This is a genomic window from Paraburkholderia unamae (assembly GCF_003268775.1).
Classification (GTDB): domain Bacteria; phylum Pseudomonadota; class Gammaproteobacteria; order Burkholderiales; family Burkholderiaceae; genus Paraburkholderia; species Paraburkholderia unamae.
On the sequence record NZ_QLSU01000009.1, the window covers coordinates 57,001 to 172,343 of the forward strand.

Genomic DNA, 115,343 nt, shown 5'->3' on the forward strand with positions numbered 1-115,343 from the left:
GGCGCGGCCCGGTTCGAAATTCATCGAGAAGGTGTCGGGCGGCTGGCCGCGCATCGTCTCGAATCTCAAAACGCTGCTGGAAACCGGTGAGGTGCTGATGCCACTCGTGGTGACGGCGGATTGAGCGCTGGAAGGACGGGGCGGAAATGAAAAGGGGCGGCCGAAGCCGCCCCGCAATGCGCAGTCGCCGCGGACTGGGTCGCGAACCGGGTCGCAAACCGAGTCGCGAATTCAGTCGCGGAAGTTGTTGAAGTCGAGCGGCGTGTCGGTCACGTCCTTGCGCAGCATGGCGATCACGCTTTGCAAGTCGTCGCGCTTGGCGCCAGTCACGCGCACGGCGTCGCCCTGGATGCTCGCCTGCACCTTGATCTTGCTGTCCTTCACGAGCCTGACGATTTTCTTCGCGAGGTCGCCCGAGACACCCTTTTTCACAGTGATGACCTGCTTGACCTTGTCGCCGCCGATCTTCTCGATCTTGCCGTAGTCGAGAAAGCGCACGTCCACATTGCGCTTGGCCATTTTCGAGACCAGCACGTCCTTCACCTGGCCGAGCTTGAAATCGTCGTCGGCGAACGCGGTCAGCTCGCGCTCCTTTTGCTCGACGCGCGAATCCGAGCCCTTGAAGTCGAAGCGCGTGGAGATTTCCTTGTTGGATTGCTCGACGGCGTTCTTTACTTCGATCATGTTGGCTTCGCTGACGACGTCAAACGATGGCATTGTTTTCTCCCAAAAGTGCGAATTGCGTAAACAGCGGCGCAAACGGTGCGCCCGAGGGCCGCAGCCGCATTTTCAGGCAGCGGTTCGCGCACTCGCTATAATCACGGACCGACGCCATTCTACCGGCGCCGTTGCGTTTGCCCAAGGCTGGGCAGCAGTCCGGCCCAACGCCTTCTGGCGGCTTTTTCGGCCTTTTTCCATCTGTTGTCCGTGTTCCGTTCCGCTTCGATGTCCCAGTTCCAGACGTCCGTCGATCTGTCGCCCACGTGGTTCGCCGCCGGTTATCCGCTGCGCGCGCACAACACGTTTGGTTTCGATGTGCGCGCGCGCTACGCGTGCCGAGTCGAAAACGAGGCCGACCTCGTCGCCGCCGTGCGCGACCCGCGCGCCCGCGGCCTGCGCACGCTCGTGCTGGGCGGCGGCAGCAATGTCGTGCTCACGCGCGACTTCGACGGTCTGGTGCTGCTCGTGGCGCTGTGCGGCAAGCGGCTCGCGCGCGAGGACAGGCACGCGTGGTACGTGGAGGCGGCCGCGGGCGAGAACTGGCACGAATTCGTGGCCTGGACGCTCGAAGCGGGCATGCCGGGTCTCGAAAATCTCGCGCTGATTCCGGGCACGGTGGGCGCCGCGCCCATTCAGAACATCGGCGCTTACGGGCTCGAAATGGCCGAGCGCTGCGATTCGGTGCGCGCAATCGATCTGGACACGGGCACGCCAGTCGAATTCGACGCCGCCGCCTGCCGTTTCGGGTATCGCGACAGTTTCTTCAAGCGCGAAGGGCGCGATCGCTTCGTCATCACCTCGGTTACGTTCCGTCTGCCGAAGCGGTGGCAGGCCAACGCGGGCTATGCCGATCTCGCGCGCGAACTCGCCCGGCACGACGCTGTCGAGGCGCCGCAGGCCCGCGCCGTGTTCGACGCCGTGGTGGCGGTGCGGCGCGCGAAGCTGCCCGACCCGCTCCAGCTCGGCAATGCCGGCAGTTTCTTCAAGAATCCCGTGATCGGCGCGCCGCAGTTCGATGCGCTCGCCGCGCGCGAACCGCAGATCGTCTCGTATCCGCAAGCCGACGGGCGCGTGAAGCTCGCGGCCGGCTGGATGATCGACCGCTGCGGCTGGAAGGGCCGCGCGCTGCGCGCGGCGGCCGTGCACGAGCGTCAGGCGCTCGTGCTCGTCAATCGCGGCGGGGCGACCGGCGCGGACATCCTCGAACTGGCGCAGGCCATCCAGCGCGACGTGCTCGCGCGCTTTGGCGTGGCGCTGGAGCAGGAACCCGTCTGCCTCTAAGGCTCAAATTCAGGGTCTAAGGCCTCCTCCAGGCCCGCTGGCGGCTCACTGCCGCTCCCTCACACCACCTTGTCCTGGGCCGCGAACACCGGCCCTTGCACGAAGCGCACGTCGTACTGCTGCAACTGCTCGAACTGCGCCGCATCGGTCACGCGGTTGAAAATGAGCGGAATGCGCAGCCGCGCCGCATAGCTCACGAGCGGCTTCACCATCGAATCGCGCAACGCGGACGCCGCGTCCATCTTCACGAAATCGGGCCGCGCCATGTCCGACACCGAAAGAATCTGCCCCGCATTGGGCAGATTGCCCGCCACCTTGAACCCGTAACGCTGATAGCTCTTCGTGAGATAGCCGAGGAACGTGCGGTGCGCGACCGCCGCGGCCGGCAGCTCGATCACGATGCGCCCCGGATTGAGCCCGAACGACACCAGCACGTTCGAAAAATGCCGCCCGTGGTCGTATTTCACGCTTTTCAGGAGCCGCTCGTGCACGCGCAGGAACAGCAAGCCGTGCTGCTGGCCGCCCAGAAAATTGATGGTGTGGAGCGCGCGCACCATGCGGTCGAGCGCGACCAGTTCAGGGTCGTCGAGCGCGTCGCCGAAGGCGTCGCAGGGCGCGAGCACGCCGTCCTGCTCGCGCAGCGTCACCGCCTGAAAGCCGAGTTCGTCGCCAAAGCGCGACGCCGCCGCGAGATCGGCCGTGAGCGACTGCGCGCCGCTGTGCACGCTGATGTCGTAAATCGGCTCGTAGGCGCTCAATAACTCCACGCCGCGCCGCCGCGCCACGGCTTCTTTGGCGTGCACGCCGCTGCCCATCGCCAGGTGCTCGCCAAGAAACGGATGGTCGGCGGAACGAGCGACGAGCTCGGGAATGGTCGGAGCGATCATGGTGACGTTGTGGGGCGCGGTGCGCGGTGAATGGCGCGGGCCCGACTCGGGGCCGCATGACTCGATGGTAGCAGTCCACGGCCGCGCCGGATGGACTGATTGGTCATAACGTTATCGACCGTGCGAGCGGGTTCTGGAGGCCATCGGGCGTCTGTCAGGGTTTACACGTAATTTCACTATTCGTAATTCGTTTTACCATCCGTAAATCGAGAACGTGGAGAGACAGCAATGAATGCACCCCTGCGGCACCCAACCGAAGTCCAGCACAGCTACATGAGCGGCTTCGCCAATGAATTCGCGACCGAGGCGCTGCCGGGCGCGTTGCCCGAGGGCCAGAACTCGCCGCAGCGCTGCGCGTACGGCCTGTACGCCGAGCAGCTTTCGGGCACCGCGTTCACCGCGCCGCGCTCGCACAACCGCCGCACGTGGTTCTACCGGATCCGTCCGGGCGCGGTGCATCAGCCGTTCACGCCGGTCGCCTCGCGCCTGAACGTCAATGGCGCGCCGCGCCTCGTCGCCGATTTCGGCGACGTGCCGCCCACGCCGCCCAACCAGTTGCGCTGGGACGCGCTGCCCATGCCCACGGAGCCGACGGATTTCATCGACGGCTGGGTGACGATGTCGGGTAACGGCTCGGCGGCCTCGATGAGCGGCTGCGCGATCCACCTGTACGCGGCGAACCGCTCGATGGTGGACCGCTTCTTCTACAACACCGACGGCGAGCTGCTGATCGTCCCGCAGCAGGGGCGTCTTGCCATCCGCACGGAAATGGGCCGCCTCGACGTCGAGCCGTTCGAGATCGTCGTGATTCCGCGCGGCGTGCGCTTCACGGTGGACCTGCCCGATGGCGAAGCGCGCGGCTACATTTGCGAGAACTTCGGCGCGCTGCTGCGTCTGCCGGACCTCGGCGTGATCGGCTCGAACGGTCTCGCGAACCCGCGCGACTTCCTCACGCCCGTCGCCGCGTATGAAGACCGCGAAGGCGACTTCGAACTCGTCACGAAGCTCAACGGCCAGCTCTGGCGCGCCGACATCGGCCACTCGCCGCTCGACGTGGTGGCGTGGCACGGCAACTTCGCGCCCTACAAGTACGATTTGCGCCGCTTCAACACGATCGGCTCGATCAGCTACGACCACCCGGACCCCTCGATCTTCCTCGTGCTGCACTCGCCCACGGACACGCCGGGCGTCGACGCGATCGACTTCGTGATCTTCCCGCCGCGCTGGCTCGCGGCCGAGAACACGTTCCGCCCGCCCTGGTATCACCGCAACGTGGCGAGCGAGTTCATGGGCCTCGTGCACGGCGTGTACGACGCCAAGGCCGAAGGCTTCGTGCCGGGCGGCGCGAGCCTGCACAACTGCATGTCGGGCCACGGCCCCGACGCGGAGACCTTCGAGAAGGCCTCGCATTCCGACACGACGAAACCGCATAAGGTCGGCGACACGATGGCCTTCATGTTCGAGACCAAATCGCTGATTCGCCCCACGCGCTACGCGCTCGAAACGAGCCAGTTGCAGGCGCATTACTACGAGTGCTGGCAAGGCCTCACGAAACATTTCAATCCGGAGAAGCAATGAGCAGCACCATGACGGACGAACTCAAGGCGACGCTTGATCCCGCACGCAAGAGCTGGGTCGAGAGCGCGAACGACGCGCAGAGCGATTTCCCGATCCAGAACCTGCCGTTCGGCGTGTTCAGCGACGCAAACAATGCGAAGCCGCGCGTGGGCGTGGCGATCGGCGACCTCGTGGCCGATCTCGCGGCGCTGCACGAAGCCGGGCTGCTGCGCTTGCCCGCGAGCGCGCAACAAAACGTATTTGCGCGCCCCGCGCTGAACGACTTCGTCGCGCTTGGCCGCGACACGTGGCGCAGCGTGCGCGTGCAGCTTTCGTCGCTGCTCGCACGCGAAACCGCGACGCTGCGCGACGACGCGGCGCTGCGTGCGCGCGCCTTCGTGAAGCTTGCCGATGCGACGCTGCATCTGCCCGTGGAGATTCCCGGCTACACCGACTTCTACTCGTCGAAGGAACACGCCACGAACGTGGGCTCAATGTTTCGCGATCCGAAGAATGCGCTGCTGCCGAACTGGTCCGAGATGCCGATCGGCTATAACGGGCGCGCTTCGTCGGTGGTGGTGAGCGGCACGCCGGTGCGCCGCCCGAACGGCCAGTTGAAGCTGCCCGATCAGGAGCGCCCGGTGTTCGGCGCATGCCGCAAGCTCGATATCGAACTGGAAACGGGCTTTATTGTCGGGCGCGGCAATGCGCTCGGCGAGCCGATTGCGTGCGAAAGCGCCGAGGAGCACATCTTCGGCATGGTGCTGCTCAACGACTGGAGCGCCCGCGACATCCAGCAATGGGAATACGTGCCGCTCGGGCCGTTCAACGCCAAGACCTTCGCGTCCACGATCTCGCCGTGGGTCGTCACGCTCGATGCGCTGGAGCCGTTCCGCGTCGCGCAGCCCGCGCAGGAGCCGCAGCCGCTCGACTACCTGCGTCACAAGGGCGACCACGCCTTCGACATTTCGCTCGAAGTGCTGCTGCGTCCCGAAGGCGTTCAAGAGGCGACGACCATCGCGCGCACGAATTTCCGCCACATGTACTGGACGATGGCGCAGCAGCTCGCGCATCACACCGTGGCGGGCTGCAACACGCGCGTGGGCGACCTGATGGGCTCGGGCACGATCTCGGGCCCGACGCCCGACTCGTTCGGCAGCCTGCTCGAACTCACGTGGAACGCGAAGAATCCGCTCGAACTCAAAAGTGGCGGCACGCGCGGCTTCATCGAGGACGGCGACGAACTCACGCTCGCGGGCTGGTGCCAGGGCGAGGGGTATCGCGTGGGCTTCGGCGCGTGCGTGGGCAAGATCCTGCCTGCGCTGAAGTAAAGCCGCTGTAGTCTGAAAAGCAAAACAGCCGATGCGCTTCGATAGCGCATCGGCTGTTTTTTTCATTGGCTCTCGCGTTATGCGCGCGCTTGCGCGATCCCCCGCGAGCGCTCCCAGCGCAGCGCGCCGAGAAACACCAGCGCGCCCGCGAACAGCACCCACAGCATCGCATCGCGCCCCGCGTGCTCCATCAGCGCGCCCGTGACGATCGGGCCGCCGAAGCTCGCCGCGCTCCACGCGGCGCTCACGAGCGCGCTCGCGGAAACGAGTGCGACGCCCGTGAAGCGCTCGCCGCACGCGACGATCGCCAGCGTATAGATCGAACCCGCCGCCGCGCCCAGCACGAAGAGGAGCGGCCAGCGCAGCCAGGGCGTATCGACCACGAAGGGTAGCAGCGGCAGCAGCACCGCGACGATCACGCCCATGAGCGCATGCACGCGCTCGCGTCCCAGCCGGTCGGCGAGCCAGCCGATGGGGAACTGCATGATCGTGTCGCCGAGCAGCACGACCGAGGCGAACAGCACGGCCACTTCGCTGTCGATGCCGTGACCCATCGCGAAGAGCGGCAGGAGCGACAGCGCGAGCGTGTCGAACAGCGCGAAAAATCCGGTGGCGATGATGAGCGCGGGCATTTTCGGCATGACGTGACGCCAACTGCCGTGCGGCTCGTGCATGTCGGTTTGCTGCGCATTCGTGCGGATCGCGGCGAGCATCGGCAGCGCGATGAGGAAGATCGCGCCGCACACCGCGAAGCGCCACGCCGTGTAGCCCGCGATCTGGCTCACGAGCACGGGCCCCGACATCTGGAACAGCGTGAAGGTGGTCGCGTAGATGCCGACCACGCGGCCGCGGTTCGAGTCGTCGGCGAGTTCGTTGACCCAGGCCTCGCCAATCGTGAAGAGCAGCATGAGCGCCGCGCCGCAGAGCATGCGCAGGATCGCCCACAGCCACAGGTTGGCGCTCGTCTGCATCAGCGCGGTGGCGATGGCCACGGTCAGCACCGAGCCGACGATCACCTGGCGCGAGCCGAAGCGCGTGGAAATCCACGCCGTGAGCGGCACGACGGCCAAGCCGCCCAACGCCTGCGCGGCGGTGAGCAGGCCGACGATGGCGGTGCCGTAGCCGGCGTCGGTGAGGGCGAGGGCGGTGAGCGGGAGGGTCGCGCCGGAGCCGAGGCCGACCACGGCCACGCTCAGGATCAGCGCGAGAAAGTCGCGGGTGAGGACGGTTTTCATCGGGCGCAATGCTACTACGCCCGCGTGAATAACGCGGCGTGGCCGGGCCTCGGGTTGCGCAGACGCGATGCGGCTCAGCGCGCTTTAGTGCACTTCAATGCGCCTCAGCGTGACGCCTGCCCGCCCACGCGCGCCTCGCGAAGTCTCACGCGCAGGAAGTCGGTCCCGAGACCGCCACGCGGCGGCGCGCGCGCCGGTCGATCTGCGCCGAAACCAGCGTGAGCGCGAGCGCCGCGAACGCAGTGATCACGCCCACCCACGGCAGCGCCGTGAGCGGCGCGCCCGCGCTGATCGCCACGCCCCCGATCCACGCGCCGCCCGCGTTGCCGAGATTGAACGCGCCCTGGTTGAGCGTGGAGGCGAGATTGGGCGCGTCGCTCGCGCGGTTGACGATCAGCATTTGCAGCGGCGGCACGATCGCGAACGCGAGAATGCCCCACACGAAGATCGTCGCCATCGCCGCGATCGGGTCGTGCATGGTCAGCGAGAACACGGCGAGCACCACGGCGATCATGGCGAGGAACGTGAGCAGCGAGCGCATGAGCTTCCAGTCGGCGAGCTTGCCGCCCAGCGTGCTGCCCACCGTCAGGCCGAGGCCGAACAGCAGCAGCACGAAGGTGACTTCGTGCGGCGAGAAGCCGGTCACGTCTTCGAGAATCGGCGTGATGTAGGTGAACACCGCGAAGAGGCTGGCCGAGGCGAGCACGCTCATGCCGAGCACCATCAGCACCTGCGGATTCTTCAGCACGCCGAACTCATGCACGAGGCTCGCCTTCTGCATTTCGATCTTCGCGGGCAGGCACACCTGCAACGCCGCCGCAGCAAGAATGCCGATGAAGGTCACGGCCCAGAAGGTCGTGCGCCAGCCCGCGAGCTGGCCGAGCGCGGTGCCGAGCGGCACGCCCAGCACGTTGGCGAGCGTGAGGCCCGTGAACATGAGCGCGATGGCCTGGGCGCGCCGGTTCGGCGCGACGAGCCCCGCCGCGACCACCGAGCCGATGCCGAAGAACGCGCCGTGGCAGAACGCGGTGACGATGCGCGCGGCCATCAGGATCGAGTAGTTCGGCGCGAGCGCGCACAACAGGTTGCCGACGATGAAGATGCCGATCAGCCGCATGAGCGCCTGCTTGCGCGGCACGTTCGCAACGGCGATGGCGACGATGGGCGCGCCGATCGTCACGCCGAGCGCGTAGGCCGAAACGAGCATGCCCGCAGCCGGGATCGAGACGCTCAGGTCGCGCGCGACGTCGGGCAGCAGGCCCATGATGACGAATTCGGTGGTACCGATACCAAAAGCGGCGACGGCAAGGGCGAGAAGGGGCAGGGGCATGGCGTGGAGTCGGCGCGGGTTGGCGGCCGGTGCGAGCCCGAAGCCGTCGTAATTTAAGTCAACGCGGAATTGTACTGAAACCTGACACAACGCATACGGCACGCTTTTCATCGCTGCCGGAAAGCAACAGTTTTGCTTGCGCGGGGCGCGTTTCCACGGTCATTGCGTGTTCACATTTCTTGACGATTTCTACAGATTGCGTGCATGGCGCAACGTGCGGGCGGGCAGCACGATAGCGACACGATCCAGCCGGCGCCACCCCGCACCGTCCGGCCCGCCCGCCGGCACGGCGTCCTCGCCGTCACCCACTGGCATCGTCCGTCCCGCGCATGGCGGACCCCGAGCATGCGCAACTTTCCTGGAGCGATGACATGAACACGATGAACACAGTCCGCATCGCGGTGGCCGCAGCAGCCGCCTTCTTCGCAGGTAGCGCGCTAGCCCAGGCGCAAAGTGACGACCAGGCCCAGGCCAGCACGCCGCCGGCCGCGCAGGACGTGGGTGGCACACCGATGTCGACGGGCGCCTCGGGCGCGCCGACGGCGCTCTCGCACGCGCAGGTCTATCAGGATCTGGTGCGCGCCGAGCAGTCGGGCCAGATGAAGGCGTTGAACCAGGGGCTTTACCACGGCAACTGAGATACCCGGGCAAACCAAAGTATCAGGACGGCGACGCGACGCGCGCTTGCGATCTGCGCCAATCGCTCAGCGCGTCGCGTCGCCGCCAATGTGTTTTTCGATCAGACGCATGCGTCCCGTCGGACGCCAGGGCGCGAACCACGGGTTCGTGCGCAACTCGCACAGCCGTGAGCTGCGCTCGGCGAGCGCCGTTTCGAGCCAGCGGAACATCTCGTCGGGCTGCGCGAGGCGCGCATAGGCCTCGGCGATGAGCAACGGCGACGTGTAGCGGCTGTGCCGCCGCGCGAGCAGGTCTTCGAGATACCAGCGCAGCACCGCGTCATATCCCCCCGCCTCCCATTGCACCCGTATGGTCGTCGCGCGCGCGTGCTGGTTGCAGCGCTCGAGCGCCTCCACGGTGGCTTCCACGGCTTGCGCATAGAGCTTCTTCACTTCGAACGCGGTGGCGAGCAGCTGATAGACGAGCGGCGGATGGTCCATATGGCCGGGCGCCAGGTACTCGTTCACGACGTCCGCGTGTCTGCCCGACATCACCAGGCCGAACGCGCGCGATCCCTGGAACGCCAGCGGGTCGATGCGTTCCGCGCGCTCCATCGCGGCGTCGCCCTCCGCGCGGCGGCCCGCGGCGACCAGCAGGCGCGCGTAGAGGCGGTGCGCCTCCGGGTAGCTCGGATTGCGCCGCAGCGCCTCCTGGAAGCCGGCTTCGGCGTGGCCCCAGTCCCAGTCGTAGAAGTAGCGCACGGCCGCGAGCGCGTGGTGCGCCTCGGGCAGGTCCGGGTCGAGTTCGAGCGCGCTTTCGGCGAGCGCGCGCGCGACCGGCCAGCCGTCGTCGGGCGCGATGAAGCCATGCACGACCGTCGATCCGTAGTAGTTCGAAAGGCCTGTGTAGCCGAGCGCGTAGCTCGGGTCGCGTTCGAGCGCCGCCTCGAAGTAGGTGCGGCTGCGCACGAAGTCCTCGCCGTCGATACCGTGATGCGCGGAAAAGCCAGCCTCGAAATGCACGCGGCGATACCAGAAAAAACGTCCGCGCACGTACGCGTCGTGCGCCGCCGGATCGACGGGAAGACGCCGCGCGAGGCGCGTGCGCTGCTGCTCGGAGAGCGTGGAGGCGAGATCTTCGGCGAGCGCCGCGACGGCTTCCTTGAGCATGTCGAGCGCGCCTTGCGTGGCGCTTTCGTGGGCGCGGCTCCAGATCTGCACTTCGTCGGCGCAGCGGATGAGGCGCGTGAGGATGCGCGTTTGCGCGCCGGCGCGCGCGAGCGACCCTTCGAGCACATAGTCGAGCTTCAGTTCGCGCGCGATCTCGCCGATGCTCTTTTGCGTCGCGCGGTAACGCCCCGCCGTGGTGCGCGCAATCGTCAGGAGCCGCTCGGGGTTGAGCGCGCCGAGCGTCACCGAGATTTCATCGGCGAGCGCGCTGCACAGGCTCTCCTGGCTTGCGTCGCCGGTGAGGTTCGCGAACGGCAGCACCAGCATGCGCACGGCGCGCTGCGCTTGCCCGGCCTCGCTTGCGGCGGGCGCGTCGTGCGCGGCGAAAGTGGCGGCGTCGTGCGCCGCCAGCGGCGCGGGCAGGATGCCGTCGAAGCGGTAGCCCTTGCCCTTCACCGTGATGAGGTGGCGCGGCGCGGCCGGGTCGTCCGCGAGTGCGATGCGGATCTTGCGGATCGCGGTGTTCAGCCCGTTGTCGGTGTCGCGAAAGGGGCTGCCGGCCCACAGTCTGTCGACGATATCGGCGCGCGTGAGCAACTCGCCGCGGCGCGAGGCAAGCAGGATCAGCAGATCCATCGGCAACCGCTCCAGCCGCACGTCTACGCCACTGCGACGCAGCTGGTATCGCTCGACGTCGAGTTCGAAATCCGCGAAGCGGATGATTCGATCCGTCGGCATGAGGTCTCTCCCGTGATGCGGCATCAGGGAAGGGGCGCCGGAGCGGTTCGTCTGAGGATTGCCGCGAGACGCGAGTGGGCTCGACGTCATGGCGAATGGCGGCAGGAGCGGCGGGGGCAGCGGCGCGAATCAATTTCAATGTAGTGGGTCGAGCGCGCGCCTTCAAGCGTCAAGCGTGGTGCATCTCTCGTTCAACCGTCGAGCGGCCCGCCGTGACGGCCCGCGCCCGCTGCGAAGCGCGCGGCTAGCGCCAGTCCTTCGTCGAGCACCGCGCGATAGCCGAGCGCACCCTCGCGGCGCAGCGCTTCTTGCAGGTCGGGCAATGCACTGTTTTCGAGCGCCGAGCGGCGGTCCGCGAGCAGCGCCGCTTGAGGCAACGCGGCCAGTTGCGCGGCGAGCCGCTCGGCCGTGGCGCGCGCCTCGCCCTTGCCGACCACGCGATTGGCGAGGCCGAACGCGAGCGCTTCCTGCGCGTCGACCGCGCGCCCCGTGAGGATCAGGTCGAGCGCGCGCGAAAGACCGATGAGGCGCGGCAGGCGCACGCTGCCGCCGTCGATGAGCGGCACGCCCACGCGGCGGCAGAACACGCCGAGCACGGCGTCTTCCTCGATCACGCGCAGGTCGCACATCAACGCCAGTTCCAGCCCGCCCGCCACGGCATGACCCGCCACCGCCGCGATCACGGGCTTGTCGAGCGCCATGCGCGTGGGACCGAGCGGGCCTGGGCCGCTGCCGTCGGCATGGATCTCGTTGCGGCGCGCGTCGTCGCCGAGCGCCGTGAGGTCCGCGCCCGCGCAAAACGTGCCGCCCGCGCCGTACAGGACGCCTGCCAGCCATTGCGCGTTGGACTCGAAGCGCGCGAAGGCGGCGGCGAGCGCGTTCGCCACGGGCCGGTCGATGGCGTTGCGGCGCGCGGGCCGATCGAGCACGAGAGTTGCTACAGGATTCTGAGGGTCTTGCACTTCGATGCGAACGTGCTCGCCGAACGTTTCGATGTTCATGTGCGCCTCCGCGATGCGGGCCGCCGCCGGGGTTCGTCAAGGTTCTTTGCGGCGGTTCACATTCGTCATAAAAATTTCATGGTCCGTCCGTAGCTTAGGTCGGTTTTAATTTCGTGAGCCACGTTTTCACTTCGCATGCAATCGACGTCCATGTCCAGCTTCACATCCGTTTCGGATTCCTCGCCGTCCCCAGCCTGTGGACCCTTGTGGACCGTTCCGTTGCCCGACCACCCCTCGTACGATCACGTGCGCCTCAAGCGCGTTTTCACCACCGACGGCACGCGTCATGAAGTCGTGATTGTCGATCTGCACAAGCTGCTCCTGTGCGCCGACCGCGACGACACCGACTATGTGCTCAAGCCCGTCGACGACTGGCATAGCGGCAAGGTGCGCGGCATTCGCGAGTTTCTCGATCCGCACGGCGAACGCGTGCCGCAAATGCCCTACGTGACGATCTCCCGGCGTCGATCCTCGGGACTCGCGGGCTGGCTCGGCCTCGCGCACGAGGGCGTGGTGGCGTTTCGCAATGGCCAGCATCGCGCGCGCTATCTCGCGTGGGCGGGCGCGCTGTGGCTGCCCGTCGAAGTGCACGAGCGCGAAGTGGCGATACTGCGCGAGCTGTGCGGCGCGTGCGATGCGGAGTTCCCCGGCTTTGGCGACGCCAGCGCGCCTTGAAGCGCACGTGCGCCGGCGCGCCGGCTTCGAGGCGTGAATGAGCCGTGAACCGAGCCGTGAACCGGGCGGTAAAGCGGTGCGCGCGCAGCGAATGTTCGCTAACGCGCGAGACAATCGGGCCCAAACGCCACGCTTCATAGCCGCTTCATAGCCGCTTGGTAGCGACTTGGTAGCGACTTGGTAGCGACTCGATAGCCGCCTGACCGTCGCTCAGCCGCGGCTCATCGCATGCAACGCCGCGCTGCCCGCCGCCACATTGAGCGCCCGCGCGGGCGCGACCGCAGCACCCGCTGCCGCCACACCTGCCCCACCCGCCGCCGCACTCGTTGCGCCCACCGCCGCCGCGCCGCCGCCGTCGCACGCATGCTCGAAGTGCTCGACCGTGTAGTCGACGAAGCTGCGCGTTTTCGCGGGCAGATACTGGCGGCTCGGATAGACGATCGACATGCGGGCGTCCGGGTCGTCGATCTCGTAGTCGGGCAGCAAGCGCCGCAGCGTGCCGGCGGCGATGTCCTCGGCGACCAGCGTTGCGGGCACGATCGCCACGCCCATTCCCGCCAGGGCCGCGAGGCGCACCATCAGCATGTTGTTGACCGCGTAGCCGGGCTGCAACGTGACTTGCTGCGCGCGCTCGCCCGCTCGCGCGAACTGCCAGGTCGCGCTGCGCTCCTCGGGCGGCAGCGCGACCGCCGCGACCTGCGCGAGTTGCCCCGGCGTGTGCGGCTCGCCATGCTCGGCGAGCCACGCGGGGGAGGCGCAGGGCACGAAGGTGGTGGTGCCGAGCGCGCGCTCCACGAACTCGCCGTTGCGCGCGGGTGAGGCGCCGACGATGCCCACGTCGAAGCCGTCCTCCACGAGATCGACGGGACGTTCCGCGAGCGTGAGGCGCACGTTCACGCGCGGGTAGAGGCGCCGGTAGCCGTCGATGAGCGGCGTGAGCGTGGCGAGCGAGAGCGCGCCCGCGGCAACGACGCGCAGCGTGCCGCTAGGCTCGCTTTCGGTATGCGCCACGGTGCTCTCCAGATGATCGAGTTCTTCGAGCACGCAGCGGCAGCCCTCCAGATAACGCAGGCCAGCTTCGGTCAGCGAGAGATTGCGCGTGGTGCGATTGATGAGGCGTGTGTTCAGATGCGCTTCGAGCATCGCGACTGACCGGGTGACGAGCGCATTCGACACGTCGAGTTGCTGGGCCGCGCGACGGAAGCTTTGCGATTCGGCAACCCTGACAAAGACGCGCATGGCGTGTATCTGGTTCATGGTTTAGCCTCATATGCTCAATGCATGGACCGGCCGGAAGAAACTCCAGGGAAACTGCGCAAAAACGGTGACTGCCTTTCTTTATTCACGAGCGGCGGCATTGCGTGGCGCGACGCCTGTTCCAATACCCCTCGTATGAACGATAGCGGTGGTTGAACAAAAATCATATTGACAGTCCGTGGGAATTACAATATCTATCTCAACAAGCAGCAGCGTTTCGCGGTTGTAAAAGATTCAGTACTCATCTGGCATGGGAATTGAATGACGAATGCGTTACGTGCTGTCGCACCTTTCAAATGTGCGTGTGTTACGGATAGCGGTTTTCCCGATTCAATGCAAGCTCGCGAGGGATCGATGTCTGACACGCCTGCCAAGATTTGTAACCGTTTTGTCCATGTTTTCAGTGAGTTGCAAGCGGTCCGTGACCGGAAATTCACTGCAATGGCGAATGCCGGAAATTAGCACGCGTCCTGATTTTATTGCTATGCGAAAGAACTGTTGCGCATAGAAGCAATAAACACGTGCCGGGCGTGCGCATGTTCTTTTATGCGCATTCAGCGCCAATTTCGAAGCTGCTTTCGGGCTAACTAAAACGTAAATTCGCAGACCAGACATGATCGTCGAATTGCTGAAGTCCCAACCCGAGATTGCCCTGTTCATCAGCCTTGCGCTTGGTTATTTGATTGGCTCGATCCGCTTTGGGCCAATATCGCTCGGGGGCGTGTGCGGCACGCTGATCGTCGCGCTCGTGCTCGGGCAAACCGGCGCGCGCATCGCGCCGGACCTGAAGAATATCGCCTTCGCGCTCTTCATCTTCGCGCTCGGCTTCACGGGCGGCCCGCAGTTCTTCGCGAACGTCGGGCGCGGCTGGCGCTATGGAATCCTGTCTATTATCGAAATCGTCTCGGTCATGACGCTCATCATGATCGCCGTCGTCACGATGAAGCTCGACGCGGGCACCGCGGCGGGTCTGCTCGCGGGCGCGGCCACGGAGTCGGCCGTGATCGGCACGGCTTCCGAGGCGATCGCCAAGCTCGGCCTGAGCGAGGCCCAGGTGAGCACGTTGCAGGCGCACGTCGTGACCGCCTATAGCGTGAGTTACCTCTTTGGCCTCATCACCATCGTGCTGTTCACAAGCCAGGTCGCGCCGCTCATCCTGCGCGTGAATCTGCGCGAGGAGGCCGCGCGCCTGTATCGCAAGCTCGGCGGCGACGGCGCGCTCGACGAAGGGCAGCGGCTCGCGCTGCCCCCGCTCGTGGGGCGCGCGTTCCTGGCGGGGCCTGCGGCGGGCACGGCCGTCGCCGCGTTCGAAGCGCGCTTCGGCAACAACATCACGATCGAGCGGGTGCTGCGCGCGGGCCGCCAGATCGAGGCCGACGCGCAGTTCGTGCTGCAACCGGGCGACACCGTGTTCATCGCCGGGCGCCGCGAGCCGATGGTCGAGGCCGCGGGCGCGCTGGGCGAAGAGGTGTCGGGCGAGGGCTTCACCAATCTGCTCGCGCAGCGCGTGGACGTGATGGTCACGCGGCGCGACGTCAACGGCCTCACGCTCGCGCAGATGCGCGAGCGCGCGGCGCCCGAAGCCGGGCGCGGCATTTACGTGGGCGCGATCACGCGGCTCGACACCACGGTGCCCGCGCTGCCCGGCACGGTCGTGCATCGCGGCGACGTGCTCACGCTGCTCGGCGCGCCCTCGGATGTGGCGCGCGGGGCGAAGCGCCTCGGCTACGTGATCCAGCAGACCCAGAAAACCGACTTCGTCTATCTCGGCCTCGGCGTGCTGCTCGGCATGCTGATCGGCCGCTTCAGCCTGAACGTGGGCGGCGTCTCGCTGGTGCTCGGCACGGGCGGCGGGTGCCTCCTCACCGGGCTCCTGTTCGGCTGGGCGCGCTCGCATTTTCCGGTGGTCGGCTCGCTGCCTTCGGCGGCCGCGCAGGTGCTCAAGGACTTCGGACTCGCGACCTTCATCGCGGCCGTGGGGCTTTCGGCCGGTCCCGACGCCATCAAGCTCGTGCGCGAGTACGGCCTCGCGCTGCCCGCAGCCGGCATTCTGATGGTGCTGATTCCCGGGCTCCTTTCACTCTGGATCGGGCACATGTTTCTCAAGCTCGAAGCGCCGATGCTGCTCGGCGCGATTGCAGGCCAGCAGTGCAGCACGCCGGCGATCAGTGCGCTCGTCGGCGTTACGGGCAACTCGACTCCGGTGATCGGCTACACGATCACCTATGCGTTGTCGAACATCCTCTTGCCGCTCATGGGGCCCGTCGTGGTCGGGCTCGCGGCGAAGTTTGGCTGAGATCGGCCGGCGGTTCGGGCCTCGCGCCGCAAGGCGTCGCGCGAGCCGGTCATCCTCATCTGCAACGGGCGGTTCTTTCCCAAAGCGAGGGCATGATGGAATGGCTACATGACATCTTTCACAAATCTCCGGAAATCGCGCTATTTTTATCACTGGCGATCGGCTACTGGATCGGCCAGATCAACTTCGGCAAGTTCCAGTTAGGCGGGGTGGGCGGCTCGCTGCTCGCCGCCGTCGTCGTGAGCCAGGTGGGCGTCACGGTCGACAACGGCGTGAAGGCGGTGATGTTCGCCGTGTTCATCTACGCGGTGGGCTACGACTCCGGCCCGGGCTTTTTCAACTCGCTCAACCGCAAGACGCTGCGCGAGATCGCCATGGCCGTGTTCATGGCGCTCGCGGGCCTCGCGACCGTGCTCGTCTGCGCGAAGCTCTTTCACCTCAACAAGGGCCTCGCCGCCGGTCTCGCCGCGGGCGGCATGACGCAGTCGGCCATCATCGGCACGGCCGGCGACGCGATTGCGCGCCTGGGCCTGCCGCCCGACCAGGTGAAGGCCATGCAGGCCGACGTCGCGATCGGCTACGCCGTGACCTACGTGTTCGGCTCGCTCGGCGCCATCATCGTCTGCGTGAACATCCTGCCGAAGTTCATGGGCCGCAGCCTCAAGGACGCCTCCGCCGACGCCGAGCGCGAAATGTCGGGTGGCAGCGCCGCCTCGGGGCCGGGGCAGATCACCGCGCTGCCCGAGCTGTTCGGCCGCGTGTTCCGCGTCGAAGCGGCGGCAGGCAAAACCGTCAAGCAGATCGAACTGGCCGAGCAGGACTTCGTTGCGGTCGAGAAGATCCGCCGCGCGGGCAAGCTGCTCGACGCCACGCCCGACTTCGTGCTGAGCCGCGACGACCTCGTGCTCGTCGTGGGCCGCCGCGAGCAGATGGTCGAAGTGGGCGCGCTGATCGGGCCGGAAGTGCCGGACTCGGGCGGCATGAGCCTCGTCATGCAAACGCGCCAGCTCGTCTTCACGAAGAAGGGCATGAACCACACCACGATTGCCGAAGTGCGCAAGAACGTGGACCGCGATCTACGCCACGGCGTGTACATCGAGAAGATCGAGCGTGTGGGCCAGCCTGTGCCGCTGCTGGCGGAAACGAAGCTCGAACACGGCGACGTCGTGACGATCTACGGCACCGCCACCGACACCAAGCGCGCGGTACAGGCGGCCGGCTACGAGCTGGCCTATAGCAACAAGACCGACTTCATCTACATGGGCGTCGGCCTCGTGCTCGGGCTCTTGATCGGTCTCCTGGTCGTGAACGTGGCGGGCATTCCGCTCACGCTCGGCTCGGGCGGCGGCTGCCTGCTTGCGGGTCTCGTGTTCGGCTGGATGCGCGGCAAGCACCCGATGTACGGCGTGATGCCCCCGGCGGCTTCGCAGTTGCTCAAGGACTTCGGGCTCGCCGCGTTCGTCGCGGTGGTGGGCTTGAACTCGGGCCTCCAGGCGGTCGTGACGATCAAGCAGAGCGGGGTCACGATCTTCCTGCTGGGCGTGGTCGTGACGATCGTGCCGCTCATCCTCACGATGCTGTTCGGCCGTTACGTGCTCAAGTACAACAACGCGGCCATTCTGGCGGGCGCGCTGTCCGGCTCGCGCAGTGCGAACCCCGCCTTCGGCGGCATTCTCGACAAGGCGGAAAGCGCGGTGCCCACCGTGCCGTTCGCCATTACCTACGCGATCGCCAACGTGCTGCTCACGCTGCTCGGGCCGCTCGTGGTCGGTCTTGCATGACATGAAGTCGATGCGGGCCGCGCGTGTGCGGGCGGTCCGCTTTCCTGATCTGTCGAAACCGCGGGCCGGTGCGCGCGAGCGCAAACGCGCAGGAAGGGTGCACGGCACGCGTCACGTCTACCAATGGAGAACACCATGGCAACGAAAGCTAAAGACAGCGGCGCAAAGCAGAAGTCCGGCCTCGACGCACTGAGCCCGTTCGAACTCAAGGACGAGCTGATCAAGGCGGCCGGCGGCGGCGCGGCCGCGCGCCCCGCCAATCTCGCGATGCTCAACGCGGGCCGCGGCAACCCCAACTTCCTTGCCACCATTCCGCGCCACGGCTTCTGGCAACTGGGCCTGTTCGCCATGCGCGAATCGGAGCGCTCGTTCGCCTACATGCCCGAAGGCGTGGGCGGCTTTCCGCAGCGCGAAGGTATCGTCGAGCGCTTCGACCTGTTCGTGCGCGAGAACAAGGGCCAGCCCGGCATCAAGTTCCTCGCGGGCGCGGTGTCGTACGTGCGCGACCAGCTCGGCCTTTCGGCGGGCGACTTCCTCTATGAGATGTGCGAAGGCATCCTCGCCTGCAACTACCCGGTGCCGGACCGCATGCTCAAGCTTTCGGAGATCATCGTCGGCCAGTACCTGCGCCGCGAGATGATCGGCAAGCATCCGTTCGTGGGCGAGTTCGACGTGTTCGCGGTGGAAGGCGGCACGGCGGCCATGACGTACATCTTCAACACGATGCGCGAGAACTTCCTCATCAAGCCGGGCGACACCATCGCGCTCGGCATGCCGATCTTCACGCCCTACATCGAGATTCCCGAGCTCAATGACTATCAGCTCAACGTGGTGCATCTCGACGCCACCGTGGAGAACAACTGGCAGTATTCGAAGAAGGAGCTCGACAAGCTGCGCGACCCGAAGGTCAAGGCGTTCTTCCTCGTGAACCCGAGCAACCCGCCTTCGGTGAAGATCGACGACGCGAGCCTCGAATACATCGCCGATATCGTGAAGGAGCGTCCGGACCTCATCATCCTGACCGACGACGTGTACGGCACCTTCGCCGACAACTTCGTCTCGCTCTTCGCGCTCGCGCCGAAGAACACGATTCTCGTGTACTCCTACTCAAAGTACTTCGGCGCGACGGGTTGGCGTCTGGGCGCGATCGCAACGCACCGCGACAACGTGCTCGACCATACGCTCGCCAAGCTCCCGAAAGACGAGAAGAAGGAACTGCACAAGCGCTACGAGTCGATCACCACCGAGCCGGACAAGCTCAAGTTCATCGACCGTCTCGTGGCCGACAGCCGCACCGTGGCGCTCAATCACACGGCGGGCCTCTCCACGCCGCAGCAGGTGCAGATGGTGCTGTTCTCGCTGTTCTCGCTCATGGACACGCCGGACGCGTACAAGAACGCGCTGAAGCGCCTGATCCGCAACCGCAAGCGCGCGCTCTTCGAGGAAATGGGCGTGCCGTATGCCGAGGGCGATCCGAATCAGGTGGACTACTACACGATTCTCGACATGGAATACATGGGCGAGAAGCGCTTCGGGCGCGACTTCGTCGACTGGCTGCTCAAGCAGGTGAAGCCCAACGAACTGCTGTTCCGCCTTGCGGCCGAGGCGCGCGTGGTGCTGCTGCCGGGCAAGGGCTTCGGCACGCCGCATCCGTCGGGGCGTGTGTCGCTCGCCAACCTCAACGAGTCCGACTACCGCAAGATCGGCCGCGCGGTGCGCAAGCTCACCGAGGAATATGTGGAGCGCTACAACGAGGCAACCGGCAAGAAGCTCGATCCGACTGCCGTGAAGAAGTAGGGAAGGGAAGCGGCGGCGGCTCGTGGGGCCGCCGCCGTGGGTGAGGCTTCGGACCGCATCGGGCGCTGTGCGCCGGATGCGGTTTTTTTATTCGGCCTTCGTTTCCTGGGCGCTGCGCACGCTCTTGCGATGGAGCGAAACCGAAAGTGCCACGGCGGCCGCCGCCGCGATCGCAGCGAACAGAAACACCGAGCCATAGCCGAACAGGTTCGCGACATAGCCCGCGAGCGGGCCGGTGATGCCGAGCGAGAGATCGAGGAACACCGAGTACGCCGAGAGCGCCGCGCCGCGGCTCGCGGGCGGCACGAGCCCGACCGCCTCGACGCCGAGCGCCGGGAACACGAGCGCGAAGCCGAAGCCCGTGAGCGCCGCGCCCGCGAGCGCGATCTGCGGCGTGGGCGCGAGCCACAGCAGCAAGAGGCCCGCGCATTCGAACGAGAACGAGGCGATGGCGACGCGAAAGCCGCCGAAGCGCTTGATGGTGTTGGCGAACAACAGGCGCGCGCCGATGAACATCAGGCCGAACACGGTGAGCGTGAAGGCCGCGTTGGGCCAGTGGCGCGCCGCGTAGAACAGCGTGATGAAGGTGGCGATCGAGCCGAAGCCCGCCGAGCCGAGCGCGAGGCCGATGCCGTGCGGGAGCACGCGCGTAAACACGCTGCGGTACGACATGCGCTCGCCGTGCACGATGGGCACCGGTGCGATCGGGCGTGCGAGCCAGAAACCGAGCGCGGCCATGGCGATGACCGAAATGCCGAGCATCCAGAAGCCGAGGTAATGCGCCATCTCCACGCCGAGCGGCGCGCCGATCGCGAGCGCGCCATAGGTGGCGATGCCGTTCCACGAGATCACCTTGGCGTTGTGGGCCGTGCCCACGCGGCCTATGCCCCAGAGAATCGCGCCCGTGCCGCACAGGCTTTCGCCGCAGCCGAGCAGCAGGCGGCTCACCACGATCAGCGTGAGCGAGAGGCCAGGCCAGTGATCGACGAGTGTGCCGAGCAGCAGGAGCACGCCGCTCGCGCCGCAGATCGTCAGGCCGATCGTCACCGTTTTTTTGGGGCCGAGCGTGTCCGCCGAGCGGCCCGCGAGTGCGCGCGAGCAGAGCGTGGCGATGTACTGCACGCTGATCGCCGCACCTGCCACCACGGTGCTGAAACCGAGGTCGTTATGCACGTAGCCCGGCAGCACGGCGAGCGGAATGCCGATCGTCAGATAACAGAGGAAGGTGAAAAAGACGACCGGAATGATCTGCAAGGTCGTCGATGCGGCGTTGCGCCTGGGCGCCAAATCTGCGGACATGGGGAAAACGCGGATGGATAACGGCGGGAAAGGCGTGATTGTCACATGGAACCGGTTTTTATGCAGAAATTGAAAAGCTGTTCCGGCCGGCGGAACACGCGTTTTTCGCGGATTTGGCGGGCTTTGCGACCCATTCGAGGCGTCCTGGAGATGCGGCGCTATTGCGCGATGTTGGCGCTTTTTCGCGCGAATGGCGCCTTTCGATCCGACCGTTCGTGCGGCGCCTGGCCATTTCCGGCAGGTAAATCGTCAGATGGTAATGTCCGTTTTACGATAATCGAGAAGAAATTAACGCAATCCAGTCGCTTCAACATAAGCGTGCGGCCGCCGCAACACGTCGATTTATCGATTCAACGATATATCCCCCATGCTCCTGTAGCTATGGGTTGCCAATATTGGCAGTGATAATTTTCGAACCGTCCACTCGAGCGGCATACGCCTTTTGCGAGCCGCAGCCAACGACGAGCCTGAAATCATGAGCCAGCCGATCCGCTTTTATCACCGCAACGCGATCCGCGAAGTTAGCGACGCGGGCGTCACCCGCACCGTCCTTCAATACCTGCGCGAAGACGCGCGCTGCACCGGCACCAAGGAAGGCTGCGCCGAAGGCGACTGCGGCGCCTGCACCGTCGTGGTGGGCGAGCGCAACGAGGCGGGCGGCGTGAGCTTCAAGGCTGTGAATGCCTGCATCCAGTTCCTGCCGACCCTCGACGGCCGTGCGCTGTTCACCGTTGAAGACCTGCGCCAGCCCGACGGCTCGCTGCACCCCGTGCAGCAGGCCATGGTCGACTGCCACGGCTCGCAGTGCGGCTTTTGCACGCCGGGTTTCGTGATGTCGATGTGGGCGCTCTACGAGAAGCATGGCCATGAGCAGGGTGGCCACGCTTGCGGCGCAAAGGGCGCTTGCAGCGTGCCTTCGCGCGACGAGATCGCCAATGCGCTCACGGGCAATCTGTGCCGCTGCACGGGCTACCGGCCGATTCTCGACGCCGCCGAGCAGATGTTCCAGGCCGACGCGCCGAAGCAGCCCATCGACGTGAAGGCGCTCGCGCAAACGCTCGCCACGCTCGAACGCCAGGACACCTTCCACTACGCGCACCGCGGCCAGCGCTACGACGCGCCGCGCACCGTCGAGGCGCTGGCCGCCATCAAGGCCGAGCGCCCGAATACGCGCATCCTCGCGGGCAGCACCGACATCGGCCTGTGGGTCACGAAGCAGATGCGCGAGCTTGGCGACATCGTCTACGTGGGCCAGGTCGACGCGATGCGCAACATCGACGTGAGCGACGCGTGGATCGAGATCGGCGCGGGTGTCAGCGTCGAGCGCGGCTATGCGGAACTCGCGAAGCACTACCCGGAACTCGAAGAGATGTGGCAGCGCTTCGCTTCGCTGCCGATTCGCAACGCGGGCACCATCGGCGGCAACGTCGCGAACGGCTCGCCCATCGGCGACTCGATGCCGGGGTTGATCGCCCTGGGTGCACGCGTGGTGCTGCGCGGCGGCGAGATAGAGCGCGAAATGCCGCTCGAAGACCTTTATCTTGCGTACCAGAAGAAGGACATGGCCGAGCACGAGTTCGTGCTCGCGCTCAAGGTGCCCACGCGCACCGGCGCGCGCGCGAACCTGCGCTTTCGCACGTACAAGGTGTCGAAGCGCTTCGACTCGGACATTTCGGCCGTGTGCGCCGCGTTCGCCTATATCGCCGACGGCGATGTGATCCGCGAGCCGCGCATCGCCTTTGGCGGCATGGCGGCCACGCCGAAGCGCGCGGCTCACGCGGAAGGCGTGCTCGCCGACGCGCAATGGCACGAGGCCACGGCGCAGGCCGCGATGATCGCGCTCGGCAACGACTACGCGCCGCTTTCCGACATGCGCGCGACGAGCGACTACCGCCTCGAAGCCGCGAAAAACACGCTGTACCGCTTCTGGCTCGAAACGCGTGCGCATAACCCGCTCGCGCCGCAGTCGGTCAACGTGCGCAACGTCGCCGCGGAAACGGCTTGAGAGATTCAGGAACCGGAAGAGACATACGGAGAACGAAACAATGAACCAGCAAGCCGAACCGTTCCTGGACGAACTCAAGGCGCGGGAGCCCTTCGCGCAAGTGCACGTCTCGCGTCCGCACGAATCCGCGCATCTGCACGTGAGCGGGCGCGCCACTTACACCGACGACATTCCGGTCGTGGCCGGCACGCTGCACGCCGCGCTCGGCCTTTCGCAGAAGCCGCACGCGCGCATCGTTTCGATGGATCTCGCGAAGGTGCGCGCCACGCCCGGCGTCGTGGCCGTGCTCACGGCCGAGGACATCCCCGGCGTGAACGACTGCGGTCCGATCATCCACGACGATCCGGTGCTTGCCGACGGCGTTGTGCAGTACGTGGGCCAGCCCATGTTCATCGTGGTGGCGACGTCGCACGACACGGCGCGCCAGGCCGCGCGCCGCGCCGAGGTGCAGTACGAAGAACTGCCCGCCGTGCTCACGGCGCAGCAGGCGCGTGCCGCCAACCAGTCCGTGCTGCCGCCGATGAAGCTCGCGCGCGGCGAGGCGTCCACGCGCGCCGCACGCGCCGCGCACCGCCACGAAGGCGAGATGCTGCTGGGCGGGCAGGAGCAGTTTTACCTCGAAGGCCAGATCGCCTACGCGGTGCCGAAAGACGACGACGGCATGCACGTGTGGTGCTCCACGCAGCACCCGAGCGAAATGCAGCACCTCGTCGCGCATGTGCTGGGCGTCGCCTCGCACAACGTGCTCGTGGAATGCCGCCGCATGGGCGGGGGCTTCGGCGGCAAGGAATCGCAATCGGGCCTCTTTGCGTGCTGCGCGGCGCTCGCCGCATGGAAGCTCTTGTGCCCCGTGAAGCTGCGCCCCGACCGCGACGACGACATGATGGTCACGGGCAAGCGCCACGATTTCCACTACACGTATGAAGTGGGCTACGACGATCAAGGCACGATCGAAGGCGTTTCGGTCGACATGACTTCGCGCTGCGGCTTTTCCGCCGACCTTTCGGGCCCGGTGATGACGCGCGCGGTTTGCCACTTCGACAACGCGTACTGGCTGCCCGATGTATCGATCGCCGGTTTCTGCGGCAAGACCAATACGCAGTCGAACACGGCGTTTCGCGGCTTCGGCGGCCCGCAGGGCGCGTTCGCGATCGAGTACATCATGGACGACGTGGCGCGCTCGCTCGGCCTCGATTCGCTCGACGTGCGCCGCCGCAACCTTTATGGCAAGACGCAGAACAACGAGACGCCCTACGGCCAGGTGATCGAGGACAACGTCATTCACGAGCTGATCGACGAGCTGGCCGAGACGAGCGGCTATCGCGCGCGGCGCGCGGCGATCCGCGAATTCAACGCGAACAACGAAGTGCTCAAGAAGGGCATCGCGCTCACGCCGGTGAAGTTCGGCATCGCGTTCAACGTCACGCACTTCAACCAGGCGGGCGCGCTCGTTCACATCTACACCGACGGCTCGGTGCTCGTGAACCACGGCGGCACCGAAATGGGCCAGGGGCTGAACACGAAGGTCGCGCAGGTCGTGGCGCATGAGTTGGGCATCGAATTCGGCCGCGTGCGCGTGACCGCGACGGACACGAGCAAGGTGGCGAACACCTCCGCCACGGCGGCGTCGACCGGCACCGACCTGAACGGCAAGGCCGCTCAGGACGCGGCGCGCCAGTTGCGCGAGCGCCTCGCCGCGCTCGCCGCGACGACCTACGGCAAGGGCGAAGTCAACGCCGCCGACGTGATCTTTGCCAACGAGTCCGTGATCGTGGGCGAGACGATCGTGCCGTTCGAGACACTGGTTTCGAAGGCCTATCTCGCGCGCGTGCAGCTCTGGTCCGATGGCTTTTACACCACGCCCAAGCTGTACTGGGACCAGGCCACGTTGCGCGGGCGGCCGTTCTACTACTATTCGTATGGCGCGGCGGTTTCGGAAGTCGTGATCGACACGCTCACGGGCGAAATGCGCGTGCTGCGCGCCGATGCGCTGCACGACGTGGGCGCGTCGCTGAACCCCGCACTCGACGTGGGCCAGGTGGAAGGCGGCTTCATCCAGGGCATGGGCTGGCTCACCACGGAAGAACTGTGGTGGAAGCCGGACGGCAAGCTCATGACGCACGCGCCGTCCACGTACAAGATCCCGACCGTGAACGACACGCCCGCCGAATTCAACGTGAAGCTCTTCAAGAACCGCAACGCGGAAGACAGTATCCATCGCTCGAAGGCCGTGGGCGAGCCGCCGTTGCTGTTGCCGTTCTCGGTGTTCTTCGCGATTCGCGACGCCGTGGCGAGCGTGGCCGACTACCGCTTCAATCCGCCGATGAATGCGCCCGCCACCGCCGAGGAAATCCTGAAGGGCGTGCGCGCGGTTCGGACGATGGCGCGCGAGGGGGCTGCAAAATGAATCGGCATCCTGACCATTGCGTGCGCGTGGACGAAACCGGGCGCGTGATCATCGGCCGCCGCAGCACGCCGGTGCCGCACTACGGGCCCATGCATATCGTGCTGTTCGGCGCGGGCCACGTGGGTCATGCGCTGGTGACGCTGCTCGGCATGCTGCCGTGCGTGGTGCAATGGGTGGACGAGCGCGACGAACTGTTCCCCGACGAGGTGCCCGCCAACGTGCAGATCGAAGCCACCGACACGCCGGCCGCGATCGTCGACGAAGCGCCTGCCGGCGCGTACTTCCTCGTGATGACGCACAATCACGCGCTCGATTTCGAGCTGACCGAGCGCATCATGCGGCGGCGCGATTTCGCGTGGTTCGGGCTGATCGGCTCGAAAACGAAGCGCGTGAAGTTCGAGCGGCGACTCATGGAGCGCGGCGTGGCCGAGGAGCGCCTGGACGAGATGACTTGCCCGATCGGCGTGACGGGGATCGTCGACAAGGCCCCTTCGTCGATTGCGGTGGCCGTGGCCGCGCAACTCATGCAGATGCGGGTGGCGCAGCGCCCGGCTGCGGTGAGAACGGTCGAGCTGGCGCGCGCCTGATCGCAGCGAGCGCACGAGCAACGCAAAAGCAACGCACAAGCAAAACGGGCGCCGCGAGGCGCCCGTTTGCATGAGTGAACGTCGAGCACAACCGCGCCGCCCGCGTTTACGCCGCTTCGAGAGGCGGCGTGGGCGCTTCGTCGTCAGCCGCGTGCGCCGGCTTCTTCGCGCGCGAGCGCTTCGCTGTGCGCTCGGCCGTCAACGTGCCGGAGACGTCCTCGATCAATCCTCGCAGCCACCCCACATCGCTGGGTCTATCCGGCTGCGGATGCCACATCTGATAGCAGTGAATGCGCGGAAAGGCGATCGGCGTGTCGATCACGGCAAGCGGCAGCAGCTTCGCGTAGTGCAGGGCGAAGCGGCGCGTCGTCGTGAAGATCAAGTCCGATTGCAGCAGCACCTGCGGCACGAGCCCGAAGTAGGGGAGCGTCGCGACGATGCGGCGCTCGGCCTTCGCTCTCGCGAATCCCAGGTCGATCGCGCTCGCGTGCGCGCCCGTGTAGGGCGTGGGCGCGAGATGGGGCGCGGCCAGATAAGCCTCGCGCGTGAGTTCGCGGCGCGTGAGTGGATGGTCCGCGCGCATCATGCAGACCACCTTGTCGGAGAACAGGTCGCTGCGCGCGAAACGCGCATCGGGCTTCGGCCAGTTGCCGATCACGAGGTCGAGCTCGCCCGCGTCCAGCGCGCCATGGTGGTCCAGCGTGGGCGAGAGCGAGAGGATCTCGAGGCGGGCCGCCGGCGCCGTTTCGCGAAAGCGCGCGATGAGCGTCGGCATGAAGAAGTCGTTCAGGTAGTCGGGCGCGGCCAGACGAAAGGTGCGCTTCGAGCGCACCGGGTCGAAGTCGCCGTGCGGCGTGGCCACGAAATCGACGTCGCGCAGCACCCGCTGCGCGTATTGCAGCAGCGATTCGCCGTACTCGGTCGGCACCATGCCGGCCTTGCCGCGCACGAGGATCGGATCGCCCAGGATCTCGCGCAGCCGCCGCAGCGCCGTGCTGATGGCGGGCTGGGTCTGGTTCAGGCGCAGCGCGGCCTGCGTGACGCTGCGCTCGACCAGCAGCGTGCGCAGCACGCGCACCAGCCAGATGTCGAGGGAGAGGGCGGTATCGTCGTCCATGGGGGGCGTGGCGGGGAAAGGCGCGCGCGCAAGGCGCGCACGGACTCAGCCATAACCATAAGCCGCCTCGCGCGCCGCCGCCATAGGGGGCGTGGTATGACGGGGATCAGACGGCGGCGGTCGGGGCCGCCACCGCCGCCCCCCGTTATTCCGTCGCCGTCGTGGCCCTGGCGATGCCCGAAGGCAGCGAGGTGATGCGCTTGACCTCGCGCGAGTCGAGCCAGTTCGGCGAGCGTGCGCAGTACAGCACCATCGGCAGCGCGTCCTCGCCCCAGAACAACTGCTTGTTCATCCAGAACGTCGGCACGCCGAACACGCCCATCGCGAGCGCGTCGTTGGTGTTGCGGCGCAACTGCGCACGCACCGATTCCTCTTCGATCAGCGACTCGCCGTGCGGAATGCCCACGCGCTCGCAAAGCTGCTCGAAGCCTTCCTCGCTCGACGGGTCGCGGCCCTCGCGCCAGATGAAGCGGAAGATCTCGCGCACGCACGCGAAGTCGCCGCCGGCCGCGATGGCGAGCAGCATCGGCTTGATCGAATCGAACGGGTGCGCGGGCGGCATCTTGAACGGAATGCCGAGTTGCTCCGCGCGAAAAAGCGCGTGCCGGTAGGTGAAGATGCGCTTGGCCGGGATCGCGGCGCCGAGCGGCTGGCCCCAGTGGCGGTACAGCTCCGTGAGCAGCACGGGCGTCGGCACGAAGTCGAAGCCGGGCCACTTCTCGTGCTGTTCCAGCAACAGATACGAGAACGGCGACACGAAGTCGTAGAACCAGGCTGGCTGGTTGGCGTCGATGCCGTCGATCATGTTGTTTCTCCGCTTGTGCGCTGCTTGTGCGCTTTATGCGGGCCGTTCTTCGAGTGGCCCGTTTTCAGGTTCAATGTACTTATCGCAGCACTAGTGCGTGCGCTCGCCTGCTGTGTCGTTGCCGCTTCCATCGCCGCCGCCGCTTTCGTTTGCGTGGCGCGGTTCCCCGTCCGGCTTGTCCGCGCCCTCGGCTGCGTCGTCCTGCGCGGCGGCATCGGCCTCGGCATCCTCGCGCGCGCGCGCCTCACGCGTCGCCGCAAGCCGCTCGCGCACGAAGCCGATATGTTCGCGCAAGACGTAGAACTGTTCCGCGTAGGCGAGCGGCATTTTCATGCCGTTGACCGACTCTTCGATCGAATCGAGCTGGCGGATCAGCGCCCGCCGCTCGGTGGGCGAATTGTCGGCCATCGCCGCGCGCTCCAGGGCGATCAGCGAGCCGTACCAGCGATAGATGCGCGATTTTACCCGCCAGGCGTAGAGCGAAGGCACGATCCGCAAGCCCGGAATCAGCACGACGATGATCGGCACGAGCAGCACGACGAGCCGGTCGGCGAGGCTTGCCACCCAGAAGGGCAGCGCGCGGTAGAGGAAGCTCTTGCCCGACTTGTAGTAACGCGCGGCGTCGGCGCTGATCGGGAAGTCCTGGGCGCGCGGCGCGGGGAATTCGCCCGCGCGTTGCAGGAGCGTCGAGCGGCCGTGCACTTCCTTGGCCGCTTCGATCAGCAGATCGGAGAGCGCCGGATGCAGCGAGTCGCGCGCGACCAGCTCGGCCGTGGGCGCGATGAAGTGCAGCGGCGCGGCGGGCAGGTTGCGGCCGAAGTCGAACGCCCCCATCGGGATCGTGATGGCCGTGAGGTACGGGAAGCGCCGCGCATAGGCATCGGCCTGCACGAAGTCGAAAAAGCGCACGCCCGGCATGCGCATGAGGCGGCCCATCACGGGCGGCTGCGCGGAGTCGCCCGCGAGGATGGCCACGTCGATCTTGCCCGCCACGAGCGCGCGCGCGGCGTCATCGCCGGAGAGCGGCAAGAGCTTCGTCGGGCCGCCCGGCTCGATGCCGTTGGCCTTGAGCAGCGTGAGCGCGAGTTCGCGCGTGCCGCTGCCCTCGGCGCCGATGGCGAGGCGCTGGCCTTCGAACTGCGAGAGCTTCGTGGCGACGGGGCCGTGATAGAACACGACGAGCGGCACATAGGCCACACTGCCGAGCGAGACGACGCCGTCGGGCACCTTGGTCGCGATGCCGTCCTGCACGAACGCGACGTCCACGTTCGACTTCGGGTCGGACACGCGCTGGAGGTTCTGCGCCGAGCCCTCCGATTCGAGCACGTTGAGCGTGATCTTGTTGCGCGCGAGGATCGCCTTGTACTTCTGGGCGTCGTTCCAGTAGGTGCTGCCCTTGGGCCCGGCGCTCATGGTGAGCGTGTTGGGCGGGGCGGGCTGGATGAGGCGTACCGCGAGCCAGATGGCGGCCACGCTGATGAGCAGGATGGGACCGAACGAGACGGCCAGATCGCGCCACGATATCGCCACGAAGCGCGCGACGAGACGGGGGGGAGGTTTGCGGCCGGTGCGGGACTTCATCGGGGTGGGGCGGGCCTCTGGAGGTTCCTGGGGGGTCACGGGTTGGCGCTGACGCATGACCGCCGGGCTGTTGCCAGGAAATCGGCGCGTCGCGCGGGCTCTGAGCGCCGATGGTACATGAGATTCGGCGTCCCAGCGGCACGCGCTGTGCCTCGCCAGCCTTGCTTGTGCGCATGCAACAGGCCACTGCGCTAAACTCTTTGCGCTTGCGGCGCAGCCAGGCTAAATTGTGGTTCGCCAGCCGTGCCTGGCAAGCGGCGTCGACGCTCGCAGCGCGTTCCCAGCGCAAGGCGCGCGGGCATCGGGCCATCGAGTATCAAGCCATAACAATCAGCACAATCAGCAAGCGGGCGCAGACCCGCGCGGGCGGGCCTTGCACGTCCTCCATCCTTGCCTCTCGCTTGGCGTCCAGACCCTGGTGGCGCCCGGCTACGCGCGCATTGCGCGTGGCGCGCCACCAACGGTAGTGGTAACGAAGCCGTCAGACCGTGGCTGACGGGCGGCCTGCGAGCCGTCCGTCGGCAGGACCGACGGTCCTATTCCAGGCAATAACGCAGGCAACAACGTGAAGACACAAGGAGAAAACATGAAATCGGTCGCTATTCTGAAGACGCTGGGCGCGGCACTGTGCCTGACGGTGGCTTGCAGCGTGTCCTATGCACAGGACACGGCGAGCGCTCCCGCCGCCACCACCTCGGCCGCTCCGGCCACCACGGCCAAGAAGGCCGACCGCAAGCTGGGCTACACGGTGCGCAAGGCGCTCTCGAAGACCCAGGGCGTGGACGTTTCGAACATCAGCGTGCGTTCGCACGGCGGTGCGATCACGCTGACCGGCTCGGTGCCGGATCAGGGCCAGATCGACAAGGCCGGCGAAGTCGCGCAAGGCGTGGCGGGCGTGAAGTCGGTGTCGAACAAGCTGACGGTCATGCAGCAATAAGTGCCGTCACGAGTGCGCCAACAAGCGCACTAACAGGCGCTGGCGGCGAGCCGCCAGCGGCAACAGCAGGCAACGAGCCCCGGCATGATCCGGGGCTTTTTCATGCGCGCCTGGCCGGCGATGTCCGGGTATGTCCGGGGTCGGGGCGCGCCGCCCGCCGTTTTGGCGCGCAAGCCGCGCCCGTCATGCGATTTTGTGATGTTGCAGTGCGTTGTACAGGTGCGGAGTGACACACAGTTTTCCCACCATTCGGGGTATACCGTGGTTATCGCGCGTCTTTCCGGGGTCGAGCGCGGCCTCATCGCTGGAAAGCAGGAAATCGCCATGACCATCCATACCTATACCGACTTGCCGCTCGTCGACCGGGCGGCCTTCGAGCTGGCCTGTGCGCGGCACGGCTTCGCGCCGATTCACTTCGACATTCGCGGCGAGACCGATCCGAACGATCCCGAGCACGGTGAGCTGGTGATCGTGCGGCGCGGCGCGTGGGCGCAGGCCTATCGCGTCGATGCGCGCGGCCAGTGGCTGCGCCAGTTCGAGGTCGATCTCAACGGCAACTTCTTCCGCCAGGCGCCGCACGCCTGAGCACTCGCGGCGCTCAGGCGAAGACGAGCCGCGCGCCCACCAGCGTGAGCGTGGCGGCGAGCAGCACGCGCAGCAGCTTTTCGGGCGCTTTCGAAGAGAGCAGGCTGCCGATCGCGATGCCGGGCAGCGACCCGCACAGCAGCGAGAGCAGCATGTGCCAGTCGATCGAGCCGAGCAGCCAGTGGCCCGCGCCTGCGAGCAGCGTGAGCGGCACCGCGTGCGCGACGTCGGAGCCGACGATGCGCACCGTGGGCAGCGCCGGGTAGAGCAGCAGCAGCACGGTCACGCCGATCGCGCCCGCTCCCACCGACGTGAGCGAGACGAGCGCGCCGAGCACCGCGCCGGTGAGGATCGTGAAGAGGAGCGTGCGCGCCTCGCCCGGCCCATGACGGTGGCGCGAGGCGAACGCGGCGAGCTGCGGGCGGAAGATCAGCGCCACGGCCGTGATGAGGAGCGCCGCGCCCAGCACGCCCTGGATCAGATGCCCCGCGCGCGGCGTGTCCATGCCATAGCGGTGCAGCAGGATCAGCGTGATCGTCGCCGCGGGCACGCTGCCGGCCGCAAGGCGCAGCGTCACGCGCCAGTCCACCGAACCCTTCAGACCGTGCACCAGCGTGCCCGCCGACTTCGTCGCGGCCGCGTAGAGCAGGTCCGTGCCCACGGCCGTGGCCGGGTGCACGCCGAACACCAGCACGAGGATCGGCGTCATCAGCGAGCCGCCGCCCACGCCGGTCAGGCCGACCAGAAAGCCGACGAAGAGGCCGGACAGCGAATACAGCAGATCGATATGGGGTAAGGACATCGCGCGCGAGGAGGCCGGTCAGGGGGTTAGGTGTGGCTGGGGCTGGCTTCGGGGGCTTCGCCGCCGCTCAGGGTGTTCGACAGCGCGCGCCGTAAGCGGCGCGTCAGGCTGGACAACGGCCAAGGCTGGCGGTGAAAATCCGCTATTGTCGCAAAACCGGCGGCTTGGCGCAGGGTTGCGCGAAATCCCGTGCGCGCCGCCCGCCTTGCCATTGCCTTCGGCGGCCGTGCGCGGCGCTGTACAGGCTCGGCACCAAGCGCCGCAAAAAACCACACATTCCGTATGAATCCCGGCATCCTCTACGCCTTCGCGGCGTTCGTCCTCTGGGGGCTTTTCCCCGTCTACTTCAAGACGCTGCATCAGATTCCCGCGCCCGAGATGCTCGCGCACCGCATGGCGTGGTCGCTCGTTTTCGTGGTGGCCGTGCTCGTCGTGCGCCGCCACTGGCGCTGGCTCGGCCCCACGCTGCGCGAGCGTCGCCTGCTCATGCGTTTCGTGGCGAGCGCCGTGCTGCTCTCGGCCAACTGGGGCATCTATATCTGGGCCGTCAATGCCGGACATATCGTCGAGGCGAGCCTCGGCTACTTCATCAATCCGCTCATCAACGTGCTGTTCGGCTACGCGTTCCTGCGCGAGCGGCTGCGCCCGCTGCAATGGGCGGCGGTGGCGGTGGCGACCGGGGGTGTCGTGTGGCTCACCTGGCAAAACGGCGCGCCGCCCTGGATCAGCCTCGCGCTCGCCGTGACCTTCGGCGGCTATGGTCTGCTACGCAAGACCGCCCAACTCGGCGCGCTCGAAGGCCTGACGCTCGAAACCGTGCTGCTGTTCCCGGTGGCGATCGTCTACCTGACGATCGTGGGCCTCGCGGGCGACAGCCACTTCGCGCACGCATCGCGCGCGCTGCAACTGCTGCTCGCGGCGTCCGGCCCGATCACGGCGATTCCGCTGCTGCTGTTCGGCGCGGCGGCGCGGCGCATTCCGCTTTCCATGCTCGGGCTCATTCAGTACGTTACGCCCACGCTGCAACTGCTCACCGGCGTGCTGATCTACGGCGAGCCGTTCGGTGCGGTGCGCGCGGTGGGCTACGCCGCGATCTGGATGGCGCTCGTGCTGTACTCGCTCGAAGGCGTGCGCAGCCTCGTGGCCGCGCGCGAGCGCAGCCGGGCCTGACGGGGCGGGGCGTGACGCGACCGGTTTGACACGACCCGGTCTGGCGCGACCCGGTCTGGAAAGCGTGGCGGCGATGCGCAGGAAGGGCTGCCACGCATTGGCTCAAGCGCGGGCGGCGCGGTAGGATGCCAGGACGCTTCGCGATGTTTGATTCTGGTCAAACTGCGGACCGCAGCACCGTTCCGTTACCCGCAGCCAATCCTCCGTGGAGTGCCCCGCGCATGAGCATCGAAGCCGTTCAACGGTTCGAGGAAGAATTCGCACCGCGTATCGCGGCAAAGCTGGCGAGCCAGTTCGGCCCGACCGTGCAGGTGGATGTCGTGCCGTACGCCGGCCACGGCCACCCCACGCGCGTGCGCCTGCGCGGCCTCGCGAACGAGCACCGGCATCCTTATTCCTGGCCGCTGAACGTTTCGCTCACCTGGGACACCGATGAAATCGAGCGCCTGATGGAGCCCGGCGGCGCGGCGCGCTTCGAGCACTACCTCGAAGCTACTGTGCGCAAGATGGCCTCGTGGGAGTCGGCGCGTCCCGTCGATTTCACCACGCGCAGCCAGGGCGAGCCGGAGGTGCTGATCGGCGGGCTCGATTTCGAGGGCTGAGCCATCGGGTTCCACTCTCTACGGCGAACGGCGGCGGCGCTCCAGCGCGGCATAGATCGCCATGCCCGTGAGCATCGCGGCGACGAATAGCCATGCGCGCGGCTCGCCGGCGCCCGCGGCGACAATCGCGGGGCCGGGGCAAAAGCCCGCAAGGCCCCAGCCCGCGCCGAACAGCAGCGCGCCGCCCACGAGCCGCGCATCGATGCGCCGGTTGGCGGGCAACTGCATGGGCGCGCCGGCAAGGCTCGACTGACGCGAGCGCGCGAGCCAGAAGGCGGGCGCGGCGACCGCGATGGCGCCCGCCATCACGAAGGCGAGCGATGGATCCCAGTGTCCGGCCAGATCGAGAAACCCCAGCACCTTGACCGGATTGGCCATGCCCGAGACGAGCAGGCCGACGCCGAACAGCAGACCGCATGCGAACGCACTGAGCTTGCGCATCTCAACCCCCGAGGATGTGACGAACCGCGAACACGGTCGCGAAGCCCGCGGCCATGAACGCGCCCGTGGCGACGAAGGAGCGCCGCGAGCCGCGCGCGATGCCGCATACGCCGTGACCGCTCGTGCAGCCCGACCCATAGCGGGTGCCAAGCCCCACCAGCAGGCCCGCGCCGAGCAGGGTGAGCGTCGGCGCGTCGATCTGCATGGCGGGCAGCGTGGCGCGCAGCCGCCACAGCAGCGGCGCGGCAACGAGCCCCGCGATGAAGGCCGCATTCACGCCGCGCTCGCCGCCGGCGCCTGGCAGCAGCCCCCCGAGCAAGCCGCTGATGCCCGCGATGCGGCCGTTCACGAGTACGAACAGCGCGGCGGCCGCGCCGATCATGAGGCCGCCCGCGAACGAGGCGAGCGGCGTGAAGTGGACGAGATCGAGGCTCATGCGCCTGGCTCCTTCTTTTGCCCCTTCAGGTGACCGCAATAGAGGTTCGAAAGCGTTTGCATGATCTGGATGACCTCGCTGCTCGCGAGACGGTAATAGATGTACTTGCCCTCGCGGCGCGTTTCAACGAGCCCTTCGTCGCGCAGCTTGCCGAGATGCTGCGAGAGGCTGGGCTGATGCACGCCGGCCAGTGCTTCGAGTTCGCCCACGTTGCGCTCGCCTTCGGTGAGGTGGCACAGCAGCAGGAGGCGGTCTTCGTGCGCGAGCGCCTTGAGCAGCGCGCAGCATTTTTCGGCCGATTCGCGCAGTGCTGCGAGCGCGTCGGGCGTGAGCGGGGAGTTCATGTGTCGCGGCGTTTGTTGAGAGTCAACGGCTGAACGGTATCTCTCACTTTATCGAAAGACATTATATAAATCAATATATTGTGTTTCACTGGAAACGGCCCCAAGGTGAGCGCCCGCATGCGAGCCCGCCTGGCTTGTGCGCCATCGTGGCAGCGTGCGTGCGGCCTTCGGCCTTCGCCCGAGACACGCGGGTATGTTCGTTCGCGTACTTAATGAACCAGGGCATTGCCCTAGTATTTCGCGTGCAACCGGGGCCGATCAGCGAGCTTCGGTCGCCGGTCGACGCATGCCCGCTTTTGCGGATCGGCCCTTGCCGGAGCGGGTGATCAGTGCCACGGCTCGTCGAGAATGAAACGATGTCTTGACCGCGGCGCCAGCGCGTCATGCCGGTATGCCAGGGAATCGAGAGGGATTCGATGAACACAGCTTTATTGCCGCGCCAACTTCCCTTGATCGGCTTCGCTCGCCGCGTCTTGACGCTGCGGGTCCTGTTCGTCGCGACGGTACTCTATGGCGGCTTGCTGTTCTGGATCGCGCCCAGGCCGCCGCTGGTCGATCTTCCGCAGCATGCCGCGCAGGTTGCGATGTTGCACGACCTGGTGCTCGGGCGGTCGCCCTGGCATCAAATGATGCGGATCAACCTGTTTACGCCTTATCTGTTTGGCTATCTTTTCGCGTTGCCATTCACGCTCGTGATGTCGGTTGGCGCAGCGCTCAAGCTGACTCTGACGCTCAGCTATTACACATTCGTATTCGCCTGCGTGCTGCTGCGCCGGCGTTTCGATGGCGATGCGCGGCTCGACTGGCTGTTCGTGCCGGGGTTCTTCGGCCTTGCCTGGCAATGGGGCTTCTATACCTTCGTGGTGGCGACGCCGCTTGGCCTGCTTTATCTGCTGTTGGCGCTGCGCCATGCCGACCGGCCCACGCGGTCAACGTCGTTCTGGCTGTGTCTGGCCGGAACGGCGCTGTTCTTTGCGCACGGACTGGTTTTTCTGGTTGCCAATGCAATCGGCGGCCTGTTCGTCCTCGTGCGCGCCCGCGGCCGCAAGCTGCCAACAACCCTGCTGGCGCTCGTGCCGTACGCAGCGCTCATTCTGCTGTGCGCAGCCTATGTCGTTGCCAATCACAATGCGCAATCGGCCTACGCAGCGGACGTGCCCACTTTCTTGCAACTGCAAATCGTGCACCGGGTCGCCTCGATTCTCATGTTCACCTGGGGCGCGGGGTTCGACTACCGATGGCCGATGATCGTCGCGACGCTGCTTGTGCTCGCGGCTGCGCACCGGCTCGGCCTGCGCCTGAACCGGCGGGAACCGGCCGCGTTCGTGCCGCTGGGCGTGCTGCTCGCCATGTGGGCATTCGTGCCGAGCAGCGGCATGAGCACGCATCTTCTCTACGAGCGCTTTGCGCTGTATGTGCTGCCGTTCTATGCATTGGTGTTCGTTCGCCGCGAGCAAGCCGATGATGTGCCCGGCGCACGGCAGCGCCGCGATTTCGCCTGCCAGGGCGTGCTCGCCCTGGTCTGCATCGTGTTTTTTGGCATCCAGACTCGAAGCCTGCTGAATTTCGCCAAGGAAAGCGCCTCGTTCGAAACGGTGCTCGCCGCGGCGGAGCCCGCGCAACGCGCGCTCATCCTGACCATGGACCCGGTAAGCCCCGCCGCCGGGAATCCGCTTGCCTACATGCACTATGCCGCGTGGTATCAGGCCGACAAGCAAGGTCTGGTTGACTACAATTTCGCGGATTCGCTGGCGCAGGCCGTGCGGTATCGCGAACGGCGCACGCTGTCGATGTCGGCGGACCGGCTCGCCTGGTTGCCGGACACATTCGACTGGAAAAACGACCACGGCGACCAGTACCGGTACTTCTTCGTGCGCACGTCGGGTGCGTTGCCGCACGCGTTGTTGACCAACCCCGTTTGCCCGCTGACCGTGGCGCAAAAAAGCGGCGACTGGATACTCTATGAGAACCGGCAGTGCCACTGAGCCGGTGGACTGCGCCTGATCGCAAGGCGCGCCACACGAACAGGCAGAAGGCCCGCCCCACGTGGCGGGCTTTTTTTGCCCCGGCGTGTTGCCCCGCTTGTCCGAAATTCGAAAGTATCTGTCCACTCACCCGGATGACGGCAAACTAGACTTCGTTTCAATGCGACGCCGCCGATCTCTCTCCGGGCGGCGGGACGCGCACGAACCCATGGAGTCCCGTCATGAAAGCCATCCAGTTCAAGGCCTTCGGCAAGCCCGAAGTGCTCGAATACCTCGACCTGCCCACGCCCGTTCCTGCGGCGGACAGCGCGCTCGTGCAGGTGAAAAGCGCCTCGGTCAATCCGAGCGACGTGAAGAACGTCTCCGGCCATTTCGATCACACCGTGCCGCCGCGCGTGCCGGGGCGCGACTTCAGCGGCGTGGTCGTGGCGGGCCCCGAGGCCTGGCTGGGCGTCGAAGTCTGGGGCACGGGCGGCGACATCGGCTTCACGCGCGACGGCACGCACGCCGAGTTCATCGAAGTGCCCGTGACCGCGCTGGCACGCAAGCCCGCCGCGCTCTCGCACGCGCAGGCGGCGTCGATCGGCGTGAACTTCGTGGTGGCGTGGCTGGGCACTGTCGATTACGCGCGCCTTGCCGAGGGCGAGACGATCGCCGTGATCGGCGTGTCGGGCGGGGTGGGCGGGGCGGTCACGCAGATCGCCAAGGCACGCGGCGCGCGCGTGATCGGCGTGGGCCGCGAGGCGCCGCTTGCCGGTTCGCCGGCCGCACGCCTCATCGACGCGTTCGTGCCGATGGACGAGCACACCGCCGAACGCGTGCGCGAGCTGACCGGCGGTGCGGGTGTGGACGTTGTCTACGACGCCGTGGGCGGCGTGGCGTTCGAACTGGCGCTGTCGCTGGCGAAGCGGCGCGGCCGGGTGGTCGAGATCAGCGCGACGGGCAAGCGGCGCGTGGAGTTCGACCTGATCGACTTCTATCACAACGAGACGCAACTCCTTGGCGCCGACAGTGCGAAGCTCGGCGTGGTCGAATCGGCGCCGCTCATGCAGGCGATTGCCGAAGCGTTCGACGCGGGCCGCTTCGAGCCGCCCGTGGTGGCCGAGCGTTACCCGCTCGAACGCGCGCGCGAAGCCTACGAGGCGGTCGCGGCCGGCACGCGCGGGCGCGTCGTGATCGACATGGCGTAAGCGCGCCACGAACGCACGGGAGACGAGGATGAAGGGCTATCTGGTGTCGTTCGCGGTCGGCGCGCTCGCGGGGCTGCTCTACAACGTGTTGCAGGTGAAGTCGCCCGCGCCGCCCACTATCGCGCTCGTGGGACTGCTCGGCATGCTGGCGGGCGAGAACGCGATCGGCATCGTGCGCGCGTGCGTCGCCCATCTCGCGGGATGAGTGCGCGATGGGTGTGAAACAGGCGTGGAGCAGGCGTGAAGCAGGCGCGGCGAGCGTGGTGAGCGTGGTGAGCGCCGCGCTTCGCCCGCCTCAGGCCTCGGCTCGCACGAGCCGCTCGGGCAGGCGGGCGCGCAGCGCCTTCGCATCGAGCAGCGCGAGATCCTTGTCCAGCTCCAGCGTGACGAGGCTGCGCGTTTGCGCGTCGATGGCCTTGCGCAGCGCGCCGAGAAACGCAGGCGGCGCGGCCAGCACGAGCGTGCCGTAGCGCGCGTCGTTGCGCGCCTTCGTGAGCGTCGCGGCGATCTCGGTGGCGAACACCGTGGCTTCGTGATCGTGCTGGCTTGTGTCGGGATCGGTCGCGCTGCGCCCGGGCCCCATGCGCTCCGTGGTGCGTCCCGGCTTGTCGGTCACGAGGTTCTGCTCCGAAACGCGTCCTTGCGGATGGAGCAGCGTCTCGATCTCCTCGATCGCGCCCAGCGGGCTTTCGGTGGCGAAGATGCGCGCGGTCACACGGTTGGCGACGATAATCCAGATCGTTTTCGACATGTTCGACTCCCTGCCATGGCGCCCGGCGCATGCGGCCGCCAGGCGATTGAGTGGACTCGCGCCACGCGGCGTGAATCACAAGGGTAGCGCGCTTCGAGGCGCGCGGCGCGCGAAGATGCCGCGTCAGTCAAGTCAACGCGTGCGTGCGCGGCGCGAAAGTGGCGGGATAGCGATCGGCGTGCCTGGCCCGGTTTTTATGTTCCCGAAATTCGGGAGGATGGTTCTCGTTGGTGGTGGATTATCTTTTCCACCGGTAAGACCTAATCTAAGGACTCCGAGCATGAACAGCGCAACGCGCTGCAAAGGAGTCCGACATGAACCCCGGCGCTGAACGTAACGACCGTACCCACGGCGAGCACCGCTACCCGAGCGACGTGGCGTTTTCGCCCACGGTCAAGGCGATGCAGGAGCGTTTGGGCTCGCGCGAACTCTACGCGCGTGTGGAGCGCGAGCGCGGCTGGGGCGTGGCGCTCACGCCCGACATCGTGGCGTTCGTCGAGGCGCAAACCAGCGTGTTCCTCGCCACTGCGAACGCCGATGGCCAGCCGTACATCCAGCACCGCGGCGGCCCTGCGGGATTCCTGCACGTGCTGGACGACCGCACCATCGCGTTCGCGGATTTCATCGGCAACCAGCAATACATCACGCTCGGCAATCTCACCGACAACCCGAAGGCACATCTGTTCCTGATGGACTATGCGCGGCGGCGGCGCGTGAAGCTCTGGGGCCGCGCGCGCGTGGTCGACGACCCGGAGCAAATCGCGAAGCTCATGCCCGCGGGCTACAAGGCGCGCGCCGATCGGGCGATCGTGTTCACGGTGCATGCGTGGGATCTGAATTGTCCGCAGCATATTCCGCAGCGCTTCGAGGCCGCAGACGTCAAGTCGGCGCTGGGTGCGCGGGACGAGCGCATACGCGAACTGGAGGCGGAAGTGGCGCAACGCGAGGCGCGCGTGCGGGAACTGGAGGCGGAAGTGGCGCGGCTACGCGAGCGCAGCGTCGCGTGAGCGTGTGACGGGGTAAGTCGCGGGAGAGGGAGAGAGGGGGAGCGCCGCGTGTGTTGGCGCTCGCCCCGTGTATTGCTGCGAGACCGGCCGTGTTACTTGACCTTGTCCGCCGTGTTGGTGATGGCTTGACCGCCCTTCGAAATGTCCTGGCCCGCGCCGGCGATGGTATTGCAGGCGGCGAGCGTCACGGCGAAGAGGGCAAGCGCGAGTGCGAGATAACGGCTCATCTGGGTTCTCCCTGAAGCAAACGAAGCGAATGAACGGGCGCCGGGCACGAGGTGTGCGCGACGCGATCCTTCCGATTTTACGCGCAAAGCGGGGCCACATGCGCGTAAGCACACGGCGGCCGCCCGGTGGTCGCGCAGTCGCCGTTCAGTTGCGCCGCTGCGTCTTGCGCACGACGAGCCACTTGGGCGAGCGAAAGCGCACGATGCTCACGTAGAGCCAGACATACGTGAGCGCGAACACCACGACGAAGCAGAACAGGTGCACGGTGTGCCGCCAGAACAGCGTGGCCGGAATCACGGCAACGAGGCACAGCAGCCACAGGTAGGGTGAGGTGAGCGAGTTGCGCCGCGTGAGCTCGCGCGCGGTGCGCGCGCCCACGGCCCAGCGCATGAGCCGCTTGTAGACGAGCATGTGCAGGTGCACGCCGTCGGGAATGCCGGGCGACATGCCGCGCACGAACTTCTTCCGGTAGATCGAGAAACAGGTCTCGAAGATCGGGTACATGAACAGCAGAACGGGGTACCAGGCCGACACGTCGCGATTGCGCATGACGAGCAGGATCGACAGCTCGGCGAGCATGAAGCCGATGAAATACGCGCCGCCGTCGCCGAGAAAGATCAGGCCGGCCGGGAAATTCCACATGAAGAAGCCGAGTATCGCGCCCATCATGATGAACGAGGCCGAGAGCACGACGGGGTCGTGCACCTGGAAGGCCACGTAGGCGAGCGAGGCGAACATCATGAACGCGACCATCGAGGCGAGGCCGTTGAAGCCATCGATGATGTTGATCGCGTTGGCGAGCGCCGCGACCGCGAGCACGGTGATGAAGAACGAAATCGCCGCGTAAGACAGCAGGAAATCGAGCGGCGGCACGCTGATGCGCGTGACCGCGATGCCGAGGAACCAGAACGCGAGCGCGGCGGCGGCCATTGTGCAGATCAGGCGCACGAGCGGCGAGACGCGCTTGGTGAGGTCTTCGATGAGCCCCGAGGCGAACGCGGGCAGCCCGCACGCGACGATGCCGAGAATGCCGCCCGACACCGCCGGATACGCGCCGTGCAACTGCACGGCCGCCACGACGAGGCCCGCGAGGATGCCCGTTCCGCCGATGCGTGGCACGGGGCGCGCATGGAATTTCTGCACGCCCGCGAGATCCGAGTCGACGGAGAACCTTTCATGCAGATGCGCGTAGCGCACGATCAACAGCGTGACCAGCAATGAGACGAGAAAGCCGAGTGCAAAACTGAGCATGAAAGCGGGGCGAGAGGAGACGATGCGCGATTATACAAAGTCGGCGAGGCCCTCTCGCGCGTGCGGCGGCCCGCGCCCTGTGTATGCCCGCGCACAGATGGGCGGGCGCGGCCCTGCTTAAATCTGGACAGCCGGGCCCGCGCCCGGCGAAAACGCCGGCCGGTCCGTGGTTCGTCTGCGGACGTTGCATGGCAGGTGCGTGGAAGTGCCGTGGAAGTGGCGTGGAAAATGCGCGCCATGCGCCGGCCAGGCGGTTCGCCAAACTCACTCAAAGAGCGAAAGGATGAATAGCGGGGAGAGCGACGGCGCTCGCAATGTCGAGGCCATGCGCGGCATCGCCGCGATGGTCGTCGCGTATTTCCACTGTCGTGTCATCGCGTGGGTCGGCATCCGGCACTACCTGGCAGGTGAGCATGCGCCGTTCTCGCTCGATACGGTGCTCGCCTACCTGACGATTCCGCTGGTCTGGGGCGCGATCGGCGTACCGATTTTCTTCGTGATCAGCGGCTATTGCATTCATCGCAGCCACGCGGCGCGTCTCGCGCGCAATCCGCTGTATCGTCCGGACGCCGGCGATTTTCTGTTGCGCCGCTTCATCCGTATCTATCCCGTACTGTTCTTCGCACTGCTGCTCACTTTCGCGCTGGATAGCTTCAGCGCCAATTTCTGGCCGCACAACGAGCGCCTGGGCGATCTCGGTCTGCGCACCTTCGCCGGCAATCTGCTCGCGCTGCAAGGCATTACGGTGCCGACCTATGGCTCGAACGGTGCGTTATGGACACTTTCGCTGGAAATCCAGTTCTATGCGCTCTATCCGCTTCTGTTCGCCGTGCGTCGGCGAATCGGGGCGAACGGGACGCTCTGCGCGCTGATGCTGCTCGCTGCCGCCTCGTATGCGCTGTTCGAGCAGCGCGGCATCATCGTGTTCACGTCATACTGGGCGGCCTGGTATCTCGGCGCGTGGGTAGCCGAGCGCGATGTCCGCGGTGCGCGGCCGGCCGGCCGCCGCGTTGGGGCGGCCGCCTTCGTGCTGCTGGCGCTCGGCTGCGCGGCGCCGGTGCAATACTTCCAGTTCCAGATCTGGGCGCTCGCGTTTGCGCCGCTTCTCTCGATCATGGTGCGCGCGCGCGCGCGCCGCACGCTGGTCATGCGTGCGCTGGAGAAAGTCGGCGAATTCAGCTACTCGCTGTATATCGTGCACATTCCGATTTATGTCGCGCTGGTGTCGTGGCAATTCCGCTCGATCAAGCCGGACACTATTCTCTGGTCGCTGGAATATTTCTTCATTGCGCTCGCGTGCGCCTACGTGTTCCACCTTCTGGTCGAACGCCCGGCCATCAGCGTGCTGCGCAGGCTGTCCAGAAGGCGGACCGCGCCACGTTCGCCGCTTTCCGCTCCGAGCCCCTTGCCACTGGACGAACGTGGCTAGTCCGGGATTGCCGTGTGTTTCCCCAGCGTGACGAGATCCTTGATCGATATGTGCGGTAGCCCCCTCCCATTCTCGCCGTTTGGTGTCTAAATGCATTGGCGAAGAAAGTAGCGGCACCGTCTACCTGTTTTTGCGCGTCATCCCGCGGCTGGATTGCTTGTTTCGACGAAAATGAGGCGAACGTTATGGACATTTCCATCAAGGAACGGATAGAAGTCGATTTCTGGACGAACTCGGAAGACGAAGGCCCGCAATCGAACGCGATTGAAAACATCCTCGAAAAGATGGCCGAAGCGCGCATCTTCCTGGAAAAGCTCAAGGCATATCGTTCATTCTTCGAAAAAGCGGAATCCGTGCTCGAACTCGGCGGCGGCCAATGCTGGGCGAGCTGTCTGGTGAAACACATGTACCCGCACATTCACGTGACGGCGACCGATATTGCGCCCGATGCCATCGCGTCAATCGGCAAATGGGAGCGCATCTACGAATGCAAGGTGGACAAGACGGAAGCTTGCCGTAGCTACGACACGCCGTTTGCGGATCAATCGTTCGATCTGATTTTCGCCTATTCGGCGGCGCATCACTTCGTCCGCCATCGCAGCACCTTGCTCGAACTCCACCGCATCCTGCGAGCGGGCGGCCGCGCGCTCTACCTTCACGAGCCGAGCTGCAACGCCATGATGCATTCGCTCGCGCGCGCGCGTGTGAACCGCAATCGCCCGGAAGTGCCCGAAGACGTGCTCGTGTCCAGCAAGATCGAGCAGCTCGCGCGCATGGCGAAGCTGGAGCCGGCGACATTCAACAGCCCGACGCTCACGAACCGTCTGGCGGGCCCGATGATTTACTACTACGCATTGCGGCGCGCCCCGGTTTTGCAGCGCATCCTGCCGGTCACGGCCGATTTTGTGTTCTCCAGAGCAACCTGAGAGGGATGTGCCGGTAGTGCGGCCCTGGTAGTGCAGCCCTGGTAGTGCGGCCCTTGAAGTGCAGCCCTGCAACCGGCGCATTTCACACAGGGCCGCGTCCCTTCACCTCAGGCGATACCCCATCGCTTTTCGCATAGACGAACCGGCTCGCACGGCGGCTTATTCGCGCCGTTCTCCCGCATCGTTGCTGGTGTATTTCTGGCCTGGAGCGCTTCGATTACCGGCGGCGGCATGACGCGCGCCGCACGTGGGCGCGCGCCGCTCAGGCAGGGGGGTGACGTCAGATCGCCATCACCACGGTGACGCCGCACAGGGCGATGACGGCGAGACTGGTGGGGTCCTTGAAGGCGAACACGATCGGGTCATCGTGCATGGTGCCGCGAAACGCGCACATCCAGATCCTGCTCACCCAGAAGAGCGTCAAGGCGAAGGTGCCCCACAACGCCTGCGGATGCAGATACAGCCGCGCCATCTCGGGCGTGTTCATGTAAAGCGCGAGCACGAGCACGGCGAGGTAGGCCGACGCGGTGCCGAACGAGCGCAGGATCGACATGTCCTGCGTGATGTAGCCGCGGCCCGCCGCTTCTGTCTTGCCTGCGCGCAGGATCGCGTCGAGTTCGACATAGCGCTTGACCATGGCGAGCGAAAGGAAGATCGGCACGCAGAAGAGGATCAGCCAGTACGACAACTGCACGCCGGTCGCGGTGCCCCCGGCGATCACGCGCACGGTGTAGAGGCACGCGAGCGCGAACACGTCCACGAGCGTCATGCGCTTGAGTACGAAGGAGTACGCCACAGTAGTCGCGAAATAGGCGGCCAGCACGACGCCGAACTTCCAGGGCAGCAGCGCCGCAAGTCCGCCGCCGGCGATCAGCAGCGCGATGGTGAGCACGATGCCGAACTTCAGCGTGAGCCGCCCCGAAGCGAACGGCCGGGTGCGCTTGCGCGCATGGCGGCGGTCGGCGTCGAGGTCGAGCATGTCGTTGAGCAGATACACCGAGGAAGCCAGCAGGCTGAACGACGCGAAGGCGATGCACGCGGCCGTGATCGTGGGCAGATCGAAGCGGTGCGCGGTGAGCAGCGGCACGAAGATCAGCACGTTCTTCACCCACTGGTGCACACGCATTTCCTTGAGCACGAGTGGAATCAACTGGCGCTTCTGCTCGAAGCAAATGGTCGCGGCGTTCGCCTTGCGGGCCATAGCGGCCGTGTGCTTGTCGCCCACCACGATCGCATTGCGCGCCTGGCGCCAGACCGGCACGTCGGCTTTCGCGTCGCCCGCGTAGTCGAAGCCGCGGTCGCCGAACTGCTCGACGAGCGCGCGCGCCTTGTTCTTGCCGAGCAGGTTGTTGCTGGCGGTGCTCGCGAACACGCCGGTGAAGAGGCCGATATGCGCGGCGATCTGCGAAGCGAGTCGCTGGTTGGTGGCCGTGCACAGATACAGGTCGCGCCCGCTCTTGCGTTCGTCGCGCAGCCAGGCGAGCAGTTCGGTGTTGTAGGGCAGCACGCCCACGTCGATATTCACGCGCTGCGCGATCTGCTCTTTCAGATAGGCGCGTCCGCGCAGCGCCCAGGCGATGCACAGGAAGATCGACATCGGACTCTGCTTGAGGAGTACGAAGAATGCTTCAAACAGCAGGTCCGTGCGCGTGAGCGTTCCATCCAGGTCCACGCACAGCGGGACGGGGTTGGCTGCGGGAGTGGCCATAATCGTTCTCCGTGCCGGGACGAAAACGGGTGAGTCGCCGGCTGCTGCTGCGTTGTCCGGAGCGCGGCGCGCACAACGCGCGCGCACCCCCCGGTGCGAGAACTCATCGTAGCGGCGGCGCCTCGCCGTCTCTGTGCGGCACCGCACCGGCGCTCACGCTCAGTCGCAAACTCACGCGGGCACTCACGCAAACACGAAACGCTTGTCGAGGTGGTATTTGGTGACATAGCCGATCACCAGACCTAGCGCGCCGCCGGCGAGCCGCGCGGTTTCGCCGTGAAAGAGCGCATCCGCGCCGAACTCCACGATCCAGAACACGACCGTCGTGCCAAGCCCCATGGCGACATAGAGCGTGAACGTGCGCACGCCGTGCGCGACGCTGCGGTGCTCGTAGCGAAAGATCCAGGCCTTGTCGAGCAGATACTTGACGACGAGACCCACGCCCGTGCCCACGCATACCGAAAGCGGCACCGCATACGCGCCCTGGTACAGGTGAAACGTGAGGCTCTGGCTGCCCAGGTTCGCGCCGATCGAAATGGCGGCGAACACCGCATACCAGAACACGAGGCGAGAGCGGCTCAGCGTCATGCCGGTGGCCGGACTGCTCATAGCGAAATCCTTTTGAACACGAAGCCGGGCAGCGAGCGGATCACGAGCATGATTTCGGCCCAGAACCACGGCGTGTAGATCAAATCCTTGCCGCGCTCCACGGCGCGCACGATGTCGTTCGCCACGCGCTCGGGGCTGGCGACGAGCGGGCCAGGCAGCGCGAGTCCGGCTGTCATCGGCGTGTTCACGAAGCCGGGCTTGATCGTCAGCACCTTCACGTTCGATTTGAACAGTCGCGCGCGCAGCCCTTCACAGAAGGTCGTCACCGCCGCCTTGGCGGTGCCGTACACGTAGTTCGAGGGCCGCCCGCGATCGCCCGCGACCGACGAGATCACGGCGATCGAGCCGCTCTTTTGCGCTTCGAACACGCCTGCGAGCAGCGTGAGCAGGGCGATCGTGGACAGCGCGTTCACGGTGATTTCGCGCACCGCGGCCTGCGGGTCGCGTTCGCACTCCGATTGATCGGAAAGCGTGCCGTGCGCGAGCAGCACGATGTCGATGCGGCCCAGCTCGGCGAGCGTCGCGTCGAGCATGGCGCGGTGCTGGTCGAAGTCGTTGACGTCGAGCACGAAGGTGCCGACCCGGCCCGCGCCGCGCACGCGCAGGTCCTGCGCGACGGCTTCGAGCCGCGCCGGGTGCCGGCCGGCCAGCATGAGGTTCGCGCCGCGCTTGACCCACTCGCGCGCGCAGGCCACCGCAATGGCCGATGAGCCGCCGACGATCAGAATGTTCTTGTCCATTACCGGGTTGTCCGTTGCCAGAAGCGCGACATCAAGGCCGGATCGCGCAGTTGTTCGAGCGCCTGCCACGCAGGGTAGGCGGCGCGAAAATCCGCACCGCTCATGTGGGCGTCCTTGGCCGGGTACTGGCGGCCGCCCGCTTCGCGCACGATCGCGTCGAGCCGCGCGAAGAGCGTGGCGTTGCGGCTGTCGTGCTGGGGAAAGTCGAGTGCGAGCGAGATTCCCTGCATCGGGAACGAGAGCAGCCCCGGCGAGACGAGCGGGCCGCAGCGCTTGAGCACGGCGAGAAATGAGCCTGCGTTCGACGAGGCGATCGCGTTGAGGAACGCATGCAGGGCGTCGCGCGCGCAGGCGTCCGGCACGACGAGCTGATACTGCTGAAAGCCGCGCCGCCCATACAGGCGATTCCAGTTCTGGATGCTGTCGAGCGGGTAGAAGTAGCTCGCGTAGTCGACCACGGCGGGGCCCGCCTTGGCGGCCTCGCGACGGTAGTACCACGCATTGAACAGCTTGAGCGTGTAGCGGTTCACGGGCGACCACGGCGGCGCGAACGGCACGCCGCGCATGCGGCTGCGGGGCATGTCGAAGCAGCGGTCGGCGGCGTGGTCGGCGCAGACATAGATGCCGCGCCCGAGCGACGCGCCGCGTCCGAGGCAGTCGATCCACGCCACGCCGTATTCGTGCTGCGCATCGCATTCGTGCGAGAGCGCGAGGAATTCGTCGAGGTTGCCGAACGGAATGGTTTGGGTGGCGAGACGGCTCGACGCCACGGGCATGAGTTGCAGCTCGACCCATTCGACAATGCCCGTGAGCCCGAGCCCGCCGATCGTCGCGCGATAGAACTCCGTGTGCTCGCCAGGCGCGCATTCGAGCGGCTCGCGCTCGGAGCGCAGCAGCGAAAAGCGCCGCACGTGCCGCCCGAACGTGCCGCGCACGTGGTGGTTCTTGCCGTGCACGTCGTTGGCCACGGCGCCGCCCAGCGTGACGAACTGCGTGCCGGGCGTGACGGGCAGCATCCAGCCGCGCGGCACCGAAAGCGCGAGCACTTCCCCGAGCGTCACGCCGGCTTCGGCGCGCACGACGCCGGTTTTCCAGTCGGCGGCGATGAAGCGGTCGAGGCCGCGCAGCGCCACCACGTGATCGGTGGCGGCGAGGCAACTGTCACCGTAACTGCGCCCGTTGCCGAACGGCAGTGTGGTGCCCGAGCCGCCGCCCGCCTCGCGCAGCGCGGCCTGCACGCTTTCGCGCCAGCCGGGCGTGCGTCCGGTTTGCGGTGCGTACGGGTAGTGGCCCCATGAACTGAGCTTCGATACGCTCATGATTTGCAGTCGGTACGGAGTGACGTAAACATGTTCCCATCTTAGGTACGCCACTATCCGCCAACCGTTAGCCGAGGCACACAACGGCATGTGTTTGCACGTTCACCCGGCAGTTCACCCGGAAGTGCCTGCAATCACCCGTTTCATCTGATCGAGGTAAGCGCCGACTGAAAAGCGCTGCGCGACATCGTCCAGGGCCTGCGCCGCGAGGCGATTCGCCATCTCGGGCGCGGCGCGCAGGACTTCAATCGCGTCGGCGAGCGCCGTCACGTCGCGTGGCGGAACCAGCCAGCCATTTGTCCGATGCCGGAGGATTTCGGTCACGCCTCCGGCCGCCGCCGCGATCACGGGCCGCCCCGCCGCCATGCCCTCGATGATCACGCGGCCAAACGGCTCGGGCTCGGTCGAAGTGTGCAGGATCACGTCGACCGCCTTCATCCACGCAGGCATGTCGTCGCGAAACCCGGCGAAGATCAGGCGGTCCTGCACGCCGAGCCGCGCGGCCTGGGCATGCAGCGATTTCACATACTCCTGTTCACCGAAGAGGGCCGAGCCGACCAGCACGAGATGCAGGTCCGGCACGCGCGCCAGCGCTTCGAGCGCAATGTGCTGACCCTTCCACGGTGCGAGCCGTCCGAACAGCCCCGCGAGATAGACGTTCTCCGGCAGTCCGAACTGACGGCGCAGCCCGGCCATGTCCGGCGCACTTTCGCAGCGGAACTCGTCGAGATCGACACCGTTGTGGACGACCGGCACGTTTTCCGGCGCGCAACGCGCGAGCGCCACGAGCGAATCGGCCGATGCGCGCGAGTTCGCGATCACGTGATCGACGGCATGGCGCGTGAGCCAGCGCACCACAATCCGTTGCAGCGGCCCGAAATGCTCGCTCGACATGATGTCGTGCAAATGCCAGACGATGGGCTTGCGGTGCAGCGGCTTGCCGAGCGCGCCGAGCACGAGCGCCTTCTGCGTGTTGAGAAAGAGGATGTCGAAGTGTTCGGCGTGGCGAGCGATCGCGCGCACCTGGCGCACGATGCCCGGCAACGCGCCGAGCCAGTGCAGGCGCAGCGTGTCCTTGCGAATGCCCGAAACGCTCGCCTCGCACGCGAGGCTCACCGGCACGCCCAGCGATTCGAGCCGTTCGCGAAACGGCCCATCGGAGAGCAACAGCACTTCGCGGCGTGCGTCCCATGTGGCCGCGAGCGGCATCAGCGAGAATTCCGCACCGCCCAGTTGTCCGCTCTGGTCAACGAACAAGACGCTCGCGGTCTCCTGCCGCGTCCGCGTTTCGACACAGGTCTCCGCTGTCGCGAGGATGCCTGGCGCCAGGATTGGCGGATTTGCCGATGTGGTTTCCTTGAACATGACCTTTTTGCCCGCGAGAAGTAAGTTTTTCTGCTGGCTATTATTCGTGGTCAATCATTGAGCATGCGTGGCCCTCCGCACTTACCCCAACTGACGATGGCATTACATTTGCCTGCGATTTTTTTCGTTACGGTTAGCTAACTGTATGGTATTCGACTTCGTGCGATAGGAAGCGATAGGAAGCGGCACGGGAACGCACAACGCACACGCGTGCCTCGATTCCATTCGAGGCACGCCGTGCCTGGGCCAGGGGATTGAGGTTTGCCTGAATGCAGGGGAAACCAGCGCGTGCCGCACGCAGGGTGGGCACGCGTCAAGGGATACACGTCGCAAGACGTGCGTCGAAGCGTGTGCTACCGCACAATTAGGCGCATTTCTTCTTCGGTGTGCGAAATATCGCGAATCATGCTTTGAGCCGCAATGGTCCGCATCACTTCGACCATGAACGCGCGACGGAACACGGCGGGCGAGAATCGCTCGGCGTTCTTGCGGCAGGACTGCGGGGTGAAGCTGTGGATGCTGCGCTCGAATGCCATGACTGCGGCGCTCAGCGACTGCACCGTCTGTTCGGGAAAGTAAATGCCGGTCGGTTCGGGCTCGCCCAGCGGTATGACCGTTTCCAGCACGCCGCCCTTGCCGTAGCAGACCACCGGCGTGCCGCACGCCTGGGCTTCGAGAATGGCAATGCCGAAGTCTTCCTCGGCGGCAAACACGAAGGCTTTCGCGCGTTGCATGTGATCCCTGAGCACCTCGAAGGGCTGATAGCCGAGAATGCTCACATTGGGCGCGGCTTTCTCGCGCACCGCAGCCATCTGCGGCCCGTCGCCGATCACCACGAGGCGACGCTCGGGCATGGCGGCGAAGGCTTCCACGATCAGATCGATGCGCTTGTACGGCACCATGCGCGAGGCGCACAGATAGAAGTCTTCCTTTTCGGGGTGCAGCTCGAACCCTTGCACATCGACGGGCGGCGCCACGACGCACGCGTCGCGGCGATACGTTTTCATGATGCGCCGCGCGACGAAATGCGAATTGCACAGCAACTGGTCGACGCTGTTGGCCGAGCGCGAGTCCCAGTTGCGCAGATAGTGCAGCAGCGCGCGCGCGGCCCACGAGCGCATGCCGCGCGTCAGGTGCGATTCGCGCAGGTACTGGTGCTGGAGGTCCCAGGCGTAGCGGATCGGCGAATGCACGTAACTCACGTGGGTCTGGTCGGGGCCGACCAGCACGCCTTTGGCGACCGCGTACGAACTGGTGATGACGAGGTCATAGCTCGCCAGGTCGAACTGTTCGACGGCGAGCGGCATCAGCGGCAGGTAGCCGCGATAGCGGCGACGCGCGAACGGCAAATGCTGAATGAACGAAGTCTGCACGGACTTGCCGCGTACGATCGAGCGGTCTTCGAGAAAGTCCACGAGGCTGAACAGGTCAGCGTCGGGGAAGCATTCAATGATCTGCTGAAGCACTTTCTCGGCACCGCCGGAGACGACGAGCCAGTCGTGCACGATGGCCACTTTCATGACAGCGTCTCTCCTCCTGGTGGCGCACGAGCCCATAAACAGGCTCACATGCACAGAGTAGGGCCGAGACTAGCGCTCGTAAGTGCGGGCGGCCACACTGCTTCACGCGTGGGGAGCAAATAATCTCGTCTAACCAGATGTCTCGCTTCGAGACTCCGATCAACCGGAGTGGACCTGCCGCCATGCCTACGCTCGCATCGTCGCCCGTTGCCGTTTCGTCCGACCAGACGTCGTCTGCTGTGCGGACGAACTCGCCTAGCGTGTTGTTCGTCGATCAAAGCGGGCAGTTAGGTGGCGCCGAGTTCTCGTTGATGCCGCTCGCGGCGACATGGGGCGCGCCCCATGAAGTGCTGCTCCTCTCCGACGGGCCGTTTCGCGCCCGGCTCGAATCGCTCGGCGTGCCGGTCAGCCTCGTGTGCGAGGCGAGCGTTTCACAGATCCGCAAAGATACGGTACGTCTGAACTGGCTTCGCGCGCTGCCCGGCATCCTGCGCCAGGTCCGGGCGATCGCGCGGCGTGCGCGCGCTTTCGACATCCTGTTCCTCAACACGCAAAAGGCGCTCGTGCTGGGCGCGCTCGGCAAGCCCCTGCATCGCAAGAAGATCGTCTGGTATTTGCATGACGTGATGTCGAGAGAGCATTTCGGCCTGCTCCAGCGGTTCGTGGTGCGCTGGCTCGTGCGGTACGCCGTCGATCACGTGGTCGCGAATTCGCGCGCCTCCGCGCAGTCGCTCGTGGCGCTCGCGCATTGCGCGCCCGACGCGGTGCCGGTCGTCCACAATGGAATCGATCTCGGCGCGTTCAGTGGCCGGCAAGTGTCCGACGTCGGTGCGTTGCGCCGTCGGCTCGGGCTGCCGGAGGGCGTCTACCTCGCGGGCCTGTTCGGGCGGCTCGCGCCGTGGAAGGGCCAGCACATCGCGCTCGAAGCGCTTGCGCGGCTGCCGCATCTGCATCTCGTGCTGGTGGGTTCGGCGCTTTTCGGCGAAGAGGCGTATGTGGAGGCGCTGCACGAGCAGGCCGCGCGGCTCGGCGTGCAGGACCGCGTGATCTTCGCCGGGTTTCACGACGACATGCCCGCGTGGATGATGGCCATGGACGTGATCCTGCACACGTCGACCGAGCCGGAACCGTTCGGGCGCGTGATCGTCGAGGGCATGGCGGCCGGCCGGCCGGTGATTGCTTCGGCGGCCGGGGGCGTAGTCGAAATCGTCGAGCACGCGCGCAATGGCTGGCTCGTGCCGCCGGGCGATCCCGCAGCGCTCGCCGAGGCCATCGAAACCTTGCGCGGTGCGCCCGCCCTGGCGAGCGCGCTCGTGCTCGAGGCCCGCGCCGAGGTGGCGAAGCGCTTTTCCGTCGAGGTCTATCTCGACCGGATGCGGACCTTGCTGGCGCGTGCGGATGACAGGAGCCAGACCGCGAAATCCCGATGAGCCGACGCGCGCCGCGCGCGCGTGCGCGAGAGGGTGTGCGCGCGTACAGACTCCCCCTGCGCGTACTTCTACGATCGGAGCGAGCGGTGCGCGGACATGACGCCCGGTTTGCCCGCTTGCCGCGCATGCACTGGCCTCGGCCATGCTGGAGCGCACCGCGAATTCACGATCCCCCGCGCGCGAGGAGCGCAGAGAATGACGACACATACCAACATATCCGCAGTGCCGCCACTTGAGATGCCGGTTTCGCAAGGCGAGAGCGCTGCGTCGCAGCCGGCGTTCGCCGTCTGCATCACGACGATGAACCGCGTCGAACGCCTCGAAGCCTGCCTCGCGAATCTCGAACGCTGCACGCTGCGGCCCGCGATGGTGTTCGTGAGCGACGATTCGCCGGACCCGGCGGTGCGTGCGGCGAATCAGGCGGCAGTCGCGGCCCATCCGGGCGTGGTGTATCTCACCGGTCCGAGGCGCGGCGTTTGCGCGAACCGTAACAACGCGGTGCGGCATTGCCTGGAGCAGGCGCCATACTGTAGCCACGTTTCGTTCGTTGACGACGACATCCTCGTCGATCCGGATTTTTTTGAGCAGGCGTCGGCGCATCTGCTCGATCTTCCCGAAGCGCGGCGGGCCACGACGATCCTGACCGGCGGCGCATCGAGCGGTCCGTATCTCCATCAGTGCTGGCCGCTGCGGCTATCGTTCGCGTGCTATTTCACGCGAGGCGACGTGCCGCAATGCGTGAACATGCATTGCTCGATGTTTCCGCTCGCGCTCTTTACGCGCGACCTCTGGGACGAGAACATCTTCTTCGGCACCGAAGACGCCGAGCTGTGCCTGCGCGCATTGCGGCACGGTTACGCCATCGAGCTGGAACCCCGTATGCGCTCGCTCGACACGATGCCGGGCGGTGGCGTTCTCAACGGCACGAAGATGGCGACGGGCCTGACCCGCTACCAGGTGTGCTGCGAAGCCGCGCGGCTTTATATCGGCGTGAAGCGGTACGGCGTGATCGAGCGCGCTCCGCTGCGTTTTGCCGCATTTCTCGTCGTTTATTTCGGTCACCTGACGTTATACCTGGCGAAGCGCGGTGCGCTCTCACAGATTCTGCCGATTATCCGCACGTCAAAGGCGTGGCGCGCCTGCTTGCCGGGCGCCGGCACCGCCGCTCATTGAGCGACCGGGCGCGCGCCCGCGCGCCCCGGAACGCCGCATATCGGTCGTGGGTAGTGGGTCGTGATTCGCTTGCGCCTGTGGCCAGCGCGAAGTTCGCGCGGGTTGCACCCGGCGCGCCCCGGTGACGTTCAATCCACACCGTCGCTCATGGCGGCGCGCGCAGGTGCACCGAGCGTGTGCGGGCGCCGGCCCGGCGCGGGCACCTCGGGTACTTCGGGTACTTCGGGCACGATACGCCGCAGCGCGGCGGCCATGCCTGCGAGCAGCATGGCGATGATGAACCAGCCGGCGGCGGTCCCGAGCGGCGCGCGCTCGATCAGCCGCGCGGTCCAGAAGTCGGGAAAGCGGCGGCCGTCGTCATGCAGTGCGAACGCCGGGTCCGAGAGCGCAAAGACGGCGGGCTGGCCGTTCAGGCCGTACTCGAGCATGGTCCAACTGCCTTCGAGCGCGTACGGATGCAGGCTTTCCTGCAACGATGCGCCGGGATATTCGGCGAGGGGCACATGCCAGTTCGTTGTCGCGGGCGCGAGGTTCCAGGCAAGCGCCGCGATGACAATCACACTGGCTGCCGGGCGCGAGCGTCGCGCGATATGGACGAGGCACGGGCCGGCGACGAGGAAGAACACAGGCAGGAAGGGCAGCAGATAGCGCGGGCCCCAGCCGAACGCGCCCCAGTGGGCCATTCGCGAGATCATGAGCGTGTAAAGCAGACTGCCGAGCAACATGCCCTTGATGAGCCGCTTTTGCGGCGCGCTCAGTTCGCGCCAGGCCGAGGGCAGGACCAGCGCGACCAGCAGGATCGGGCAGTAGATGAAAAGGCCCCGGTTGGGCCCGAACAGCAGCCCCGCGAACCCGACCAGCGGGTTGCCGTCCATCGCGTTCAGTCCGTGCAGATAATAGTCGGACGCCGTGGCAGGAACGACGAACGAACCCGTACGTACGACGTTGTAGAGGAACGTGGGAACGAGCAGCACGAAGAACGCCGCGAGCGCGCTCGCGCAGCCCCGCCAGGGCGCGCGGCTCTTCCATGCCACGAAGGCGAGTGCGGCGAGCAGCGCCGGGCCGATCGAATAGCGGAACGTGCAGGCGACGGCCAGCCACGCGCCCGTGGCCACGAACACGCGCAGGGCGGTTTCGCGGCGCGCGATGCGCTGGGCGTAGTAAAGGAATGCGCAAACCGCCGACGCGCACGGCAGCACGTCCCACGCACTCTTTGCATAGGGCAGGAAGAAGCTGCCCGCCGCGAACGCAAAGGAAATCAGGAACGCCTCGCGCACGCTATAGAATCCGGCGAACAACAGAAACAGAAAATAGCAGCCGATCGCAGAGGACAGCGAATAGGTCAGCGCCACGCCCACCCGGGCGGCGAGCGGCGGATTGCGCACGGCCTCGTCGCCGTGGACGTGAGCGGCCTTCAAAGCGATCCATGTGGCCGGATACATCAGCAGCACCGCGCCAAGATCGTGTGGTTCGTAGTAGAGACCGTCGGGGCCCGGTACCCACGTGACGGCATTGGGCGGACGCGCCGTGCCCAGATGGCCGGTTTCAATGGCGAGCACGGTGGCGCCAAGCTGCTGGCCCGCATCGAAGCTGCCCAGTCTGCCGCTCGACATGAACAGGAAAAAGCACATGAAGAACGTCAGCACCGCACCTTTGACGCCAAAGGGCGGAAGTTGGCGGCCTCGATCTGCGCGTTGCATGAAAACCTCGCTGAATGTCCGCTTCGAACAGGGCTGCGCGGGTCGGTGAGGACGCCTCGCGCGCATCTGAAAGGGCTCGCACCTGTGTCGAGCATGTGAAGCCTGAACGTCGGCGCACCGTACGTCTGTGCGGCATCGCGCAGTCGCTTCGCCCGCGCGGCCAATGTTGTCCATCGAACGCTGCCGCAAGGGCGGCGCTGGTATCGTCGAACACTATCCCGTCGCGCGCGCGGGGTCGACGTGCTTACGGAGTCGGTGATGACGAGTTCTGATGGATCCGGTTCGACCACGCGGGCGCTCGCTTGCCGCGCCCTGCTGGTGAGCCTGTACGTGCTGGTGGCGGCCGCGTCGTTCTGCGGCTTCTTCGCGAAGTACGCATTGCGCGACGACTCGGCGCACGACGCACTGCCCCTCATGCTTGACGCCACGGCGGATCGTCCGTATGTGTACCGCCAGCTTGTGCCCTATGCCGCGAACCTGGCCGAAAAAGCGCTACCCGCGCAAGTCGCGGACCGTCTGATCGCGCATCTCCAGCAGGACTACCCGAAGCACAACTGGCTGGCCAACACGTTCGCGCGCGCCACCGACGCGAGCAACCCCCGCTACGCGCTGCGCTACCACCTTGTCTACTTCATGGACTTCGCCGCGCTGCTGGCAGGCATGCTGATGCTGCGCGCCGTGTGCCTGGAGCTGACCGGCAAGCCGGCGGCGGCGGCGCTCGCACCGCTTGCCTTCGCGCTGGCCATGCCGGCCGGCAACTTATGGGACCTTCCCGAGCTCTTTTTCATGGCGCTCGCGGTCTGGTTCGCCGCGCGCGGCAAGGGCATCTGGCTCATCCTGCTCACGCCGCTGGCGACCTTGAACAAGGAATCGTTCCTGTTTTTTGCGGTGTGCCTCTATCCGTTCCTGCGCGAGCGCGTGTCGCTGCGTCACGCCCTCGCGGTGGTGGGCGCCTGCGTGCTGGCCGCGGGCGTTGTCAACGTGATCATGAAACTGCGCTACGCCGGCAATCCGGGCGATCTCGCGCAATTCAACCTGATGACCAACCTGCGTTTTCTCGCCAATCCGCGCAACTATCTGCTCAGCGACTGGACGTATGGGATTCTGCTGCCGAAGGGCTTCAATATCGTCATCCTGTTCGTACTCTTTACGATCGTCCGCACAGGCTGGAAGCGGCTGCCAGGCGCGGCGCGCCAGCACGCTTTGATCGCCCTCGCGATCAATGTGCCGCTTTATCTGCTCTTTGGCTGGGGGGATGAGGTGCGCGCGCTCAGCATGCTCTACGTGACGGCGGCACTGCTGCTGTGCGAGGGCATCGCGGCGTACATGGAGCGTGCGCCGCGGGGTGCGCCGGCACTTGCGATGCCCGCCCGCCACGAATCTCAGGCGAGCCCGTCGATGTCGCCGCGCTAATCGGCGCGCGCAATATAGTCACCGCGCAGTCAACGCGCAGTCAACGCGCGGTCAGTGCGCAGTCAGCGCGGATCGCGCCGCAGCGCCAGAAGCTGTGTGCGGAAGTTGGGCAGCCAGCCGTCCACGTCGACGCTCGCGACCGTGTGATAGCCGTCCTGGCCGCCGAACTGCACGAGATACTCGTCGTCGATGACCCACCAGAAGCTCTTTGTCGGCGACTCGACGTAGTTCGGGTCGTACAGATACGTTCCGTTGAACTCCTCTCCGCCGTCGATCTGCGCCGGTTTCACGCCCCGGTTGAGCAGCGTGTCGAGCAGGCTCCAGCGTGCGCGGTTCCAGCTCATGTAGTCGTGGGTCCCGGCCACACCATAGCCACCTGTGAGAACGAGGGCGAACATGGCCGCCGCGCCGTACGTACGCATGCCCTTACGCGCTTTTTCCGTGGGCTCGGCGCTCGCGGCCCCCTGCCACTCGAGCGTGAAGAGGGCGAGCAGCGCGAAGGTCGGCACGAGCAGATAGCGGTCGAAGTAGCCGGCCACGAAAAGCGGCGCGAGGTAGATGACGGCGTTGAACAGCAGGAACGCGCGCAAGCTCGCCGCGCCATCAAACTGGCGCTTGCGTAGTGCATTGAGGAGCGAGCGCACCACCAGCCCCAATTCGAGCAGCATGAGCGTCGCGCCGCCAACCGCGATGAACGTCATGAGCAGCCAGAATGCCTTGGGCAGCGGCGCGGGTCCCGGCAGCGTGCCCGGCGCGCTGTGAAGCCGCACGGGGCCGAGACCGCCGTCGTTGATCGTGACCCAGTCGAGCGGCAGCGGCCGGACCGCGGCCATCAGGCCGAACCAGACCAGACCGAACACAGCGGCGCCAATGAGGATCCGGCGGCCGTGGCGTTGCTGCTTGTATTGCGCGATCATCTGGGGCGCGCGCCAGAGCAGCACGGGGCAGAGGAACCAGCCCATATGCACGATGATGCCGCGCGCAAACTGCTCGAGCTTCATGGCGAAGGTGTGCAGTGAAGCGAGTGAGCGGCCAAACGAGTCGGTGGGCGCGCTCGCCATGGCCGGCACGGCGTCGCGCGCGTGCAGCCAGAACACGAAGCCGACGAGGAACGCAACGCTGGCCGCGACCCCGGCGGCGCTGAGCGCGATCGCGCGCTTGTCCTTGCGCGATTCGAGCAGGAGCGCGGCGCACATCGCCATCGCCAGATTCAGGCCGAGCTGGCGCACGGAAACCGCGGCGAGCGCGAAGACGATGGCGGCGAGCAGCGTGCCGGTCTTGCGGGTGCGCAGGAAGCGGCAGAAAAACATCGTGGCGACGATCGAGTACGCGGCGAACTGGATATCGGTCATGAACGATACCGACAGCACGAGCCAGATCGGATTGAAGCCCAGCACCAGCGTCGCGGCAATCGTCTTGCGGCGATCGCAACCCGCGTCCTGGAGCAGCAGCGCAAACGCACCCAGCCCGATGGCGCCGGCAACGATCGTCGAGATGCGCAGCGCCGTGTATGAGAAGCCGAACGGCAGGCAAAAGAGCGCTCCCCAGAGGGTCTGCCCGATCAGCGTCATCGAGGTATAGCCGCCCGGCGTGAACTGGCCGGTTTCGAGCAGCGTGCGCACCGTGAGCGCGTACGACCAGTCGTCGTTCAGCGGGATGTTGCCGCGCGGATCGGCGGCGATGACGGCGACGAGCCAGATTGCCACCGGCAGGAGGATGGCGGCGTAATCGCGGCGCTCGCTCGCGAGCGGTTTGGTGGTGAAAAGCGTGTCCATGTGCGCGAAGCCCGAATGAAGGTCCGGATGCCGGAGCGCGCCGTCCCGTGGCGACGGCGAGGGGACGACGGACGCGGGCTTTGCGTGCGCGGGGCCTGCACGTGCGGCGGCCCTCGCCGGTCGCGTGTGGCAGCAGCGCCGTGCCGGGAGCATGCGGCATTGTCAGCCGTGATGCTACGAGTGGTCGCGTTCGTGCTCTGTACGGCAACGCACCATCGCTCGCAGCCGGGCGCGCGAACGCCGCCGTGTAGTTGCTGCGGCGGTATCGGCAGGGGCCTGGGCTATTCGAGGTCGCGTACCCCCGCCTTCGAGCCGCGCATGCGCGCCCACATCGGGCGCTTCATGTTGGCAAACTGGTTGAGGAACTGGCGGTAACGCACGGCGAGGCGCGGTTCGATATACACGGCGATCACCACGGACAGCAGGACCATGAACACCATCACATAGGGCCGCAGGTCGAGGCTGAGATGCAGTCGCTTCTCGGCGAAGCTGATGATCATGTAGCCAAGATTCTGGTGGACCAGATAGATCGGGTAGGCCGTGCGGCCAAGGACTGAGTAGAGCCGCTGGAGCCACGCGTAGTTCGCCTTGCGCGTAAAGCAGATAAAAATGCCGAGCGCGGCCAGCGCCATGAAGGGCCCGCTGATTGGGGCCGGGCTCGTTTTCGTGAGCAGCTCGGAAATGCGTGCGGCCTCCATCCACGAGCGAATGGCGATCAGGATGAACGTGGTCGCGAGCGCCAGGAGAACGACGGCCGAGTAGCGCCTTTTGATGATGATGAGGTAAAGCAGGATGCCGGCCGCGAAGAACGGCGCGTATCGTTCGAACGGGTAAGGGGTCGTCGGGCCGGCGGTGAGCGCAAAGCCGGGCACGAGCGTCGCGGCGCTGTAAAGCGCGAGCAGCAGCGCGAGCGTCAAGGCGTGTTTGCTCATGTCGCCGAAGTGCATGGCGGCGAACACGATCAGGTAGAAGGTGACGAGGGTGCCGAGCGACCAGTACGACCAGTCGACGCCGGAAATGAGCGGAAGCGGCAGCACGAGCACGGAGCTGAGCAGGCCGAGGGACGAAGGCGAGTACCCCGCGGCGAAGTTCGCCGCAAAGGTGATCGGGGCGCAAACGAGCAGGCACGGCCCGAGCCTCACGAGCCGGTTCGTGAGGAATTGCCCAGGGCTGCGCGAGTGCGCCGAGCCGATGATGATAAATCCGCTGAGGACGAAAAAAATGTCGACGCCGAACGAACAGTAGCGCAGCGCCGGGAAATTCACGGGATCGGCGCTGATCGTGCCGAGTAGGGGTCCGAAATAATAGTAGTGCCAGGCCATGGTGAGGCACGCGAGGAGGAAGCGCAGCGCTTCGAGATAATCGATCTTGCCATTCGCGCCCCGGCTGGAATTGTTTTTCATTGTTGGTGTCTCGCTACCTGGTGAGGTGCGGCGTTGCATGTGGTTGCGTACGGTCGCGTGCGGACCGTACGCGGGATGCCCGACCCCTCGGGCGATTCAATGAAAGAACTGGTCGATCAGCGGCCGGAACCGGTAGAAGGGGCTAAAGCCCATCAACATGCAGCATTCGGGCAGCCGGAAAGTCAGGCAGTAGAACAGCGAGAGGAAGAAAAGCGCCTTACCGTGGCGGCCGCTTCGATATGCGATTGCCGGTATCAGGTCGCGCGACACGTACTGGAAACAGGGCTCGAGCCGCGCGCGCAGGGCGGCGGGAACGCGGCTCATCACGTCGGGGGTGGTGATCGACCCTGTGCCGTCGGCGAGCAGCAGCATGAGGTACGACAGCGCGACGGCCGAAAGCCAGCGCCCCCAGTCCATCGCCAGGATGAAGATCGGAATCGAGCAGAGCGCGAGAAACCACAGGATCGCGAGATGGCGGCGCAGCAGGTCGGGAGAGCACACGCCCGCGCTGGCATCGCGCCGCGACGTGATGAAGGCGAGCACCGCGCTAATGCCGATGGCGCCGACAGCCCACTCCCAGAACTGGCCCGACACGACGACGTGCAGGGACATGGCCAGATTGGCGAGCGTGCTCCAGCCGAGCACGGTGACCGCGCCGAAGGGGATGTCCGGCGATTTCGGCGACAACAGGGCGCGCAGCGCCGGGTCGAGGGTCATCCACATCTCGCTCGCGAGTTGCGGGCTGCCGCGCCACAGGAAGCACACGCCAAGCATGACCAGCTGGATGAAAAGACCGAGCCGGACGAGCCATGTGAAAGTGGGATGCGTGGGGGCGAGCATTTGCGCGACGCGTCGCGCGAGCAGGTAGAAGGCCGGAAACGAGATGAACACGAATCCTTCGTGCACGAGCGGAAGCGCCACGCACTGTGCGAGGAAGACGACGAAGAACAGCCAGGCGGCGGGCAAGCGCCTCGCATCCGTGCCGGCGCGGCAGATGGAGATATAAAGCAGGCAGTCGATCGCAAGGGAGATATGGAACAGCATCTCCTTGCGAAAGAAGTACTCGCCGCCCAGGGCCATGTGCACGAGCCCGCCCGGCAGCAGCAGCGCGAGCAGGATCGCGGGGGTGCTTTGCCAGCGCGAGGCGCGCCACAGCGCGAACAGCAGCACGCACAGCACTGTGTAATTCACGAACACGAGGTGGTTGATCGCGCTGATCCAGTCGGCCTTCTCGCGCACGAGTCCGAGCAGCTCGCCACCCAGGCCGCGCCGGACGAACCCGTGGTCATAGGTGATCAGCCAGTCGGTATAGCCGTAGCCGCTCCAGTTCAGGCTCTCGGGCTTGTTTGCGGTGGCGCCCCAGACAAGCGCAACGCCTACGCCCATCAGCGCCAGGACGATCCAGAGATTCACTCGTTTCACAGCTTCCCCCTTGCTTTTCCTGAACCGGTCGGCCGTCGTCGCGTGCCGATTCGAGTCGACGCGCTGTCGCTGACCCGCTGTGGTTGACTTGCTTTGGCGGCGGACCACCGGCTGTTTGCGCACTGCCTAGATGTCGTTGACTGCCTCGGCCGGGCGCCCGGGCGGCGCGCCGCCCGTCACCGCAAACGAGCCACGGGCCCCGGCAGCCCCGGTCTGGCGCCTGGAGCCGGCGCCGGCGAGAAAGACCGAGGCGGTGGTGCACAACAGCAGCGCCGCGCTCACGTCCAGCATGCTGAGCGCGCGCACTTCGTCGACGTAGCCGAGCGCGAGAAAGAGCGGCACATTGCACGCGGCGGCGAGCAGGGCATGGCGGCGCGCGCACTTTGGCAGCGCGCTCCAGCCCGTGGAGACGAGCAGCGCGAGCAGCCCAAGGATGACGATATTGGTGGGGCGTGGCAGCGGAATGCCGTAGGTCCACTCGGTCAGGAAGTAGTTGCGCGGGTTGGCATAGAAGCGCAGGTTCAACCAGAGATTGAACAGCGCCGGGTCGCCCGCATTGCCTGCGTAACGGTATTTGACGAGCGCATTGACGAGCGCGCCCGCGGCGATGCAGACGCCGATGCACGCCACGGCCACGCGGCGCGAGGCGCGCAGGCGCAGGAACGGATAGAGCGTCACCGCGAAAACCGGGAACGACTCCTTGTTGAACGTCGCCACGAGCGTGAGCGCCACGAGCCATGCGATCTTCGCCCGGCACGCGAGCCAGACGGCGGTCGCCATGAACATCAGCTCGGGAAAATCATAGAAGTAGGTGGCCGGCATGACGATGGCCAGGACGAGAGGCGCAAGCGTGGCGGCCACTTCGTCGCCGGCGAGGTCGAGGCAGACCTGCCGCAGCATCAGCATCGCAACGAGCAGCGAGCAGAAGGAGAGGCCGTACACGACGTAATAGCGCAGTGCGTAAGCGGGGTCGTCCGTGCTCTTCGCGCGCGTGAAGGTGGCGCGCAGCGGGTTGTGCGCCGGGGCGTCCTCGGCGAGATGCTCGAGAAAGCGCGTCTTGAGCGGCTGCGGGAGCAGCCGCTCGGCCGTGTTCGCGATGGTCGGCAGCAGTTGCCGGTAGACGTACGGCCGCTCGGCCGTGCCGTCCATAATCTCCGTGAGCGAGGTGCCCGTGTTGCCGTCACCAAAGCTGTGCTTGGCGTAATTGCCGCAAACGGCGGCTGCCGCGACGAGCAGGTAGGTGCACAGAAGCATCACGCTGCGCGTAATGTGCGCTCCGAGGCGCTGCTGCCGGTACATGGGACACTCCTAAGTCAGGAAGCGCGGGGCCGCACGTTCGCACGGTCCCGCGGGCTCGCGTCAGGGCTTGGGATAGTCCGATCCGGACATGTCGGTGGTGTACGTGTAGGCATACGCGTAGTCATAGTGGCCGTAGCGGGCACCACGCTTGAGCTCCACGGCATTGAGCACGCCGCCTATCACCCGGGCGCGCGCTCGTTGCAGTTTCTTGAGCGACGCGCCGATCTCGCGTTCGGTGTGCGCACCGGCGCGGATCACGAGAACCGTCGCGCCGGCGATGTTCGCGACGATCGAGGAGTCGGCCACGGCGAGCAGCGGCGGCGTGTCGATGATCACCAGGTCGAATTCTTCGGAGAAGCGGCGCAGCATCTCCGTGAAGCGGCTCGACGTCAGGATCTCCGAAGGATTCGGCGGGTAGGCACCCGACGCGATGAAGTGCAGCCCCGAGACGCCGGTTGCGCGCGCGGCGATATCGAAGTCGACCTGACCCGTGAGCAGCTCGGTCAGGCCGCCTTGCGGCGAGCGGCCGAAGTATTGCGCGAGGCGGCCGCGGCGCAGGTCCGCGTCGATCAGCAGCACGCGCTTGCCCGACTCGGCGAACAGGGCGGCGAGATTCGCGCAAAGGAAGCTCTTGCCGTCGGCGGGCGTCGGGCTCGTGAACGCGATGATGCGGTTGGGCGTGTCGACGAGGCCGAACTGGAGCGTTGCACGCAAGCCGCGCAAACCCTCGACCGAAACGTCGAACGGATGCGTCTTGGCGAGCAGCGCGCGAGTGGGCGCATGGGGCGCGGGAACCGGCACCATGTCCGACTGCGCCATGTGGCCACGCTCGCTCGGGCGGGTTGCACGCGGGCGGATCAGGCGCGCGACACCCGAAGGCACCGCACGCATCACGCCGTTTCGCTCGGGCGCGGGCAGGGCGGCCTGCTTGCTGTTGGCGATCTTCAGGTCGCTGCGCGTTTGCTCGGCGGAGAGCGGAATCGAGCCGAAGATCGGCAACGAGAAGCGCCGCTCGATCGTTTCGGGGTCCGATATGCCCGTGATGAACATGTGGCGGCAGAACGCGAACGCGATCCCCGCGAGCACGCCGAGGAGCGCCCCCGCGGAGATGATGAGGCCGGCTTTGGGCGCGACCGGCACGGTCGGCACGAGCGCCTCGTCAATGATGTGCACGTTGCCGACCGTGCCGGCTTTCTGGATCGACAGTTCCTGGGTTCGGTTGAGCAGTGCGACGTAGATGTCGTTGGCGACCTTCGCGTCGCGTTGCAGCGAGACGGCTTCGCGCTCCGAGCCCGGCAGGTCCTTGAAGTGGTCTTCGAAGCGCGCGCGTTCGGCGGAAAGCGCCGCGATCTGCGCGTCGGTCTGCTGGACTTCGGGGCTGTCGATCGTGAAGCGCGTGAGCAGTTGCGCGCGCGCGATGCGCAGCGCGGCGATCTGCTTTTCATAGTCGAGGCCGCCTTGCAGATACACCGAGGCCTCGGCCGTCGGCTGGAACGTGCCCGCCCGCGCCTGGTATTCGGAGAGCGCGTGCTCCGCGCGCTGGAGATCCTGGCGCAGCCGCGGCAGTTCGCTGTTCAGGAAGTCGAGCATCTTGCTCGCTTCCTCCTGCGCGCGCGTGGTGCGCTGCGCGAGGTACGACTGAGCGACGGCGTTCGTGATCGCCGTGATCGCCTTCGGGTCCGTGCCCATGAACGAAAGCTGCACGATGCCGGTGTCGTGACCGCGCTCCATGACTTGCAGGCCGCCCACGAGGCCCATCACGGCGTCGAGCTGGTTGGCGCGTGTGATGAAGAACTCGGTGTCGGGGCGCGCGACGAGCTGCGTCACCTTGATGGTGACGCCGTTGCCCTCGGCCTGCGTGCCGGCCTTGCCCGAGAGCAGCAGGCGGCCCGCCGGATCGAGGAGATCGAAGCGGCTCTCGCCGCGCGCGCGCAGTGTGAGCTGCACGCCTTCGAGCGCCTTCGGCACCGTGATCGAGTCGACGGCGAATTGCTCGCCACCCCAGGCGTACGAGCGCATGCCGAACCAGGCCGGCATTGGGTGGCCCGGACGCGCGAACAACTGGGAGATGCGCGAGAGGTACGGCAGCATCTTCGGGCCCGCGCCGAAGTTGAGCCTGAACTGCTCGACCACGGGCTCGACCACGCTGCGGCTCTTGATGATCTCGATTTCCGCGTCGGTGTGGATCATGCCGCTGCCGGCGCTGGACAGTGAGCCGATCGCAGCGGCGGTTGCCGACCCCTGCTGCGACGGGTCGATCTGAAGCATGGCGTCGGCCGAGTAGATCCGCGTTGCGGTCTGGGCGTAGAAGATCGCCGCTCCCAGCACCAGCGCCGCGATGCCGATCACCCACCAGATCTGGTCGACGACCATGCGCACCAGATCGCGCATCACTTCGTCCTCGTCACCCCCGCGGGCTGGCGAGATGTCTTCAATGTCATAGGTACTCATTGTCAGCTCTCTCGGTCGCGGATATCAGGGGTTCACAAGTTCTTTCGTGAAGAAGATGGTCTGCAACGACGGCGTAATCAGGTCGAGCAAGCGGTTAAAGCGCGCCGACTGGGCAATCTGCACGTACACGACATCGCGCGGCGCCAGTTCGAACCGGGTCATCAGCATGATGGAGTCGACCTGCGTCATGTCGAGGCGGAACACCTGCGGCGTGGCGAGCTTCGTCTTGACCGTGTGGTTCGGGCCCGGCTGCGGGTCGATGCCGCGAATCACGTAAATGGCGTGCGGATTCGACGTGCGGTTGTCGATGCTGTTGGCGTTCGCGATGGCGTCGGCGAGCGTGAGCTTGCCGCGGTTCATCGGCACGATCGACGGGTGCGCGATTTCGCCGAGCACGAACACGCGGCTGTTGCTGCGATCGGGCACGTCAACGATGTCGCCGTCGCGAAGTAGTACGTTCTGCTGAATGTTGCCCGTCGAGACCAGCGAATCGACATCGATCTGATGCCGTACGCCATCGCGCGTCACGCCGACGTTTTGCAGATCGGCGTCCTGCTGCGCGCCGCCCGCGCGGTTGAGCGCGTCGACGATCGACATTGGCATGTCGGTGATCGCCTGCCCCTGGGGCACGCGCACGTCGCCGAGCACCTGGATCTGCTTGCTGTTGAAGCCCGTGACGCGCACGTCGAGCTGCGGATTGCGGATCGTGCGGCTCAAGCCTTGCGTGAGCTTTTGCTGGACCTCTTCGGCGGTCAGGCCGACCACTTTTACGCGGCCTACGCGCGGAAAGAAGATGGTGCCGTCGGCCGCCACGCGCAGTTCGAGCCCGCCGATCTGGCCGCCGCCCGACACGCCGCCCAGGGTGCCGCCGCCGCCCGTCGCGCCGCCGGTCGACCCCGCTGCGCCGCCCGCGGCCGCGCCACCCGTCACGCCGCCCGCCGCGCCGCCCGGCAGCGGAGGCGTGCCGGTGCCCGCGCCGCCTTGCGAGGTCAGCTCGGGGTGATCCCAGACGATCACCTGAAGCGAATCGTTGATGCCGATATGGTAGACGTACGCCGCGCGCGTGGCCGGCGTGAGGCACGTCAGCGGGCAGGTGAGCAACGCCGCGTTGTCGTCAGGGTGCTGAATGAAGTATTGCGCGTTGATGGGCAGCACGTCGTAGACCGGCGGCGCCGTCTGCTGCGCGGGAGGCGCGGGTTCGCGCAAATTGCTTTCGTCAAAGAAGCCGCCGGGCGTCAAGCTGCACGCGCCGAGCGACAACACTGCCAACCCCGCGATGATGTTTTTTGTCTGCATGGTCAGTTTCCCCGCGTTACACGTGCGCGCCGATCCTTTCAGCGTCTGTCCTGCTGCCAGGCGCCGAAAAGAGCGCGTACACCAATCCACCACTGCTGCATGGCGACTGTCGGCCCGGTCCGGCCGAATGCCAGCGTGAGCGCACGGCCAAGCCCCGGGTCCGCGCGCGTGCCAATCAACGTGGCGTAAAAGATGAAAGCCCAGCGACCTGCCGGTGAGAGGTGGTCGCGCATGATGAGTCGCAGATTAAACGAAGCGTTGTAAAACGCCGTGCGGTTGAACACATAACGCTGATCTTCGTCCGCGCGCTGTGCCGGGAAGTGATCGACGAGAATAGTGGGGTCGTACATCAGCGTCCACGCGCGGCGCACGACGTCGAGGCTGAACTGCATTTCGCAGTGCACCTGCGCGCCGCTGCCGAGCAGCCGTTCGTCGAAGCGTATGCCCGTCACGGCCGCGCGCCGGAACGCCATGTTCACGGCCTTGAGCACCTGCACGCGGCGGCGCGGCCCCGCGCCGATGTGATGATTGCCGATCGCGCGGCCGTACCAGCGCACGAGCCCCACGTTGGGCGCGGCGCCCGTGAGCACGGTGCCGCGTTCGTGCACGATGTCGCGCCCGCCGATGCCGCCGAGCGTGTCGTCGTCGATGAAGGCTTCTTCCAGGCGCCTCGTCCAGTCGGGATGCGGCGCGGCGTCGTCGTCGGTGAAGCAGACGAGTTCGCCGCGCGAGGTTTCGAGGCCCATGTTGTAAGCGGCGACTACGCCCGGCTGCGTGACGGGCGCGACGCGCAGGTTGCGCGTGCCGGGCCCGCTCACGCGCGTGCGCAACAGGTCGTGCGTGGCGTGGTCGTCGGCGCGCGCCACGACGATGACCTCGTCGGCGGGGCGCTCCTGTGCGTCGAGCGCTGCGAGACAGCGTGCGAGATCGGCGGGCCGCCGATAGGTCGGCACGACCACGGAAAGGCTGAATGCCTGGCTCACGTCCTTGACTCCCCCGGGTGAAGCTTGGTCAGTAGGCGTTGCGGCCGACAAATCCCTTCACGAGCGTGATGAGCACGATCTTGATGTCGAACCAGAACGACCAGTTGTGGATATAGAAAAGGTCGAACTTCACGCGCGTTTCCATTTTTTCGACTTTGCGCGTGGCGCCCCGGTAGCCGTTCACCTGGGCCCAGCCCGTGATGCCGGGCTTGATGCGGTAGCGATGCATGTAGCCGTACACGAGGTTCTTGTAGAGATCGTCGTGTTCGAGCGCGTGCGGCCGCGGTCCCACTACGGACATCTGCCCGAGCAGCACGTTGTAGAACTGCGGCAGCTCGTCGAGGCTCGTGCGGCGCAGGAACGCGCCCACCCTGGTCACGCGCGCGTCGTGCTCGGTGGCTTGCGTCACGACGCCTTCCTCCTCCCGGTGCACGGTCATCGAGCGGAATTTGTAGATGCCGAACGGACGGCCGTCGATCCCCTTGCGCATTTGCCTGAAGAACACGGGCCCCGGCGAACTCAGCTTGATCGCCACGGCGATCGCGGCGAACAGCGGCAGCGTGAGCACGAGCACGGCCAGCGAGAACACGCGGTCGAACACGAGCTTCGGCCACATCTGCGGCGCCGGAATCGGCATGCCGGTGAGGCTGATGGTGGGCAGCCCGAGCACGTCGACGAGCGAGTGATTAAAGAGCGCGAGGCTGCGCGTGTCGGGCACGAAGCGCAGATTCACGAAGTCGTTCTGGAACGCTCGCGTGAAGCGGTAGATCGTGTGCTCTTCGGAAAGCGGCAGCGCGAGCCAGACTTCGTTGATGTGCTCCTCGCGCACTTTCTGCACGAACGCGTTCATGTCGGTGAGCGTGGGCAGGCCGTTGATGCGCGCGTGCGACTCGGCGAACATGTCGGCGAACTGCGTCGTGTCGAACACGCACACGGGCTTGAAGCCCGCGTGCGCGCGCTGCTCCAGGTGCGCGAGCAGCGTGCGCGTGAAGCCCGGCGTGCCGACGAGCGCGACCGAGCGATAGTTCAGGCCGCGCCGCCGCGCCACACGCAGCGCCAGGTGCACGATCAGCTTGGTCACGAGGATCAGCGCGCCCGAAATGAGCGTCGCGTAGCCGAACCACAGCCGCGAGATCGCCTCCGTGCGGTGCAGCGTGAAGCTGAGCATGAGGCCGGCCACCACGATCAGCAGCCAGGCGGCGGCCACGCGCGAGAGCATCGCCGGCAGCGACTTGCCGCGCCACGTCTCGTAGATGCCGAACACGGGGAACAGCAGCAGCACGAGCGCGCAGTTGAACGCGATCAGAAGCCGCTGCGTGTCTTCGAGCCCGATTGGCGACGAGTAGCGCATCCGGTGGGCGAGCAGAGCGCCTGCGATCACGAAGAACGCGTCGAAGGCCCTTGCGGTATTGCGAAACATGACAGCTCCCCGGCTGTTGCGGATGCGCTCAGGCGACGGTCTCGGCCTGGTGCAGGCGCGGCAGCAGGCGGTCGAACTCGCGGCGTACGAGCCGGTAGCATTCGCACGCGCGGGCTTCGAGCCCTTCGCGGTCCACCACCTCGATGCGGCCGCGATGATGGTGAATGAGGCCCTGGTCGTGCAGCTTGCCCGCCGCTTCGGTAATGCCTTCGCGGCGCACGCCGAGCATGTCGGCGATGCGTTGCTGCGTGACGGCCAGCTCGTTCGACGCGACGCGGTCCGTCTCGCTGAGCAGCCAGCGGCACAACTGGCTGGAGAGCGAGTGATGGCGGTTGCACGCGGCGGTTTGCGCGATCTGCGTGAGCAGGGCATGCATGTAGAGCATCATCAGGCGGCGCAGCATGTCCGAGCGCGCGAAGTGCTGGCGCAGCGCCTGTGCGCTCATGCGGTAGGCGAAGCCCGCGTGCTGCACCTGCACGCGGCTCGGCATGGTTTCGCCGCCGGTGAGGATCGGCACGCCGGTCATGCCTTCGCGGCCGACGGCGGTCAGTTCGACGGAGCCGCCGTCTTCCATCGTCGAGAGCAGCGAAATGACCGCCGTGGTGGGAAAGTAGACGTGGTGAATGCGTTGGCCGGAGTCGCAGATCAACTGCTCGGTGCGCAGATGAACGAGTTCGAGATCGGGCGCAAGCGCCTGCCACTCATGCGTGGGCAGTGCACCGAGCAAATGATTGCCGTGCAGATCGGATTGAAGGGTGAGCATGATTGGTCCTCGCACGAAGCCGCGTGAAACACGGCATTCTGTTTTTTCCCCCGTCACCGCATCTCATGAGTCTCTGCACGCGCGGCGTGCCATGAGTGCGTTGTGTGGGCCCCGTAAACCCCCTGACGCGCCGGCCTTCGTTCGCGAAGTGCCTGTGTCATGCGCCGGTGCCTTCATTTAGCGAGGAGCGTGCCAGCGCACGGCAAAGCGAGCACTGGCGCGATGCAGCATTGTTCGCGCGGCTCGCGCCGAGAAAAAGTCCGGCTTTTTGTTTCAAATCTGTACAGCGAGAAGGCGTGCGCCGCGCGTCCTTCCAGCCGTTGCCGCGCTCGCGAAGCCTTGCTGCGGCGGGGTTCCCACGCGTTCCGGCATGCTGCTGCAAGGGGCTTTGCGCCTGAAACAAGCGGTGTTCGAAGCGGATTCGCCACCCGTCGCGCGCATGCCGAATTGATTCAGATGTGTTCCACGGCTTGCGTGCGTCGTCGCACATACGGTTATTTTGTGGTGGGACGCGCCCCGCATGCAGCGCGCCTGCACGGCCCGGAGAACAAGCATGGGTGCGGGTCTTTGCGGCGCTCGCCGATTGCGTGAGGGTGAAGCCGGTGTGAACGGGGGCGCTGGCGTTCGATCCATGAGTTGGTCCCGGGATGCCGCACTTGTTTCGTTGTTGTTACATGAGGCGCTATGGTCTGCGGTAATAGCGGGGGGCGCGGCGCGCGGGCAGCGGCGTGCCTGCGCGCGCAAGGCGTCTCACACTATGGATAGAACACCGTGGCGACGGCATTGATCGCACGGATTTCGCCTTCGGGCGGCGCGTCGCGATGGGGGCGGCCCGCCGCGCCGCTCGCGGGTGTGAGCGCGATGGTGCGCGCTCGGCCCGGCACGAGATGGAACCAGTTAGGCGTGGCGACGTAATGCGCGTCGGCCACGTAGACGTAGCGCGCGAAGCGCTGTGCTTGCAGCACGAGCTGCCATCCCGCAGACGATTGTTCGAGCGTCGCGGTGATGCCCAGGTCGTGACGTTCGAGCGCGCGTTTCTCGGGCAGATGAAACGCTTCGGCGAGGATGTCGCCGCTCGCGCGCTCGCGCAGCGTCGCGATCGTCACGTCGTGCGGGCGCGGGCCGAAGCGGTACGCATGCGTGAAATCGAAGAAGCGCCCGAGCAGGTCCGCGGCGCTCACGCTGTGCGCGCCGCGCGGCGCGAGGTCGACATCGCGGCTCGCCTCGGCCACCTTCACCGCGCCGTCGCGCAGGCACAGCAGTTCGAGCGTCGCCGCGAGCGGCTTTGCCGTTTCGTTGACGATGTGCAGGTCGAGCCCGTTGAGCCCTTCGTCGGTGATGCCGATGTGCACGGGCTTGAGTGCCTGGGCGAGCGCATGCCACGCGCTCTTCGGACGCCGAAGCGAGTCCACCACGCCCCAGCCCGCGCCCGGGCGCAGGTCCTGAAACTGCCAGACGAGCGCGCCGCCGCAGCGCGACCCCGCGCGCCGCCATTCGGCGAACACCTCGGTCATCAGTTCGGCCACCACAGCGCGCCCGAGGTCGAGAAAGCGCTGCGGGTCTTCGTAGCGCAGCCGCGCGCTCTCGTGGCCGTACACCGCGTGCACGTAGTGGTCGCGCACGTCGTCGAAATCCCAGCCCGAGCCGGGGTCGCGCGGCACGGCGGCCTTCCAGCGCGGATCGTGGCAGTGAATCGTGCCGAGGCCGTCGTGCAGCGTGGCGTCGTCGGGGATGTTGGCGAACGCGAGACATTCGGCGGCGAAGCGCACGTCCGAGCGCCGCACGTCGCTCATGGGCCGCTGGTACGCGCTCACGCCGTAGTAATGGGTGATGCCCGCGCGCGTGCCGAACGGCCAGACGCCGCCCGAGGGCGAATTCGTGATGTACCGGATGTCGGGCCGCTCGCGCGCGACGAGTGCGGGCAACTGTTGCGTGAAGAGCGGCTGCTCGCGCTGCTCGGGCGTCAAGCCGAACATCGCGGCCTGCTGGTCGATCTCGCTGCCGCCGCAGGTCACGGCGAGCGAGACGTGGCGGCGCGTGCGCGCGAGAAACTGCGTGGCTTCGCGCGTGACGGAGGCGATGAAGGCTTCGTCGGCGGGGTAGTCGAAGTTGGCGAACGCAAAGTCCTGCCAGATGAGGATGCCGTGCTCGTCCGCGAGGCGGTAGAAGGCATCCGATTCGTAGACCATCGTGCCGCCCACGCGCAGCATGTTCATGCCCGCGTCGCGCGCGAGCGCGAACCACTGCGCGAGTTCGTCGGGCTTGCCGGCGAGCGTCACGAGGTCGGCGCTCGTCCAGCACGCGCCCCGGCAAAACACGGGCGTGCCGTTGATGCGCAGGGCGAAGCCGTTGCCGTCGTCGCCGTGGTTCGCTTCGATCGTACGAAAGCCCACGCGGCCCAGGTCGAAGGTTTCGTCGCCCAGTTGCAGGGTGAGCGCGTGCAGCGTGGGCGCGCCGTGCGTGTGCGGCCACCAGCGCTCGGCGCCGGGCACCCGCAGGCGGCCCGCGAGCGTGCGCGCGTCGCGCCAGGCGAGCGCGCCCTGGGCGCCGCCGCACGCGAGTTGCGCGCGGGCGGCGGCCGCCTGCTCGTGCACGAACGTGAGCGTGAGGGAGACGACGCCGTCGTCGCCTTCCACGGCGGTGGCGACGTCGACCGTATCGAATGCATGGGGCGCGTCGCCCAGCCATTCGACGGGCCGCCACGGGCCCACGGCTTCGACGCTCGGGCACCAGCCCGGCATGTGACCGAGCAGGGTGGTGCGAACGTTACGTAACGTCGGCGGATTGACGAGACGCGGACGCCAGCGCGCGCGGCCCCGCCGCGCGGCCAGCAGCGGCGCGAGCGAGCGAAAGCACAGCGCGAGCGTGGCACGGCCTTCGAGCGCGATGTCGAGGTCGTGCGCGACGAACATCGAGTCGGAGTCGAGCCGCTTCACGCCGTCGAGCCAGACTTCGGCGAGCGTGGCGAGGCCGTGCAGGCGCAGCCGCCGCACGCCGCCGTTTTCGCGATCGCCTTCGATGGTGACGCGATACCAGTGATCGTTCTGCTGGAGCGGCGGCGGGTGGCCGATGTCGAGCCGCCCGGCGTCGCGCCACGCGGCCGCCACCGTGCCCGGCACGGTGGCCGCGAGCCAGCCCTCGGCGGGCCAGTCGGCGGGCGACGCGCAGGCTCCAGCGGGCGTGCTGAGGCATTGCCAGCCGGTGTCGAGCGCGCGCGGCCAGACGGAGGCCTCGCGCGGGCGCGCGTGAGGCGCTTGCGCCGCTTGCTCCGCTTCGGCCGGGCCGCCGCGAGAGTCGATGGAATCGGTTGGCAACGCCCGCACGGCGGCTCCTTTCGTGGTACGTGGGGTTCCGGCCGTGGGGCGGCCTGCTTTGCGCGGCTCGGGTGAGCCGTCAGCCCATCAGCCTCGCGAGCGCAGGCAGCGTGTTCTCGTAGGCGGCCTCCAGGGTGTCGAAGCATTCCGCGCAGAGGTCGGGGCGCTTGCGCGCCATCGCCCGCACGAGGCGGAACTGCATCACCATCGACTCGGACGCGATGGTCTGCGCCCCCGCCACGATCGCCTCGGGCACGTCGTAGCCGTGCTCGTTGAGCCACAGCAGGTACTTGGACAGGAACTCGAAATTCGCGCCCAGTTGCCGCATGAGGTTGAACGAGTACAGGTGGAAGTACCGCTCGCCGCGCGTGAGCACGGCGTCGAGCTGCTCGGGAAACGCCGCGCGCCACTGCGCGATGGGGTTGTGCGCTGGCCGCCGCGCGAGATGGCCGCGCAGCAGTTCGGCCGACGCCTGCGCGAGCGCTCGTCCCTGAAGGGGGGCGCGCGCCTGCTTGCAGAACTCCACGTACGGGAACAGCAGGTCGGGCTGCTCGAAGAACTGGGGCAGCTTGCGGAACACGCCGTCGTAGTCGTCGCCTTCCAGCCGGTGGTAGCCCGTGTTGTGGAAATAACCGAGCCGCTTGCCCACGGGATCGATGAAATCGATGCCCACCGTGGTTTTCGGGTGCTCGCGCCGGTACGAGGTGGCGCGCGTGTTGGGCAGGTAGTAGCCGTCCACTTCCACGAGCACCGTGTGGCCGCGCAGCGTCTGCGCGCGCACGCGGTCTTCGAGCGAGTCGTAGATCGCCAGCTCCTGCACCTGGGTGCCGTAGAGCGTTTCGAGGTCTTCGAGCGGAAACTTGAAAAACGTGAACTGGTCGCCCTCGAAGTCCTGCGTCACCGTGAACGCGAAGCCCGCGCGCGGGTCGAGGCCGAAGCCGTGCAGCACCTCGATCCACAGGTCCACGTAGCAGTTGGTCTCCACCCACACGCGTTCGCCCTGATGCAGCGCGTGCGAGGCGTGCTCGCCGCGCGGCGGGCGCAGCGGCACGACCACGGCGGGCGCGGGAGCGGCTGCGGGCGCGAGCGACCCGGCAGTCGAGAGCGGCGTGCTCATACGTGGCCCTCCAGCGCGTGCGCGATGCGCGCGCGCGTGTCGCCCCAGAGCAGCGCGCGCACCTCGTCGGGCCACGTGTTCACGTCGAGGCCGTGGTGGCGGAAGAGGGCGAGCGTGATGCGCTCCATGCCGAAGCCCACGCAGCCCGTGTGCGCCACCGAACCGTCGGCGCAGGCGATCTTCCAGATCGCGCCGAAGTGGTCCATGTGGTAGTTGAACGAGAGGCACGCGGTCTTGCTTTCGGGGTTCGCCACCGGAATCAGCAGCTCGAACTTGAGCGCGAGCGTGCGCTGGCTGTCCGCCACGATCTTGCCGCCGCGCCCGAAGAACGGGTCGTTGGCGAGATCGACGTCGAGCGGCAGCTTCAAGAGGCGCACGAGCGCCGAGCCGCGGTCGATCCACATCTGCCGGAACGTCATGACCTCCTCGGCGCTGCCGAGGCGCACATATTCGCGCTGGCGGAACATCTGCATGCGCGCGGGGTCGAGCGAGGGCTCGTGGCGAAAGCAGTACGACAGCACGTCGATGGTCGCGCCGCCTTCGGGCAGCGGGCCGCGCTTCGCGATCACCGGGTAGATCGGGTAGCACGCCGCGGGCGTGAGCACCACGCGCGTGGGCTTTTGCTGGCCGAGCCAGCTGTCGTCGCGGTCGTCGTCGCGCTCGGCCATGGCGTCGTCGAGCGCGCGCAGCAGGCGCCGGTGGCCGCCGTCGTCGCCGCAGAACGAGTGGATCGTGCCGGCCAGATGCGGGAAGTTCTTGAGGTACTCGCTGTCCTCGAAGTCCGTGCGCCGCATGGCGGGCGGAAAGCGCAGCAGCTCGGGCTGCTGGTCCGCGCCGAGGTGCGAGATGGCCGCGTTCAGGCGGTCCACAATGTCCTCGAAAACGGCGCTGCGGCCGTACAGGCCGTTTTCGCCCGTGTCGATCAGGATGCCCTTTTCGAGCAGGCGCTCGCGCAGGGTCGGGTCGGCTTCGAGTTCGGCGGCCGCTTCATGGGCGGCCGCTTCCTGCGCGGTGGCCGCGCGCGTGTCAGTGATCGTGCTCATTTCAGACTCCCCCAGGAGCGGCCGGCCGTTGCGCCAGCAGCAGGCTCGCCGTGTTCTGCGCAATACGGTCGTTGTTGATCATCAGCGGCGCGGAGTACAGGTCGCGCAAATGGCGGCCCACGCTGTATTCCGTGCCGTTCTTGTAGCCCGCCATGCCGACGATCATCAGCACTTCCTGGACCACCTGGAGCGCGGTCGAGGAGATGCTCGTCTTGAGCGTGTTCATGTCGGAGGCGAAGCCGAGCAGCGCCGAAAGCGGCAGGTCCGCCTGGTTCGCGCCGTGCTTGGCGTTGTGCGCGGTGCGCGCGGCGTCGAGCGCGACGGCGAGGCGCGCCTGCATCATCTGCAACAGGCCGGTGGCTTGAGCGAGGCGCATGCCGGCCGGCGGCACGGAGCCGGGCTTGGCGCGCGCCTGGGCGCGGAAGAACGCCTTCGCGCGGTTCACGGCGTCGCCCGCCACGCCGGTCCATACGGCCGCCCACAGCGTGTGCGAGACGGGCAGCATGGTCTGGTCGGCGATCTCGCTGAACGGCGTGGACAGGATCTGCGTGGCGTCGCCGCCGGCGATCAGACGAAAGCCCTCGCTGCACGTGCCGCGCATGCCCATCGAGTCCCACACGCCGCGTTTTTCCAGCGTGGTCTGCTCGCGCAGCGTGACGATCATGACCTGATCGGAGGCCGCGGCTTCGGCGTTGCGGCGCGCGGTCACGAGAATGCCGTCGGCCTGCGCGCCATACGAAATGGTCGGCGCGAGCTTCTCGATGCGAAAGCGCTCGCCCTCGACTTCCACCGCGCACGCGCTGGTGCGCATGGCCCCGCCGATGGTTTCCTCAGACGTAGCCGAAGCGAGCAGCAGTTGCTCGGCAACGAGCCGCTCGAGCAGCGCCGCGTGCCACGCCGTGCCGCTGCCGTGCTCCTCGATGCAGGCCACCTGGATCTGGTGCATGGCGTAGACCATGGCGGTCGAAGCGCAGCCTTGCGCGAGCGTTTCGCAGATCGTGGCGACGTCGGCGAGCGAGAGGCCCGCGCCGCCGAAGCGCGCCGGCACCATCGCGGAGAGCAGGCGTTCGCGGCGCAGGGCGTCGAAAGCCTCGGTCGGGAAGCGCGCTTCGCGGTCCACGGCGTCCGCGTGCTGCGCGGCGACCTGCATGGCGCGCTGCGCGGCGGCGCGCCAGCTCGCGGCCGGCTCGATCGCGGCAAGCGGCGCGGGCGGCGCCTCGCCCGCGGCGAGCGCGGCGTCTTGCTTCAGGGGCGCGTTCATACGGCCGCCTTTGCCTGCTGAAGCTCGGTCACGGCCGCGGCAAGCGAATCGATGCTGGAAAAGAGCCGGCGGGTGAGCATCCGGTCGGGAATCTCGATGCCGAATTCGTCTTCGATCGCGAGCATCAGATGCACGGTCGCGAGCGACGAGAGCCCGGCGGCGTAGAGGTCGGCGTCGTCCGCCAGGGAGTCGGGCGGCACGTCGAGACGGGCGGACTCGGACAGGATGCGGCGCAGTGCTGTTTTCATGAAATTGCCCCCTTCAAAGGAAAGGTCGCGTGGACGCTTGGGGTGGGTTCTTCACGGGTCGGTCCCGGTCTGCCGTTGCGCGGCGCTGCGGCGGCGCTGCTTTCGCGCGGGCAGACGGGCGTGCCGGTTGTTCGTATTAAACGGATCGCGATGCAGCATCGTCGGTACGCTTCCGCACGGAGATCGAAGGGTCGCGAGGCGTAACGTGTGGCCATGGCGACACCGCGTGTCGCGACGGAACAAAAGCTTGAGGAGGATCAATGAACTGGAAAACGCTCGAATTCGATCAGTTCACGGCACGCGAGCTGTATCTGATCATGCGGGCGCGCAGCGCGGTGTTCGTGGTCGAACAGTCCCATGTCTGTCTCGACGCCGACGGCCACGACGAGCGCTCGCTCCACGTTTTCGCCGTGGAGGACATGGGCAAACCCATGCCGGTGGTGGCCTATGCGCGCATCCGGCCCGGCGACGCCGAAGACCCGGAAATCATCATCGACAAGGTGCTCACGAGCCCCGCGCGGCGCGGCGACGGCACGGCCGAACTGCTGATCGAGCGCGCGCTCGCGGCGATTGTCGAGCGCTGGCCAGGCCGCGCGGTGCGCGTGAGCGCGCCGGCCACGCTGCGCGGCTTTTACGAGCAGTTCGGCTTTCGCAAGGCCGAGGGGCCGTTTCTGGAGCACGGCGTGCCGTTCATCGGGCTCGTGCGGCACATGCGCGGCGAGCATGGCGTGTTCACCGCGCGGCGGCGCGAGCGTGGCGCGCTTGCCGCCGCGAGCACGTTCGAGCTGCTCTGAGGGCGCGCGATGAGCGAGGCCCCGTTTCTTGCCGCTCCCCAGCCGACGCGCCTGCCGATACGCGCGCGCGCGCGTCGCCGTTCGCGCTCGCGAATGTCGTTCCTGATCGGCCCCCTCGCGACGCCGGTGTCGGTTTTCGTCGTGACGCTCATCCTGATCGTCGCGCACCAGGGCAAGCTGCTCGAAGTGACCTTCATGCCGATGGCCGTCGCGGTCTCGTACTGGCTGTACCGGCGCTATCCGGTCCATTACGTTTCGATGGTGTGCTGGCTCATTTTCCTCACACCGGAAGTGCGACGGTTCGCAGACTTCTATAACGGCGTGTTCAACCAGACCAGCATCATCATGATGACGCCGTTTTTTGCGGCGAGTCTCGCGGGCCTCTCGATACTGAACAAATATCGCTATCTCGGCCAGCGTCGCGCACTGCCGCTGATCATGATGCTGATCGCCATTGTTTATGGCTATGTGCTGGGCGTGGCGCAGTTCGGCATCATGGCCGCGACTTACGGGCTGATCAACTGGCTGCAACCGATCTTCATCGCCTGGCATCTCATTGTCACCTGGCGCGAATATCCCACTTATCGGCGCGTCTTGACCAAGACCTATGTGTACGGCGCCATCGTGATGGGCGCGTACGGCATCTACCAGTATGTGGCGCCGCCGCCCTGGATCGCTTTCTGGATGGCGCAGTCCGGCATGGAGTCGTCGTCGGGCAGCGCCGTGCCGTTCGGCATGCGCATTTGCAGCACGATGAACTCGACGGGCCCGTTCGCGCTCACGATGATGGTCGCGCTCCTCATGCTCGTCAGCGCGCCGGGCAAGGCGAAGTTCTTCGCCGGCATCGTGGGGCTTCCGTCACTCATGTTCACGCTCGTGCGCACGTCGTGGGGCGGACTGGTCATCGGTCTCGTCTACCCGCTCGCCATGCTCGACAGCAAGAGCCGGCTGCGTTTGATCATGGTCGGCGTTTGTGTCGTGGGGCTCTGCGCGCCGGCCGTCATGATCGACCAGGTCGCCGCACCGTTGCTCAAGCGCCTCCAGACCATTCAGGACATCCAGAACGACAGCAGCTTCCAGGCGCGCTCGGGTTTCTACACGAACTTCTCGGAGATCGCGTCGCGCAGCTTCGCCGGTCACGGGATCGGTTCGACCGGAATTGGGGCGAAGCTCGCCGCCGATCCGTCCCAGGTGCTCTCGGTGGTGGACAGCGGCGTGGTCGACGTGGTGTGGGTGCTCGGCTGGCCCGGCACACTGCTCTATATCGGCGGCGTGCTCATGCTGCTATGGCGCGCGTTTGTCGCGAGCCTGCTGCGCTCGGACGACCGGTTCGCGGTTTCCGGCGTGGGGGCGTCGATCGCGATCCTTGCGATCATGGTCATGGTGGATACGCTACAGGGCTCGTCGGGCATGCTTTTCATGATCGGCACGGTGATCCCGGTGATCGGCTTGCGCTACGTGCGGCACATGCAACGTCTGAACGCCTTGAGCGGCGCCGCGCGTGCAGGGCGGCCCTCATGAGCGCCGAGCGACGATTGCGCGTACTGGTCGTGACTCACGTGGTGCGCGAGAACGACGGGCAGGGGCGCGTGAATTACGAAATCGCGCGGGCGTTGCTTGCCGCGGGGCATCAGGTCACGCTTCTGGCCTCGATGGTCGCCCCGGAGCTGCTTGAACATCCCGCGCTGCGCCATGTGGAGATTCCGGTCAGCCGCGTGCCGAGCCGCTTGCTGCAATACCAGCTGTTTGCGCTGCGCACCGGCGCGTGGATCCGGGCGCATCGCGAGGAATACGACGTCGTGCACGTGAACGGCTTTATCAGCTGGGCTCGCGCGGATGTCAACGCCGTGCACTTCGTGCACGATGGCTGGTATCGCTGCGGCTTTTATCCGTACCGCTTTTTCGACGGCTGGTACGGCGCCTATCAGGTCATCTATACGCGGGTGAACGCATGGTGCGAGCGCTGGGCGTTTCGCCGCTCGCGCGTCATCGTGCCGGTGTCCCACAAGGTCGGCGAAGAGGTTCGCGCGCTAGGGCTCGACGCGAGTGCACTACGCGTGATCCACAATGGCGTCGACACGGACCAGTTCGCGCCGGGGCCATCGGAGCGGGAACGATTCGGCTTGCCACGCGATGTGTTCATGCTGCTGTTCGCGGGCGACCTGCGCTTGTCGCGCAAGAATCTCGACGCCGTGCTGCGCGCCCTGGCGCTCACGCCGCCGCATGTCCATGTGGCCGTGGCAGGCGGCCTGCGCAACAGCACGTATCCTGCGCTCGCCCGCGAGCTGGGCGTGGCCGACCGGGTGCATTTTCTCGATTTCGTGACGGACATGCCCGCGCTGATGCGCTCGACGGACGCGTTCGTGTTTCCTTCGCGCTACGAAGCAATGAGCCTCGTTTTGCTCGAGGCGCTTTCGGTCGGGCTGCCGGTCATCACGGTGGCGACGGCCGGCGGCTCCGAGGTGATCGACAGCCGGTGCGGCGTCGTGCTGGACAGTCCGGAAGACACGCCAGGCCTCGCACGCGCGATCGAGCGGGTCGCCGGGAACGCGCAATACGCGCGCGAGATGGGCCAGGCGGCACGCGAGCTGGCGAGAACCCTCACGTGGCCGACGATGGCGGAGCGCTATCTCTCGTTGTACGAGGAGCTCGCGCGGGGCAATGATGCGGTGAAGCTGGAACTCGCGGGTGAAGTGCTGCCGGGGCGGTCATGAGCGAACGCATTGACTCGTTGCAGATCGGCATGCATTGGTTCGGCGAGCGCCAGGGGGGCCTCGACCGTGTGTTCATGGCGCTCATCGAATCCTTGCCGGCGCAGGGCGTGGATGTGCGAGGGCTCGTGGCCGGCAGCGAGAACGTGCAACGCGCCACGAACGGCATGGTTCAGTCGTTTGCAGGCCAGCACGATGGCCTCGGCACCCGGCTGCGCCGTGCACGCATGCACTCGATCCGGCTCAAGCGTGTGCGCCAGCCCGACATCGTCGCCTCCCACTTCGCGCTGTACGCCGCGCCCACGCTCGGCGTGTTCGGGCGGGTGCCGCGCGTCGTGCATTTTCACGGACCGTGGGCAGCGGAATCGTCCGTGACCGGCCACAGCCGGTTCTCGCATGCCGTGCGTCATGCGGTCGAGCGAACGGTGTACCGCAACGCGCAGCGCCACATCGTATTGTCGAATGCGTTCGGCCGTGTGCTGCAAACCGAATATGGCATCCCGGAGGAGTCGATTCGCGTCGTACCGGGGTGTGTCGACATCGAGCGTTTCGACACGGGGCACACGAAAGCCCGTGCGCGCGAGTTGCTCGGTGTCGCGCAGGACCGTCCGCAGATCTTCTGCATCCGGCGTCTCGTGACGCGCATGGGGCTCGAGGATCTGATCGACGCCATGTTCATCGTCAAGCAGACGATTCCCGAGGCCCATCTGACGATCGCGGGCAAAGGGGCGCTGGACGCCGCGTTGCGCGCCCGCATCGCGGCGCGTGGACTGGAAGCTCACGTGACGCTCGCCGGCTTCGTGTCCGACGACGACTTGCCATTGTGGTATCGCGCGGCGGATCTGAGCATCGTGCCTACGGTAGCGCTCGAGGGCTTCGGCCTCACCACGGTCGAGTCGCTGGCGGCCGGCACGCCGGTGCTCGTGACGCCCGTAGGCGGCCTTCCCGAGGCGGTGGCGCCGCTCTCCGAAGGGCTGGTGTTGCCTTCGATCGGCTTCCATGCGATCGGCTGCGGGATCGTCGATGCCTTGCTGGGCCGCCACCCGCTGCCCGACGAGCAAACCTGCCGGGACTACGCACGCAGCCGCTTCGACCGCGCCGCCGTGGCGTCGCAAGTGGCGGCGGTCTATCGCGAAGTGGTGGGCGAGCGCTAAAAATGCGCTAGCCAGGCGATGATTGGGAGTGCTCCCGAATTTTGCCGCCGATATGCGGGAAAGCCAGCAGAATGCGCCGGCCACACATCTAGACTCTAGGGATGAGTTTCCCGTCATTCAACCTGCATCCGTCGGTTCCTGCGCATATGAAACAATTCTGGAGAGTAAGGCCCACTCTCGTATTGGCCGTCATCGTGGTGCTGGCGTTTGCCTGGCGCGCGGTTTTCATTTATCGGCCAATCGACTGGATCACCAACTTCTGGCTGTTCGAGGACTTCGGCTATTCACTGAAGATCGCCCGCAACATTGCGCTGGGCGCTGGAGAAACGTTCGATGGCGTTGTCTTTACGAGTGGCTATCAGCCGCTATACGTCTGGTTGATGGTGCCGGTGTTCCGGCTTTTCCCGAACAATCTCATCACGCCCGTTTATATCGCCGAGACGCTGCTGGCAATATGCAATTGCGCGACGGCGATTTTTGCCTACCTCATTGTTTCCCGCGTGACGAAGCGGCCGTGGCGCGGCGTCGTCGTCGCCGCGCTGTGGGCGTTCAATCTTGCCGTCGCGCGCAATGGCAGCCTGGGTCTCGAAACTGGCCTGTCGACGATGATGGTTGCCGCGACGATGACGTATGTGGTTTCGATCGATTCCCGCCGCCTGGCGGCGCGCAATGCATTCGTGCTCGGCGCGTTGCTGGGTTTGAGCTTTCTTGCACGCGTGGATGCGGCCTTTCTCGTTGCCGCGACCACGCTCTACTTTGCATTTTTCAGTATGGCGAAGCGAGCGGTGACGGCGAAATTCCTCGCCCGCGCGCTCGCCACGTTCGTTGTCGTGGTCGCGCCGTACTGCATTCACAACGTCATTCACTACGGCGCCATGCTGCCTACGAGCGGGCAGGTCATGACCGGCAAGGGAAGCCTCCTTTCCCCATCGGTTCTCCTGCACTCGCTCGCCGAGTTCCGTCATCATGCGGAGTCCAGCCTGTACATCATCGGCCGGATGCTGGTTGGCGTGACGTCGGTGAACGGGTATGTCGTCTTTTCCGATGACTGTTCCATGCCGATTGCGGTGTTCACCAGCGTCGTACTCGTTGCGTGTGTCCTGTTCAGCTATCGGCGCTATGCGCAGAGCCGCCGTGAGATCCTCTATCTGGCGCTGGTTGGCGCGATGTTTACCGGGGCGTATGTGTTCTACCAGATGATGCCCTACGAGCGCTATTTCCTGCCCGCGGTCTTTGCATGGACGCTGTTCGTCGCGCTCGCGGGGACTGAGTTTGTCGATCTCGCGAGGCGTCACTTGCGCTTTCCGAATCTCATCACCGCGTTGGCGGTCGCTGTGCCGCTGGTGTCGTTCAGTATCGGGTCGAGAGCGAAGCTGCTGTCGGAAGAGGGGCACGTCTACGGCTGGTACCACGGGGTGCAGGCGTTGAACCGGATTGCCGGCCCCGGCGACGTGATCGGCGCACTGCAAACCGGAAATACGGGCTATTTCTATCAGCAAGGCCGCGCGATCAATCTGGACGGCGTGGTCAACATGAGCGCGTATCGTGCGCATCAGGCGGGCGTGATCGACCGATATCTCGCTGACAATCACGTGAAGTTCATCGCCGACGAAGGTTCGTTCCCGCTCTACATCTCCAACGACATCGAGTCCGACCACGATAGGGCGAATTTTCTCGCGAGTCTTTCGCAGGTCTACGCCAACCCTTCTGACCTGTACCGGATCTATCGGATCGATGCGCAGCCGTACGCGGCGATTGTCCAGCCGAGCGCCGCTGCGGGCTGGCACGAAAGCGTGCAGAGTTTCTCCATCTTCCGCCGCGCACTGGTGAGCAACGTGCCTGGCGCGAAAACCGGCTTTGCCACGGATCGGCCGGTCGACTTGCGGTTCGTGCGCGCGAGTTCCGCCGGCATGGTGAACGTGTACGAGGACGGAACCTTGCTGGCGAAGGTCGATCTCTACGCGGCCGTTCCCGACCCGACCTACAAGTTCCGTGTTCAAGGTGACGGACGCATGCATCATTACTCGGTGGAAGTCGCCAACGAGGCGAATGCCGATTCCACCGGTCACTGGGTCACGTTCGACGCCATCCTCGAGCGCAACGTCCAGTGAATCGCGGCAGGCCGCCGCTCGATGCGGTGTTTGCGCCGCTGCATGTCCGTGCCGTCACGCCGTCACGCCGCCGCGCGCCGCTCACGTTGTCCGCAAGCCTTGACGACATCGAGCGGCGCGCTCGTTTTTTGTGCTCGTCTCGTACGCTCCGCCCCATGTCGTCACGGGGCGCGGGGCGGGCAGGTAAAGCGCTTATCCCCGGGCGATGCTGGTGCGTGCGAGGAACCGGCGCACGATCTTGCGCAGCGTGGCCGATTGATGCAACGAGAGGGCGAGGTTTGCCGCCGCCGTTGCCAGCGCGGCCGCCGCCGCCGCAGGCATGCTGAGGGGCATGTTGGCGACGCCGAACGCCACGACGATGAACGACAGATGCGCGAGCATGTTGCCGACGATGCTGCGCACGTGAACGCGTGCGAAGTAGAGGAACACCGCGTAGTCGCACAAGGACTTCGCCACGACCACCGCCCCGGTGCCCATGAGGCCGAAGGTGTGCGTCGCGGCCCATAGCGCTGCGCCGAGCAGCGGCAATTGCAGCCAGCTCACGCGCGCGACGCTCGCAGGATTGGCCTGCGCCTGGATCAGGATCCCGAGAATGCTGGACTGGCCGGCGAGCCACACGCCGATGACGAGCAGCCGCCCGACCGGCGCCGCGGATTCGGCGATGGACGCCCCGAGCCAGATCACCAGAAACGGCTTGAGTGCAAACAGCGCGACGATCATGCAGGGCGTGAACACGCCGTTCAGGAACGCCAGCGCGTCGCGCGCGAGATCGTGCGCGTCTTCACGCGAGGCGGCGGAAAGACGCGGGAAGAGCGTGCGCAGCATGGCCGAGGGCAGCATGTTCAGGCGCGTGACGAGGTTCTGCGGCGTCGTGTAGTAGGTCACGTAGCGCGCGCCGAGAATCGCGCCGACGATCACGCGGTCGAGCGTGGCCGCGATCGCCCCTGCGCCCGAGAACAGCAGCGTCCATTTGCCGTAGGCGAACAACTCGGCGATGACCTCGCGCTCGGGCATGCGCAGCCGCTTGATGCCGAGTGCCCGAAAGGTCGCGAAGCCGAGGAGCACACCCGCGATCAGGCGGGCGAGCACGGCGGCGGGAAGCGCCACCGCGAGCGAAGGCGAAAGCCAGTAGATGGCGGCAAGCGGTAGCAACTGGAAGAGAAACGTGCCGAGCGTCTGATTCGCGTTGTAGCTGCCGAAGCGCTCCACCGCCGTAATCGCGCCCGCGAAGACCCAGGTGACGTTCGCGAGCGGCACGGCCACGGCAACCCACGGCAGCGCGCTCATGAGTTCGCTGCGAAACGCCGGATCGACGTGCATGCCATAGGCGAGCCAGGCCGACGCGCCCAGCCAGACGATCAGGCCGCCCGCAATCCCCGTGCACAGGTTCAGAAAACATGCGCCGAAGAAGATGCGCTCGACGGCGTCGCCGGGCGCGTTGCGCACTTTGGCGATCTGGTTCTCGGTGGCGAGGCTCGTGCCCAGATCGAGCAGACTGAAATAGCCGATGAGCGCCCACACGAGGTTGATCACGCCATAACGCTCGACACCCATTAGCCGGATGTAGGCGGGAACCGTCATGAGCGAGACGAGCGTGGGCGCGGCAAGGCCAGAGAAGTTGATGATGATGTTGCGGACGACGGCTTTTTCCATGGCGGTGCGGGTCGGGGAGTCACATGGTGTCGAAGATGGCTTGCTTGAACAGGAGGGCGCCTTGCGCGCTCATGTGGTTGTCGTCTTCGTAAAGGGGCACACCGTCGATGACGGCCTGGCACACCGGCCCGCTGCACAGGCGCGGGATGGGATCGAAAACGCGCACGTTCGGTAGCGAAGCCGCCTGCGCGACGAGATCCCGCTCGAACGCTTCGTTGCGCAGATGGTCCGCCGTCAACGGTTCGACGCGCTCCGGATGCGCGTAAAAACGCGGCAGCAGGTCGTGCTTGAGTTCGGGCGGGTTCTGGAAGACGACGAGTCGCCGCGTGCTGGCCGCGAGTGCCTTGACCGTGAGCGGGAACTGGCTCGACAACGCCGCGCGCGCGCTTGCCAGCGTGGCGTCGCTGTCGGGCGAGGTCGTGATGAAATGCGTTTCCTTCTGGAGTTCGCCGTAGCGCGTCCAGCCATTGCCGTAAAGGCTCCAGCGGCTGATATAGAAGATCACGTCCGGCTTGAGCTGCTGGATCGTCGAGACGATGGGTTCGGCGAGCCCAAGACGGCTGCAATCGCGGCTGCTGACCGCGCCGTCGCTGCGGCGCGTGCCGAGCAGCGGCGGACAGCCGAGATGGACGAAGGCCATCAGGCGCATGTTGTGGTCTTTGGCAATGCTGACGATTGCGGGGAGCCATCCACCGCCGTGCGAATCGCCCCAGATGACCAGCAGTTTGCCGGTGGCCGAGGTGTTATAGGCGCGGCAGAATTTATCGGCGTCGGGGTTGGCCAGATGGCAGGGCGCGGACGGATCCGAATCGCGGATCTGCCCGTCCTGTTCGAGCAGCGCGAGGCCCGCATTGTTGGCAACGGGGCGCGACGGGAGTCCCTCTTGTACAAAGAGCCATGCACCGGCTGCGCCGAGCCCGACGAGCATCGCGCACAGCGTGGCGGTCTGGCGCAGGCTGCTTTTGGTCGCGCGGATCGGCAGTTCGATGTAGCGATACGTGAGGACGGCGAGGACGATGCTCGTGAGCACGAGCGCGAGGCGCGCCTCTACCGGCACGAATCCGCCTTCGAGAATGTTCGCGAACGAGAGCAGCGGCCAGTGCCACAGGTACAGCGGATAGCTGATGAGGCCGATCGAGACGGCCACGCGGCTGCCGAGGACGTGACGGTTGAACCATGCGCGCGGCCCGGCGCAGATGATGAGAAAAGCGCCTGCGGTGGGCAGCAGTGCACGCCAGCCCGGAAACACGTCGTTCTGGCTGATGAAGGCAATCGCGGTGCCGATCAGGAGCACGCCCACCGCAGACAGCGCGCTCGAGGTGCGCGCTCCGAACTGCACGAGCCCCGGCTTGTTCAGCGTAACCCAGGCGAGGATCGCGCCGATCATGAGTTCCCAGAAGCGGGTGAACGGCGAATAGAACGCCGCGGTCGGATCGGACGCCGAGGTCATCAGGTTCAAGGCGAGCGACGCCGCAGCCACACCGCCGAGGAGCAGGACAATGGCAGCCCTGCGGCGGTAGACGAAGCTCACGAGGAGCGGCCAGAAGATATAGAACTGCTCCTCGACGCCGAGCGACCACAAATGCAGGAGCGGTTTTGTCGGCGCGGTATTGTCGAAATACCCGGCCTCGCGCCAGAGCATGACGTTCGACAGGAAGGTCGAGCCGCCGAACATGTGTTTGCCGAGTTGCCGGTACTCCGCGGGCATCAGCAGGAACCAGCCGAACACAAAACACGACGTGAGCACGGCAAGCAGCGCGGGGAAAATGCGCCGGATGCGCCGGATGTAGAACTCGATATAGCTGAAGCGGTTTTCCTCGAGGCTTTCGAAGATGATCGTGCTGATCAGGAAGCCCGAGATCACGAAGAAGATGTCGACGCCGACAAAGCCGCCGCGCAGTTCGGACGGCAGCGCGTGAAACGCCACGACGGACGTGACGGCCACGGCGCGCAAGCCATCGATGTCGGGGCGGTACTTCGGCGCCCGCAGGTGTTGCGGGGCCACGCGTGCCGCAGCGCCCACGTCCGGCGCACAGGTCGCGCCGCCGGGTGGGGCGTCTTGCAGGGTGTCGCGATGAAGCCCGGTGGGCGGGAACGTGGCGGATGTGTCGATGCCGGGTGATGAGCCGCCATCGTTGATGGGAAGCGGGGTGATCGGATTTGTCATTCGCATGGCGGACTCGTGCTGTGCGGATCCGGCATCGGGCGACACATGCGGTGCAGCTCCTTGAATCCGCGTGGACCAGTACTCAACGGTTGGACACATTGTGCCGTCGTGCCGCCGCCGCCAGTGTGGGCGGCCGTACAGATACACCGACGCCGGAAAGGTTAAATTTCTCCAACCTGACGAGGGCCTTTCTCACGCTGTCGCCATGCGCCGCAACGCTCGGCAGAGCGCCCCGGCGCCAGTCATTCCCTCCTTTCCTGCAACGGCATCGCATAGGGATTTCCGATGGAACCTGTCGTTTTCGACGGCTGCCTTGGCTGGCTTCATCCGGCGAGCGGCCGGCATGGGGTGGTCCTGTGCAATCCGTTCGGCTATGACGCGCTCTGCACCCATCGTGGCTGGCGGCGTCTGGCGGAGCGCATTGCGGCGAGCGGCATGCCGGTGTTGCGCTTCGACTATCCCGGCGCCGGCGATTCACTCGGCGAAGAGGAAGATCCGGGCCGCTTCGAGGCATGGATCGACAGCATCGTGGCCGCGGTGCGCCACCTGCGCGAGCGCACGGGCGTACGGCAGGTCTCCTTGTGCGGCCTGCGCCTCGGTGCAACGCTCGCGGCGCTCGCCGGCGAACGCATGGGCGACATCGATGGCCTCGTCATGCTGGCGCCTGCGTTATCGGGCCGCAATTATCTGCGCGAATTGCGCGCGCATCGGCAAAGCTGGCTCAGTACGCCGGCGGGCATGACGGCCGACCCGATTCCCGAAACGGCGGCTTACGTCGAGGCATTCGGCTTCGGCCTGCATGGCGACGATATTGCCCGGCTGGGCGCAGTCGACCTGCGTGCGGACACGCGGGCACCCGCGCGGCGCGTGCTGCTGCTCGACGCGAGCGATCGTGCGCGCGGCGGCGTACTCGTCGATCACTACGAGGCGAATGGGGTTGCTGTCGAGCGCCAGCCGTTCGACGAGGCGGACCGCTTCATGGTCGAGGCGCTCTACAGCGAGGAGCCGGTCGTTGCGTTCGGCGCGCTCACGCAATGGCTTGCCGATGCGCCGCCTTGCCTTGCGCACGACGGCGAATTCAAAGGCGAGCGGCACGATGGGGATAATCCGCATCTCACAAGCGAGCGCTTCGTCGAGCAGCCAGTCGTTTTTGGCGACTACTTCGGTGTGCACTGCCAGCCCGCCGCGCCGCGCACCGATGTGCCCGCCGTGCTGTTCCTCAATACGGGGGCGAGCCATCATATCGGCGATGGCCGCATTTTCGTGCTGTTTGCGCGTCGGCTCGCGGCGCTCGGCATTGCATCGCTGAGAATGGATCTGGGCGGTCTTGGCGACAGCACGCCGGCCGCGCGTTCTGTCACACTCGATACGATATATTCGAAGGAATCCTATACAGATGCGATGCAGGGCGCGGACTGGCTGGTCGCGCACGGTTATCCGTCTGTCGTGGTGTTCGGCGTTTGCGGCGGCGCGTTCGTCGGCTTGCATGCGTGCGCGCAGCATCCACGCATCGTGGGCAGCTTCGGCGTGAACCTCCAGAAGTTCATCTGGGACGGCGCCGATCGCACGCCCGGCACGACCGGCCTCGCCTCGAACCGGGTGCTGCGGCGCTCGGCGCTCAGCGTCGGGAAGTGGAAGAAAGTGCTGCGCGGCGAGACCTCGCTCCTGCGCGTGGCGAGCGGACTCGCCCAGCGCTTCGCTCGCAGCCTGACACGCCGCGCGGCGGACTTCGTCGACGCGGCCACGGGCTGGTCGTTCGCGCCCAGCGAGGCAAGGAGCCTGATGCAGCGCATCCACGCGAAGGGCGCCGAGGTGCGGCTCGTGTACGGCGAATACGACCTCGGGCTGGACGAACTGAAGGTTCAATTCGGCGCGAAGGTGAGCGGCCTGCGCGCGTTCACACGCGTGCACGCGGCGACACTGCCGAAGCTCGATCACGCACTCTTTACTCAGGCCGCGCGCGAAGCCGCGATGGCCGACGCCCGGCAGTGGTACTTCGAGCGTTTCTGCCGGCGGCGGGCGCAGGACGAAGCAGCGTGGCACGGACCGGTGCCTGTCGCCCGGTCTCGCGTCGCCGTTGAGCCTGCAAGCCAGGTTACGTGCAGTTCTCATCTTGATGGAGTGCATCAATGAATATTGAGCTTCCGCTTGACCGGATCAACCAGCGCGCGTGGAACTCGCACGATGCGATGCGTGAGTTCACGATGGGCAAGACATGGACGGACCCCGGCGAAGAAGCGGCGTTCGACTGGATCTATGCCGAGTGCGCGGGTGAACCGATCCTCGACATCGGCATTGGCGCAGGCCGTACGATTCCGCTGATGTTGCGCGTTTCGCAGCGATACACCGGCATCGACTACACCGCGAAGCTGCTCGAACAGGCGCGCGGGCGTTTTCCTGGCCTCGACCTGCGCCACATGGACGCGCGCGACATGGCTGATTTGCCGTCGGATCACTATGCGTTCACCGCGTTCAGCTGGAACGGTATCGACTGTGTCGACTACGAAGACCGTGTGCGCATTCTCAAGGAAATGTACCGCGTGACGCGTCCCGGCGGCCTCGTGCTGTTTTCGACGCATAACCGCGAAGGTCCGGGCTTTCAGGAGAGTGTCTGGAAGCTGCTGCCGCGCTTTTCGCCCAATCCGTTACGCCTCGCCCGGCGCACGCTGCGCTCGATGTGCGTGCTGCCGCTCGCGACGTACAACTACTTGCGCCACGTGCGCTTTCATCGCGACTATCCGGGCTACTCGATCAAGACGGCGGGCGCGCATTACTTCGGCATTGTGATCGTCTATACGACGCTGCCCGAACAGCGCCGGCAACTGGCGTCGCTCGGCTTTGAGATCGATGCGGTGTTCGGCAGTTGCGACGGCCAGCGCATTCCGGCGGAAAAGGACACGAGCGACGCGTTCTGGTTTCATTTCATCGCGCGCAAGCCGAGAGCGCAGTGACATCGTGACAACGCTGGCGGATCTGTGTGCGCACGTACAGATCGACACCTGCGGTGCGCGTTCAATGCACGATGAAATATTGCGGAGCGCCTGGAGACCACAACATGCGGTATGACGACGACCGGTGCCGCATGGGGGAGAGCAACAATGCACGCGAGCGCACTGCGCAAAGCTGACCTGGCCGCGTCGGCCGGAGAACTGGACGAGCGGCGCCTGCGCACCGCGCTGGGCCGCTTTGCCACCGGCGTCGTGGTGATTTCCACGGGCACGGGCGACGAACTGCACGCCATGACGGCCAATGCGTTCATGTCCGGATCGCTGAAGCCGCCGCTCATTGTGGTTTCGGTCGGCCATCGTGCGCGCATGCACGAGTGCTTGATGCGCTCGGATCTCTTCGGTGTCAGTGTGCTGTCCGAAGAGCAGGAGTCGCATAGCCGTCATTTCGCCGGCGAGCCACAGGCGTGGCTCGCGCCGCGCTTCATGGAGGTCGAGGGACTCGCCGGCGTGGTGCTGCTGCATCGCGCGCTGGCCCGATTCGCGGCGCGCGTCGTCGACCGTCATCCGTGCGGCGATCACACGCTCTTTGTCGGCGAGGTGCTTTCGTTCTCGCTCGAGGAGGACGCTCCGCTCGTGTTCTACGGCGGACGCTACGCTTCGGTGGCGCAGGGCCACTGATCTCGCCGGGCCGATCCGGCCCGGTTTCCCGTTCCCGCAGGGCGGTGGGGCGTGCAGGCGCGCGTTCCATGCGCATCCCCAAGGCCGGGAATTCATCGTATACCCTGACCCCACAAGGCGCAGCCTTCGTGTTTTCGTCCAATTCCGGTGTTAAAGCGGAACTTTGACGCTCTGATAGCGACAAATTGCCGAATTAGCGCAATAAGTCACGCCACTTCCCCCGCTTCGCCCCCCTTCTTGAATTTGTCATTCCTCGTCCATATAATTAGCACTCACTGCACGAGAGTGCTAACAACTCTGGTGCGAACCACATCTCTGGCTGACGGTAGTCGGCAGCCAGGTTTTCTTGAGTCGCTTCAAGTCCTAATCAAGAGAGGATCTATCCATGAACCTTCGTCCTTTGCACGATCGCGTGATCGTCAAGCGCCTGGATCAAGAAACCAAGACCGCTTCGGGCATCGTGATCCCGGACGCAGCGGCAGAAAAGCCGGATCAAGGTGAAGTCCTGGCCACGGGCCCGGGCAAGCGTGACGACAAGGGCTCCCTGATCGCGCTCGACGTCAAGGTCGGCGATCGCGTCCTGTTCGGCAAGTACGCTGGCCAGACCGTCAAGGTCGATGGCAACGAACTGCTCGTGATGCGCGAAGAAGACATCATGGCCGTGGTGCAGAAGTAAGTTCAGCCCACCGCACATTCATCAAGAATTCAAGGAGTTAGAAGATGGCAGCTAAAGACGTCGTGTTCGGCGATTCCGCCCGTTCCAAGATGGTTGAAGGCGTGAACATTCTCGCCAACGCAGTGAAGGTCACGCTGGGTCCGAAGGGCCGCAACGTGGTCCTCGAGCGCTCGTTCGGCGGCCCGACGGTCACCAAGGACGGTGTCTCGGTCGCGAAGGAAATCGAGCTCAAGGACAAGCTCCAGAACATGGGCGCGCAAATGGTCAAGGAAGTCGCTTCCAAGACCAGCGACAACGCCGGTGACGGCACGACGACGGCTACGGTTCTGGCCCAGTCGATCGTCCGCGAAGGCATGAAGTACGTCGCATCGGGCATGAACCCGATGGACCTGAAGCGCGGCATCGACAAGGCCGTCGCAGCAGCAATCGAAGAACTGCGCAAGGTCAGCAAGCCCTGCACGACCAACAAGGAAATCGCTCAAGTCGGTTCGATCTCGGCAAACAGCGACACGTCGATCGGCGACCGTATCGCTGAAGCGATGGACAAGGTTGGCAAGGAAGGCGTCATCACCGTCGAAGACGGCAAGTCGCTGCAAGACGAGCTGGAAGTTGTCGAAGGTATGCAGTTCGACCGCGGCTACCTCTCGCCGTACTTCATCAACAACCCGGACAAGCAAGTCGCCGTGCTGGAAAGCCCGTTCGTCCTGCTGTTCGACAAGAAGATCTCGAACATCCGTGATCTGCTGCCGGTTCTGGAACAAGTCGCGAAGGCTGGCCGTCCGCTGCTGATCATCGCTGAAGACGTCGAAGGCGAGGCACTGGCCACGCTGGTCGTCAACAACATCCGTGGCATCCTGAAGACCGTCGCCGTCAAGGCTCCGGGCTTCGGCGACCGCCGCAAGGCCATGCTGGAAGACATCGCGATCCTGACCGGCGGTCAAGTCATCGCTGAAGAAACCGGCCTCACGCTCGAAAAGGCAACGCTGGCCGAACTGGGTCAAGCGAAGCGCATCGAAGTGGGCAAGGAAAACACGACGATCATCGACGGCGCAGGCGAAGCTTCGACCATCGAAGCCCGCGTGAAGCAAATCCGCACGCAGATCGAAGAAGCGACGTCGGACTACGACCGTGAAAAGCTGCAAGAGCGCGTTGCCAAGCTGGCAGGCGGCGTGGCAGTGATCAAGGTCGGCGCTGCGACCGAAATCGAAATGAAGGAAAAGAAGGCACGCGTGGAAGACGCGCTGCACGCAACCCGCGCTGCCGTTGAAGAAGGCATCGTCCCGGGCGGCGGCGTTGCGCTGATCCGTGCACGTACGGCTATCGCCGGCGTGAAGGGCGCCAACGCAGACCAGGACGCCGGTATCAAGATCGTCCTGCGCGCCATGGAAGAGCCGCTGCGCCAGATCGTCACGAACGGCGGCGAAGAAGCGTCGGTCGTCGTGGCAGCGGTTGCCGCTGGTCAAGGCAACTACGGCTACAACGCAGCGACGGGTGAATACGTCGACATGGTTGAAGCCGGCGTTGTGGACCCGACGAAGGTCACGCGCACCGCGCTGCAAAACGCAGCTTCGGTCGCAGGCCTGCTCCTGACGACGGACGCAGCTGTTGCTGAAGTGCCGAAGGAAGATGCTCCGATGGCTGGCGGCATGCCCGGCGGCATGGGCGGCATGGGCATGGACATGTAATTACGGCTTAGGCCGCGATTACGTTGAAGTGCAGGGGAGCGCGCCGCGAGGCGTGTTTCCCGCCCAAAAAGAAAAAACCCGCAGCGATGCGGGTTTTTTTTCGTCTGTGCGGTTCGCACAGACTTTGTCCGTTCCGCGCGGCCGGCCTTCGGCGCCGACCCGCGCGCGGCGATCGTTATGGTTTCGCCTCGCCGGGCGAGGCTTCATCCGTGTCGGCGTCATTGCTGCGCGCCCAGAAAAACCGGTCCGGCAGCCACGACCCCATGCCCGGCCGGAACGCGCTCTGCACCGCCTGATACAGATACTCCTGCGCCTCGCGCACGGCCTCCGGCGGCTCCTGGCCGTTCGCGAGCAGCGCGGCGATGGCCGTGCCGAGCGTGTCGGTCAGGCCCATCATCGGCTGCGTGGCGCGGTCCCAGAGATCCTGGCGCAACTGGCCGTCTTCGCAGTAGAGCGTGTTGATCACGCGGTGCGTGCCGGTTTCCATCGCGAGGATGTACTCGCAGCCCGTGGCGAGCAGGTGGGCGATGGCGGCGTCCACGCTCGGCGCCTCGGCGTCGCCGTCGGGCTGCGCGAGCGCGATCAGCACCGAGGCGTCGGCGACGAGCAGCGTGGTCTGCGGCACGAGCAGGTCGGCCATCGCTTCGCGCAATTCGTCGGCGGCGAGCACGTGTTCGTCGTCGAGCGTGAAGTCGGGCGCGAGGATGAGCGGCACATCGTCGTAATCCGCCACCACTTCGGCGATCGCGCTCACGACTTCGGCGCGCGCGCATGCGCCTACCTTGAACGCGGCGATCGGCATGTCTTCGAGCAGCATGCGCGCCTGGGTGGCGACGGTTTCGGGATCGAGGCCGGTCACTTCGTCGCAGCCCGCGGAGTCGCGTACGGTATAGCCGGTCAGCGCGGAGACGCCGTGGCAGCCCATGCTGGCGAGCGTGAGCAGGTCGGCTTGCAGTCCGCCGCCGCCCGTCGGGTCGGAAAGGCCGAAGGTCAGGACGATGGGAGGGGTGTCGCTAGGCATGAACGTGGCGAGATGAAGTGGACTTCGGCCGCGGCGTGCCGCGCCGTCATATGAGAATGGTTCAATTATGCGGCCTATCCGCGCATCCGGGGGACGGATGACGCCGGTAGCGAGGGATTTTTGCGCACCGCACCAGGCACTGCATCAGGTTAAGGGGCGAGCAGGGGATGCGCAGGGGACGATAAGCGGGCGAATTTTCCCCGAAACCGTGCCGGGCACAGTCCGTCCTTGCTAGGCATGGAAACGGCAACAAGGTACCATCATGGCTCTCGTTTCCCTGATTTTTTTCCGATTGGTTTCGGACTTTTCGACGCGGCATAAGAATGGAATATAGAAGCTGGATGTGCCTGATCTGCGGCTGGATTTATGACGAAGAAGCCGGTTTGCCAGACGAAGGCATCGCGCCCGGCACGCGCTGGGAGGATGTCCCGATCAACTGGACCTGTCCCGAGTGCGGCGCACGCAAGGAAGACTTCGAGATGGTCCAGATCTGAGGCCTCGCTCGCGCCCCGGCTGGCTGGCGCGGGCACTGCATTTGCTCTCGCCGGTGGTCTTGATGAGTTCGCGCTGGCTTGCCCGATGAATTCGCGGGATCGGCGCATCGCGATGTTTTGCCCCGCCTGTCGTCACCGTCGTCGGTCATGCCGGTCTGGTCGGCCCGCAATCCTTCTCGGCGCTGCCCCATGAGTCTTCGTTCAACCGCTGTTGCCCGATTCGAAGCGTTGCCCAATCCGCGCGGCGGCCAGGTGCCGTTCGCGCACGGCGCGCTCGCGCATGCGCTCGCTTCGCTCGATGAGCAGCGCGACGTCGCCCGGCCGCTGCGTCAGGCGGCCCGCACGCTGCGCGACGCAGGCTGGCTCGCGGCCGCGCGTTTCGCCGACACGTTGTTGCTCGCTTCGCCGCTCGCGCTCGCGGCGCCCGTTGCCGTGGCGCCGCCACCTGGCTTGCCGGCGCGTCCGCTGCACGCGCCCGAGGAACTGGAGGGCGTCGAGGTGCGCGTGCAGTTTCGCGAGGCGCTGGAAGACCTCGCCGCCGCACTCGAGCGCCGCAACCTGCGCGAGCTTGCGTGCTCGCCCGCGCTTTTCGCGCGGCAACACGCGCTCGTCGCGGCGCTCGCGGAGCACGTGCCGGGCGTGACGCTCGCGTATGAGGATGTGGCGCTGCATGGCCGGCCGCTTGCGCCGGCCACGCTCCACCCGCAACCGGCGCAGCGCTTCGGTCAGGTGCGCGCACGCTACGAGGCGGCGCTGCTGCACGTGCTCAAGGCGCGTCTTGGCAACGGCAGCCGCGCGGCCAACGCGCTTGCGCTCGCGGCGTTCGACGAAATGGACGCCTGCATGGTCGAGCTGACGAGCGCCGATCCCTACGACTTCTGGCGTCTTGCTGCGGCCTGTGGCCGCGCGCTGCGGCGCGGCGAGGGGGCGTGGGGCGACGAAGGCGCGCGACGGCTTTACGCGCGCTGCAATCTGCTGATCGGCGAGCATGCGCGCGGGCTTCGCTTCGCGCCGCAAACGCTCGTGCGCGCCACGCTCGCGCAGTTGTGGCGCGATTACGCGCTTTTTGGCGCCGCGGCGGAGGACACCGCCGACGTCGAACTGCTGCACGACTATGGCCTGACCGTGGACTGGCACATTGCCGGCACGCAGGCGTCGGAGGCGCTCTGGGAGGCGGGGAGCACGCAGGCCGGTGTGCTGGCGGCGCGTGTCGCGCCCACGCGCGAATTAGGCGCGCTGGTTGTCAACGGCAATGCCTATGAAGATTTCCTGCAAACCGCCGATGCTTCGATGATCGCGCTCGGCACGCACTCGCGTACGCTGAAATTGCGCGGCGAGGGCGCGATCGCCGAGTCCGCCGACGCGCTGATCGCGGCCGAGGCGGCATACCGCATCGGCGCGGCCGCGTGGGCGCTCGGGCTCGGCCATGTGGGGCTGCTCGCCGACGCGCTGGGCCTTGCGTGGCGGCGCACCGCGCACGCGGCGTCGCTTGCCGGGCAGCCGTCGCGCGGCGCGCCCTTCGTCGCCGCGCCCGGTGCCGAGGCGATCGAGCACGCGAGCGAAGCGTTGCGCGCGATGCTGCACAAGGTCGCGGCGGGCGTGGCGCAGCCCGACGCCGTGGCCGCCGTGCGCGCGCTCGGCGTGGCGATCGTCGGGGGCGCGGCGCAGGGCGCGCTGCACTGAGCCCATGGATTCGCGCGCCCGCGCGTGGTTGGCCGTGCGCGCGCCGCGCCGGGCATTGCGCTTGCGCCGGTTGCGCCACTTGCGCCCGCCGATTGCCTTGCAAGGGCAGAGCGCGCGCATGTTAGAGTGACTCATTCCCTGCAATGCGGAAAAGCGCAGCGGTTGGCGGGTCGCGTGGCGACGTTCGGCCGCCGCCCGGGCCGGCAGCGTGCCGCCATTCCGCATCGTCTTTGCTAGAATTCAAACCATGTCCAAGAGTACCGATCGCATCAATCTCACCAACCAGTTCCTGATCGCCATGCCCAACATGGCGGACCCCACGTTTTCAGGAACGGTGGTCTACCTTTGCGATCATTCTGAGCGCGGCGCGCTCGGTCTCGTTATCAATCGTCCCACCGACATCGATCTCGAAGCGCTTTTTTCCCGCATCGACCTCAAGCTCGAAATCGAGCCGCTGCTGCACGTGCCCGTGTATTTCGGCGGCCCCGTGCAGACCGAGCGCGGCTTCGTGCTGCACGCGCCCGCCGAGGGCACGAGCTACACGTCGTCGATGTCCGTGCCGGGCGGCCTCGAAATGACCACCTCCAAGGACGTGCTCGAAGCCGTGGCCAACGGCAGCGGCCCCGAGCGCTTCCTGCTCACGCTCGGCCATGCCGGCTGGGGCGCGGGGCAGCTCGAGGACGAAATCTCGCGCAACGGCTGGCTCACGGTCGAAGCCGATCCGAAGATCGTGTTCGACGTGCCCGCCGAAGAGCGTTTCGAGGCGGCGCTCGCGCTGCTCGGCATCTCGTCCACCATGCTCTCGGGCGAAGCGGGCCACGCATGAGCGTGGCAGCCGGGCGAGGGGCCGGCGAGGCCACCTTGCTTGCATTCGATTACGGTGAAAAGCGTATCGGCGTGGCGCTCGGCAATGCGCTCACGCGCAGCGCCCGTGCGCTCACCGTCATTGCGAACAAGAGCCGCGACTACCGTTTCCAGGCAATCGGCGAGCTGCTGCGCGAGTGGCAGCCCGATCTGCTCGTGGTCGGCCTGCCGTGCCATCCCGACGGCACGCCGCATATCATGACGCAGCACGCGAAGCGCTTTGGCAACCAGCTCAACGGACGCTTCAATCTGCCCGTGGTGTGGGTGGACGAGCGCTATTCGTCAGTCGATGCCGAAGCGCGCCTGCGCGAGCGCGGCGAACGCGTCGAGCATGTGGACGCCGAAGCCGCCTCCGTGATCCTCCAGCAATACCTCGACGAACTCGCGCCTTGAGGGACCCGATGAGCCTACCCACGAGCCATCCTCCAAGCTACGCAATGCGTCACCCGGCTGGCACGCCCGACGCCGAAGCGCTATATGGCGCGGTTCTCGACGAGATCCGCGCGGCCTGGCCCGCCGATGCGTTCAGCGCGTCCGGCGGCGTCGCGATCGTCGGCATTCATAGCGGCGGCGCGTGGGTGGCCCAGCGCCTCGCTCACGACCTCGGCGCGGTGGAGTGCGGCGTGGTGAACGTCGCGCTGCATCGCGACGACTACGCGAAGAAGGGCCTGCACAGCAAGGCGAGCCCGACGGCGCTGCCGTTCGACGTCGAAGGGCGGCGCATCCTGCTCGTCGACGACGTGCTGTACACGGGCCGCACCGTGCGCGCCGCGCTCAACGAGCTCTACGACTACGGCCGTCCGGCCGCCGTGGAACTGGCGGTGCTCGCCGACCGCGGCGGACGCGAGCTGCCGGTGGCGGCGCGTTATGTCGGCGGCTTCGTGAGCGCTGACGCGGGCGCCACGCTCGTGCTCGCACACGGCGACGACGGTCGCTTCACCTTCCACGTCGAGCCGCGCGGCGGCGCCTGACGCGGCGCCAGCGTGCGCATCGAGCGCAGCCCGCGCGGCGAGTCCGTTGCGGCGCACCGCCCGCACGGCGGGTGCGCGAGGCATGCACGCCGGCCGCGCCCACTCCGTTCCAACCGGTCATCACATCCAGGATTCACGCGATGAACACACAGCCCACGCCCGAAGCGTCCGCAGCGGACGACAAGCGTTTTCGCTACGGCTTCCTGAAGGGCAATCCGCAGCTCACGAAGAACGGCGAGCTCAAGCACCTGCTGTCGATCGAGGGCCTTTCGCGCGCGATCCTCACGCATATTCTCGACACGGCCACGCAGTTCGTGAGCGTGACCGACCGCGACGTGAAGAAGGTACCGCTCCTGCGCGGCAAGTCGGTGTTCAACCTGTTCTTCGAGAACTCCACGCGCACGCGCACGACGTTCGAGATCGCGGCCAAGCGTCTTTCGGCGGACGTGCTCAACCTGAACATCAACGCCTCGTCGACGAGCAAGGGCGAGTCGCTGCTCGACACCATCGGCAATCTTTCGGCGATGCACGCCGACATGTTCGTCGTGCGCCACGCGTCGAGCGGCGCGCCGTACCTGATCGCCGAGCACTGCGCGCCGCACGTGCACGTGATCAACGCCGGTGACGGCCGCCACGCGCACCCGACGCAAGGCCTGCTCGACATGTACACGATCCGCCACTACAAGCGCGACTTCACGAACCTGCGCGTGGCGATCGTGGGCGACATCCTGCATTCGCGCGTGGCGCGCTCGGACATCCATGCGCTCACTACGCTCGGCGTGCCCGAAGTGCGCGCCATCGGCCCGCGCACGCTGCTGCCGGGCGGCCTCGAGCAGATGGGCGTGCGCGTGTTTCACAACCTCGACGAAGGCTTGAAGGACGTCGACGTGATCATCATGCTGCGCCTGCAAAACGAGCGCATGAGCGGCGCGCTGCTGCCTTCGGCGCAGGAGTATTTCAAGAGCTGGGGCCTGACGCCGGAGCGCCTCGCGCTCGCCGCGCCCGACGCGATCGTCATGCATCCGGGGCCGATGAATCGCGGCGTCGAGATCGACTCGCAGGTCGCGGACGGCCCGCAGTCGGTGATCCTCGATCAGGTGAGCTTCGGCATTGCGGTGCGCATGGCGGTGATGGGCATCGTCGCCGGCAATCACGACTAACGCGCAAACGCGGCGAGAACGAAAAGGGCAAAAAGGCAAAAGGGCAGCACATGAAGATCCATATTCAAGGCGGCACGCTGATTGATCCGGCGGCCAGCGCCGAACGGCAGCAGGACATCTATATCGAAGCGGGCAGGATCGCGGCCATTGGCGCGGCGCCCGCGGGCTTCCACGCCGAGCGAACGATCGACGCACGCGGCCTCATGGTCGCGCCGGGTCTCGTCGATCTGAGCGCGCGTCTGCGCGAGCCGGGCTACGAGCACAAGGCGACGCTCGACTCGGAGATGAACGCGGCGCTCGCGGGCGGCGTGACGAGCCTCGTGTGCCCGCCCGACACCGATCCCGTGCTCGACGAAGCGGGCCTCGTCGAGATGCTCAAATACCGCGCGGGCAAGCTCGCGCGTGCGCACGTGCATCCGCTCGGGGCGCTCACGGTGGGCCTCAAGGGGCAGGTGATCACGGAGATGGTATCGCTCACCGAGGCCGGCTGCATCGGCTTCACGCAGGCCGACGCGCCGATCGCCGACACCCAGGTCCTGCTGCGCGCGCTCCAGTACGCGAGCACCTATGGCTACGCCGTGTGGCTGCGCCCGCAGGACGCGTATCTCGCGAAGGGCGGCGTGGCCGCGAGCGGCGCGCTGGCGTCACGCCTCGGCCTCTCGGGCGTGCCCGTGAGCGCGGAGACGATCGCGCTCTTCACGCTTTTCGAATTGATGCGCGTGACGGGCGCGCGCGTGCACGTGCAGCATCTGTCGTCGGCGGCGGGCGTGGCGCTCGTGCGCGCCGCGAAGGCCGAGGGGCTCAGCGTCACCTGCGACGCGACGGTGAACCACCTGCATCTGATCGACATGGACATCGGCTATTTCGACGCGCAGTACCGGCTCGATCCGCCCTTGCGCCAGCAGCGCGACCGCGAGGCGATTCGCGCGGCTCTGGCTGACGGCACGATCGACGCGATCTGCTCGCAGCACACGCCCGTGGACGACGACGAAAAGCTCTTGCCGTTCGCCGAGGCCACGCCTGGCGCGACGGGCCTCGAACTGTTCCTCTCGCTCACCGTGAAATGGGCGCAGGAAGCGGGTGTGCCGCTTGCCAAGGCGCTTGCGCTCGTGACGTCGGCGCCGGCGGCGGTGATGCAGCGGGACGCGGGGCGCATCGAGGTGGGCGCACGCGCGGACCTTTGCGTGTTCGATCCGCACGCGCACTGGCGCGTCGAGCCGCGCGCGCTCAAGAGCCAGGGGCACAACACGCCGTTCCTCGGCTACGAACTGCCCGCCGTGGTGCGCGCCACACTCGTGGCGGGCCGGATCGGCTTCGAGCGCGGCGTGCAAGGTGCGTGACAGATTTGTGTCACGCGCTTCTGCTAGGATCGCCCGATTCAGCTAATCGTCAACCATGAGCCTCTTCATCCGCAAGACCCGCTTGCTCGCGCATCTGGTGCGCGGCGCATGCACCGTCGCGCTGCGCTTTCCGCGCGCGAGCGCCGATCAGCGCCACGCCTTGAACCGCGCCTGGTCCCTCAAGATGCTCGAACTGTGCGGCCTGAAACTCGTCGTGCACAACGACGCGGCGCGGCTCGATGCGGGTGCGCTCGTCGTGAGCAACCACGTTTCGTGGATCGACATCTACGTGATCAACGCGTGGCGGCCCACGCCGTTCGTCTCGAAGGCCGAGATCCGCCACTGGCCGCTGATCGGCTGGTTCGCGCAGAACCTGGATACGGTGTTCATCGAGCGCGAGAAGCGCAGCGACGCGCGCCGCATCATGCACGAGCTGGCCGAGCGCCTCACGCGCGGCGAGCTGATGTGCGTGTTTCCCGAGGGCACGACGTCGGATGGCCTCGCGCTCAAGCCGTTTCATTCGAACATGTTCCAGGCCGCGGTGTCGGCGGGCCGTCCCGTGCAGCCGCTGTGCATCCGCTATGAGGACGCGCAGGGCCGCCAGTCGGTGGCGCCCGCGTATATCGACGACCTCTCGCTGAAGGACTCGCTCGACGCGATGCTCAAGGCCGGGCCGCTCACGGCGCACATCTTCGTGGGCGATGCGATCGAGGCCGGCGAGGACCGCCGCAAGCTCGCGGCGCGCGCCGAGGAGGCGGTGGGGCAGGCGCTCGTGACGATGCGCGAAAGCGCGCCGCACAGCGAGGCGCCGGGCGGGCGCGTCGCGCAGCTTTCGTAGCGCGGTTCAGGGGGGGAGTGTGGCGCGGGTCCTGACTCAGGCGCCAATCGCGCGGCACTCCGCGCAGGCGACCTGGGTGAGCGTGCGCTGCGCGGGATCGGCTTCGAGTTGCACCGCGGAAAGGCGATTGCCCCACACGCAACCCGAGTCGAGGCCGATCAGGTTATCGCGCATCATGAGGCCGAGCGCGGCCCAGTGGCCGAACACGACGGTGATGTCGCTCGTTTTGCGTCCTGGCACGTCGAACCACGGCATGTAGCCCGCGGGCGCGGAATCGAGGCCGCCGCTCGCGCTGAAATCCATTGCGCCGTCGCGGTTGCAAAAGCGCATGCGCGTGAGCGCGCTGCACGTGATGCGCAGGCGCTCGATCCCCTTGAGATCCTTCGACCAGCGGTTCGGCTCATTGCCGTAAAGTCCCGCGAGCGTTTCCTTCCAGTTCTTGCCGCGCAGCGCGGTTTCGAGTTCGTGCGCAAGCTCCAGCGTGAGCGTCACGTCCCATTGCGGCAGCACGCCCGCGTGCACCATCAACATGCCGCTCTCGTAGTGTGCGATGGGCCGGTGACGCACCCAGTGCAGCAGATCCTGCGCATCGGGCGCGTTCAGGATCGCGTCGATCGTGTCGCCTTTCTTCGCCTTTCTGATGCCCGCCGAAACCGAGAGCAGATGCAGATCGTGATTGCCCAGCACGGCCACGCCCCGATCGCCGAGCGCGATCACCTCGCGCAGCGTTTCGAGCGAGGCCGGGCCGCGATTGATGAGATCGCCGGCGAACCAGAGCGGCGTGCCGGCGGCCGGCGCCGCCTTGGCGCGCAGCTCGCGAAACGGAGTGAGACACCCCTGAAGATCGCCGAAGGCGAGCGGGGCGGGGCGCAACGAGGATGTGTTCATCGAATCGATTACGGTTGCGGGGCAGGCAGAGGCGACCGCAGACGGTACCACAGGTCGCGCAACTGGACGTGACAGGACAAAAGTGCGGAATGCGCGAACCTGACCGGATTGCATTGGCTTGCATTGGCTCGCGCCTGGGTATGTCGCGTTGCGTCAAATTAAGGATGGCAAAACCCGTCTGACACAATTTGTCAAGCTGTTTCAAGATGTTAGCGATGTGGTTTTCGCGCTGGCTGGCCGTATAATTGTGGGTCTAAAAACAGAGCCTGAGCATGCAGGACGAATAATATCGGTATGCCACTGACCGGCTTTGTCTCAAAAATTCCGTTTTTACAGCATTATTTCAAACGTCTGACTGCGGTCGTTTCTCAGCAGATCGGCGTCCATTCTCGCCAATAAAGGAGTCCCATGATCCTGGTAACGGGCGGTGCTGGTTTTATCGGCGCCAACTTTGTGCTTGACTGGTTGCGTCAATCCGACGAAGCCGTTCTCAACGTCGACAAGCTGACCTACGCAGGCAATCTTGGCACCCTGAAATCGCTGCAAGGTGACCCGAAGCACGTTTTCGCCCGTGTGGACATCTGTGACCGCGCCGCGCTCGACGCGCTGTTCGCCGAACACCGCCCGCGCGCGGTGCTGCATTTCGCCGCGGAAAGCCACGTCGACCGCTCGATCCACGGCCCGGCCGATTTTGTTCAGACCAATGTCGTGGGCACCTTCACGCTGCTCGAAGCCACGCGCCAGTACTGGAACACGCTGGGCGAGGCCGACAAGGCCGCGTTCCGCTTCCTGCACGTCTCGACCGACGAAGTGTTCGGCTCGCTTTCCGCGACCGACCCGCAGTTTTCCGAAACCACGCCTTACGCGCCCAACAGCCCGTATTCGGCGACCAAGGCGGGGTCCGATCATCTCGTGCGTGCGTACCACCACACATACGGTCTGCCCACGCTCACGACAAACTGCTCGAACAATTACGGCCCGTACCAGTTTCCCGAGAAGCTGATTCCGCTGATGATTGCCAACGCGCTCGCCGGCAAGCCGCTGCCCGTGTACGGCGACGGCCAGAACGTGCGCGACTGGCTCTACGTGGGCGACCATTGCAGCGCGATTCGCGAAGTGCTCGCGCGCGGCCAGTTGGGCGAGACCTACAACGTGGGCGGCTGGAACGAGAAGAAGAATCTCGAAGTCGTGCACACGCTGTGCGACCTGCTCGACGAGATGCGTCCGAAGGCCGCAGGCTCGTATCGCGACCAGATCACCTACGTGACCGATCGCCCCGGCCACGATCGCCGCTATGCGATCGACGCGCGCAAGCTCGAACGCGAGCTGGGCTGGAAGCCTGCGGAAACCTTTGAAACGGGCCTTGCGAAGACCGTGCGCTGGTATCTCGACAACCAGGCATGGGCGGATGAAGTCGCTTCGGGCGACTATCGCAAGTGGGTCGAAACGAACTACGCGCAGCGCGCGTAAGGGCGAAAGCAATGGCGCGCAAAGGCATTATTCTGGCCGGGGGTTCCGGCACGCGGCTTTACCCGATCACACACGCAGTGTCGAAGCAACTGCTGCCGGTGTACGACAAGCCGATGATCTACTACCCGCTTTCGACGCTGATGGTGGCGGGCATTCGCGACGTGCTGATCATCTCGACGCCGCAGGACACGCCGCGCTTCGAAGCGATGCTCGGCGACGGCAGCGCGTGGGGCATGAACATCCAGTACGCGGTGCAGCCCTCGCCGGACGGTCTCGCGCAGGCATTCATCATTGGCCGCGACTTCGTGGGCAACGACCCGTCGGCGCTGATTCTCGGCGACAACATCTTTTACGGCCACGATCTCGCGAAGCAGCTCGAGCGCGCGGACGAACAGGATGCGGGCGCAACGGTATTCGCCTATCACGTGCAGGACCCCGAGCGCTATGGCGTGGTCGAATTCGACAAGGGCTTTCGTGCGCTGTCGATCGAAGAAAAGCCCGAGCAGCCGCGGTCGAACTACGCGGTCACGGGGCTTTACTTCTACGACAATCGCGTGTGCGACATCGCGGCCGACATCAAGCCTTCGCCGCGCGGCGAGCTTGAGATCACGGACGTCAACTCGCGCTATCTGCGTGACGGCGCGCTCAATGTCGAGATCATGGGCCGTGGCTACGCGTGGCTCGACACCGGCACGCACGATTCGCTGATCGACGCGGCAACGTTTATTGCCACGCTGCAAAAACGCCAGGGACTTGTCGTGGCGTGCCCGGAAGAGATCGCGTATCGTCGCCGCTGGATTGATGCAGAGCAACTGCAAAAGTTGGCCAAGCCGCTCGCGAAGAACGGTTACGGCAAGTACCTGTTAAACATTCTTACGGATCAAGTCGCATGGCCATCACGGTAACGGCTACAGCCCTTCCCGAAGTCAAGATCATCGAGCCGAAGGTTTTTGGCGACGCGCGCGGCTACTTCTACGAGAGCTTCAACGGCCGCGAATTCGCGGAGCAGGTCCAGGCGGGCGTCGAGTTCGTTCAGGACAATCATTCGCGTTCCGCGAAGGGCGTGCTGCGCGGGCTGCACTATCAGGTAGAGCATGCGCAGGGCAAGCTCGTACGTGTGGTCGAGGGCGAGGTGTTCGACGTCGCAGTGGATATTCGCCGCAGCTCGCCGAACTTCGGCAAGTGGGTGGGCGTGACGCTCTCGACGGAGAATCATCGTCAACTGTGGGTGCCGCCGGGCTTTGCGCACGGCTTCGTCGTGCTTTCGGAGTCGGCGCAGTTCCTCTACAAGACGACCGATTACTGGTTCCCCGAGCACGAGCGCAGCATCGTGTGGAACGATCCGGAAATCGGCATCGAGTGGCCGATCGACTTCGAGCCGATGCTGGCGGCGAAGGATGCGGCGGGCAAGCGCCTCGCCGAAGCCGAAGTTTTTGCGTGAGCGAGTGATGAACGAGCAACCGACGATCCTCGTGACGGGTGTGAACGGCCAGGTGGGCTACGAGCTATTGCGCAGCCTGCAAGGGCTGGGTCGCGTGGTGGGACTCGACCGCGCGGCGCTGGATCTGGCCGATCTCGATCGCGTGCGCGAAGTCGTGCGCGAGGCGAAGCCTGCGATCATCGTGAATCCTGCGGCCTATACGGCTGTCGACAAGGCGGAAAGCGACGAGGCTGCGGCGCGGCGGCTCAACGCCGAGGCGCCGGGCGTGCTGGCCGAGGAAGCGGCGCGTTGCGGCGCGGCGCTGATTCACTACTCGACGGACTACGTGTTCGACGGGACGAAGGATGCGCCATATGCGGAAGACGATGCGACGAATCCGCAGAACGTGTACGGGGCGACCAAGCTCGAAGGCGAGCAGGCGATTGCGGCGAGCGGCTGCGCGCATCTGATTTTGCGTACGAGCTGGGTGTATGGTCGGCGCGGGAAGAACTTCCTGCTGACCATGTTGAAGCTTGGCGCGGAGCGGCCGGAGTTGCGTGTGGTCGCCGATCAGTTTGGGGCGCCGACGTGGTCGCGAACGATTGCCGAGGCGACCTCGCATATCGTTGCACAAGGCGTGGCGGCTGATGATGCTGCATGGTGGGCGCAGCGTTCAGGCGTCTATCACTTTACGGCGTCGGGCGCGACGTCGTGGCACGGGTTCGCCGAAGCGATTTTCGCAAGCGCGCTCGGCGAGCGAGCGCCGAAGACGGTGCCCATTCCCGCAAGCGACTATCCCGTTCCCGCGAAGCGTCCCGCCAATTCGCGGCTCGCGCTCGACAAGCTGAACGAAACGTTCGGCTTGTCGATGCCGGCCTGGGACGATGCGTTGCGCCTGTGTCTGGGTGACTGAATGGGCGCAACGTCCGCCAGGGACGGCAAGTCGGGCACCGTCGTTGTTTTCTATCGCCCCGATGAAGCAAGCGCGCAACTGGCGAACCGGCTCGCCGATTTCGGACCTTGTGTTGTCGTCGACAACACGGAGGGGCATGGGGTGCCATGCGGCGAGCCGCTGGACGGGCGTATCGTTTATCTGCGCAACGGAGCGAATCTCGGCATTGCAACGGCCATCAATCAAGGCGTCGAACGCCTGATTGTCATGGGGTGCACGCGGGCGATGATCTTCGACCAGGATAGCGAGCCTTCGGGTGAACTGCTTGATGCGCTGCCTGCCGTTCTCGCGGGCGAGCTCGAACGCGATCCGCGTGTCGCGCTCGTGGGCCCTGCGTATGTCGACGCGCGCCTCGGTGGTGTGGTGCCTTTCGTGCGTTTCGGGTACTTCAAGCTGCGTCGCGTTGCACCAACCGGTACGATGCCGATCGCGGTCGATTTCCTGATCACTTCTGGCTCGTGTATCAATCTCGCTGTCTGGCGCGACGTGGGGCCGATGGACGATGCATTGTTCATCGATTTCGTGGATCTCGAATGGTGTGCCCGCGCGCGCTATAAAGGCTATTCGGTGCTCGGCGCGCCGTCGCTCAGGATGGAGCATTCGCTGGGCGGCGAGCCTGTGCGTTTGCTCGGCAGGTCGTATCCGGGGCATAGTGCGGTACGCCACTACTATATGTTCCGCAACGCGGTGCTGTTGATTCGGCGCGGATATATCCCGTGGAGCTGGAAATCGACGGAACTGGTGAAGTTACCGTTCCGGCTTGCGATCTACGGTCTTTTCATGACGCCGCGGTGGGAGCACGTGCGGCTATCGCTGCTTGGGCTGTGGCATGGACTGACGGGGCGGATCGGAGCGTTGCGACGCAACTAGTCGAGGTTGCGCGCATGTTGATCTGCATTTGCGTTGAATTCCCTATTCGGTCGTAAAAATCGAAAATCTAAATGGTTAATCTTGCACTTACCGATTTAAGACAGAGCGTCCTGTCGTGGCGACTTTGGACGCTGCTGGGTTGGCTCGAAGTCCGTCAGCGATATGCCCGTTCGCGCGTGGGGCCGTTCTGGCTGACCATCAGTATGGGCGTGATCATCGCGTCGATCGGAGTCGTATACGGCACGCTCTTCGGGCAAAAGATGAGCGATTACCTTCCGTTCATTGCCGCGAGCCTTGTCATGTGGAATGCGTTCGCCCAAATGGTTCAGGAGGGAAGCGTCGCCTACATCAACAGCGGTACGTACATTCGGCAGGCATCGACGGCGAAACTCATCTTTATGCTACAGGTTGTGTGGCGAAATCTCATTGTGCTCGCGCACAATTTTGTGATTGTGCTGCTGCTGTTTTGCATCTTCGGCGTGAAGAACTGGGAAGCGTTGCCGCTGTTTATACCAGGTCTGGTCGTCTACGTGCTGAATGCGCTATGGATCGCAATGGTCGCTGGGTTACTGTCGGCTCGCTTTCGCGACTTGCCTCAAATCATCGCTGCATTGATTCAGATTGCTTTCTATGTAACGCCCATTATTTACCGGCCTAACGCGTTGAGTCGTTTCTCGTTCATTGTCGAATGGAACCCACTGGCCTATCTCGTCGATATCGTTCGTGCTCCGCTGATCGGCCAAGTACCGACCCCGCTCACGTGGGGCGTGACGATCGGTATGCTTGTCATAGGGTGGCCGCTGGCGCTCGCGCTGACAGGGCGTTATCTGAAGCGTATTCCGTACTGGGTCTGAGGGGCGTGACATGGCATACATTGAACTGAAGGGCGCGACGCTCGACTTGCCCATTTACGACGTGCAGGGGCGCTCGCTGAAACGTCAGGTGCTGCGCATGGGGCGCCGCAATACGATTGCAGAGGGCAGCGACGGGGTGATTGTCGTGCGTGCGCTCGACAACGTTGACTTGCGCTTCGACCGAGGCGACCGCATCGGCTTGATCGGTCACAACGGTGCGGGCAAGTCCACTCTGCTGCGCATGATGGCGGGTATCTACGCGCCTACCTCGGGCGCTATCGAACGAGAGGGCAAGGTCGTTCCGTTGCTCGATATCAGCCTCGGTATGGATGAGAACTCGACCGGTCTGCAAAACATCCGGTTGCGGGGTCTCCTGCTCGGCATGTCGGACGCGGAAATTCGCGCGAAGCAGCAGGAAATCGCCGATTTTTGCGAACTCGGAGACTATCTGGATCTGCCGCTGCGCACCTACTCGAGTGGTATGCGAGTGCGCCTCGCGTTCGCGGTCTCGACGGCAGTCGACGCGGAAATCCTGCTGCTCGACGAGGTTATGGGGGTAGGGGATGCCGCGTTCCTCCACAAGGCAGAGGAACGTCTTGCCGACTTGCACAGCCGGGCCGAAATCGTAGTGCTTGCGATGCACTCGAACGCCGAGATTCGTCGCGTCTGCAACAAGGCACTCTGGATGGAGCGCGGTCGCGTACGCGCTTTTGGCCCAGTCGAAGAAGTCGTTTCGGCATACGAGCAGAGTGTCGGCTGAGTGCAGTCCGACCGACATCCGACACGCAACTTTTTCACAGGTGTCCAATTGACGACCACGCCGTTTCGCACATCGGGCCCACAGGCTGCCACGGCAGCCGGCGAGGCGCTGCTCACGGAGGCGTCGTTTCGCTGGCCGGCGCATATCGTTCCCTCGCCGCGGCTCGAACATGCGCCGTTCGCGTTCTGGCTCATGGACGCGATGCGCGCCCGTACCGTTGTCGAGCTTGGCAGCGACGGCGGCTTTTCGTACATGGTCTGGTGTCAGGCGGCTGAGCAGGCTGGGGCGTTGGCTCATTGCTACGCTGTTGACCCCTTCGGGTGGGCGAGCGGCGACGAGGTCTTCGCTGCGGTGCAGCGTCGCAATACTCAGTACTACCAGGCGTTCTCGGAGCTGGTGCGCGCGCCGTTCGACGAGGCCTTACCGCAATTTACTGACGGCTTCATCGATCTACTTCATATCGACGGACTGCGCGACGCCGAACAACTGCGTCGTGACTTCGACGCCTGGTTGCCCAAGCTGTCGTGTCGCGGTGTCGTACTGATTCATGGCACCAACGCGCGTGACCTGCATGCTGGGGCTGCTCAGGTTTGGAGCGAACTTGCGCACAGTCATCCGTCATTCGAGTTTTTCCATGGCGGCGGCCTCGGCGTACTCGCAGTCGGACCGGACGTGCCAGCGGGCATTCAGGCACTGTTCGAGTTGAGCGAAGAGGCGAGCGTCGCGACCCGCAAGGCTTACGCACGGCTCGGCTATGCTGTCGCCTTGCAGTGCGAAAGCGACGACACACGCACGGCCCTGCAACGCAAAGCGCAGTCGCTTGACGACACCCAGCGTGCCCTTACGAGCGTCGATGCGCAGGCGAGGGCGAGCGTTGCCGAGCTGGAAGCATTGAAGCTTGCGCTCGCCAAAGCTGTAACACACGCCAATCTGGTCGACGCCGAATTGAGGATGCAACAGACGCGCGTCGACAAGCTCTCTGAAGAGATAGAAGAAGAGCGCGAATCGCTCGTGAATGCGGACGAAAATCTACGTCGTGCACGCGACGAAGTTACGGCATTGCGCAGTTCGACTTCCTGGCGCGTCACTGCGCCAATGCGCGGCGTAATGCGTTCGGTGCCGGTTTCACGCCGCGCCGTTGCAAAACTGAAATTTCTGTCAGCTATCACCCGAAATTCAGTTCGGGAGAACGGCTTGACACCGACGTTGCGCAAATCCGTTGTGGCGCTCAGGCGTCGCGGGCTGCGCGGACTGCTTAACGCGTCGGCGGGCGGTGGCCTTCTTGCGCAGTTCGACCTCGATCCGGGCCGCCCGGCAGCGGACTGCCTCGCACTGCGCGTGTTGATCATTGCCGAGCTCAGCATTCCACAATGCCGTAAGTATCGCGTGACCCAGAAGCAGACGATGATCCAGGATCTCGGCATCGATTGTTCGGTGGTTTCGTGGACAGAGACTGAGAAGTGCCGCTCGTTGCTCGACAGTCATTCGGTGGTGATCTTCTACCGCGTACCGGGATACCCGGCTCAACTCGAGGTGATCGAGGAGGCAAAGCGCCGCGGCCTGCCCACATTCTGGGAAGTGGACGATCTCATCTTCGACGCAGAAAAGTACAGTCGGAATTCGAATCTGACCGATCTCGATCCCGAGATTCTCCGAGGGTTGCTCAATGGTGCGATCCTTTATCGCAAGGCGATGCTCGCATGCGATTCCGGAATTGCATCGACGGCGGGGCTGGCCGAGGCGATGCGCGAAGCTGGCGTGCCAGATGTACTCGTGATCGAAAATGCGCTCGATGAGGAGACGGTGCGGATCGCAAGCAGGATCAACGCGTTGACGCAACATGAGGATGATGTTGTGCGCATTGTGTACGGCTCCGGCACGAAAACGCACGACGCGGATTTCCGCGTCGCTGCCGGGGCGATCAAACAGGTGCTGCGAGCGCGTCCGAACGTGCGTCTGCGCATTGCGGGCGAGCTCAATTTGCCTGCCGACTATGCAGAAGTCGAAGCGCAGATCGAACGCTTGCCGTTGTCGAACTATGCGACCTACCTCAAGCGTCTCGCCGAATGCGACATTAGCATTGCGCCGCTCGAGCAGACCATATTCAACGATGCAAAGTCGAATATCAAATATCTCGAAGCCGCGATTGTGCGACTGCCGTCGGTTTGCTCGCCAAGCTCTGCGTTCAGAACGGCTATTCAGGATGGCGTAACGGGTTTTCTGCCCGCCAATCCTGGTGCGTGGGAGCGCGCGCTGCTGGCGCTTATCGACGACGCCGCCTTGCGCAAGGAAGTGGCCGATCGAGCGTACGAGCACGTGAAGCAGGACTACGATCCTCACACGGTCGGGCGGGAGCAGGTGGCTCCGCTCGTAAAGCGCTTTGAGCGCACGTTTGCCAAAACGCGCGTGCTGGGCGTGAACATCTACTTTGCGCCCCGCAGTTTCGGTGGAGCGACCATCGTGGCGGAAGAAGTGGCGCGATGCCTGAACCGCGACGCGGAAGTCGATTACTTCATGTTCACGACTTTGCCGACGAGCGATGTGCCCGCTTATCAGTTGCGCCGTTATGAGAGCACGGCGGCGGGTGTCTTTGCGATGGGCCTGCCGAACGAGAGCGACCCGTCTTTCGGTTTCGATAATCCCAACTCTGTCGATGCCTTTAGGGAAGCGCTTCGGGCATTGCGTCCGGATATCGTTCATTTGCATAGCATCCAGGGCATTGGCGCGCGCATCGCTGAAGTTTGCCGGGCCGAACGTGTGCCGTTCGCCGTTACGTTGCACGATGCCTGGTGGATCTGCGGCCGGCAATTCATGATTACGGGCGAAAACAAATACTGCGGTCAGCGCAAGATTGACCTCGATGTTTGTTCAGCGTGCGTGGAAGATGCCGGATTGAACACGTACCGCCAGTATCGTCTGCGCGAAATTCTCATGCAGGCGAGCCTGTTGCTTGCGCCGAGTGAATTCTTCAGGCGGCTCTACGCCGATAACGGGTTCGACGCAGCGAGGATCGTTGTGAACAAGAACGGCATCATGCCGCCGCGTAATCCTGCTGAGCGTGAGTCCACGCTTGGGCGGCCGTTGCGTATTGGCTATGTAGGCGGCGAAACGCCAATCAAGGGCTCTCATCTCATCAAGACCGCGCTGCGCAGCCTCCCGCACAAGAACTACGAGCTCTATGTCGTGGACAATGTACTCAACCTCGGGCGGCAGTCCATTTTGCCTGGCGACTGGCGCGTGCCGGGCAAGTTGAAAATTGTGCCGGCGTACACGCAGGAAACGATCGACAGCTTTTTCAGCAACCTTGATGTTCTGCTATTCCCGACGCAGTGGAAGGAGAGCTTTGGCCTTTCTGTGCGCGAGGCGCTGATCCGGGATGTCTGGGTAATAGCGACCGACGCGGGCGGTGTTGTGGAAGACATCGTGGCGGGCGAGAACGGCGACATCATCCCGCTCGAGGACGATGGTACTGAACTGGCCCGGGCCATCGGTGCATTGCTCGCCAATCCTGCGCGGCTCGACGGCTATCGCAATCAGTACACGGCACAAATCCGTGTTTTCGACGAGCAGGCGAAAGAGCTGGCGCACCTATTTTCGCGTGTCGCTGCCGAACACGTGGCGGCCCCGGCATCGGACGCAGCGGGTTCTGCGCGTGCGCAGGCGTCGCTCGCCGTTCGTCCGTCGTGAGCCGCCCGGTGTACGCTCTGGCGGCCCGGGACGCGCCGATGAGCGCGCTGTTGGCTCCTGTGAGGGGCTGCCATCGTGGCTAATCCGAGATCGTTGCAAACAGCGGTAGCGAAGCTAACGGATACGTTCGCGCGCGTGGCAAGCAGGGCGATACGTGCCGGGGCGTCCGTTATCGAGGTCGCACGACGTGACGGCTGGCGCTACGCTCTCGACAAGAGCTTACGCGTGGCGCGGCGCCACCGGCAATATCAGAAGTGGATCGGGCTATACGATGGCGAGCCGGATCCTACCGCGCTCGCGGTGTTGGGTGCCGAGGTTGCAAAGCTCGAACGTCGGCCACACTTTTCCTTGATCGTGCCGGTCTACAACACGCCGGCGCACCTCCTGCGTGCGATGATCGAGTCGGTGCTGCGGCAAGTCTATCCCCATTGGGAACTTTGCATTGCCGATGATGCGTCGAGTGCCCCGCACGTCAAGGAGATACTGGACGAATACGCTGCGGTGGATTCCCGCATCCGTGTTGTGCATCGGGGAGCGAACGGACATATCAGCGAGGCCAGCAACAGCGCGCTCGAACTGGCCGGCGGTGAGTTTGTCGTCCTGCTCGATCATGACGACGTGCTGCCGGTACATGCCCTCGCCATGGTTGCGAAATACGTCGATGCCAACCCGGCAGGGCGTCTCTTCTACAGCGACGAAGACAAAATCTCGGACTCCGGGGTTCGCGGCACGCCGTATTTCAAGCCGGACTGGGATCCGGCGCTGATTGTCCAGCAAAACTACTTTTCACACCTGGGTGTCTTTGAAACCGGGCTCGTCCGCACAGTGGGAGGTTTCCGAAAAGGGCTCGAGGGCAGTCAGGACCATGACCTCGTGCTTCGATGCGTTGCCGTGGCCGGCGACGCCGCTGTCGTACACATTCCGCACGTGTTGTACCACTGGCGAATGACGGCCGGCAGCACTGCTACCGGCGCAGAGGAAAAGCCGTATGCGGCGCACGCAGCGGCGCGAGCCGTCAGGGATCATATCGCGGCGAAGGGGCTGGACGCTGCGGTGCAAGGACCATCACGCGATTTTCCATTCGTACGTGTGGACTATGCTCTCCCTCGACCGGCTCCGGAGGTCCAGCTGATCGTTTGCGCATCGGGACCCGCGGAGAATGTCATCGTGCGCGTGTGCTCGCTTCTCGCGCGTACGGTGTATGCGTCTGTCCACGTCTCTGTTGTTGGAGCGCAAGATAGCGCCGCGGCGCTGAGTATGGCGCTGCCCTCGGAGCTTGCGTCACAGGTGACGTTTGTCGATGTGCTCGAAGGTGAAGAGCTGGTCGACACCATCGACCGGGTGGTAGGGGCGAGTCATCAACCGTATATCTGCTTGTGGCACGAGAGCGTTGAACCTGCCAGTCCGACCTGGCTCAGCGACCTGTTAAGCCAGGCAACGCAAGAGGGAGTGGCAATGGCCGGGCCCAAGTTACTCGTGCCATCGGGGAAAATCTATGCAGCGGGCATCGTTGCAGGCCCTGAAAGCGTGCTGGTACGCGCGCATGCGGGCTTGCCTGGGCACGACCGGGGCTATTTCGGCTCGACCATGCTGGCACATAGCGTGTTTGCGTTGCCGTGCGTGTGCGCCGTGGTGAGGCGTGACGTGCTCGTGTCGGCCGGCGGCATGCGAGCGGTCGCGCGGAGTTCGGCGCATACGAATAGGTGTTCTGTCTTGCGTGTGCCGCAGGCGTTGGGGCGAGCGATTCTCGCGCCGGGTGTGCAGATGGTCGTTGATGCGGCGCAGGTGACTTGTTTCCTCGCCGATTGTCCAACTTTGGAAGGCGCGAGGGAATGCGATGGTGTGCCCGCGTTCGATCCGCACTACAACCGCAATCTGGCATTGAACGGGCGTATCGCGGAAGCATCATTCGATGTAGCGTTTCCGCCGCGCATCGAGCGCTTTGAATGAAGCATCGACCGATGCGCGACAACGTTCGTCCGGCGACTTCAATGCCGGAACACCCACACCTTGGCGCTGACGAAATTGATGAACATACCCGCTATGGAGCCTATGGCAACTGCGAGCAAAGGTGTCAATGCGCCTGATGGCAGGAATTTGATTGCCACCGCGTAGGCGCCATAGTTGCAGACGCCGCCAAACGCCATTGCGAGCAGATATTCGTTCCATTCGCGCCATGCCGAGCGCGTCATATTACGGCGAAACGTGAAGCGTCGATTGAACTGCCAGGTGACGAACACCGCGCAGAAAAAAGAGATGACTCGGCCCGCGTAAGGGCCGAGGCCGAGCTTGAGCGCCAGATATAGCACTCCGGCATCGACGACGAAGCCCAGCCCCCCGGCAATGCCAAATCGCAGGATTTGTTGGCGCATCGTCAAACGAGTTTCTGCGCGCTCGAAACCAGGGGGACTGCGAGGTAGGCCATTCTCTTCGCCTCGTTGCGCCCGCGTGTGACGGTGTCGAGCACGATTCCGCAAGTCAGCAGGATCCCACCAAAAAGGGTCAAGCCGCTACAGAGGATGGCAGTCGGGATGCGTGGCACGAGTCCGGTTTCGATATAGGTTTCGAAAAGCGGAATAGCGAGGCCGATCGCGAAAATCATGCAGATCAGAAAGCAACCGAAAAAGAAAGCAAAGGGCTTTTCGGTCTTGAACAGCTTGAGGATGGTCATGAGGATCCGCCATCCATCGCGATATGTGTTCAACTTGCTTTCTGAGCCCTCTGGTCGCGAATAGTACTGCGTGTCGATCTCGGCTACGGGCATTCGCATGCCCAGAGCATGGACGGCCAGTTCGGTTTCGATTTCGAAACCTGCCGAGTGCGCCGGAAAAGTCTTGGCATAGCGGCGCGAGAAAACCCGATAACCGGAGAGCATGTCCTTGAATGTTCGCCCGAAGATCGAAGCGGCGCATTGCGTGAGTAGCACGTTGCCGAAACGATGGCCGAGACGATAGGCAGCTTGCTCCTCGCTCAGACGCGCGCCCACGACCATGTCGAGTCCGTTTTCTATCAGACAATTAATCAGCATGGGTGCCGCGGACGCATCATAAGTGGCGTCACCGTCCACCATCAAGTAGACGTCGGCGTCGACGTCGGCGAACATGCGCCGCACGACATTGCCCTTGCCTTGAAGCGGTACGGTTATGACGCGCGCACCCGCTGTG

Annotated in this window: 99 protein-coding genes (2 of these 99 only partly in view); 53 read left to right on the plus strand and 46 right to left on the minus strand. The window is 65.7% G+C overall.

The window, feature by feature from the left end:
* A protein-coding gene (locus C7401_RS16405; protein ID WP_112172461.1) for an SRPBCC family protein crosses the window boundary here: on the plus strand, positions 1-124 show its 3' end. Its footprint begins 365 nt before the window's first position; the window shows 124 of its 489 coding nt (coding positions 366-489); its start codon lies off the left edge, out of view; the stop codon is at positions 122-124.
* Positions 125-231: 107 nt separating this feature from the next.
* On the opposite strand, the gene C7401_RS16410 is transcribed toward C7401_RS16405, so the two are convergent.
* Complete coding sequence (locus C7401_RS16410) at positions 232-717, minus strand: YajQ family cyclic di-GMP-binding protein (RefSeq protein ID WP_028209548.1); 486 nt, start codon at positions 715-717, stop codon at positions 232-234.
* Positions 718-945: 228 nt separating this feature from the next.
* Between C7401_RS16410 and murB the strand changes: the two genes are divergently transcribed.
* Positions 946-2,001 (plus strand): UDP-N-acetylmuramate dehydrogenase, encoded by a 1,056-nt coding sequence (gene murB, locus C7401_RS16415; protein WP_112172665.1) that lies wholly within the window; start codon positions 946-948, stop codon positions 1,999-2,001.
* A gap of 59 nt (positions 2,002-2,060) precedes the next feature.
* Here the strand turns inward: murB and C7401_RS16420 are convergent, their stop codons facing one another.
* Positions 2,061-2,888 carry an EAL domain-containing protein gene (locus tag C7401_RS16420; protein WP_112172462.1) on the minus strand — a complete coding sequence of 276 codons (828 nt, stop codon included), beginning with the start codon at positions 2,886-2,888 and terminating at the stop codon, positions 2,061-2,063.
* A 228-nt stretch (positions 2,889-3,116) separates the two neighbouring features.
* Between C7401_RS16420 and hmgA the strand changes: the two genes are divergently transcribed.
* Together hmgA and fahA are read left to right on the plus strand one after the other, a co-directional pair.
* Positions 3,117-4,466, plus strand: a complete 1,350-nt coding sequence (hmgA, locus tag C7401_RS16425) for a homogentisate 1,2-dioxygenase (RefSeq protein ID WP_112172463.1) — start codon at positions 3,117-3,119, stop codon at positions 4,464-4,466.
* A complete protein-coding gene (gene fahA / locus C7401_RS16430) occupies positions 4,463-5,776 on the plus strand; it encodes a fumarylacetoacetase (RefSeq protein ID WP_181565591.1) in 1,314 nt (437 codons plus the stop codon). Before hmgA ends, fahA begins: the two co-directional genes overlap by 4 nt.
* A 77-nt stretch (positions 5,777-5,853) precedes the next feature.
* On the opposite strand, the gene C7401_RS16435 is transcribed toward fahA, so the two are convergent.
* A complete protein-coding gene (locus C7401_RS16435; RefSeq protein ID WP_112172465.1) occupies positions 5,854-7,011 on the minus strand; it encodes an MFS transporter in 1,158 nt (385 codons plus the stop codon).
* Between the two features lie 145 nt (positions 7,012-7,156).
* The gene (locus tag C7401_RS16440) at positions 7,157-8,341 is read right to left on the minus strand and encodes an MFS transporter (RefSeq protein WP_112172466.1); all 1,185 of its coding nucleotides are present in this window, start codon (positions 8,339-8,341) and stop codon (positions 7,157-7,159) included.
* A 371-nt stretch (positions 8,342-8,712) separates the two neighbouring features.
* On the opposite strand from C7401_RS16440, the gene C7401_RS16445 reads away from it, so the two are divergent.
* The gene (locus C7401_RS16445) at positions 8,713-8,979 is read left to right on the plus strand and encodes a hypothetical protein (RefSeq protein ID WP_133254507.1); all 267 of its coding nucleotides are present in this window, start codon (positions 8,713-8,715) and stop codon (positions 8,977-8,979) included.
* A gap of 66 nt (positions 8,980-9,045) precedes the next feature.
* Here the strand turns inward: C7401_RS16445 and C7401_RS16450 are convergent, their stop codons facing one another.
* Both C7401_RS16450 and C7401_RS16455 read right to left on the minus strand, forming a co-directional pair.
* Complete coding sequence (locus C7401_RS16450; RefSeq protein WP_258397103.1) at positions 9,046-10,866, minus strand: winged helix-turn-helix domain-containing protein; 1,821 nt, start codon at positions 10,864-10,866, stop codon at positions 9,046-9,048.
* 191 nt (positions 10,867-11,057) lie between these two features.
* A complete protein-coding gene (locus tag C7401_RS16455; protein WP_112172469.1) occupies positions 11,058-11,867 on the minus strand; it encodes a crotonase/enoyl-CoA hydratase family protein in 810 nt (269 codons plus the stop codon).
* Positions 11,868-12,017: 150 nt separating this feature from the next.
* On the opposite strand from C7401_RS16455, the gene C7401_RS16460 reads away from it, so the two are divergent.
* Positions 12,018-12,542 carry a plasmid fertility inhibition factor family protein gene (locus C7401_RS16460; RefSeq protein ID WP_165841923.1) on the plus strand — a complete coding sequence of 175 codons (525 nt, stop codon included), beginning with the start codon at positions 12,018-12,020 and terminating at the stop codon, positions 12,540-12,542.
* A 210-nt stretch (positions 12,543-12,752) separates the two neighbouring features.
* On the opposite strand, the gene C7401_RS16465 is transcribed toward C7401_RS16460, so the two are convergent.
* On the minus strand, positions 12,753-13,799 hold the full coding sequence (locus C7401_RS16465; protein ID WP_112172471.1) for a LysR family transcriptional regulator: 1,047 nt from the start codon (positions 13,797-13,799) through the stop codon (positions 12,753-12,755).
* A gap of 613 nt (positions 13,800-14,412) precedes the next feature.
* On the opposite strand from C7401_RS16465, the gene aspT (C7401_RS16470) reads away from it, so the two are divergent.
* From aspT (C7401_RS16470) to C7401_RS16480, 3 genes are all read left to right on the plus strand, one after another.
* Positions 14,413-16,095 carry an aspartate-alanine antiporter gene (aspT, locus tag C7401_RS16470; protein WP_112172472.1) on the plus strand — a complete coding sequence of 561 codons (1,683 nt, stop codon included), beginning with the start codon at positions 14,413-14,415 and terminating at the stop codon, positions 16,093-16,095.
* A gap of 95 nt (positions 16,096-16,190) precedes the next feature.
* Positions 16,191-17,876 carry an aspartate-alanine antiporter gene (gene aspT / locus C7401_RS16475; RefSeq protein WP_112172473.1) on the plus strand — a complete coding sequence of 562 codons (1,686 nt, stop codon included), beginning with the start codon at positions 16,191-16,193 and terminating at the stop codon, positions 17,874-17,876.
* Positions 17,877-18,011: 135 nt separating this feature from the next.
* Positions 18,012-19,673 (plus strand): bifunctional aspartate transaminase/aspartate 4-decarboxylase, encoded by a 1,662-nt coding sequence (locus C7401_RS16480; RefSeq protein ID WP_112172666.1) that lies wholly within the window; start codon positions 18,012-18,014, stop codon positions 19,671-19,673.
* Between the two features lie 87 nt (positions 19,674-19,760).
* Here C7401_RS16480 and C7401_RS16485 read toward each other — a convergent pair whose 3' ends face one another.
* On the minus strand, positions 19,761-20,972 hold the full coding sequence (locus C7401_RS16485; RefSeq protein ID WP_112172474.1) for an MFS transporter: 1,212 nt from the start codon (positions 20,970-20,972) through the stop codon (positions 19,761-19,763).
* A 38-nt stretch (positions 20,973-21,010) separates the two neighbouring features.
* Here C7401_RS16485 and C7401_RS44380 point away from each other — a divergent pair, with 38 nt between their 5' ends.
* The 4 genes from C7401_RS44380 to xdhC all read left to right on the plus strand — a co-directional run bounded on the left by C7401_RS44380 (position 21,011) and on the right by xdhC (position 25,971).
* Positions 21,011-21,217 (plus strand): hypothetical protein, encoded by a 207-nt coding sequence (locus tag C7401_RS44380; protein ID WP_146757933.1) that lies wholly within the window; start codon positions 21,011-21,013, stop codon positions 21,215-21,217.
* Between the two features lie 230 nt (positions 21,218-21,447).
* Positions 21,448-22,977: a xanthine dehydrogenase small subunit gene (xdhA, locus tag C7401_RS16490; protein ID WP_112172475.1), complete on the plus strand. Its 1,530-nt coding sequence runs from the start codon at positions 21,448-21,450 to the stop codon at positions 22,975-22,977.
* 40 nt (positions 22,978-23,017) lie between these two features.
* On the plus strand, positions 23,018-25,384 hold the full coding sequence (gene xdhB, locus C7401_RS16495; RefSeq protein ID WP_112172476.1) for a xanthine dehydrogenase molybdopterin binding subunit: 2,367 nt from the start codon (positions 23,018-23,020) through the stop codon (positions 25,382-25,384).
* Positions 25,381-25,971: a xanthine dehydrogenase accessory protein XdhC gene (gene xdhC, locus C7401_RS16500; RefSeq protein WP_112172477.1), complete on the plus strand. Its 591-nt coding sequence runs from the start codon at positions 25,381-25,383 to the stop codon at positions 25,969-25,971. Before xdhB ends, xdhC begins: the two co-directional genes overlap by 4 nt.
* 106 nt (positions 25,972-26,077) lie before the next feature.
* Here xdhC and C7401_RS16505 read toward each other — a convergent pair whose 3' ends face one another.
* The 3 genes from C7401_RS16505 to C7401_RS16515 form a co-directional block, all read right to left on the minus strand.
* Complete coding sequence (locus C7401_RS16505) at positions 26,078-27,088, minus strand: LysR family transcriptional regulator (RefSeq protein WP_112172478.1); 1,011 nt, start codon at positions 27,086-27,088, stop codon at positions 26,078-26,080.
* Between the two features lie 145 nt (positions 27,089-27,233).
* The gene (locus tag C7401_RS16510) at positions 27,234-27,893 is read right to left on the minus strand and encodes a 2-hydroxychromene-2-carboxylate isomerase (RefSeq protein WP_112172479.1); all 660 of its coding nucleotides are present in this window, start codon (positions 27,891-27,893) and stop codon (positions 27,234-27,236) included.
* A gap of 90 nt (positions 27,894-27,983) precedes the next feature.
* Positions 27,984-29,474: a TAXI family TRAP transporter solute-binding subunit gene (locus C7401_RS16515; RefSeq protein ID WP_112172480.1), complete on the minus strand. Its 1,491-nt coding sequence runs from the start codon at positions 29,472-29,474 to the stop codon at positions 27,984-27,986.
* A 586-nt stretch (positions 29,475-30,060) separates the two neighbouring features.
* Here C7401_RS16515 and C7401_RS16520 point away from each other — a divergent pair.
* Together C7401_RS16520 and C7401_RS16525 are read left to right on the plus strand one after the other, a co-directional pair.
* Complete coding sequence (locus C7401_RS16520; protein ID WP_112172481.1) at positions 30,061-30,411, plus strand: BON domain-containing protein; 351 nt, start codon at positions 30,061-30,063, stop codon at positions 30,409-30,411.
* 324 nt (positions 30,412-30,735) lie between these two features.
* Entirely contained in the window at positions 30,736-30,996 is a 261-nt protein-coding gene (locus C7401_RS16525; RefSeq protein WP_112172667.1) for a hypothetical protein, read from the plus strand.
* A 13-nt stretch (positions 30,997-31,009) separates the two neighbouring features.
* Here C7401_RS16525 and C7401_RS16530 read toward each other — a convergent pair whose 3' ends face one another.
* On the minus strand, positions 31,010-31,798 hold the full coding sequence (locus C7401_RS16530; protein ID WP_112172482.1) for a sulfite exporter TauE/SafE family protein: 789 nt from the start codon (positions 31,796-31,798) through the stop codon (positions 31,010-31,012).
* Positions 31,799-32,080: 282 nt separating this feature from the next.
* Here C7401_RS16530 and rarD point away from each other — a divergent pair, with 282 nt between their 5' ends.
* A complete protein-coding gene (rarD, locus tag C7401_RS16535) occupies positions 32,081-32,968 on the plus strand; it encodes an EamA family transporter RarD (RefSeq protein ID WP_112172483.1) in 888 nt (295 codons plus the stop codon).
* Between the two features lie 221 nt (positions 32,969-33,189).
* Positions 33,190-33,570 carry a DUF5594 family protein gene (locus C7401_RS16540; RefSeq protein WP_112172484.1) on the plus strand — a complete coding sequence of 127 codons (381 nt, stop codon included), beginning with the start codon at positions 33,190-33,192 and terminating at the stop codon, positions 33,568-33,570.
* Positions 33,571-33,588: 18 nt separating this feature from the next.
* Here the strand turns inward: C7401_RS16540 and C7401_RS16545 are convergent, their stop codons facing one another.
* From C7401_RS16545 to C7401_RS16555, 3 genes are read right to left on the minus strand one after another with little or no spacing between them, the layout of a single operon-like run.
* A complete protein-coding gene (locus C7401_RS16545; RefSeq protein ID WP_112172485.1) occupies positions 33,589-34,011 on the minus strand; it encodes a DUF6691 family protein in 423 nt (140 codons plus the stop codon).
* Position 34,012: 1 nt separating this feature from the next.
* Positions 34,013-34,447 carry a YeeE/YedE family protein gene (locus C7401_RS16550; RefSeq protein ID WP_112172486.1) on the minus strand — a complete coding sequence of 145 codons (435 nt, stop codon included), beginning with the start codon at positions 34,445-34,447 and terminating at the stop codon, positions 34,013-34,015.
* Entirely contained in the window at positions 34,444-34,791 is a 348-nt protein-coding gene (locus C7401_RS16555; RefSeq protein ID WP_112172487.1) for an ArsR/SmtB family transcription factor, read from the minus strand. Before C7401_RS16555 ends, C7401_RS16550 begins: the two co-directional genes overlap by 4 nt.
* A 416-nt stretch (positions 34,792-35,207) precedes the next feature.
* Here C7401_RS16555 and C7401_RS16560 point away from each other — a divergent pair, with 416 nt between their 5' ends.
* From C7401_RS16560 to C7401_RS16570, 3 genes are all read left to right on the plus strand, one after another.
* Positions 35,208-36,776, plus strand: a complete 1,569-nt coding sequence (locus C7401_RS16560) for a hypothetical protein (RefSeq protein WP_133254508.1) — start codon at positions 35,208-35,210, stop codon at positions 36,774-36,776.
* A 221-nt stretch (positions 36,777-36,997) separates the two neighbouring features.
* Positions 36,998-37,966, plus strand: coding sequence for a quinone oxidoreductase family protein (locus C7401_RS16565; RefSeq protein WP_112172489.1), 969 nt, complete (start codon positions 36,998-37,000; stop codon positions 37,964-37,966).
* A 28-nt stretch (positions 37,967-37,994) separates the two neighbouring features.
* Positions 37,995-38,171 carry a DUF1427 family protein gene (locus C7401_RS16570; RefSeq protein WP_091992918.1) on the plus strand — a complete coding sequence of 59 codons (177 nt, stop codon included), beginning with the start codon at positions 37,995-37,997 and terminating at the stop codon, positions 38,169-38,171.
* A gap of 90 nt (positions 38,172-38,261) precedes the next feature.
* Here the strand turns inward: C7401_RS16570 and C7401_RS16575 are convergent, their stop codons facing one another.
* Positions 38,262-38,717: a host attachment protein gene (locus tag C7401_RS16575; RefSeq protein ID WP_112172490.1), complete on the minus strand. Its 456-nt coding sequence runs from the start codon at positions 38,715-38,717 to the stop codon at positions 38,262-38,264.
* 314 nt (positions 38,718-39,031) lie between these two features.
* Here C7401_RS16575 and C7401_RS16580 point away from each other — a divergent pair, with 314 nt between their 5' ends.
* A complete protein-coding gene (locus C7401_RS16580; RefSeq protein ID WP_112172491.1) occupies positions 39,032-39,724 on the plus strand; it encodes a pyridoxamine 5'-phosphate oxidase family protein in 693 nt (230 codons plus the stop codon).
* Between the two features lie 92 nt (positions 39,725-39,816).
* On the opposite strand, the gene C7401_RS16585 is transcribed toward C7401_RS16580, so the two are convergent.
* Both C7401_RS16585 and C7401_RS16590 read right to left on the minus strand, forming a co-directional pair.
* On the minus strand, positions 39,817-39,951 hold the full coding sequence (locus C7401_RS16585; RefSeq protein ID WP_112172492.1) for an entericidin A/B family lipoprotein: 135 nt from the start codon (positions 39,949-39,951) through the stop codon (positions 39,817-39,819).
* Positions 39,952-40,096: 145 nt separating this feature from the next.
* On the minus strand, positions 40,097-41,203 hold the full coding sequence (locus C7401_RS16590) for an MraY family glycosyltransferase (RefSeq protein ID WP_112172493.1): 1,107 nt from the start codon (positions 41,201-41,203) through the stop codon (positions 40,097-40,099).
* A gap of 283 nt (positions 41,204-41,486) precedes the next feature.
* On the opposite strand from C7401_RS16590, the gene C7401_RS16595 reads away from it, so the two are divergent.
* Both C7401_RS16595 and C7401_RS16600 read left to right on the plus strand, forming a co-directional pair.
* Entirely contained in the window at positions 41,487-42,632 is a 1,146-nt protein-coding gene (locus tag C7401_RS16595) for an acyltransferase family protein (RefSeq protein ID WP_112172494.1), read from the plus strand.
* A 185-nt stretch (positions 42,633-42,817) separates the two neighbouring features.
* Positions 42,818-43,558 carry a class I SAM-dependent methyltransferase gene (locus C7401_RS16600; protein ID WP_112172495.1) on the plus strand — a complete coding sequence of 247 codons (741 nt, stop codon included), beginning with the start codon at positions 42,818-42,820 and terminating at the stop codon, positions 43,556-43,558.
* Between the two features lie 280 nt (positions 43,559-43,838).
* Here C7401_RS16600 and C7401_RS16605 read toward each other — a convergent pair whose 3' ends face one another.
* The 6 genes from C7401_RS16605 to C7401_RS16630 all read right to left on the minus strand — a co-directional run bounded on the left by C7401_RS16605 (position 43,839) and on the right by C7401_RS16630 (position 50,819).
* Positions 43,839-45,266, minus strand: a complete 1,428-nt coding sequence (locus C7401_RS16605; RefSeq protein ID WP_112172496.1) for a UbiA family prenyltransferase — start codon at positions 45,264-45,266, stop codon at positions 43,839-43,841.
* Between the two features lie 183 nt (positions 45,267-45,449).
* On the minus strand, positions 45,450-45,875 hold the full coding sequence (locus tag C7401_RS16610) for a GtrA family protein (protein ID WP_181565592.1): 426 nt from the start codon (positions 45,873-45,875) through the stop codon (positions 45,450-45,452).
* Positions 45,872-46,615, minus strand: a complete 744-nt coding sequence (locus C7401_RS16615) for an SDR family oxidoreductase (protein WP_112172497.1) — start codon at positions 46,613-46,615, stop codon at positions 45,872-45,874. Before C7401_RS16615 ends, C7401_RS16610 begins: the two co-directional genes overlap by 4 nt.
* Positions 46,615-47,934 (minus strand): FAD-binding oxidoreductase, encoded by a 1,320-nt coding sequence (locus tag C7401_RS16620; protein WP_112172498.1) that lies wholly within the window; start codon positions 47,932-47,934, stop codon positions 46,615-46,617. Before C7401_RS16620 ends, C7401_RS16615 begins: the two co-directional genes overlap by 1 nt.
* 114 nt (positions 47,935-48,048) lie before the next feature.
* On the minus strand, positions 48,049-49,191 hold the full coding sequence (locus C7401_RS16625) for a glycosyltransferase family 4 protein (RefSeq protein WP_224044846.1): 1,143 nt from the start codon (positions 49,189-49,191) through the stop codon (positions 48,049-48,051).
* A 461-nt stretch (positions 49,192-49,652) separates the two neighbouring features.
* Positions 49,653-50,819 (minus strand): glycosyltransferase family 4 protein, encoded by a 1,167-nt coding sequence (locus C7401_RS16630; RefSeq protein ID WP_112172499.1) that lies wholly within the window; start codon positions 50,817-50,819, stop codon positions 49,653-49,655.
* Between the two features lie 182 nt (positions 50,820-51,001).
* Between C7401_RS16630 and C7401_RS16635 the strand changes: the two genes are divergently transcribed.
* Both C7401_RS16635 and C7401_RS16640 read left to right on the plus strand, forming a co-directional pair.
* The gene (locus tag C7401_RS16635; protein ID WP_258397109.1) at positions 51,002-52,249 is read left to right on the plus strand and encodes a glycosyltransferase family 4 protein; all 1,248 of its coding nucleotides are present in this window, start codon (positions 51,002-51,004) and stop codon (positions 52,247-52,249) included.
* Between the two features lie 195 nt (positions 52,250-52,444).
* On the plus strand, positions 52,445-53,422 hold the full coding sequence (locus tag C7401_RS16640) for a glycosyltransferase family 2 protein (RefSeq protein WP_165841924.1): 978 nt from the start codon (positions 52,445-52,447) through the stop codon (positions 53,420-53,422).
* A gap of 128 nt (positions 53,423-53,550) precedes the next feature.
* On the opposite strand, the gene C7401_RS16645 is transcribed toward C7401_RS16640, so the two are convergent.
* Positions 53,551-55,122, minus strand: a complete 1,572-nt coding sequence (locus C7401_RS16645) for a hypothetical protein (RefSeq protein WP_112172502.1) — start codon at positions 55,120-55,122, stop codon at positions 53,551-53,553.
* Between the two features lie 258 nt (positions 55,123-55,380).
* Between C7401_RS16645 and C7401_RS16650 the strand changes: the two genes are divergently transcribed.
* On the plus strand, positions 55,381-56,535 hold the full coding sequence (locus tag C7401_RS16650; RefSeq protein ID WP_112172503.1) for a hypothetical protein: 1,155 nt from the start codon (positions 55,381-55,383) through the stop codon (positions 56,533-56,535).
* Positions 56,536-56,597: 62 nt separating this feature from the next.
* Here the strand turns inward: C7401_RS16650 and C7401_RS16655 are convergent, their stop codons facing one another.
* The 15 genes from C7401_RS16655 to C7401_RS16720 form a co-directional block, all read right to left on the minus strand.
* On the minus strand, positions 56,598-58,310 hold the full coding sequence (locus tag C7401_RS16655; protein WP_112172504.1) for a glycosyltransferase family protein: 1,713 nt from the start codon (positions 58,308-58,310) through the stop codon (positions 56,598-56,600).
* A 281-nt stretch (positions 58,311-58,591) separates the two neighbouring features.
* Positions 58,592-59,713, minus strand: a complete 1,122-nt coding sequence (locus C7401_RS16660; protein ID WP_181565593.1) for an acyltransferase family protein — start codon at positions 59,711-59,713, stop codon at positions 58,592-58,594.
* A 96-nt stretch (positions 59,714-59,809) separates the two neighbouring features.
* On the minus strand, positions 59,810-61,135 hold the full coding sequence (locus C7401_RS16665; RefSeq protein WP_146757934.1) for an Rv1490 family membrane protein: 1,326 nt from the start codon (positions 61,133-61,135) through the stop codon (positions 59,810-59,812).
* A gap of 126 nt (positions 61,136-61,261) precedes the next feature.
* A complete protein-coding gene (locus C7401_RS16670; RefSeq protein WP_112172507.1) occupies positions 61,262-62,434 on the minus strand; it encodes a hypothetical protein in 1,173 nt (390 codons plus the stop codon).
* Between the two features lie 60 nt (positions 62,435-62,494).
* On the minus strand, positions 62,495-64,885 hold the full coding sequence (locus tag C7401_RS16675) for a polysaccharide biosynthesis tyrosine autokinase (RefSeq protein ID WP_112172508.1): 2,391 nt from the start codon (positions 64,883-64,885) through the stop codon (positions 62,495-62,497).
* 24 nt (positions 64,886-64,909) lie between these two features.
* On the minus strand, positions 64,910-66,181 hold the full coding sequence (locus tag C7401_RS16680; RefSeq protein ID WP_112172509.1) for a polysaccharide biosynthesis/export family protein: 1,272 nt from the start codon (positions 66,179-66,181) through the stop codon (positions 64,910-64,912).
* Positions 66,182-66,219: 38 nt separating this feature from the next.
* Positions 66,220-67,164, minus strand: coding sequence for a glycosyltransferase family 2 protein (locus C7401_RS16685; RefSeq protein ID WP_112172510.1), 945 nt, complete (start codon positions 67,162-67,164; stop codon positions 66,220-66,222).
* Positions 67,165-67,192: 28 nt separating this feature from the next.
* On the minus strand, positions 67,193-68,584 hold the full coding sequence (locus C7401_RS16690) for an undecaprenyl-phosphate glucose phosphotransferase (protein ID WP_112172511.1): 1,392 nt from the start codon (positions 68,582-68,584) through the stop codon (positions 67,193-67,195).
* A 28-nt stretch (positions 68,585-68,612) separates the two neighbouring features.
* Positions 68,613-69,347: a Crp/Fnr family transcriptional regulator gene (locus C7401_RS16695; RefSeq protein WP_112172512.1), complete on the minus strand. Its 735-nt coding sequence runs from the start codon at positions 69,345-69,347 to the stop codon at positions 68,613-68,615.
* A 157-nt stretch (positions 69,348-69,504) separates the two neighbouring features.
* Positions 69,505-69,837, minus strand: coding sequence for a hypothetical protein (locus tag C7401_RS44385; protein ID WP_146757935.1), 333 nt, complete (start codon positions 69,835-69,837; stop codon positions 69,505-69,507).
* Between the two features lie 265 nt (positions 69,838-70,102).
* Complete coding sequence (locus C7401_RS16700; protein ID WP_112172513.1) at positions 70,103-72,670, minus strand: glycosyl hydrolase 2 galactose-binding domain-containing protein; 2,568 nt, start codon at positions 72,668-72,670, stop codon at positions 70,103-70,105.
* 70 nt (positions 72,671-72,740) lie between these two features.
* Positions 72,741-73,778, minus strand: coding sequence for a DUF1839 family protein (locus C7401_RS16705; RefSeq protein WP_112172514.1), 1,038 nt, complete (start codon positions 73,776-73,778; stop codon positions 72,741-72,743).
* Positions 73,775-74,821 (minus strand): amino acid--[acyl-carrier-protein] ligase, encoded by a 1,047-nt coding sequence (locus C7401_RS16710; RefSeq protein ID WP_112172515.1) that lies wholly within the window; start codon positions 74,819-74,821, stop codon positions 73,775-73,777. Before C7401_RS16710 ends, C7401_RS16705 begins: the two co-directional genes overlap by 4 nt.
* Before the next feature lies 1 nt (position 74,822).
* Positions 74,823-76,082, minus strand: coding sequence for an acyl-CoA dehydrogenase family protein (locus C7401_RS16715; protein WP_112172516.1), 1,260 nt, complete (start codon positions 76,080-76,082; stop codon positions 74,823-74,825).
* Positions 76,079-76,330 carry an acyl carrier protein gene (locus C7401_RS16720; protein WP_112172517.1) on the minus strand — a complete coding sequence of 84 codons (252 nt, stop codon included), beginning with the start codon at positions 76,328-76,330 and terminating at the stop codon, positions 76,079-76,081. The genes C7401_RS16715 and C7401_RS16720 overlap by 4 nt, the downstream gene beginning before the upstream one ends.
* A 260-nt stretch (positions 76,331-76,590) precedes the next feature.
* Between C7401_RS16720 and C7401_RS16725 the strand changes: the two genes are divergently transcribed.
* The 5 genes from C7401_RS16725 (at position 76,591) to C7401_RS16745 (ending at position 83,100) form a co-directional block, all read left to right on the plus strand.
* On the plus strand, positions 76,591-77,124 hold the full coding sequence (locus C7401_RS16725) for a GNAT family N-acetyltransferase (protein ID WP_112172518.1): 534 nt from the start codon (positions 76,591-76,593) through the stop codon (positions 77,122-77,124).
* Positions 77,125-77,217: 93 nt separating this feature from the next.
* Complete coding sequence (locus C7401_RS16730) at positions 77,218-78,645, plus strand: glycosyltransferase family protein (protein WP_146757936.1); 1,428 nt, start codon at positions 77,218-77,220, stop codon at positions 78,643-78,645.
* A 14-nt stretch (positions 78,646-78,659) separates the two neighbouring features.
* Positions 78,660-79,838, plus strand: a complete 1,179-nt coding sequence (locus C7401_RS16735) for a glycosyltransferase family 4 protein (protein WP_112172670.1) — start codon at positions 78,660-78,662, stop codon at positions 79,836-79,838.
* On the plus strand, positions 79,835-80,989 hold the full coding sequence (locus C7401_RS16740; RefSeq protein ID WP_112172520.1) for a glycosyltransferase family 4 protein: 1,155 nt from the start codon (positions 79,835-79,837) through the stop codon (positions 80,987-80,989). Before C7401_RS16735 ends, C7401_RS16740 begins: the two co-directional genes overlap by 4 nt.
* A gap of 182 nt (positions 80,990-81,171) precedes the next feature.
* Complete coding sequence (locus C7401_RS16745; RefSeq protein ID WP_112172521.1) at positions 81,172-83,100, plus strand: ArnT family glycosyltransferase; 1,929 nt, start codon at positions 81,172-81,174, stop codon at positions 83,098-83,100.
* Positions 83,101-83,292: 192 nt separating this feature from the next.
* Here C7401_RS16745 and C7401_RS16750 read toward each other — a convergent pair whose 3' ends face one another.
* Both C7401_RS16750 and C7401_RS16755 read right to left on the minus strand, forming a co-directional pair.
* Positions 83,293-84,753, minus strand: coding sequence for an oligosaccharide flippase family protein (locus C7401_RS16750; protein WP_112172522.1), 1,461 nt, complete (start codon positions 84,751-84,753; stop codon positions 83,293-83,295).
* 19 nt (positions 84,754-84,772) lie between these two features.
* Positions 84,773-86,926: an acyltransferase family protein gene (locus tag C7401_RS16755; protein ID WP_181565594.1), complete on the minus strand. Its 2,154-nt coding sequence runs from the start codon at positions 86,924-86,926 to the stop codon at positions 84,773-84,775.
* 279 nt (positions 86,927-87,205) lie between these two features.
* Between C7401_RS16755 and C7401_RS16760 the strand changes: the two genes are divergently transcribed.
* From C7401_RS16760 to groL, 5 genes are all read left to right on the plus strand, one after another.
* Positions 87,206-89,053, plus strand: a complete 1,848-nt coding sequence (locus C7401_RS16760; RefSeq protein ID WP_112172524.1) for a serine aminopeptidase domain-containing protein — start codon at positions 87,206-87,208, stop codon at positions 89,051-89,053.
* Positions 89,050-89,871, plus strand: a complete 822-nt coding sequence (locus tag C7401_RS16765; RefSeq protein ID WP_112172525.1) for a class I SAM-dependent methyltransferase — start codon at positions 89,050-89,052, stop codon at positions 89,869-89,871. The genes C7401_RS16760 and C7401_RS16765 overlap by 4 nt, the downstream gene beginning before the upstream one ends.
* Before the next feature lie 147 nt (positions 89,872-90,018).
* Entirely contained in the window at positions 90,019-90,546 is a 528-nt protein-coding gene (locus tag C7401_RS16770) for a flavin reductase family protein (RefSeq protein ID WP_112172526.1), read from the plus strand.
* A gap of 385 nt (positions 90,547-90,931) precedes the next feature.
* Positions 90,932-91,222: a co-chaperone GroES gene (locus C7401_RS16775; protein ID WP_027816722.1), complete on the plus strand. Its 291-nt coding sequence runs from the start codon at positions 90,932-90,934 to the stop codon at positions 91,220-91,222.
* A 44-nt stretch (positions 91,223-91,266) separates the two neighbouring features.
* Positions 91,267-92,907, plus strand: coding sequence for a chaperonin GroEL (gene groL / locus C7401_RS16780; protein WP_112172527.1), 1,641 nt, complete (start codon positions 91,267-91,269; stop codon positions 92,905-92,907).
* Between the two features lie 175 nt (positions 92,908-93,082).
* Here the strand turns inward: groL and C7401_RS16785 are convergent, their stop codons facing one another.
* Positions 93,083-93,928 (minus strand): hydroxymethylpyrimidine/phosphomethylpyrimidine kinase, encoded by an 846-nt coding sequence (locus tag C7401_RS16785; protein WP_112172528.1) that lies wholly within the window; start codon positions 93,926-93,928, stop codon positions 93,083-93,085.
* A 323-nt stretch (positions 93,929-94,251) separates the two neighbouring features.
* On the opposite strand from C7401_RS16785, the gene C7401_RS16790 reads away from it, so the two are divergent.
* From C7401_RS16790 to C7401_RS16825, 8 genes are all read left to right on the plus strand, one after another.
* On the plus strand, positions 94,252-94,422 hold the full coding sequence (locus C7401_RS16790; RefSeq protein ID WP_008342674.1) for a rubredoxin: 171 nt from the start codon (positions 94,252-94,254) through the stop codon (positions 94,420-94,422).
* A gap of 189 nt (positions 94,423-94,611) precedes the next feature.
* Positions 94,612-96,105 (plus strand): hypothetical protein, encoded by a 1,494-nt coding sequence (locus C7401_RS16795; protein ID WP_112172529.1) that lies wholly within the window; start codon positions 94,612-94,614, stop codon positions 96,103-96,105.
* A gap of 247 nt (positions 96,106-96,352) precedes the next feature.
* Positions 96,353-96,931, plus strand: coding sequence for a YqgE/AlgH family protein (locus C7401_RS16800; RefSeq protein WP_112172530.1), 579 nt, complete (start codon positions 96,353-96,355; stop codon positions 96,929-96,931).
* Positions 96,928-97,362 carry a Holliday junction resolvase RuvX gene (ruvX, locus tag C7401_RS16805; protein ID WP_112172531.1) on the plus strand — a complete coding sequence of 145 codons (435 nt, stop codon included), beginning with the start codon at positions 96,928-96,930 and terminating at the stop codon, positions 97,360-97,362. The genes C7401_RS16800 and ruvX overlap by 4 nt, the downstream gene beginning before the upstream one ends.
* A gap of 44 nt (positions 97,363-97,406) precedes the next feature.
* Positions 97,407-97,940, plus strand: coding sequence for a bifunctional pyr operon transcriptional regulator/uracil phosphoribosyltransferase PyrR (gene pyrR, locus C7401_RS16810; protein WP_112172532.1), 534 nt, complete (start codon positions 97,407-97,409; stop codon positions 97,938-97,940).
* 140 nt (positions 97,941-98,080) lie between these two features.
* Entirely contained in the window at positions 98,081-99,100 is a 1,020-nt protein-coding gene (locus tag C7401_RS16815) for an aspartate carbamoyltransferase catalytic subunit (RefSeq protein ID WP_112172533.1), read from the plus strand.
* 50 nt (positions 99,101-99,150) lie between these two features.
* Positions 99,151-100,440 (plus strand): dihydroorotase, encoded by a 1,290-nt coding sequence (locus C7401_RS16820; protein ID WP_112172534.1) that lies wholly within the window; start codon positions 99,151-99,153, stop codon positions 100,438-100,440.
* A gap of 55 nt (positions 100,441-100,495) precedes the next feature.
* Entirely contained in the window at positions 100,496-101,278 is a 783-nt protein-coding gene (locus C7401_RS16825; protein WP_112172535.1) for a lysophospholipid acyltransferase family protein, read from the plus strand.
* A 36-nt stretch (positions 101,279-101,314) separates the two neighbouring features.
* On the opposite strand, the gene C7401_RS16830 is transcribed toward C7401_RS16825, so the two are convergent.
* The gene (locus tag C7401_RS16830) at positions 101,315-102,166 is read right to left on the minus strand and encodes a symmetrical bis(5'-nucleosyl)-tetraphosphatase (RefSeq protein ID WP_112172536.1); all 852 of its coding nucleotides are present in this window, start codon (positions 102,164-102,166) and stop codon (positions 101,315-101,317) included.
* 408 nt (positions 102,167-102,574) lie between these two features.
* Here C7401_RS16830 and rfbB point away from each other — a divergent pair, with 408 nt between their 5' ends.
* From rfbB to C7401_RS16875, 9 genes are all read left to right on the plus strand, one after another.
* Positions 102,575-103,636 (plus strand): dTDP-glucose 4,6-dehydratase, encoded by a 1,062-nt coding sequence (gene rfbB, locus C7401_RS16835; RefSeq protein ID WP_112172537.1) that lies wholly within the window; start codon positions 102,575-102,577, stop codon positions 103,634-103,636.
* An 11-nt stretch (positions 103,637-103,647) separates the two neighbouring features.
* Positions 103,648-104,541 carry a glucose-1-phosphate thymidylyltransferase RfbA gene (gene rfbA, locus C7401_RS16840; protein ID WP_112172538.1) on the plus strand — a complete coding sequence of 298 codons (894 nt, stop codon included), beginning with the start codon at positions 103,648-103,650 and terminating at the stop codon, positions 104,539-104,541.
* Positions 104,526-105,077 carry a dTDP-4-dehydrorhamnose 3,5-epimerase gene (rfbC, locus tag C7401_RS16845; protein WP_112172539.1) on the plus strand — a complete coding sequence of 184 codons (552 nt, stop codon included), beginning with the start codon at positions 104,526-104,528 and terminating at the stop codon, positions 105,075-105,077. Before rfbA ends, rfbC begins: the two co-directional genes overlap by 16 nt.
* Positions 105,078-105,084: 7 nt before the next feature.
* The gene (gene rfbD, locus C7401_RS16850; protein WP_181565595.1) at positions 105,085-105,969 is read left to right on the plus strand and encodes a dTDP-4-dehydrorhamnose reductase; all 885 of its coding nucleotides are present in this window, start codon (positions 105,085-105,087) and stop codon (positions 105,967-105,969) included.
* A complete protein-coding gene (locus C7401_RS16855) occupies positions 105,970-106,878 on the plus strand; it encodes a glycosyltransferase family 2 protein (protein ID WP_112172540.1) in 909 nt (302 codons plus the stop codon).
* A gap of 71 nt (positions 106,879-106,949) precedes the next feature.
* Positions 106,950-107,732 (plus strand): ABC transporter permease, encoded by a 783-nt coding sequence (locus C7401_RS16860; RefSeq protein WP_112172541.1) that lies wholly within the window; start codon positions 106,950-106,952, stop codon positions 107,730-107,732.
* A gap of 10 nt (positions 107,733-107,742) precedes the next feature.
* On the plus strand, positions 107,743-108,492 hold the full coding sequence (locus C7401_RS16865; RefSeq protein WP_112172542.1) for an ABC transporter ATP-binding protein: 750 nt from the start codon (positions 107,743-107,745) through the stop codon (positions 108,490-108,492).
* 48 nt (positions 108,493-108,540) lie between these two features.
* Positions 108,541-112,179, plus strand: coding sequence for a glycosyltransferase (locus tag C7401_RS16870; protein WP_112172543.1), 3,639 nt, complete (start codon positions 108,541-108,543; stop codon positions 112,177-112,179).
* Positions 112,180-112,254: 75 nt separating this feature from the next.
* Complete coding sequence (locus C7401_RS16875) at positions 112,255-114,129, plus strand: glycosyltransferase family 2 protein (protein ID WP_181565596.1); 1,875 nt, start codon at positions 112,255-112,257, stop codon at positions 114,127-114,129.
* Positions 114,130-114,167: 38 nt separating this feature from the next.
* Here C7401_RS16875 and C7401_RS16880 read toward each other — a convergent pair whose 3' ends face one another.
* The gene (locus C7401_RS16880; RefSeq protein ID WP_112172545.1) at positions 114,168-114,551 is read right to left on the minus strand and encodes a GtrA family protein; all 384 of its coding nucleotides are present in this window, start codon (positions 114,549-114,551) and stop codon (positions 114,168-114,170) included.
* 2 nt (positions 114,552-114,553) lie between these two features.
* Positions 114,554-115,343: the 3' portion of a glycosyltransferase family 2 protein gene (locus C7401_RS16885; protein WP_112172546.1), read on the minus strand. It continues 164 nt past the right edge of the window; only the last 790 of its 954 coding nucleotides appear in the window; the start codon falls outside the window, past its right edge — the gene reads right to left on this strand; the stop codon is at positions 114,554-114,556.

Coding starts and splice junctions, on each gene's coding strand:
- C7401_RS16410 (WP_028209548.1), bottom strand. CDS start 717: ATGCCATCGTTTGACGTCGTCAGCGAAGCCAACATGATCGAAGTAAAG.
- murB (WP_112172665.1), top strand. CDS start 946: ATGTCCCAGTTCCAGACGTCCGTCGATCTGTCGCCCACGTGGTTCGCC.
- C7401_RS16420 (WP_112172462.1), bottom strand. CDS start 2,888: ATGATCGCTCCGACCATTCCCGAGCTCGTCGCTCGTTCCGCCGACCAT.
- hmgA (WP_112172463.1), top strand. CDS start 3,117: ATGAATGCACCCCTGCGGCACCCAACCGAAGTCCAGCACAGCTACATG.
- fahA (WP_181565591.1), top strand. CDS start 4,463: ATGAGCAGCACCATGACGGACGAACTCAAGGCGACGCTTGATCCCGCA.
- C7401_RS16435 (WP_112172465.1), bottom strand. CDS start 7,011: ATGAAAACCGTCCTCACCCGCGACTTTCTCGCGCTGATCCTGAGCGTG.
- C7401_RS16440 (WP_112172466.1), bottom strand. CDS start 8,341: ATGCCCCTGCCCCTTCTCGCCCTTGCCGTCGCCGCTTTTGGTATCGGT.
- C7401_RS16445 (WP_133254507.1), top strand. CDS start 8,713: ATGAACACGATGAACACAGTCCGCATCGCGGTGGCCGCAGCAGCCGCC.
- C7401_RS16450 (WP_258397103.1), bottom strand. CDS start 10,866: ATGCCGACGGATCGAATCATCCGCTTCGCGGATTTCGAACTCGACGTC.
- C7401_RS16455 (WP_112172469.1), bottom strand. CDS start 11,867: ATGAACATCGAAACGTTCGGCGAGCACGTTCGCATCGAAGTGCAAGAC.
- C7401_RS16460 (WP_165841923.1), top strand. CDS start 12,018: ATGTCCAGCTTCACATCCGTTTCGGATTCCTCGCCGTCCCCAGCCTGT.
- C7401_RS16465 (WP_112172471.1), bottom strand. CDS start 13,799: ATGAACCAGATACACGCCATGCGCGTCTTTGTCAGGGTTGCCGAATCG.
- aspT (WP_112172472.1), top strand. CDS start 14,413: ATGATCGTCGAATTGCTGAAGTCCCAACCCGAGATTGCCCTGTTCATC.
- aspT (WP_112172473.1), top strand. CDS start 16,191: ATGGAATGGCTACATGACATCTTTCACAAATCTCCGGAAATCGCGCTA.
- C7401_RS16480 (WP_112172666.1), top strand. CDS start 18,012: ATGGCAACGAAAGCTAAAGACAGCGGCGCAAAGCAGAAGTCCGGCCTC.
- C7401_RS16485 (WP_112172474.1), bottom strand. CDS start 20,972: ATGTCCGCAGATTTGGCGCCCAGGCGCAACGCCGCATCGACGACCTTG.
- xdhA (WP_112172475.1), top strand. CDS start 21,448: ATGAGCCAGCCGATCCGCTTTTATCACCGCAACGCGATCCGCGAAGTT.
- xdhB (WP_112172476.1), top strand. CDS start 23,018: ATGAACCAGCAAGCCGAACCGTTCCTGGACGAACTCAAGGCGCGGGAG.
- xdhC (WP_112172477.1), top strand. CDS start 25,381: ATGAATCGGCATCCTGACCATTGCGTGCGCGTGGACGAAACCGGGCGC.
- C7401_RS16505 (WP_112172478.1), bottom strand. CDS start 27,088: ATGGACGACGATACCGCCCTCTCCCTCGACATCTGGCTGGTGCGCGTG.
- C7401_RS16510 (WP_112172479.1), bottom strand. CDS start 27,893: ATGATCGACGGCATCGACGCCAACCAGCCAGCCTGGTTCTACGACTTC.
- C7401_RS16515 (WP_112172480.1), bottom strand. CDS start 29,474: ATGAAGTCCCGCACCGGCCGCAAACCTCCCCCCCGTCTCGTCGCGCGC.
- C7401_RS16520 (WP_112172481.1), top strand. CDS start 30,061: ATGAAATCGGTCGCTATTCTGAAGACGCTGGGCGCGGCACTGTGCCTG.
- C7401_RS16525 (WP_112172667.1), top strand. CDS start 30,736: ATGACCATCCATACCTATACCGACTTGCCGCTCGTCGACCGGGCGGCC.
- C7401_RS16530 (WP_112172482.1), bottom strand. CDS start 31,798: ATGTCCTTACCCCATATCGATCTGCTGTATTCGCTGTCCGGCCTCTTC.
- rarD (WP_112172483.1), top strand. CDS start 32,081: ATGAATCCCGGCATCCTCTACGCCTTCGCGGCGTTCGTCCTCTGGGGG.
- C7401_RS16540 (WP_112172484.1), top strand. CDS start 33,190: ATGAGCATCGAAGCCGTTCAACGGTTCGAGGAAGAATTCGCACCGCGT.
- C7401_RS16545 (WP_112172485.1), bottom strand. CDS start 34,011: ATGCGCAAGCTCAGTGCGTTCGCATGCGGTCTGCTGTTCGGCGTCGGC.
- C7401_RS16550 (WP_112172486.1), bottom strand. CDS start 34,447: ATGAGCCTCGATCTCGTCCACTTCACGCCGCTCGCCTCGTTCGCGGGC.
- C7401_RS16555 (WP_112172487.1), bottom strand. CDS start 34,791: ATGAACTCCCCGCTCACGCCCGACGCGCTCGCAGCACTGCGCGAATCG.
- C7401_RS16560 (WP_133254508.1), top strand. CDS start 35,208: ATGAACACAGCTTTATTGCCGCGCCAACTTCCCTTGATCGGCTTCGCT.
- C7401_RS16565 (WP_112172489.1), top strand. CDS start 36,998: ATGAAAGCCATCCAGTTCAAGGCCTTCGGCAAGCCCGAAGTGCTCGAA.
- C7401_RS16570 (WP_091992918.1), top strand. CDS start 37,995: ATGAAGGGCTATCTGGTGTCGTTCGCGGTCGGCGCGCTCGCGGGGCTG.
- C7401_RS16575 (WP_112172490.1), bottom strand. CDS start 38,717: ATGTCGAAAACGATCTGGATTATCGTCGCCAACCGTGTGACCGCGCGC.
- C7401_RS16580 (WP_112172491.1), top strand. CDS start 39,032: ATGAACCCCGGCGCTGAACGTAACGACCGTACCCACGGCGAGCACCGC.
- C7401_RS16585 (WP_112172492.1), bottom strand. CDS start 39,951: ATGAGCCGTTATCTCGCACTCGCGCTTGCCCTCTTCGCCGTGACGCTC.
- C7401_RS16590 (WP_112172493.1), bottom strand. CDS start 41,203: ATGCTCAGTTTTGCACTCGGCTTTCTCGTCTCATTGCTGGTCACGCTG.
- C7401_RS16595 (WP_112172494.1), top strand. CDS start 41,487: ATGAATAGCGGGGAGAGCGACGGCGCTCGCAATGTCGAGGCCATGCGC.
- C7401_RS16600 (WP_112172495.1), top strand. CDS start 42,818: ATGGACATTTCCATCAAGGAACGGATAGAAGTCGATTTCTGGACGAAC.
- C7401_RS16605 (WP_112172496.1), bottom strand. CDS start 45,266: ATGGCCACTCCCGCAGCCAACCCCGTCCCGCTGTGCGTGGACCTGGAT.
- C7401_RS16610 (WP_181565592.1), bottom strand. CDS start 45,875: ATGAGCAGTCCGGCCACCGGCATGACGCTGAGCCGCTCTCGCCTCGTG.
- C7401_RS16615 (WP_112172497.1), bottom strand. CDS start 46,615: ATGGACAAGAACATTCTGATCGTCGGCGGCTCATCGGCCATTGCGGTG.
- C7401_RS16620 (WP_112172498.1), bottom strand. CDS start 47,934: ATGAGCGTATCGAAGCTCAGTTCATGGGGCCACTACCCGTACGCACCG.
- C7401_RS16630 (WP_112172499.1), bottom strand. CDS start 50,819: ATGAAAGTGGCCATCGTGCACGACTGGCTCGTCGTCTCCGGCGGTGCC.
- C7401_RS16635 (WP_258397109.1), top strand. CDS start 51,002: ATGCCTACGCTCGCATCGTCGCCCGTTGCCGTTTCGTCCGACCAGACG.
- C7401_RS16640 (WP_165841924.1), top strand. CDS start 52,445: ATGACGACACATACCAACATATCCGCAGTGCCGCCACTTGAGATGCCG.
- C7401_RS16645 (WP_112172502.1), bottom strand. CDS start 55,122: ATGCAACGCGCAGATCGAGGCCGCCAACTTCCGCCCTTTGGCGTCAAA.
- C7401_RS16650 (WP_112172503.1), top strand. CDS start 55,381: ATGACGAGTTCTGATGGATCCGGTTCGACCACGCGGGCGCTCGCTTGC.
- C7401_RS16655 (WP_112172504.1), bottom strand. CDS start 58,310: ATGGACACGCTTTTCACCACCAAACCGCTCGCGAGCGAGCGCCGCGAT.
- C7401_RS16660 (WP_181565593.1), bottom strand. CDS start 59,713: ATGAAAAACAATTCCAGCCGGGGCGCGAATGGCAAGATCGATTATCTC.
- C7401_RS16670 (WP_112172507.1), bottom strand. CDS start 62,434: ATGTACCGGCAGCAGCGCCTCGGAGCGCACATTACGCGCAGCGTGATG.
- C7401_RS16675 (WP_112172508.1), bottom strand. CDS start 64,885: ATGAGTACCTATGACATTGAAGACATCTCGCCAGCCCGCGGGGGTGAC.
- C7401_RS16680 (WP_112172509.1), bottom strand. CDS start 66,181: ATGCAGACAAAAAACATCATCGCGGGGTTGGCAGTGTTGTCGCTCGGC.
- C7401_RS16690 (WP_112172511.1), bottom strand. CDS start 68,584: ATGTTTCGCAATACCGCAAGGGCCTTCGACGCGTTCTTCGTGATCGCA.
- C7401_RS16695 (WP_112172512.1), bottom strand. CDS start 69,347: ATGCTCACCCTTCAATCCGATCTGCACGGCAATCATTTGCTCGGTGCA.
- C7401_RS44385 (WP_146757935.1), bottom strand. CDS start 69,837: ATGTGCGACGACGCACGCAAGCCGTGGAACACATCTGAATCAATTCGG.
- C7401_RS16705 (WP_112172514.1), bottom strand. CDS start 73,778: ATGAGCACGCCGCTCTCGACTGCCGGGTCGCTCGCGCCCGCAGCCGCT.
- C7401_RS16710 (WP_112172515.1), bottom strand. CDS start 74,821: ATGAGCACGATCACTGACACGCGCGCGGCCACCGCGCAGGAAGCGGCC.
- C7401_RS16715 (WP_112172516.1), bottom strand. CDS start 76,082: ATGAACGCGCCCCTGAAGCAAGACGCCGCGCTCGCCGCGGGCGAGGCG.
- C7401_RS16720 (WP_112172517.1), bottom strand. CDS start 76,330: ATGAAAACAGCACTGCGCCGCATCCTGTCCGAGTCCGCCCGTCTCGAC.
- C7401_RS16725 (WP_112172518.1), top strand. CDS start 76,591: ATGAACTGGAAAACGCTCGAATTCGATCAGTTCACGGCACGCGAGCTG.
- C7401_RS16730 (WP_146757936.1), top strand. CDS start 77,218: ATGTCGTTCCTGATCGGCCCCCTCGCGACGCCGGTGTCGGTTTTCGTC.
- C7401_RS16740 (WP_112172520.1), top strand. CDS start 79,835: ATGAGCGAACGCATTGACTCGTTGCAGATCGGCATGCATTGGTTCGGC.
- C7401_RS16750 (WP_112172522.1), bottom strand. CDS start 84,753: ATGGAAAAAGCCGTCGTCCGCAACATCATCATCAACTTCTCTGGCCTT.
- C7401_RS16755 (WP_181565594.1), bottom strand. CDS start 86,926: ATGCGAATGACAAATCCGATCACCCCGCTTCCCATCAACGATGGCGGC.
- C7401_RS16760 (WP_112172524.1), top strand. CDS start 87,206: ATGGAACCTGTCGTTTTCGACGGCTGCCTTGGCTGGCTTCATCCGGCG.
- C7401_RS16765 (WP_112172525.1), top strand. CDS start 89,050: ATGAATATTGAGCTTCCGCTTGACCGGATCAACCAGCGCGCGTGGAAC.
- C7401_RS16770 (WP_112172526.1), top strand. CDS start 90,019: ATGCACGCGAGCGCACTGCGCAAAGCTGACCTGGCCGCGTCGGCCGGA.
- C7401_RS16775 (WP_027816722.1), top strand. CDS start 90,932: ATGAACCTTCGTCCTTTGCACGATCGCGTGATCGTCAAGCGCCTGGAT.
- groL (WP_112172527.1), top strand. CDS start 91,267: ATGGCAGCTAAAGACGTCGTGTTCGGCGATTCCGCCCGTTCCAAGATG.
- C7401_RS16785 (WP_112172528.1), bottom strand. CDS start 93,928: ATGCCTAGCGACACCCCTCCCATCGTCCTGACCTTCGGCCTTTCCGAC.
- C7401_RS16790 (WP_008342674.1), top strand. CDS start 94,252: ATGGAATATAGAAGCTGGATGTGCCTGATCTGCGGCTGGATTTATGAC.
- C7401_RS16795 (WP_112172529.1), top strand. CDS start 94,612: ATGAGTCTTCGTTCAACCGCTGTTGCCCGATTCGAAGCGTTGCCCAAT.
- C7401_RS16800 (WP_112172530.1), top strand. CDS start 96,353: ATGTCCAAGAGTACCGATCGCATCAATCTCACCAACCAGTTCCTGATC.
- ruvX (WP_112172531.1), top strand. CDS start 96,928: ATGAGCGTGGCAGCCGGGCGAGGGGCCGGCGAGGCCACCTTGCTTGCA.
- pyrR (WP_112172532.1), top strand. CDS start 97,407: ATGCGTCACCCGGCTGGCACGCCCGACGCCGAAGCGCTATATGGCGCG.
- C7401_RS16815 (WP_112172533.1), top strand. CDS start 98,081: ATGAACACACAGCCCACGCCCGAAGCGTCCGCAGCGGACGACAAGCGT.
- C7401_RS16820 (WP_112172534.1), top strand. CDS start 99,151: ATGAAGATCCATATTCAAGGCGGCACGCTGATTGATCCGGCGGCCAGC.
- C7401_RS16825 (WP_112172535.1), top strand. CDS start 100,496: ATGAGCCTCTTCATCCGCAAGACCCGCTTGCTCGCGCATCTGGTGCGC.
- C7401_RS16830 (WP_112172536.1), bottom strand. CDS start 102,166: ATGAACACATCCTCGTTGCGCCCCGCCCCGCTCGCCTTCGGCGATCTT.
- rfbB (WP_112172537.1), top strand. CDS start 102,575: ATGATCCTGGTAACGGGCGGTGCTGGTTTTATCGGCGCCAACTTTGTG.
- rfbA (WP_112172538.1), top strand. CDS start 103,648: ATGGCGCGCAAAGGCATTATTCTGGCCGGGGGTTCCGGCACGCGGCTT.
- rfbC (WP_112172539.1), top strand. CDS start 104,526: ATGGCCATCACGGTAACGGCTACAGCCCTTCCCGAAGTCAAGATCATC.
- rfbD (WP_181565595.1), top strand. CDS start 105,085: ATGAACGAGCAACCGACGATCCTCGTGACGGGTGTGAACGGCCAGGTG.
- C7401_RS16855 (WP_112172540.1), top strand. CDS start 105,970: ATGGGCGCAACGTCCGCCAGGGACGGCAAGTCGGGCACCGTCGTTGTT.
- C7401_RS16860 (WP_112172541.1), top strand. CDS start 106,950: ATGGTTAATCTTGCACTTACCGATTTAAGACAGAGCGTCCTGTCGTGG.
- C7401_RS16865 (WP_112172542.1), top strand. CDS start 107,743: ATGGCATACATTGAACTGAAGGGCGCGACGCTCGACTTGCCCATTTAC.
- C7401_RS16880 (WP_112172545.1), bottom strand. CDS start 114,551: ATGCGCCAACAAATCCTGCGATTTGGCATTGCCGGGGGGCTGGGCTTC.